We start from the raw sequence: 115343 nt of genomic DNA on the forward strand, positions 1-115343 counted from the left end.
TGGACAAACAGCATTCACCGTTATGCCATCTGAAGCACCTTCTAAAGCTGCAACTTTTGTTAGTCCAATTATTCCATGTTTGGAACTGTTATAAGCAGCTTTACCCGCAAATCCAATAACCCCATTAATCGAAGATATATTTATAATCCGTCCACTTCCTTGTTGCTTCATGATTGGGAAGACATGCTTCGTTGCAGCAAACGGTGCTACTAGCATTACCTTAGTCATAAACTCGAACTTCTCTGTCGGAAATTCCTCGATGGGAGATACATGCTGCAAACCAGCATTATTAATGAGAACATCAAGTCTTCCATAATGCTTAACAGTTTGATCTATTGCCTGTTTTAGTTGATTCTCATTTGTTACATCACATGTTAATCCGAGACAATCATAGCCTTGTTCCTTCAATTTATTTACTACTTCATTAACCTTTGTTTCATTTATATCTGTAAAAACAACGGAAGCATTACTTGTTAAAAACGCGACACCAATTTCATAACCAATTCCACTTGCTGCACCAGTAATAAATACTACTTGATTCTCTACCATTTTTAGTTCCTCCCATTTTTTAAAACGCTTCTTCAATTAGCTGTTTGCTTACATGGAGCTTAGCACCTGTTGATTCCTTTACTTCATCTATTGTCCATCCTTGCGCCGTTTCTTGTAAAACAAAGCCATCCTTGGTGACGTCAATAACCGCTCGATCTGTAATAATTCGATCCACTACATTTTTTCCGGTTAATGGCAACTGGCATTCTTTTAAGATTTTGGGTTCCCCATGCCTTGTCACATGATCCATAATAATAACTATTTTTTTTGCACCGTGAACAATATCCATAGCCCCTCCCATTCCTTTAATCATTTTTCCTGGGATCATCCAATTTGCTAAATCACCCGATTCAGAAACTTCCATACCACCTAAAATGGCAAGATCTAAATGTTCTCCACGAATCATTGCAAAAGACTCTGCACTGCTAAAATAAGCTGCCCCAGTAACAGCTGTCACCGTTTCCTTCCCCGCATTAATTAAGTCTGGATCAACTTCATGTTTATCCGGAAACCTTCCTATTCCAAGCAAACCATTTTCTGATTGAAGAATAACTTTTTTATCAGCTTGAATATAATTGGCTACCTTTGTTGGCATGCCAATTCCTAGATTAACATAGGAACCGCTTACAATTTCACGCTCAGCTCTTATTGCGATTTTTTCTCTTGTGGATACCTTATCAAATTGTTTTAACATCATGATTACCTCCCTATTACTAATCTTCTTGTTGTACCGTTAATCTTTCAATTCTTTTCTCCTGTTTCCCTTCAATTATGCCATCTACATATATTCCTGGTGTATGGATATATGCTGGATCTATTCTACCTGTTTCCACTACCTGCTCGACTTCAGCAATTGTTACCTTACCAGCTGCAGCCATCATTGGATTGAAATTTTGTGCTGTTTTTGCATACTGTAAATTCCCGTGTTTATCCCCTATCGCTGCTCTAATAAGACTAAAATCGGATTTGAGCGCAGTCTCAAGCAAATAGTCTTTTCCTTCAAAACTCCGAATTTCCTTTCCTTCAGCTAAAGGTGTGCCAACACCTGCAGGCGTATAAAATCCTGGAATCCCGGCTCCACCTGCTCTAATTCTTTCTGATAACGTTCCTTGAGGGACAAGTTCCACCTTTAATTCTCCCGATAATACTTGGCGTTCAAATGCTTTGTTTTCCCCTACATATGATCCAATCATTCGATCAATTTGATGATTTTTTAATAATAAACCTAACCCCCAGTCATCGACTCCACAATTATTCGAAACAACCGTTAAATGCTTTACATTGGATTCAACTAAAGCCAAGATAAGATTTTCCGGAATTCCTACCAAGCCAAAGCCTCCTACCATAATTGTTGCTCCATCTTCCATTTTTTCTATAGCTTCTGTAAAGGTTTGATATATTTCCTTCATCCCTTAACACCCCTCTCCCTCATATATAGCAAAAATTATGCCAAATAATTTTTATTGCTTAACCACTGTCTTCCATTTGAAATGGATCTGCATAACAAAGGATAATTCCTTTTTTACAATTTGATTAATAAAAAAACCAATCTTCCACAAGAATGGAAAATTGGTTCATATCAGTTATATAAATAATGTAAGCACTTACTGTTTTCAGTATCCTACCAATGATTCCGAAAAGGTGGAATCTTTTCCGGAAAATCGGAACTAGGATATACCATACTTTTTTAGTTTTTCATATAGACTGGATTTCTTTATTCCTAAGGTTTTCATCGCGGCTTCTTTATTTCCTTTTGCTTTTTCAATTGCATATTGAATTGCTGCTTTTTCTGCGTTCTCCAATATTTCTTTTAAGTTACCAGTTTGTTTCACTGTGTTGATTTGTGAACGCAATCGATCTGGTAGATCATCTACACTAATTCTCTCCTGATTGGTTAAATGTATGGCTGATTCAATTACATTTTCCAATTCACGAATATTTCCTGGCCAGCTGTAATGAGTAAGTTGACTCATAGCTGCTGAATCAATATCCATTATACGCTTGCCTGTACGTTTTCTCACTTTGTGGAGAATAAACTTTGAAATCAAACGAATGTCATCCGGTCTTTCACGTAATGGTGGAATAAATAGTTGAACGACATTGATTCGATAGAACAAGTCCTCTCTAAATCGTTGGGTCTCCATTAACTCCTCTAATGGCTGATTGGTTGCAGCGATAATCCTCACATCTATCTTCTGAGGCGTTTCTGAACCAATTGATTCTATCTCTCCTTCTTGCAGGACTCGTAAGATTTTCACTTGTGCACTCAATGGCATATCACCAATTTCATCTAAAAACAATGTTCCTCCATCCGCTAATTGGAACTTACCTAGTTTTCCGCCTCTTTTTGCTCCAGTAAACGCTCCTTCTTTATAACCAAATAGTTCCGATTCAATTAGGTGTTCAGGAATTGCTGCACAATTCACTTTTACAAATGGCTTTGTATTTCGTTCACTTAAATGATGGATACTATGAGCAAACAATTCCTTTCCCGTACCGCTTTCTCCTCTGAGAAGTATCGAGACATCTCCAGGGGAAACTTTCTTTATTTTTTCTTTTAAATCACTCATTTGCTTAGAGCTTCCAGCTATATCATGAAGCGAATACGTAATACCATGTTGTTCCTTTAATTGATTGCGATAATGTTCTATTTCCAGCAACAAATCTTTAATATGACTATTCATAAGCATCCATTCTTTTGTATCTCGATACAGAACCGTCCCTACTGCACCTACTACATTTCCATTGGAACGAACTGGAATTCGATTGGCAATCATATGGTTACCGCGAATGTACTGAAGATCTGCTATTTCTTCCTTACCTGTTTGGACTACGATATGCATCCGCGTATTTTCGATCACGTTTGTGACATGCTTACCAATAACTTCCTGCTTATCCATCTCAAGAAAACGGCAATAGCTTTTATTCATGTAAGTTACTATACCATCCTCATCAACAACCACAAAGCAATGGTAAGCATTCTCGAAAACGGTTTCAAAAATCTCATCTTTATAATGGGATGTTAAGGTTGTCATGACACACTCCTCATTTCCATGTTATTAGTTATATTATAATTGGAATGTCAACGAAATTCATTTCTAAATAACAGCTATTTTCTGTAAAATCCTCTTGGCGAATATGTTGCTAGTAAAAAAGCAAGATCCACCTATAGGAGCTTGCTTTCATTTCAATTCTTTGAATGATAGTGAAGTCTGCCGAGTAAATATTTTAATTCTTCAGCTTCAATCTGACCTGGAGCAGAAGCTTGTTTACCTGAACCAAATGTTGCTGCTGATCCTACCATTTCTCCAGCAATTCTGCTTAGTAACCCCATTTGACCCATTGCTATTGTAATAAATGGCTGCTTCGCATAAGTCGTCTTCATCGTTTCTGCAACGGCTAATAGCCGCAAAACATCCATTATACACGTTGGCATTACCGCAATCTTTAGGATATCTGCACCAGCTTCTTGCATGGTAACTAATCGATTTATCATTTCCTCATTCGCAGGTGTTGCTTGAAAATCATGATTAGACATAATGACCATTATTTGCTGCTCTTTTGCCTTTTTCACCAGTCTCTTAACGATAGAAGATCCAATAAATAATTCAATATCAACCAAATCAGGATATTTAGATTCAATTACCGCTGTCAGCAAGTTCATATAATAGGAAGAACTGGTTTCCTTCTGCCCTCCTTCTTTGTACGAGCGAAAGGTAAACAGCAACGGAATTTCACCCAACGCTTCTTTTATTTCTGAGAGCACATGGATTACCGTTTCTAGCTTATCCCCTTCTATTAAAGCATCTGCTCGCCATTCAACCATATCCGGATTTTCTTTTTTCACTTCTTGGATTTCTATCTTTAATTCATGTGCTGTAGCCGCCATCAAAGGTATAATGACTTTCGGGATACCTGTACCAATTTGTACATTTTTTACAGATACAATATTCAACTTTTTCTCCCCCATTAACGTATTAACTATTTATTATAATCGTTACATGATATGTTGCCAACAAATACAGAACATCCTTTTTTGCCTCGTGCATAGATATTCAATTTGGTCTATAATTGGAAAAAATGATTGGAAAGAAAGAGGTAACGTATGAACGGACAAGATATACCATTACGACAAAAAAGTATTGTTTTGATTGGATTTATGGGAGTTGGAAAAACAACTATTGGCAAAGAAATAGCCAAAAAGCTGTTTCGAGATTTTATTGATGCAGATCAAGAGATTGAGGCAACATTTGGTTTACCTGCTTCTGAGATTTTTCAAACCTATGGCGAGCATGTATTTAGACAGAAAGAAAAAGAAATTATCCAAGGACTTTGTAATCAAAAGCTAAAAATTATTTCTCTAGGTGGCGGAGCATTTCTTCAAGAGGATATAAGGAAAATGTGTCTAGACAAGTGCATTGTCTTTTACTTAGATTTATCTTGGGAATCTTGGCAAGATCGAATTAGTTTACTTATTGACAGCCGGCCTGTCCTACAAGGGAAAAGTCTTGACGAAATAAAAGCATTATTCGAAGAAAGGAAATCCATTTATCAAGACCATCATTCAACCGTTCCCACTGACCAATTAATGATTGATGAAGCAGCCTCTTATATTGTGGATTCTTTAAAAACAGCTTGGGACATATATGAACCACAAAAATAATAACTTGGAGTTTTCTTTTTCTTTTTAGTGGGGTATAATATAATTAGTTAATCATAAGATAAGAATGGTCTTACTTTTGAAGAATGTAAAGACCGATGGTGCTGGTACACCATCGGCCATGTACAATAGCCCTTCAAGGGGGCGGCTCACACAGTTTATAGAAAATAACTACCCACTATGCTTGCCAGGCTTATGGGTGGTTATTTTTTTTGTGACAGCAATGCAACAACTAATGAACCAAACGAGATCATCAGCACAAGCGCTTCAAACACTGTCATAGGCATCGCCCCCTCTCCTGCAATTCAGTCAGGGAGTGAAACCGCCACCCACGAAAGCCATATTGTACAGCTATATTGTAACAAAAATTATGCTTAATTCCTATTTTTGGATGTAATGCCCATCTACATCATTATTTAATCAACCCAGATATCTAGAATATTTATCCGTTCAATCGCCGTCTCATTGTCTAAGGTTAATCTATTTTTATTAATATTTTTTAATTTTCCTCTATGGGTTAAATAATCTCGACCATTATAATGCTTAATTTCAATTGTCAAATCATTACATATAGCTAATTGCAGTTGAGCATCCATTTCCACAAGCCGCTGTTCATCCAGGACAGGTTTTTCCTTATATTCCTGTTCCGCCCACATTCTATTCAATAATTCCACATGTTCAGGTAACATCATTGATGTCCATTTAATGGATCCACGATCATTCATACTCATTAAGCACTTTCCTTTCTTTTAACTGGTCCACATGAAAGAATGTTTTTAAAGGTAAACCTTCGCAGTTGTTGACGATAAAAACAATATGCCAATATGGAATTTCGGTTTATTTCTACCACCCTTATTAATCGTTGTGTTATCTGATTGTCGTGATCAATATAAACTAAAACGAGTTTTTGCTTTTTTTCTTTTGAACGTTGAAGTAATCCTATCACAATATGACACCTCTTCAAGAACGTTTGTTCTTATTGTATCACAAAAACAGAACATATATGCGTGTTTTTAACTAGTAATTTTTTCATATCTGTTTATTTATTTTTTTCTGTATCATCAGCTGTTGTTTCTTCTATCTTCATATTTTCTAAATCAAGCAAGGAAAGCATTTCACGAACCACTATGTTAATTTTTTTGTCGATCACTGCCTCCCCATATTTTTGCTTAGCAAGTTCGATGTTTTTTATTACATCCTCTCCAAATTGAATAATTGGAACATCCGTTTCTAAATTATTAAAAAGATCGATAAATTCATCCAAAGCCTTATCAAACCGTTTGCTTTCCATATCATTAGCCTTCATATTTATCACCCAGTATTAGGATAACCAAATATCATTATAGAAATCACCTCAACATATGAAAGAACGCTGCTTTTTAATACAAGCTTATTCACATGGCAACCGCATGGAATGGAGATGTTAGAAGTAAGGGTTCGAACCCACGTAAGACCAGGCCTTTGAGAAATGTACTGTACCATTCTCTGTATAAAAAAAATCCATCGAGCATCCCCTCGATGGACAAAACGATTCGTAACATCTTAGTCTTTCACTATTTAATTAAATGATTTGCTTGCAGTACTTCTTTTTGTTGTCTTCCCCGTTCAGTAATGTAATTATTTTTAAACCAAGCCCAAATACTAGCAAAAGCTGTAAATAACAAGGAAAGAATTTCACCCCAAAGTTCTTGGGAGCCAGGAATCGGATTTTTTCCTGCTGCAATAAGAAATTGATTAATTAATGCTAATACCAAAACAATCGTACGAATAAGCGTGCCTCGGTCCATGTTGTTCACCTCCATCTTGTAAAAATAAAGGTAAGCGAATTGCTTGTACTTATATATATGCCAAGAAGGTGTGACTTTATGGTAAAAACATTCGTAACATTTTTGCACCATTACCAATAGAGTTCTACGTTTATCAATAAATACGACAAATATCGCTTTCATTCCTGCTTACTTCTATCAAAATTAACGAAAAATTAATGCTCAATATAAAAGCACGTATAAACAAAACCTTTGTTTATACGTGCTTTTAAAGGATTAACTAACGCGCCCGGAGGGATTCGAACCCCCGACTCACGGTACCGGAAACCGTTGCTCTATCCCCTGAGCTACGGGCGCATGTACTATTATATAAATGAGACACATAGAATATTATAACGTCAACTCAGCTGTTACACAAGTATTTTTTCTCTAAGATAGGTTTATTTTTTATTCAGATGGGAATGAATGTATGTGTATTTTCCTTTGCTATCATTGAAAGTTTTCGTTTGACCTTTTTTGACCTATTAGTTATGATAAGTATATCCGATCATATGGATACTTGAATAGATAAGGAGGATTTTTCATGAATTTAATTCCTACAGTTATTGAACAAACAAACCGCGGAGAGCGCGCCTATGACATTTATTCACGGTTATTAAAAGATCGTATCATTATGCTTGGTAGTGCAATTGATGACAATGTTGCTAACTCAATTGTAGCACAACTACTATTCTTAGAAGCAGAAGATCCAGAAAAAGATATTTCCCTATACATCAATTCACCAGGTGGATCGATTACAGCTGGAATGGCAATTTATGATACGATGCAATTTATTAAATCGGACGTATCTACAATTTGTACCGGAATGGCTGCATCTATGGGAGCATTCTTACTGACAGCTGGTGAAAAAGGTAAACGTTTCGCTTTACCTAATAGTGAAGTAATGATTCATCAGCCTTTAGGTGGTACTCAAGGTCAAGCAACAGATATTGAAATCCATGCTCGCCGAATCATTCAGATGCGGGAAAAAATCAATCAAATTCTTTCTGAACGCTCGGGACAGCCAATTGAAGTAATTGAACGTGATACAGATCGCGATAACTTTATGACAGCTGAGAAATCCGTAGAATACGGCTTGATTGATAAAGTTTTAGAACGTAAGCCAGAATAGTAAAAAATCCCTTTCAGTCTTTGGACTGAAGGGGATTTTTTTACTTCTTCGAAACAAAAGAAACCAATTCGGTCATCGCTGTTTCTTCATCCATCCCATCAGCAATAAGCGTTATTTCTTCACCAGCAGTAACCGCTAAACTCATTAAACCCATAATACTTTTCGCGTTCACCTTTTTTCCATTCTTCTCTAAAAAAATATGAGCCGTATATCGGTTTGCCTCCTGAACAAATTCAGCTGCCGGTCTCGCCTGTAATCCTGATGGTAATTCCACTTTAATTATCTTCTCAACCAAAACCTCACTCTCCCCTTTTTGTAAGCGCTAACAAATTATAATGTATCTTCGATCTATATTATTCTCGTGAATCAGTAAGTATTCCCTACTAATCCACGATTTTATATAAATCGAGATCGTGTGTTTGGAAAATTCTTGCATTCAATGATTACACGTATTATAGCATGAATAGGAAGTAAAGAAAATAAATTTACTGTATACCTTCTCCACTTTTTATTTTTTCAGCAAATGCATCGATTTTCTTCAGTCGATGGTTAACACCAGATTTTGAAATTTTACCGCTAGAGACTAATTCTCCTAATTCCTTTAATGAAACGTCCTGATGTTTCACTCGGAGTATCGCTATCTCTCTTAATTTTTCTGGCAATTGGTCAAGACCGACTGTCCGTTCAATTAATTGAATATTTTCAATCTGTCTGAATGCAGCACCAATGGTTTTGTTTAAATTTGCTGTTTCACAGTTTACTATGCGGTTAACAGAATTACGCATATCTCGCACAATACGTACATCTTCAAATTTAAATAACGCATTATGCGCGCCAATAAGTCCAAGAAATTCAGTTATTTTCTCTGCTTCTTTTATATAAACAATGTATCCATTCTTCCGCTCATGCTTACGTGCATGAAGCTCAAAATCATTTAGAAGATGGCATAAAGAATCATTATGCTCTTGGTAGAAATTAAAGATTTCGAGATGGTACGAAGACGTTTCTGGATTATTAATTGAACCACCTGCAAGAAATGCTCCGCGCATATATGCTTTCTTACAACAGGATTTATCCATAAACTTCTCAGAAATCGTTCGCTTAAAAGCATAAGCTTCTTGTAATATATTTAAGTCAACTAATAACGAACGTACTTGCTCTTTCAAACGAACAATATATACATTATTTTTCTTAAGCTTCATCTTTTTTCGAACAAGCAATTCCACAGGCATATCATAAACAGCTTTGATTAGTGTGTAAATACGTCTCGCAATTGCTGCATTCTCTGTTTGAACATCTAATGTATAATTTTGTTTCGATAATGAGATCGCTCCATTCATTCGAATCAATGCAGCTAACTCAGCATATTTACAACAATCCTCTACTTCCATAGCGGTTAGTTCTTTTTTTATCTCCGACGCGAAGGACATCGAATCCCTCCCTTTATTGACTCTACTTAAAAATCAGTTGTTGTTTTTAATAAGGAATATAACAAAGATGAAACTTTCGTATTATCATGTCGTAATGTTGATCTGGTTGGATCAATGATATCCCCTTCAATAATTTGTAATCCCATATCTAATAACCGGTCCGTATCATAGATTACCGGAGCTGCATTTTCTTCAGCGTAAATAGCACGAACCGCTTGTTCAATTGGTTCATTGTGAACAACAATCGCATCCACACTTGAATCCCCAATATGGTCGCGAATAGCTTGAACATGATCAGCTGCTGTATATCCAGTAGTTTCACCTGCTTGCGTCATTACATTACAGACATAAACAACCTTTCCTGACGTCTCACGAATTGCTTCATCAATTTGCGGCATAATAATTGTTGGCATAATGCTAGTATAAAGACTGCCAGGTGCAATAACAATAAGGTCGGCTTTTTTTAAAGCTCGAACAGCATTAGGTAAGGGTTGTACGGGCTGCGGACTAAGAAAAACACGTTCAATTTTTTTATTCGATAAAGGGATATTTGATTCTCCGGAGACTACGGTACCATCTGTCATTCTGGCATGTAGCGACATATTATCATTAGATATCGGATATATCTTCCCTTTTACATTTAATACACGTGATATTTCCCGAATTCCCATATTAAAATTTCCAGTGATAGATGTCATCGCTGCTAATAGTAAATTACCCATCGAATGCCCTGATAATCCATTTCCAACATCAAACCGATGCTGAAATAATTCAATTAACATCGGTTCTGCGTCGGAAAGTGCAGCAATAACATTACGAATGTCCCCAGGTGCAGGGATAGCCATTTCATTACGCAATCTTCCTGTACTTCCACCATCATCAGCTACTGTCACTAATGCAGTCAGTTGGATTGGAAGATCCTTTAATCCTCGAAGCAATACAGGCATACCTGTACCACCCCCTACAACGACGACATGTGGGAGGTTTTCTTTAGTCATATTTAACGTCCCTTTCTTTTGTCAATATCACGATGACTAACATGAGTAATGTAATTCGGAGCTAACTCTTTAGAGAAGTGTTCTGCAAGAGCAACAGACCGATGTTGTCCTCCAGTACAGCCGATTGCCACAACCAGTTGTGACTTGCCTTCTTTTTTATATTGTGGAAGCATAAATTGAAGAAGGTCGAGGACCTTTGCAATAAATTTCTGTGTATCTGTCCATTTAAATACATAAGAAGATACATCACTGTTAAGCCCCGTTAACGGTTGTAAATTTCCAACATAGTGGGGATTTGGCAGAAAACGCACATCAAATACAAGATCAGCATCAATCGGCAATCCATACTTGAATCCGAAAGAGACCATGTGTACAGAAAATACTTCTTGTTCTTCCTCTGCATATTTTTGAACAATTTTTTCACGAAGTTCTTTTGGCTTCAGATTTGTCGTATCAATAATACGTTGAGCTCTTCCTCTAAGTTCATCTAGTATCTCTCTTTCTTGACGTATTCCTTTTAGCGGGAGGCCACCAACTGCTAATGGATGTGAGCGCCTTGTTTCCTTATATCTACTAACAAGCTTTTCGTCTTTTGCATCCAAAAAAAGAATATGTTCATCGAGCCAATCTTCTGTGGCCAGTACATCTAATGCATCGGATAATGTATCAAAAAATTCCCTAGCGCGTAAATCCATTACAAGTGCAACTTGTTGAATATTATTTGTAGAGTCTTTCATTAGTTCAATGAATTTAGGCAATAATGTAGGAGGAAGGTTATCCACACAATAATACCCCAGGTCTTCAAAACTTTGTACAGCTACCGTTTTCCCTGCGCCGGACATTCCCGTAATGATTACCAGTTTTGTTTCAAGTTTTCCGCTTCTCATTCTGTGACTCCCCTTTACCTCGTCCTATAATGGATCTATCCGATAATTAATTAGTTCATCTTCCTCTGTATAAGAAAAAGCTCCAGTTACTACCGTTTCATGTTGCAGTACATGTTCATATATCATTCGGTCACCTTCAGCCATAGGTAGAGATTTTATTCGGTCTATTTCAACCCACTCAAGTTCTCCTTCTCTACAAAAGTCCGTTAGCTGCCCCTCATAATGCTCACACACGAATGTATACATCATCCATTCACGTGTAGAAGTTGTGTCTTCCAAAATACTGAAAGTAAAGACTCCAGCTAATCTTGGATGGTGGAGAGACAGCTCTGTTTCTTCCTGATATTCTCGAATTACCGATTCCCGGATTGTTTCTCCCTGCTCCATTTTACCCCCAGGAATAGCATACCAGCCATGTTTTGGTTTTTTTATTACTAATATATGGTTATTATCTATTACTATGCAATTGGTCACACGTTGCATTCCAATTCACCTCAATACAAAAACGGAATTTCGTTCATTCCAAATTTAATTATACTAGTTCCGACAAAAAACTTCCATAAGCCTGTCCTGTAGTTATTTACCAACAACTTATTTCAAGCAAAAAAAAAGAGCACAGGTTACAACACCTGTGCCAAAAAACTAATCTATCTATTAAAAGGGGGTCAATTAGTTACTTCTTATTATACCCCATAATTATTGCGAATATATTACAACGCCATTAAAAACCAATTACTATTGGTAAATTTTTCTTAAAAACGGTATTTTGTTATTAAGAGTTCGCTGTTTTTAATTCTTCGTTAAGGTCTTCTACATATTTTATGGCAGCTTCTGCTGCAATACTTCCATCTCCGGTTGCAGTCACAATTTGACGTAAGGTTTTATCACGAATATCGCCAGCAGCAAAAATTCCAGAAATATTGGTTTCCATATGCTCATTTGTAGGAATGTAGCCTTCATCATTTGTTATTCCGAGAGACTTAAATGGTTCACTTAATGGCACCATGCCAATATAAACAAATACTCCATCGATTGCATGATCGTATTTTTCCCCAGTTTTATTGTTCTTTAAAGTTACGCTTCCGACTTTTCCGCCAGATTCGTTAATTTCTTCAACTACTGTATCCCAAATAAAATCAATTTTATCATTATCAAATGCTCGATCCTGAAGGATTCGTTGTGCACGTAAAGCATCACGACGATGCACGACAGTTACTTTATCTGCAAAGCGCGTTAAATAAATCCCTTCTTCTACAGCTGAGTCTCCTCCGCCGATTACAATAAGATTTTTCTCTTTAAAGAAGGCACCATCACAAACAGCGCAATATGAAACGCCACGCCCACCTAATTCTTCTTCTCCAGGGATGCCGAGTTTTTTATATTGTGCACCAGTTGTTATAATTAGTGCTCTGGTGTTATATTCTTTTTTACCAGCAACAACTGTTTTGTACTCACCGTGATCAATTACTTCTTTAATATCACCATAAGCATATTCTGCACCAAACTTTTTTGCATGTTCGAACATTTTATTTGATAAATCAGGTCCTAAAATATGGTCGTAACCTGGATAATTTTCCACATCTTCGGTATTTGCCATTTGACCTCCGGGAATGCCTCGCTCAATCATTAGCGTGTTTAGGTTTGCACGAGAAGCATACACAGCGGCAGTCATACCAGCAGGGCCAGCCCCTGCAATAATAACATCATACATTTGGTTTTCGGACATCACTATCGCCCCTTTTTCTATTATAATTCAGCCATACTTAGCTTATTAAAATCAACTGGATTCGTCTATTATTATGCTCAAGTATCCATTTCCCAAGGAGCTAACTCATTGGTTAAATTAGAATGTTTCTTTGTTCCTTCTTGCCAGATCAGTTCAGCCTTGGCTGTTTCACCGATATAATAAGCTGATAAAGCATACCATCTAAAGTAGGATGGATGACCAGCTACTTTTGGTTTTGCAAGTAACACAAACCGACGATAAGCTTCGACATGTTGTCTTGTTCTTGACAGCGTAACAGCAATCCGTAATTTTTGCTGTTCATGAATAGGATATACATTTAGTAATGTCTGAATATGAAAATCATATTCTTTATGATTATCCATTGTATAATAAAACAAAGCTAAATTTGTATGACTGTATAAAGAAGTAGGGTCTTCTTTAAGCTCATTTATTTCTAATTCAATTGCTTTAGCTTGATAACCGGAAAAGAATAGAGCTTGTGTATAATCATGCTTGGTGATTTTATGTTCAGGAAATAAATACATCATTTCTTCTAACAAAGGGATCGCTTTATCCCATTCTAAATTCTCCATATGATAAAAGACGGTTTCTTGATAAATGAGCAATTCATCTTCATCTTCCATTTCCCAATCGTCTTCATCATCTTCAATATCAATTAAATCTAATAAACGAAGCGTATCATCTTTAAAGTCACCTTCAGGCTGTTTTTCCAAATAAAGATCGGCATATTTTTTAGCATCATTTAATAAACCAAGATGCGCATAGTTGTTAGCCATTAAATAATAGCAATCTACATACTCAGATGATTGTAATACCTTCGTTAATAATTGATTGGCAGCATGATAAGCACCAATTTCTGTATATATAATCGATAGTTGGCATTTATATAATGGATCCGCTGGCTTTTGTTCGATCGCTTTTTTCATCCATTTAATTGCTATGTCGAATTTTCTTTTTTGAAAAGCTTCTACACCTTTTGTGAAATAAAAATCACCTTCAGGAATGAAAGGGAGAACATTGTTTTGTTTTCCACTTGATTTACTTGTAACCTGTTGCATGTGTATCCCCCTAGTTTGTAAACATACGAACAAAGTATATCATAAATAGGCGGGGAATTATATAGTAGTAAAATCGAACCATTTTCAAAAGCAAAAAGGAACACCTACGCGAATTCCTCAAGTTGTCTGGAAAGTCTTCGTAGGTATTCCTTTAAAGGCATATTAGTTAGCAACCGGATGTGTGGCATCATACATTAAGTCGTCCAACTGTTTTGTAAATACTTCTTTTTGGTCATCCGTCCAGTTCAGTGTTTGAGCCATATAGTCAATGACATTATCTTTATGTGATCTTACCCATTCAATGTCGAAGAATAATGCTCCTGTACGTCGAATAAAGAAGTCTACTGGTTTATAAGCCGCTTCGTGTTTAATAGCATATAGAAGTTGTGCAAAGACTACTGGATCGATATCTGCTTGTTTGGCTTCTCCTTGTTTTGTACGATAAAGCTCAAGAACAGTCTCAAAGTTAGCGCCATATTTTTGAATTAAATTACGCGCTGTTGATTCATCTATACCTTCTGCCACTGCTTCAGCAGACTTTCTTTCCATGAATTTTTTAAACCCTTGCGATCCACCAACTTCTCCACCAGATATAGGTAGATGTATCGTATCCGATTTAGAATACATAATACCTTCTTCTTCTTGAAGCTGTTTTGTTACCGTATTTACTGCTTGTTCAGCCATCTTACGATACCCCGTTAACTTACCACCAGCCATTGAAATTAAGCCAGAATCAGATACGAAAATTTCATCTTTTCTAGAGATCTCACTAGGATTGTCTGTTCCTTCTTCAGCAATTAACGGACGTAAGCCAGCCCAGCTTGATTCTACATGGTCAGCAGTAATATTTAATGAAGGGAACATATAATGGATTGCATTAATTAAATAATCACGATCTTCAACTGTCATTTTTGGATTGGCAATGTCTCCCTTATAGCTTGTATCCGTAGTACCTACATAGGTAATATTTTCTCTAGGAATAGCAAAGATCATCCGACCATCCGGCGTATCAAAGTAAACGGCTTGTTGCAGCGGGAAGATTTCTTTCGGAAATACCAAATGGATTCCTTTGGTTAGATGAAGTGCCTTTCCTTTTTTAGATCCATCTTTTTCTCTTAACTCATCAACCCAAGGACCACCAGCATTGATAATTTTTTTAGCAAAAATACGATATTCTTCACCATTGATTTGATCCTCAACGACAACTCCTTCAACCTTGTTGTTATCATTATAGATAAAATCAGTGACTTTCATATAATTAGCAGCTTGTACTCCCTTTTGTACAGCTTTCTTTAATACTTCAATTGTCAGACGAGCATCATCTGTTTTATATTCAACATAATAGCCTGCGCCTTTTAAATTATCTCTTTTGACCAGTGGTTCGCGATTTAAAGCTTCTTCAGGATTAAACATTTTACGCCGTTCATTTTTTTTAACCCCTGCAAGAAAATCATAAACACGAAGACCAATATTTGTTGTAAACGGCCCAAATGTTCCACCTTTGTGGAATGGAAGCATCATCCACTCTGGAGTGGTTACATGGGGACCATTTTCATAAACAATCGCTCTTTCCTTTCCGACTTCAGCTACCATTTTCACTTCAAATTGCTTTAAGTAACGAAGGCCTCCATGTACTAACTTGGTTGATCTACTAGATGTTCCAGCAGCAAAATCCTGCATTTCTAAAAGACCTGTTTTTAATCCTCTTACTGTGGCATCTAGTGCGATTCCTGAACCAGTTATTCCTCCACCAATGACAAGTAAGTCCAGTTTTGTATTTTCCATTTCCTTTAATCGTTCTGTTCGTTTATAACTAGAAAAGTTATTCACATGATCACTCCCCAATTTCCACTAATGTCTATACATATAAATACCCAAATTTATGGATAGTCATGTATGGGCAGACGGAAAATATTCAATTAATCAAAAAAGAAGCCGCAAAACAAACAAATATACAAGGTATATTTGTTGATTGCGGCTTCTCCTTTTCTCCGTCCACATATTAACTTAATTAGAAGTATAACATATAAATTATGAAAGGTAAAGTGGTAAGTATTTTGGTCTGTACAGGCTTATTTAAATGATTGCGCTGCTTTCACCGCTTGCTTCCATCCATTGTACAACTCTTCTCGTTCTCCTTTTGAAATGGTAGAAGTAAAGGTTCGATCAATCTTCCATTGATTCGCGATTTCCTCTTTGCTTTCCCAGAAGCCGACCGCAAGTCCAGCAAGATAAGCTGCACCTAAAGCCGTCGTCTCATTAATAACAGGACGTTCAACATCAACATTCAACATATCACTTTGAAACTGCATAAGGAAATTATTTTGGACTACTCCACCATCCACTCTAAATTTCTTCACCTGCATTCCTGCTTCTTGTACCATTACATCAACAACGTCTTTAGTTTGGTAAGCTAATGCCTCTAACGTAGCCCGAACAAAATGTTCTTTAGATGTACCTCTCGTTAATCCGAATAGTGAACCTTTTACATCACTATCCCAATAGGGTGTGCCTAGACCGACGAAAGCAGGCACAAGATAAACTCCTTCTGTTGAAGAGACAGCATTCGCTAAGCTTTCAGTTTCCGAAAATGTATGAATAAGTTCTAAGCCATCACGCAGCCATTGGATTGCTGAACCTGCAACAAATATACTTCCTTCTAATGCATATTCTACTTTCCCATCTACACCCCATGCTATGGTAGTCAATAATCCGTTTTCAGACTTCATACCTTTTTCTCCAGTGTTCATAAGCATGAAACAACCAGTACCATAAGTGTTTTTGGCCATTCCTTTATCAAAACAAGCTTGGCCGAATAAGGCTGCTTGTTGATCACCTGCCATACCAGCAATTGGAACCTCATAACCGAAGAAATGATAATCCACTGTATTGCCATATACCTCTGATGATTGTTTTACTTCTGGTAGCATAGATGTAGGAATGCCAAGAATTTCTAATAATCCTTCATCCCATTTTAGATCATAAATATTATACATTAATGTTCTTGAAGCATTGGAATAATCCGTAATATGTTGCTTTCCTCCTGATAGTTTATAGACAAGCCAGGTATCAATCGTACCAAACAAAAGATCACCGTTTTCTGCTTTCTCTCTTGCACCTTCCACATGATCAAGTATCCATTTTACCTTTGTACCCGCAAAATATGGGTCTATAAGTAATCCTGTTTTATCACGAAATGTATCGCTATAGCCATCATGAATCAATTGTTCGCAGATATCTTTTGTTTGTCTTGATTGCCAAACAATCGCCTGATAAATTGGCTTACCAGTATGTCTATCCCACACAACGGTTGTTTCTCGTTGGTTAGTGATACCAATCGCCGCAAGATCCGAAGGCTCTATATCTGCTTTACGTAACGCATCAGAAATACATGCCAACATGGATGTCCAAATCTCATTGGCATCATGTTCTACCCATCCTGGTTTCGGGAAATACTGTTGGAATTCCTTTTGAGCCGATTCTACTACTTCTCCTTCATGATTAAAAATGATCGCTCGAGAACTTGTTGTTCCTTGATCTAAAGATAGTATATAATTTTTCAATTCTATTCCTCCCCAACAATCAACTACTAATTTACCACCACTATGACGCTTTCTTCAACTCTTGTACTAATGCAGTAACAAATAATAATAAAATTCCTATGCTAAAGACCCAAAATATTATTGTACCATTTGTTTTAAAAATTGCCTCATAAAAAAGCCCGCCATAGATTCCACCAAGGGCCGGCCCAATTACTGGTATCCACGCATAACTCCAATTGGAATGTCCCTTTCCAGGAATTGGTAAAAACCAATGTGCAATTCGTGGTCCTAAATCACGAGCCGGATTAATAGCATAACCAGTTGTGCCCCCAAGTGACATACCAATAACCACAATTAATAAGCCGACAATTAATGGATTCAGTCCTTCGGTAAAAGTATTCGCCCCAATAAACAGCAGTCCCATGACTAATACGAATGTCCCGATCATTTCGCTAATTAAATTTGCCATCGTACTAGGAATCGCAGGTCCCGTAGAAAAGACACCAAGTTTGACATCAGGATCGTTCGTTTCTTTCCAATGCGGCAAATAATGAAAAAACACAATGACTGCACCTATCATTCCACCTAACATTTGTGCACAAATATAGATAGGCACTTTCGCCCAAGGGAATTCACCAATCGAAGCAAAACCTAATGTAACAGCGGGATTCAAATGGGCACCGGTAATACTACCTACTGCATAGACCCCCATGGCAACTCCTAATCCCCAAGCAAAAGAGATAAGTACCCATCCTGAGCCTTCCGATAATGTTTTCTTCAAATTTACCCCTGCAACTACACCGCCCCCGAAAATAATTAAAATCATGGTACCAATTAATTCACCTATGAATTCAGACATATCCACACCTCATTTATCTAAGATAGCCGCTCTTTTGTTATTCCACAAATTGAGCAAACTTATAACAGGTATGTGCTTAACCAATTTGGTTGCCTAGATTCCCACAAAAAAAAGCCATTTTTTGTAAATGGCTTTTGACCCGATCACTTCACATTCCAAAGCGCGGTATTTGAAGTTGAAACACCAATAGCTCCAGCAGTTAATGCTGCCTTTACTTCCTCTTCCTTTGTTATTAAACCTCCTGCTATCACCGGTAATTCTGTTTGTTCATGTATGTATTGAATCATCGTTGGTATTAAACCAGGTAATACTTCAATACAATCTGGACGAACTCGATTAATTAATTTTATATTTTGTTCCAATGCCAAACTATCCAATAGAAATACACGCTGGATGGCTAGTAATTGGTGCTTCTTTGCCATACTAATAACATTAGCTCGTGTTGACAGAATTCCATCGGGTTTGATTTCACGAATTAAAAATTCCATCCCATAATCATCAGATTTCAGCCCCTGAATTAGATCAAAATGAATTAAAATTTGCTTGTTTGCACGCTTCGAATAGTTTACCAAGCTTTTAATCTGAGATAACCGTGTTTCTAAAATAACAATAGAATCATGAGGAGTTTCTAATGCTTTATCAAAATCTTTCATCTTTCGGATCGCCGGTAATATACCAGTTGGCACTTCCACTCCAATCACCTACTCTAATTTCTTTTTTCTTCTCGCTGTTCCATTTCTTCTTTTGTGTAAATCACTTTCATTGGGTTGCCGCCAACAAATGCACCTGCAGGTACATCTTTATGCACAAGGGTACCTGCTGAGACGATTGCATGATCGCCAATAGTCACTCCTGGTAAGATCGTAGAATTTGCTCCAATCATGACTTCGTCACCAATCATAACTTCTCCAATCCGGTACTCTTTTATCAAATACTCATGGGCTAAGATTGTTGTATTATAACCAATCACACTATTTCTACCCACTTTAATCTTTTCTGGAAACATAATATCTGGCATCACCATTAAAGCAAAAGCAGTATACTCTCCTACTTCCATGAATAACCATTTACGATAGAACCAATTTTTTATTTCGATGATTGGGGTATACCTTGCTAATTGGATGACGATAAAATTTTTCATTACTTTCCAAAAAGGTACCGTATTATAGATTTGCCATAAAGCATTTGTATCTTTTACAGGAAATCGTTTCGTTTTACGCATTTAACTACACTCCAGTTAATACTAAAAGATCACGAATATCTTCTAACATATAAGTTGGTTCATATTCCATTAATCGTTGTTTCCCTTTGAACGACCAAGCTACACCAGCGGTTTGTACACCTGCGTTTTTTCCAGATTCTATATCATGCGAATTATCTCCAACCATAAGGGTTGTTTCAGGATTTGCCTGTAACGTTCTCATTGCTTTTAGAACAGGTTCGGCATCTGGTTTAGGGTGATTAACATCATCGATCGTAATTACGGTACTGAAAAATGAATCTAGTCCAGTGAGCACCAGCCCTTTATTTACACTTTTTCTCATTTTTGTTGTCACAATCGCAAGTTGAATACCTTTATCCTTCAGCTGCGATACTGTTTCAACTACATTAGGAAAAGCTTTTACATAATTATCATGTTCCTGTAAATTATGTTCACGGTACGTTTGAACCATGGCATCAGCTTGTATTGGATTGATTTTCTTAAAAGTATCGACAAGTGGAGGGCCATTAAATTCAATAATTTCTTCCCTTGAGAAGTCTAAGTTATAGAAATGAAACGTATGAATAAATGAAGCAATTATCAATTCATTTGTATCAATTAATGTTCCGTCTAAATCAAAGAGTATTGTACGTATGCTCATTCGTTGTTTCCCTTCTATGTTTCTTTTTATCCATATTTTTCCATACAAAAGCGATAGTCATTGTTAATACAATAGCAGTAATTAATCGAATTAGTAATAGTGGCCAAACAGGAATCCCCAATGGAATAAATACTAACGTATCTTCTACAACAGCATGACAGGATACGAGGAAGATAAGCGCAAGTATCATATCCTTTTTTTCTACACCATCTTCTTTTACAGCTTGAATCATTACTCCAGCTCCATATGCTAAACCAATTGTAAGTCCAGCAACCATAGTCATTGATGTGTTTTCTTTCATTCCAAGTACTTTTGTAAACGGAGCGAACTTGTTTGACAATATTGTTAGCCATCCTTTTTCACGTAAGAATTGCATGACCACCATCAACGGAATGACGATTAACGCTAATTGACCAACTGCAATAATTGCAGTTTGAATTCCTTGTAATACGATTTCTCCCCAACCATCTAAAGCGGGATCCCCATTAGAAATAAATCCATAAGCCGCTTGTTCTGAACCGCCATTCCAAACAAGATTGATAATAACTGCGGATACAATCGCTAAAGCTATTCGTATTCCTGCAATTAGCCACCAACTAACCCCGACTTTTGATGCTACCGCAGATTCAATAAACAAGTTATGGGAAAAGGATAGCATTACTGCCATGATAAATACTTCTTTAACTGTAAAATCAAAGGATACAATGGCTGCTATACCTGCATATAAATTTAAACTATTTCCTAAAACTAATGGTACTGCCGCCTCTCCAGATAGACCAATCAGCCCCATTAGAGGGGTTAACTGTTCAATAACCCATGGTAATACTGGTGTAAATTGTAGAATAGTCACAATTAACGTAATGGGAAAAATAACCTTGCCCAATGTCCACGTAGTATGTAACCCTTGCTGTAGTCCTCGATGTAAGATCCCATACATTCCATATTCCCTCTTTCATATGAAACTTTCGTTTATTTGAGTTACCAGACCTTATTTTTTCTTCTTCTTTTGCTTCGTTGTTTTCTTTCCTTTGCTGCCATTAGCTTTCATACTATTGTCTTTGTATCTTGCTTGAACTGTTTTGCGGCGATAAATAATTAAGATAATCGCTACAACAATGATGACAATAGAAATCAATTGTGCTTGTCGAAGTGAGCCTATTAAATAAAGACTGTCCGTTCTCATTCCTTCAATAAAGAATCTTCCAACGGAATAAGCAATTGCATAACCAAGGAATAATTCACCACGAATTGGATTAAATCTCCGAATCATTAACAGAAGGACAAACACCAAAATATTCCAAACGGATTCATATAAAAAGGTTGGATGATACATAACACCGTCAATACACATTTGATTCATAATAAAATCAGGTAGATATTGATGAAAATTGGTATATGTAGATTCCGCAATGGGGCCCCCATGTGCTTCTTGATTCATAAAATTTCCCCATCTACCAATTGCTTGACCGAGTATGATACTAGGTGCTGCAATATCAGCCAATTGCCAAAACGATACATCTTTTACTTTTGCATAAATAATCGCAGTAATGACTGAGCCAATTAATGCTCCATGTATTGCTATGCCGCCTTCCCATATTGCAAATATGTCTGTCCATGGTCCACCTACATAACGATCCCATTCAAAAATAACGTAATAAATCCGAGCAGATATTATGGCAATAGGTATAGCAAAAACAACTAAGTCAACCATAATATCTTTCTGCATGCCTAGTTTATTCGCTTCCCTATTTGCTAAAAATAAACCTAAAAAAGCCCCGGCAGCAATGATGACTCCATACCAATAAATTGGCAAACCGCCAATTTGTAAGAACACGCGATCCAGAGCAGGTGCTGAACAACTCATTCGATGTACCTCCTATACTTTATCTTCATTTTCCTGATCAATCATATTCGTTAAACGCTCGGAGAATTCTTCTGCTGCATTAACTCCCATTCGTTTTAAACGAAAATTCATCGCAGCTACTTCAATAATGACTGCTAAGTTGCGTCCAGGTCGCACTGGAATTGTAGCTTTTGGTAATTCTACATCCATAATCTTCATTTTATCTTCATCAAGGCCCAACCGATCATATTGTTTCTTTTGATCCCAGATCTCTAAGTTAATAATTAAGGAGATTTTTTTATTACTACGTACGGAACCCGCTCCAAAAAGTGTCATCACATTAATAATTCCAAGACCTCTTATTTCTAATAAATGTTCAATTAATGGAGGAGGATTACCAATTAGGCTGTCGTAGTCCTCCTGTCTGATTTCGACACTATCATCTGCTACTAGACGATGACCTCTTTTCACTAATTCAAGCGCAGTTTCACTCTTACCAACACCACTTTGTCCCATTATGAGTACACCGACCCCGTAAATATCCACAAGTACACCATGAATCGCAGTAAAAGGAGCAAATTTTGCTTCTAGATAGTTCGTCAAACGACTAATCACTCGTGTTGTTTTTCTTGGTGAATGAAGAATCGGCACACCAGATTCATTTGCTGCATCTATCATTACTTGGGGAATTTCCATATTTCGTGTAACGACAATACCTGGCGTAATATCCGTACATAAGTGATCGACTCGGTCCAGCATTTCTCTCTCGGTCAAATCTAAGAAATAAGCCATTTCCGTTCGACCAATGAGTTGCAGACGTTCTTTCGGATAATACTTAAAATACCCTGTCATTTCAATACCAGGTCTTGATATATCACTTGTCGTAATCTCTCTATGTAATCCATCTTCACCAGCTACAAGTGTTAGATTAAAATTATCTAATAAATCCTTGGTGCGTACGGTTGACATTTGTTTATCCTCCTTGTAGTAAGCATAACCATACTACCTTTTATAAAAACCAGCCTTATTAAGGTGAATTTTCTGATTGTGACATCGATATGTCATTGAAATGCTACCTGCTTTGTACATACGGTTATGAACTTGTCCTAAAAGGGGACAAGTTTTCTTCATTGTAGCATATCCCAATAAAAAATCGTAGGCAAATTGCCCACGATCTTACCTCACGGAATCTCTCACCAAACGATTTAAAAGTAAGTTTATCACCGAAATAATAATAGCAGCGATAATGGCCGTCCCAAATCCATCTATTACGAATGAATGATCCATTAGCGCTTGTGTGATCATTAATGTAACCGCGTTTATAATAAAAAGAAATAAACCTAGTGATATAACAGTAATTGGTAGGGTTAATATAACCAAAATTGGCTTAACAATAATATTTAAAATAGCTAAAATGAAACTCGCTAACAATGCAGTCACAAATCCATCCATGTGGAAGGATTCGAATAATTGCGCAACCGCAATAAGCGCAACTGCATTTAAAAGAATGGAGACTAGCCATTGTAACATCGTTAGTGAATCTCTCTTTCATTTGGAATAATAAAAATAGCCACTAAGTAAACCAAAGCAAAGGTAAATGCACTCATAAATAATAGAACAACGAATACAAGCCTTAATATGGTCGCATCGATATTAAAATACTCAGCTAATCCCCCAAGTACCCCAGCTATCATCCGCTGCGTGTTGGAACGATATAATTTTTTCATACAATATCCTCCTTTAATCATTATGAATAGTAACCTTTTCTTGTTATCTTTAAACATTATACGAATTAAAGGGGCAAAAGGTTTTCGTTTTCTTCTTCACTTTTATTCATACGGTTAGTTATCAAAGTTCCACGTATAAAACGTTTCTGTTCCAAATTGTTCTTTCGCTTGTTGTAGAACGTCATTACCAAGTTTTTTATAGTCTTTTAATTGACCAATAATCCCACCAGCTTGGGAATCATGACATAATATGGCTTCCATTTTCTTCTCAAATAGATCAAGCACATCATTTACGACATCCGGCTCACCAAGATCATCTTTAAATCCACGTGCAAATGCTTGCGTCCAGACAACCGGACGTTTTTCTACTTCCATTAATTCAACTGCTTTGATAGCTGCTGCACCTAATGCATTGTGATCTGGATGTACAGCATATCCCGGATAATGTGTAATTACCAGACTCGGTTCAATCTCATCTAATATTCCTTTTAAATGTTTAGCAATCTCCATGCGATCTTCAAATTCAATGGTTTTATCACGGTATCCAAGCATTTGTAACTTCATATCAAGCACCTGGCAAGCATTTTGTAATTCTTGTTTTCGAATTAACGGTAATGTTTCACGATTTGCAAATGGGGGCGTTCCCATATTTCGTCCCATTTCTCCCAATGTTCCACATAAGTATGTTACCGGTATGCCTTGACTACGAAAGTTTGCGATTGAACCCGCTGATCCAAAAGACTCGTCATCTGGATGCGGTAAAATAACAACAACATGTTTCTCCACGCTCATCACCTATCTCTCCTTCTCATTTTCTTAATAATCAAATGGGGTTTCACTAATTTGTAGTGCAACCATTAACTTACCATCACGATCATGGCCAGCAAGCAATAATTTTGACTCCTCATGAATCACCCAATCCGTTAGTCCCTCGGCATAAATCCAGCCATTATCTGTTTTTAAGCCAACACGATGTGCGTTACCATCACCGACAATTTTCGCTTGTTGAAAGGTAATTTGTACATTTCTAACGTAGGCCCCAACATTATAGGCTTTGTCATCAAAATGACTTGCGTAAGCTCCGTTCGTCGTTTCAACATGTATATAGACTTGCTTATTTGTAAACGCATCTAACCAGTTTTGTACGTTTTCCATTTCGATTGGTTTCATTTCATGTCCTCCCAATTTACACTCTTCTTTTAGCTTATCGAAAGAACTGAAAACCGTCAAAAGATTGAACCATGATGACATTAACATGGGTTTGAACCTTCAACGTGTTTCACACTATAAAAAATAAGTGTAGAAAAACAAATAAGTTTTTCTACACGCTGTTTCTTTTATTTAGAGGCTACTTTTTCTTTGGACTCCATCGTTTCTTTCATCCGCTGTTGGTCACGCTCTAATACCGGCTTTAAATAGTTACCGGTATAGGATGCTTCTTCTTTTGCAATTTGTTCAGGAGTGCCAGAGGCAATGATTTGTCCACCGCGGGCCCCTCCCTCAGGTCCTAGATCAATTAAATGATCGGCTGTTTTTATAACATCTAAATTATGCTCAATGATTAATACACTATCTCCATTGTCAACCAGTCGATGTAATACCCTGAGTAATCGATCAATATCATCTGCATGTAAACCAGTCGTTGGCTCGTCTAAAATATAAAATGACTTCCCGTTCGACCTGCGATGCAGCTCGCTAGCTAATTTCACTCGTTGCGCTTCCCCACCTGATAACGTAGTGGCAGGTTGACCAAGTTTAACATAACCTAATCCTACATCGTAGATTGTCTGCAGTTTACGTTTAATTTTAGGGATATTTGCAAAGAATTCTAGCGCTTCTTCCACTGTTAACTCTAATACTTCTGAAATGTTTTTTCCCTTATATTTTACTTCCAATGTTTCTCGATTATAACGACTGCCATGGCATACCTCACAAGGTACATATACATCAGGAAGGAAATGCATCCCAATCTTTATAATGCCATCTCCACGACAAGCTTCACAACGGCCGCCTTTCACATTAAAACTGAAACGTCCTTTTTTGTAACCACGAACCTTTGCTTCATTTGTTTGAGCAAATACATCTCGAATATCATCAAATACGCCTGTATATGTTGCTGGATTAGATCTTGGAGTTCTTCCAATTGGCGATTGATCAATATCAATGACTTTATCAATATTCTCTATCCCTTTGATTTTCTTATGTTTTCCAGGCTTAACCTTCGCACGATGCAATTCTTTGGCTAATGACTTGTATAATACTTCATTGACGAGTGTACTTTTTCCAGACCCAGATACGCCTGTTACAACAGTCATTAAGCCGATCGGAAATTTCGCTGTAACTTTCTGCAAATTATTTTCCTCTGCTCCGACTACTTCAATCGCACGCTTATCTTTTTTTCGGCGCTTGGTAGGTAAAGGAATAAATTTCTCACCAGCTAAATACTGACCAGTTAAGGATTGCTTCTGTTTCATTACGTTTTCTGGTGTGCCGCTAGCAACAATCTCTCCACCATGCTCACCAGCACCTGGCCCAATATCTATTAGCCAATCGGCTGCTAGCATCGTATCCTCGTCATGTTCTACCACGATCAACGTATTATCTAAATCACGCATTCGCTTCAATGATGCAATTAATCGATCATTATCACGCTGATGTAAACCAATCGAGGGTTCATCTAACACATACAAGACTCCTGTTAATGCAGAACCTATTTGAGTCGCTAACCGTATACGCTGTGCTTCACCACCCGATAAAGTTCCTGATGCACGTGACAATGTTAAATAATCCAATCCTACATTATTCAAGAAATCCAAGCGATTATCGATTTCCTTTAAAATCATTTTAGCTATTTTAGCTTCCTTCTCAGAAAAGTCTACCGTATTAAAAAACTGTTTTGCTTCTACAATCGAATTATCTGTTACTTGACTAATATGCTTTCCATTGATAAGTACAGCTAGTGCACCTTCTTTTAAACGGTGTCCTTTACATGTCGGACAATTTTTTTGTGACATATATTTTTCTAGTGTTTCACGAATGAAATCAGAAGAGGTCTCTCGGTATCTCCGTTCGACATTATTGATAACTCCTTCAAATACAACATGACTATCACGAACACTACCAAAATCATTCACATAATGAAAATGTATTTTTTCCTTTCCACTTCCATATAAGATTTTTTCCATTTTCTCTTTCGGTATATCCTTCACAGCCTTATTCATATCAATATCATAATGTTCACAAACACTCTTCAAAAGCTGTGGATAATATTGGGAGCTAATTGGCTCCCATGGAGCAATAGCATGTTCTGTTAATGATTTCGTCCAATCGGGAATAATTAAATCTAAATCTACTTCTAAATTGGTACCTAATCCATCACAAGTCGGACATGCACCGAATGGGCTGTTAAACGAAAACAACCGCGGCTCCAATTCTCCAATTGAAAAACCACAAATAGGACATGCATGGTTCTCACTAAAGGTTATTTCTTCATCTCCTATGATATCAACAATGATATTCCCTTCTCCTAAAGACAAGGCTGTTTCAATGGAGTCACTGAGGCGGCCTGCTATCCCCTCTTTTACAACAATTCGATCGATGACTACTTCAATGGAATGTTTTTTATTCTTTTCTAATCTTATATCTTCCGTAACTTCACGCATTTCCTTATCAACACGAATCCGAACATACCCTTCTTGCTTCAATCTTTCGAATACCTTTACATGTTCTCCCTTTCTCCCTGAAACAACTGGAGCAAGGATTTGCATTTTTGTCCGTTCCGGGTATTCCATAATTCGATCAACCATTTGCTGAACCGTCTGTGAAGATATTTCAATGCCATGTTTAGGACAAGTCGGATGCCCGACCCTTGCGTAAAGCAAGCGCAAATAATCATATATTTCCGTAACGGTCCCTACAGTTGATCTAGGGTTTTTACTAGTTGTTTTTTGGTCAATTGAAATTGCAGGTGACAACCCGTCAATGGCATCAACATCTGGCTTATCCATTTGGCCAAGGAATTGTCTTGCATACGCAGAAAGAGATTCTACATATCTCCGTTGTCCCTCTGCATAGATCGTATCAAATGCTAACGAAGATTTCCCTGAACCGGAAAGACCTGTGAGTACAACTAATTTATTTTTAGGAATTGTAACATCGACATTCTTTAAATTATGAGCCCTGGCACCTTGAATATTAATTGATTTACTAGGCATTTCATCACCTTCCTGCTTTTAGTTCAAGTAGAATATCACGAAGCTCTGCAGCCTTTTCGAAATCTAGAGCTTTTGCAGCGTCTTTCATTTCTTTTTCCATTTGTTCGATTACCTTATCTTTATCTTCAGATGCTAACTTACTAATACTTTTGGTTTTTCCATCATCATAGTCTGCCTGCTCTTCTGCAGCAACGGTTGCTTTTATAACATCACGAACATCTTTTTTAATCGTCATTGGTGTAATATCATGCGCTTCATTATAGGCCATTTGTTTCTGACGACGGCGGTTGGTTTCTTCTATTGCTATTTGCATCGAGTTCGTTATTTTATCAGCATACATAATAACCATCCCATTTTCATTACGAGCTGCGCGTCCCATCGTTTGAATAAGAGAGCGCTCAGAACGTAAAAATCCTTCCTTGTCTGCATCTAAGATAGTTACAAGTGATACTTCCGGAATATCCAGGCCTTCCCTAAGTAAATTAATCCCAACAAGAACATCGTATTTACCAACCCTTAGATCTCGAATTACTTCTATTCGCTCTAATGTTTTTATTTCAGAATGTAGATAAGCAACTTTAATGCCGATCTCTTTCAAATAATCCGTAAGGTCCTCTGACATTTTTTTCGTTAACGTCGTCACAAGAACACGTTCATTTCGTTTGGTACGGTTATTAATTTCTCCGATTAAATCATCAATTTGTCCTTCTATTGGACGCACATCTACAACTGGATCTAATAATCCAGTTGGTCTGATAATTTGTTCTGTCATCTCTGGTGAATGCTCTTCTTCATATGGACCAGGCGTAGCAGATACATAGACAAGCTGATTGGTAGCTTTCTCAAATTCTTCAAATTTCAATGGCCGATTGTCCAATGCAGAAGGGAGTCTAAATCCGTGATCTACTAAAACTTGTTTTCTTGCTTGGTCACCATTATACATTCCACGAATTTGCGGTAAGGTAACATGTGATTCATCAACAACCACTAAATAATCTTCAGGGAAGAAATCAAGTAAGGTATAAGGTGTTGCTCCGCTTTCACGAAGCGTCAAATGGCGTGAATAATTCTCAATCCCTGAACAAAAACCCATTTCATTCATCATTTCCAGATCATAATGTGTACGTTGTTCCAACCGCTGCGCTTCCAATAATTTATCTTGTTCTCGTAATTCCTTTAACCGTTCCTCTAATTCCTGCTCGATATTTTTAATGGCTACTTTCATCTTTTCTTCTCTTGTAACGAAGTGAGAAGCAGGGAAGATTGCAATATGTTCCCGATCGCCAATAATTTCCCCAGTCAAGGCATCGACTTCACGAATTCTGTCAATTTCATCTCCAAAGAATTCGATACGAATACAATGCTCTTCCTTTGAGGCAGGGATTACTTCAACAGAATCGCCACGTACCCGAAACGTACCACGTTGGAAGTTAATGTCATTTCGCGCATATTGAATATCAACAAGTTCACGCAAAAGTTGATCTCTATCTTTTTCCATGCCTGTACGTATGGATAGAACCTGACTCTTATATTCTTCTGGAGAACCTAACCCGTATATACAAGATACACTCGCAACAATTAATACATCATTCCGTTCAAAAAGCGCTGAGGTTGCGGAGTGTCGTAATTTATCTATCTCATCATTAATACTTGCGTCTTTTTCTATAAATGTGTCTGTAGAAGGGACATAAGCCTCTGGCTGATAATAATCATAATAGCTGACAAAGTATTCGACAGCATTATTAGGAAAGAATTCTTTAAATTCACTATATAGTTGCCCAGCTAATGTTTTATTGTGGGCAATCACTAAAGTTGGTCGATTTATTTCTTTAACAACATTAGACATTGTAAATGTTTTTCCAGTGCCTGTTGCTCCCAATAATGTTTGATGACGCTGACCAGCCTTTACTTTCTCGACTATCTCTTTAATTGCATTTGGCTGATCGCCACGTGGTTCATAACTTGCCACCAGTTCAAACTTATTTTCCACTAGAAACTCCTCCGATCCTAATAACTACAACTATAATATCACACTTTCCATACATTTTAACACAAAAACGAACAGATATTCGATTATTTTGCTTTTCCTTCTTCTTCTAGCATTCCCTTAACACGAAATCAGGAACCATTCTATTCTAATAAAAAATCATTAGCATAGGATTGCCAATGATTTTAACTGTTCATGATTCGTTGTATTAGTTCTCCAATTGTTTGGTTTATTCGTTCTTCATCGTACCTTTTTAATTGATTCATAAAATAGCTATCATTACCTTCCATAAAATAACGATTTATTTGTGTTTCAAGTGCTTCTTCACCTAATTGATGTATTAAACCTAATTGAGATAATTCCTGCACATTTATTTTTTCTTGGCCAGGTAATGCATTGTAAATAAAGATCGGCTTCTTTTTTATTAAACATTCGCTAATTGTTACCCCGCCGGGTTTCGTGATGACAGCGTCTACCTTTTGATAAAGCTCATTCATTTCTTGCTTTGATTCGATATATGGAATAGGAGTGATCATCGGTAGTTGCTTTTGTAATAAATGTTGATATAATTGGCGATTCTGCCCACACAAAATATATAGATGCCATTGTGTAGGCAAATTACCAGAAGATAATAACTCATTCATTCTCCCCGTTCCAAGGCTGCCTCCTGTAACAAGGAGGGATTGACGAAATGCTGTCTGTACTCTGCTTTGACGGAAGACGGGATGAACTGGTATACCAGTTACAAAAATAGCATCTTCTCTAACTCCTAAACGAATCAAGAAATCCCTTACGGATACGGAGGGAACAAAATGAAAATCAATTCCATTAATCCCCCATAATCGATTAATAAAAAAATCAGTGTACACATTCACCGTAATGGCTGACAACTTTTTCTTTTGTTTTAATACACTAGCCATATTAGAGGGTAAAGCATGGGTAAAAAATAAAATTTCAGGATTTGTATCCTTTATTAGTTTATCTAAGAATGGTCGAAATAAGAGTTCGTAATGAAAATGACGGGTACGCTTTGTTGCCTTTTTAAATGCTAGTTGTTGATATAATCGATCATAAGAATCAGGAAAGTACTTTATCCAATTTGTATAAATGGAGGAAACAACTGCCTCTAGATTTCCATAGCTATAGGCTAATAAATCCAATTTAATCGATCTTTTTTGAGGATAAACCTGGTTATATTCTGTCATGAGCGTATCAGCTACATGATGATGTCCACTTGGAATTTGCAAAAAGGGAAGAAATAACGCTTCTGTATCTGATAATCGATTCATAATAAACTCCACCCAATAGACAAATTACTTCGTATTTGTCCCGTATTTGTTCAATAATTTATTTTTTGACATAAATAGATAAACAGGTTCTATACCTTTGTTGGAAGCTAATAGGTTTATTGGTAATAAGGTTGCTTTTTTATACATCCGATAATAACGATTGCATAGAGCTGATTTTTCAAATCCAAGTCTTTCTGCTCCCCGACATAAACTTGTTATCCCAATGATTCCTTTTATTTGTCTGCTGCTTGGATGGCTTTGTAAAAACATGGCTAAATTTGGCATCGCTTGTTTTATGCTATGATAAATGAAAACAGCTCGTTTCATTTCGTTTGGAATGGTGCTCAATTCCTTAATCAATTTTACATTATGAAGATGGATTTTTACTAACACATCATTTTTTTCGATGATGGTACCATCTGATAGTACAATTCTCGCTCCTTTATACTTTGTAAGGCGTACACGTAGAAGGGTTTTTTGCTGATTCGTATCCGCAACATACCTTAAACGTGTACATGCAAAATAAATTGGATCAACACTTCCCCAGAACCCTAATAAATACTCTCTCATTGGCATTTTACTCCACTCCAAAATATCACTTTTTATTATTTTGGATGAATTTATTAATAATATAAAAGGAAGTTTTTGGCTTCCTAATGGTCCACACCTACTTTCCTTTTCCCTTATACTGTTCAACCAATGCAATAATAAAAGATTTCATATCAACAATTCGAGAGAAACGTGGCTTCATCTTTGTACCGGCAATGATGAGTGGTACAAGCGATTCTTGTTTATGCAATGATCCATGTGCAGCTCCACTTAGGTGAAATGGTGTAGATTGCGCTTTAAATTCACAACCAGGTTTCGCATTTACGACAATACAATTTGCTTGTTGCGAAAACAAAGCTCCATATAAACGAGCAAGCGCATCAGGAAAATCCCCATATTGCAGCTTATTCCCTTGCCATGATATATCTAACAGGTCAAGCCTCCCTTCTAAACTCCAAAATTGACCATAAACATCTTGATCTTCTCCATTTGGATGAAAGGTTAATCTTCCTTTATTCATGCCTGATTCTACATAGACAGACCCTTTTTCCTTCCATGCGATAACATCAATTCGATGATCATGTTTTAATTGTTTAATAATCGCATGTGTCTGCACCTTATCATCTAATTTATAAATATAAGCCATGCGTTGATTAACACAAAAAGCCAGTTGGTCTTTCTTTTGTATGGAACGCTGAATTTTAGCGATGCGGTACTTGGTCAAAACCTTTCGTAAATCAATTACCACATCTTTATATTTAATCCCTGTTGCAGAATGGCCATTATCGCCAATAACAATCCAAATAGATTGTTTAATTGCCTCATTCCAATCCGAGTACATGTTTAAGATTTTTTGGATTTGACGATCCACCTTAACTATGCCTTTGATATCCATCGGTCCTTTAAAATGTAATCGTGCATCCATATCTTGAAAGATACAAAAAGTAAACGCTGGTAATTTATTTTTTCGTATTAAGTAACGAAGTTCTCTAGCGGTATATTTAAGATTACCAGCAGCGATCTGTGGGGTAAAACCCGTAGGTCGGATCTTGGAAAATGTCCCTAAAGAAAAAAGCGAGGTAGCTTGGGTGGACCATTCTCCGTTTTTAAAATATGTAAAGGCGCTTAGAAATCGAGGTGTTTTTAATCGATGTGGGACATTCCCCCTGTAGACAAACGAATTAATGGAACCAGAGGATATCCCCTCTTTAGCTAACTCTTCATAAATCGTACTTACATGATGACTTAAATGTTCATTATTCAAAGCATATAACATTTGATGTATCGACCTTCGCATGCCTAAGCGAAATGTCTCACGAAACCCTGTCCCATAATTAACAAACTGGTTTTTCTCCATATCGAACCAACTTAACCCAGGTATATGATGCTGATCAGCATACGTTCCGGTTAATAAACTACTATCAATCGTTACAGACATCGTAGGAAATGAACTAACCATTGCCGGATCATACAAGCCATTTTCCATTAAAAATTGAAGTGCTGGAGCACGACCAGTTTGAACGGCAAGTTCCAGGGGATGAGCCATTAATGAATCAATATTTAATAAAATAATAGGTTTTTTCTCCATGTTCTTCCACCCTTACACAGTTAATAACGCGCTTGTCCTTTGTTAATATGAACAACGCAGACGTTAATATACATGGACAATTTCACTCTATACAAAATGAAAAAAACCCCATTAAATAATAGGGTTTATCCTGTCAATCAAACATTATACTGCACCACATATCGATGGATTTCTGTTTGATAATAAGCTGTTGAATATTCGACTAACGTTTCATCTATATTATAGGAATACCTCATTCTTTTTAGTAATGGTTTTTGATCGACCATTAATTTAGATGCTACTTTATCAGAAGGAATTTCTACATCGAATTCATCGTTAAAACGATTCATAACTAACCCCTTCTCATAAAGTAATTCATAGAGTGAACCTTGAAATACTTCTAAATCTAAGGCTAAATGAGCAGTTATCGGAAAATAGTGAGTTAAATAAATATACGGCTGGTCATTTAACAAATATAGACGTTCTAAACAATAACATGCTTCTCCCATATGCTGTTGAAGAAATGGATTATCCTTCGTACGTACAGTAGAAATATTTATAGCTTCTTTTTTTAAATCAAATCCTTCCTTTATTAACAACTCTGAAAAATTCTGCCCTCTTGAAAGTTTCGGGGCAACTTTATTATCAATAACCTTGGTACCTATACCACTTCTTTTCTCTACATATCCTTCATTGGCTAACTGTTCAACAGCTTTGCGAATGGTTATTTTGCTTACAGAAAATTCTTGCTCAAGTACAGGCTCAGAAGGAATTAATTCATTTTTCGGATAATAGCCGCTAATAATTCTCTCCTTTAAAATATCTTTCACCTGAAAATATAAAGGTCCTTTTTTAGATGTTAGCTTCATAAAATCATCCCTTATCAGACTTCTTATCGCTTCTACCACAGATCTATTTTACTATAAATAATCGTTTTAACAAGAAAGATAAGCCTGATTCTTCGTATGTATGCGTGACAAGGCATCACTACGAGCTTGTGAGCCTTGCCATATTGGAATACCACTTAAATGAATATATCAATAATTAAAACCAATCCAAAAGCAATAAACGATAATAACGTTTCCAGGACTGTCCAGGTTTTAAAAGTCTCTTTTACTGTTAATCCAAGGTACTCTTTTACTAACCAAAAGCCGGCATCATTTACATGAGACAGCATAAGTGAGCCTGCTCCGGTTGCTATAACTAGTAATTCTAAATTAACACCTGACATATTTGCAATAACAGGCGATACAATTCCTGCAGCAGTAGTAAGTGCTACGGTTGCTGAACCGGTAGCTACTCGAATTAATCCTGCAACTACAAAAGCTAATACAATTGGAGATAGAGAAAAGTGCTGTGCCATTTGAGCAATCGTCTCCCCAACGCCACTTTCAATCAGAATTTCTTTAAATCCACCACCTGCGCCAATAATTAATATAATGGAACCAATAGGCAGTATGCATTCATCTGTTAATTTCTTGATTAACTGCTTATCCATCCCTTGTCGAAAACCAAGCAAATAATATGCTGCAAAGCAGGCAAGTAACAGTGCTATTACAGGACTTCCAATAAACACTAGAAATTCTGTAAATACGTCAGGTAATTCCAAGTAAGGTGCAAAAACAGATAGCAAGATTAATAGAATCGGCATTAAAATAATGAAAAATGAAACTCCAATACTAGGTAATTGTTGGGACGGTGATTCTGGACGAACAACGCTTGGCTCCCCTTTTGGAGCAACACGCTTATGTATCCACTTTGCAAAGAGTGGTCCTGCTATAATTGCTGGAGGAAGTGCAATGATGAGTGAATATAAAAGTACACTTCCTAAATTCGCACCATAAATGCTTATTGCGGTCATCGCTCCTGGATGAGGAGGTACGATACCATGTACAATGGATAAACCAGCAATTACTGGCAATCCAATCAACAATATATTTTGATTTGTCTTCTTTCGAATCGCAATGACCAGTGGCAATAATATAACAATTCCTACCTCAAAAAATACAGGTATCCCGATAATAAAACCTGAAAACAGCATCGCCCAGGGCAGTTTTTTCTCCCCAAAGAGTCGCACAAAGTAATTAGCTATTTGTACGCCCGCACCAGAATCCGACATCATCTTTCCTAAAATAGTACCGAAAGCTAGGATTCCGACTAAATGTCCTAATACGCTTCCAACACCCGATTCATAAGCTGTAACAATTGAATCCATGGATAAACCAGACATAATTGCCAAGAACATACTTGCAACGGTTAAACTAATAAATGCATGCCAGTTCCACCATGATACACCCAAAATAACAATGACAATCGAAAGCAATGTAATAATTAACAAATATATATCCATCGAGTTTACCCCTTTGCTGTTAGTCATAAAGTTGTTTCATGTAACATCATAAAGCAATTGAACAAGGCGTCCTAAATGAAGAGGGATGCCTATCTTTTTAAATCCAAAGAAGCGTGATTCATCGCTTGGAAAATGTCATTTTCACTTGCTGTAGGTGTATCTCCCACAACCGTATGAGCGAGCATAGCCGCAACGGTTGCAAACGCAACGGTTTTCTCAGGTGAAAATCCGTTGATTTCTCCATGTAAAATCCCACTTGTGTATGCATCTCCTGCTCCAATTCGATCAAGTACTTGAAAAGATACAGGCTCAGCAAAAGTAAGTGAATTATCCTTATACATAAAACCCTGCAAGGAATGGAAATTTGCACTGTCGATGACGCGATGCGTCCCAGCGATAACTGGAATTTGATACGTTTGTGCAACGATAGGGAGGAGATCGATCAATTGCTCCTTCCGTTCTAGCTTATTTGTCTTTAATTCAAGAATATATTTTGCATCTTGTTCATTCATCATTACCAAGTCAGACAAATGGAGCATTTCCTCATAATGTGATTTCGCTTTTTTATACCCACCTTCTCCCCATAAAGATGGTCGATAATTACAGTCAAATACCACTTTTCCTCCATTTGCTTTCACTGCTTTAGCAAGCGATTTCATTTGACTTCGTACTTGATCATTCATTGCTAAGGTTATCCCGCAAAAATGAATGACATCGATCTCTTCAGCAATCTTCTGAAAATGATAGTTATCCGTTGTCGCTGTATTAAAGCTACTTTCTTGCCGATTACAGTAGGTAACTTGACTAGGACGTACTCCAAATCCATTTTCTAAAAAATACATTCCGAGATTTTCACCATTACGCGATATATACGAAGGTACAATACCTAGTTTTTGAATAAATGACATTGCAGCATCACCTATCGGATTTTTCGGCAATGTAGATATCATGTAACCTGTATGACCAAGGCGTGCTACTGCTGAAGTAACATTGACTCCAGTCCCGGAGAAGGAATAATTCAATGTCCTTCCTTGTGCTAAAGACTCATACCCCGGAACCTGAAGTCGCATCATGACTTCCCCAAATGCTGCAATGTGTTTACTCATCGCTATCAACTAATTTCTTTGTCATTTGGATTAACTCTGCTACATCATCCACCTTTGTCTTCCCTGTAGCCTTGTCAATAATCGATGAATAAACATGAGGGATAATCTTAGGTACGTTTGCTTCTAGAGCGATTTGTAAAAGGCTTTCATAATTTTCTTTATCGATACCACCTGTTGGCTCTAGTCCAAATCCTTCTTCTCCACATGCGTTTGCAACGGCCCGGTACTCTTCTTCATAACGTAAGCCTTTCATCGGGAAATATTTTAATGCATCCCCTCCCATATCACGTACTAGTCCAATTGCTGTCTTAATCGGAACGATTGCTTGTTCATGTTGGGAGGCGCTAATTGGGCCTGTAGAAATATTCACATAACCAACTTTTCCAGTCGGGGAAACCAATGCATTAATCCAACTATCCTCTCCTCCTAGCTTAGCTCGCGTTGCACCAACTGCCGGAAAAACTTGGTTAATATGACTCCCTGGATATTGGCTGGCTATTTCAGCAACAACAGCAGCTTGACGATTATCACCTGCCCCAAGACCAATGGATACCGCCTCATCAATTGCTTTCCCATACTCCTTCATAGCCGCCACGGCTTGTTCAACTGTTTCATAATTTTTTGAAAGCACGCCAATTAATACGTAGCCATACGCAGCTTCAAAAACCTCTTTGGCATTCTCTATATCATCTGCCAAAACATTTAGAGCAACTCTGTCTTTATAGAATCGTTTTTTTATTGTAGACATCTTTATTCTCCTCCAATGATTTCTTTTAATCTTGCAGCTATAATCTGAATATCATCAGCTTGTAGTGGTCGTGGATCAATATCAAAGAAACCTTGTCTTATCCCATAATCACGGGTATAAATTGCAATTTCCCCATTGCGTAATTGATCTACTACATTACTTGCATCTATCTTTGCTAATTCAGGGTTCACTAGTATTCGCGCCCGATAGATATTCCTTCCTGCTTCATCTTGAACAATAGTTACATCTACTCCAGTTAATTCACCTAAAGGAGTTAAAGCTTGCAACATTTCTTTTTCTTGTTCTGAATTATCTTCTTTATTGCCATACTCTTTTAATGCTTGAAGTAAACCAAAAGTTGTTTCCTTACCTACCTTCATGCTTCGCCCGATGCCATGCATTTGAACCTTTAACCAATCAATGTACTTACGCTTCCCTCCGACAATTCCAGAAGTTGGTCCTTCAATTGCTTTTGAACCACTATAGATGGCTAAATCCGAATAGCAAACATATTTTTGTAAATCTCCTTCAGCAGCTGCATCTACAATAAGTGGCACCCGTTTATCCTTTGCTATCTTCCACGTTTCCTCTACAGAGATCATATTTTTTTGTACAGCATGGTGCGATTTCACATAAAGAATAGCTGCCGTACGTTCCGAAACTGCTTCCTCTATATGTACAGCTTTCCCTTCATTTGCGTAGCCTGCCTCTACAAGCTTCCCGCCGCCAAGATAAACCATTGTTTCGATTGGAGCACCATACTGAACGTTATGACCTTTTAAGATAATTACTTCATTTTTACTTAGTTCATCTTGATGCAGTCGTTCACTTTTGCGCTGATTACCTTCTGTAACAAGTGCAGCTACAGAAAGTGCTATCCCACTGGATGCGGAATTCACAACGATCGCAGCTTCCGAACCAAGTATACTAGCTGCATAATCTCCCGCCTTATCTACTAAATCTGCTATTTCTACATAGTTTTGTCCGCCATATTTCATTGCTTCCATAACCGTATCACTTGGAGACGAAACACCAAGTATACTCATACGTCCACTTGCATTAATGACACGTTTCATTCCATACTTAGCATTCAATGATTTCCCCATTAATGATCACTCCTTTAGGTTGAATTTGTTTAGAATAGCTTCGTTGTTCCCCTTCAGAATCAGTTAGTGCTGTCTGTTTATCTTTAATTGTAAATAGCGTTAAATTTGTTCGGTCTCCTACTTTAATTCGACCAAGCTCCGGCTTATCAAGCCAGTTAGCTGCATGAATCGTTACAGCATCAATTACATCTTCTAGTGAATATCCTAAATATAAGAACTTTGTCAGCACATGGGCCATACTGTATACTGGACCATTTACTCGATTACCACGATAAATATCGGTACTTATCGTATTGAATTTTATACCGTGCTGCTTCGCTGCTTCTGCATACTTAAATGAAAAACTAGATGTCCCATGGCCAACGTCTAAATGAACCCCTCGATTCACGGCATCTGTCAAGACCTTTAACGGTTCTCCATTTGCTTGAAATAAATTATTGGATTTACCGTTTAAGAAATGGGTGATAACATCACCTGCTTTTAAACAAGGAATAATATCTTCAACCTTTGGTGGTGCTGAACCAATATGTACCATTAAAGGTAATGCTGTCTTATTCGAAAGTTCTCTTGCGATTTTAAGAGGTTTCATCCCACTTTCTCCTACTACGCTTTTGCTCATTCTAGCCTTCAACCCGATGACAATATCATGATGGGTTTGTGCAGCATGAATGGCCTTTGCTTGATCAATCCAATTCAAATTGGATAGTTCATCTACTCTCGCTAATCCAATACGAGAAACATTTAAAAAAGCAAATAAGTTGGTTTTTGCTTGTCTTTTACTAGCCGCTAAATCTGCTATTCTATCAGCACCACAGCTACCAGCATCAACAATAGTTGTTACTCCTTGTTTAACTCCAATTTGATCAACCTCATCTCCATAAGGATCAAATTCTGGAAAAGCATGAACATGCAGATCAATCCACCCACTAGATATATAGTATCCGGAATAGTCGTATACATTTTCTCCTTGACCATATCCAGCTTTTGCTATATCTATGATTCTTCCTTTTTCTACTACAATGTCGATTATCGTTTCATCAGTACGTTTTACATTACGTACTACAAATCGATCCTTCATCTCCATTCACCTTTTCTAATATTTATCGATTTAAGAAAAGCATATCATGAAATTCTCCATAAGTAAATATAACGTTATAATGTTTGATGAAATTAGATGATTTACATTCTGAACATTGTTCCTACAGTACGACCACAACTAAGTTGGCAAGTCGCTTACCAAAGGAACCCCCACATTTTCACTTAACTGCTATTATACTAGCCAAAACTACGAATCAGCTTATTCTAATACAGATTGTAATCAAATAAATAAAAACCGAACGAAACCGAATAGAAAGGAACAAATTCGAATTTCGTTCGGTTTTCTCTTAACTGGCATTTTTTTGTCCGACTTCCCGTTATTTCAAAAAATACAATCTGTTTTGCGATCAAACTGTACGATTAAATAGATTGAAAGACTCACTCCAAAAAAGAAAGTCACACCGGGTAATACATATAGTGATAGGATAAGACCTAAGAAAACGATCATATAAATAGCGTTATTTTTGGGATATAATAAAACAAGCATAAACGATTTCTTTATTTGTCCGATTATTTGTCCATTCAAATCAACTTGTCTGAAGAAATGAATCACACTTAACAATAGGAAACCTAACATCCCCAAAACCATCCATTTAAACAGTACATAATCGGGATGAATAATGACTAGATTTGTACTAATTAATAGGACCATTGCTTGCCAAAGCATACCTGCTTTATTCAATGAGAAAAACGATGTCATGTACACATGATGAAATTGCTGAAACAATGCTTTTGTCGTCGAAGTATCCGACTGAAAATCTTTCCAAATATGAAATAAGGCATAGGTGGCTGGGAAAATACCAAAGATGATACACCCGCAAACACTGAAAATTACCCAAAGTAGTTGTAAATATGCAAACCAATATAATTGTTGCAGTATATTCGTATATTTTTCTAAAATGACCCGCATTCATGACACCGCCCTTTATTGAATTAGCCTTTTACGGAACCTGCTACCATTCCTTTCATTATTTGCTCTTGGAAAAGAAGATACATAATAATGGTAGGTATAACTGCAATGGTCATTGCGGCCATTGTCAGCGCATAATCGGTACTGAAGCCGTCTGAGAAAATGGAAAGACTTAATGGAAGTGTTTTTAACGAATTGTCATTAATAAATACAAGCGCAAATACAAACTCATTCCAATACCTTAAAAAAGACAGTATTGCTACTGTAGACAATGCAGGTACACTTAAAGGAAGCATGATTCGAAAGAAAATTCCCCAATACCCTGTTCCATCGATGACAGCTGCTTCTTCTAAATCTTTTGGTATCGAACTCATATAAGCCACCGTCAAAAAGATCGCGATTGGAAGTTCGAAAGCAGTATACGGTAAAATCAACGCCCAATAAGTGTCCAGTAATCCAACTTGATTCATCATGGTAAACAGAGGCACTAATGTACTATGAATGGGAATTAGCATTCCTAACAAAAAGAACACCATTAAAAACGCCTTTAAACGAAAGGTAAACCGAGACAACACATATGCGGTTAACGCTCCAAGAAAAACAGTTAACGCAGTGGCTGATACGGTTACAATAACGGAATTAATCATGGCAGTTCCTAAGTCAGCCACTTCCCATGCTCTTGTGAAATTCCCCCAGGAAATACTTGTCGGAAAAGCATATGGTTCTGCAAAGAATTCCTCATTCGACTTAAATGAACTTGTAATTAACCAATATAGGGGATAGATCATCATTAGCGAAAATATGCTTAGAAATGTAACTTTTATTAAATGAAACCATCGTTTTTTCAATATCTATTCCCCCTCCTATCCATTTTTTCTTCGCATCAATAGTTGACTAATCCCTATTAGAATCAAGCTTAAAATAATAATCATTGTAGAAACGGCTGACCCATAGCCATAACGATAAACAAGAAAAGTATTATTATACATATAGGTAGCTAATATTTCTGTAGATTCGGCTGGTCCCCCGCCAGTCATTACAAATACTTGGTCAAACGCCTTTAAACTTCCAGAGATACACAACACGACTGCAACTTTAATTGTGGTACACATATTTGGTAAGATAATATAAATTAACTTTTTCCACCCGGAAGCACCGTCAATCATTGCTGCTTCTTCCATTTCGGAAGGGATATTTTGAATAGCTGCAATAAAAATAATTAAGTATGGTCCTATATAATTCCAAATAATTGGAACGGCTACCGCATACATATTCACAGAAGGGTCGGAAAGCCAAGATTTCGTCCATGATTCTAACCCAACTGCTCGTAATACAGCATTGATAACTCCTAATTCAGGATCATAAATATACCCCCAAATTAATCCGACAACCACTGTGGAAATAACCATTGGTAAGAAAACCGCTGATCTTACCACTTTCTGAAACCAATTGCGCTTTCGTAACATTAATGCTAAAGCCAACGCAATTGGAACCTGTCCAAACACAGATGCAGCAACGATAATCATATTATTTTTAAATGATCTCCAAAAAACAGAACTTTGTATAACTTCCATGTAATTTTCAAATCCAATATATGTTGCCTCTCCTAACCCAGACCACTCAAAAAATCCATAGTAGGAAGACCAAAATATTGGAATAATGACAAAAAAAGAATAAAGCAAAAGGGCTGGGAGCAACGTAATGACCAACAACCCTTTTAGCTTTAAGTTAGCTTGCATATCATTTCCTCCCCATTTGCTGTGCCATATTATTCATTGGAAGCTTGAGCCTTTTGAATCGTTTCTGCTACCTTTTCAGGATCTCCACCTAACATAATTTCCTGAAGCCCATTGTTAACAGCTTCACCTGCTTCTGAAGTTAAGTACAAATCATAGACAGGAGCAAATTCTACCTCGCGGATTAAATTAAAGGCCTCATAGAATAGGGGGTTTACATTCTTTTTGTCAATTTCAACATCATACATTACCATGGAATTACTTTCTGCAATTTGTTTCTGTGCTTCGGCATTACTCAGCTTATAAATAAGATCGAGTGCTGCATCTTTTGCTTTTCCTTCTGTCTTACTACTAAGTAAGAATCCGCCACCAGGGCCTCCAGTAATGGTATTCCCAGATCCTTTTCCATCTTCAATTGTTGGAACGACAGCTACACCAATATTATTTAATACTTCTTCTGATTGGGAAGCACCTAAGCTACTCAATGACCAAGCGCCATTTATCATCATTGCTGCTTTTCCTTGAGCAAAATACTGCTCTGCCTGTGTATTGTCCATACTATTAGCTCCATCAGCATACGCACCTTTATCAACTAATTGTTTAAAACGATTTAATGCATCAAGAAAAATTGGATCGGTAAAGGAAGCCTCATCTTGTTCAACCGCATTTAGAAACCATTCTGTACCTGTAACCCGATCAGCGATTGCACCGAATGTCGTTGATTGCGCTACCCAAGGAGCTTTATTTCCGAGTGCTATTGGTGTAATACCTTGCTGATTAAAAGCCTCGATAACCTCCATCCATTCATTCCATGTCTTTGGAACAGATAAATGATGTTCCTCAAACATATCTTTGTTGTAATACAAGAATGACGTAGCTGACATCGCAACAGGTGCCGAGTACAATTCACCATCATAGTTATACGGCTCTAATGCACCGTCAAGAAATGCATTCTTCCAATCTGAATGCTCATTAAACAACGGAGTAATTGGTTGAATTAAATCACCATGATAGAATTCATCGGTAAAACTTCCTGCGTAGGTAAGGAAAACATCTGGAAGTTCATCAGCAGCAGCAACAGTACTTATTCGTTGCCGATAACCATCTACTGGGATCGCTTGTTCATCTACTTCTATGTTAGGATTCTTTTCCTCAAAGGATGCAATCATATCTCTAACTTTTCTTGCTCGTAAATCGTCACCAGCAAAGTTATGCCAAATAGATATCGTTGTTTTTCCACTCGTCTCTTCATTTGTTGTCTCACTATCCGCATTTGGAATACAGCCTGTCAGCATTAATACTATGACAAGTCCTAGCAGTGCTTTCTTCATAAAATCCCCCCTTATTAGTACTTAGCTTTAGTTTAAGAAAACCTTCCCCCCTCGTTAAGGGGGAAGAATATCATATCAGGGGTTAAATTTCTAAGTATTTTAAATAATCTTATATCATGTTTATCGTTAATTTCGACGGCGATATTGTGTTGGAGTGACACCATAATGTTTTTTAAAAATTTTTGTAAAATACTTTCGATCATTATATCCAATATTTTTTGCAATCTCTTTAACTGTTAAAGAAGTATACAGAAGAAAGTCAACTGCTTTCTGCACACGAAGTATGGTTACTAGTTCAACATAGGATTTTCCTGTTTTCTTTCTAATTAGTTCACTTAAATAATTAGGGTGGATTGAAATATATCCGGCCACTTCTTGTAAAGATAGTGATTGTCCAAGATGCTCCTCTATATAGTAAATGCTTTGTTCCACATAATTTGAATTCTTTTGTGCTTGCTTTTGGAAATCCTGCTGTAATTGGGAAAATCGTGCTTGCAATATTTCCGTAGGTCGTTGAAACCAACTACTTGCTGAAGGAATTGATTCGTAACGCCGTTCATGATCTTGAATTCGATTCATATATCTTATGGTTTCCATGTACAAATTTTGCACATAAAACTGGATAGAATCCGGAGTAGCTTGAGAATGCGAAAATAACCAAGTATGAAATGCATGCACCCAAGTAATTAAGTTGTCATATTCTCCATTATGAAGAAACGTTATAAGTTGCTGAAGAAACTCTTCTTTTCTCTCGTGATAGGCAATTCCGGTTCTTTCTTTAACCATTTGTTCACTGATGGTAACAGCATCTGTGAATATATATTTATATAAGTGAAGCTGCGATAGCTGTTCATATTTATACGGCAATTCATTTAAGGTTGATATAACGTTACTCATGAATATTGGCTGTTGGACCATCTGACGTATTTTTTTGATTGCCATTTGTAATAAATAACCGTCCTCTAAATAGGTATTTCGTTTTGTAAGTATCAACGTAAACCGGTCATCATGTAACCACGTTCCATATAAATACCCATTCCATATTTTTTCATAAGAATGTAATGTCTGCGTATCAAGGGTTGTCCCAATCAGAATAAGTTGATAAGGGGGAGTAGCTAATTCGGGAAGAGCTTCCGCCAATTTTGCTTGATCTTTCGAATCTCGTTGATGAAATAGAGTTTGTACTATTGTATTTTTCTCTTCTGAATATGCCGCGTTTGACCAACGATGATATTTTTTATCTTTTTCTAATCGTTTTTTTGCCCGGTTAACTGCAGTGATTATTTCATCTGGACTGCTAGTTTTTAATAAATAATCACATACATCCTGCCTGAGTGCCTCTTGAATATAGGCAAAGTCATCATACCCTGTTAGCAAAATACTTTCGATACAATAATTTTTCTTTCCAATATATGAAACAAGTTCAAGTCCGTTCATCTCTTTCATTTGAATGTCAGTGATTAAAATATCTGGTTTCTCCGTTTCTATTCGTTCTATCACTTCTTCCGCTGAAGCCGCAGGATCAAGTAATAGGAAACCATTTTCCTCCCAAGGAATCACATTTGCTATCCCTTCTCGAATAATAATCTCATCATCCGCAATTAGTACTTTCATCGGTCATCTTCCTTTTCTTGGAATAGAGAATTGGATTGTCGTACCGGCTAATTTTTCACTAAAAATTCGTAACCCACTAGCTTGTCCAAAATGTAAACACAAACGTAAATTGACATTACGAAGGCCATAATTTGTACCAATAACACCACTAGACAATGGATCTTCCAAAAATTGAGATTGTAATTCTTTCCTTTTCGCTTCCGACATCCCAGCACCATTATCCATCACTGCAAAATGAATTCGGTTATCCTTTTTTTCTGCGGTTATCTTAATCCTTCCATAATGTTGTTGGAGGGAAAAGAAGCCATGTTTAATACTATTCTCAACTAACGGCTGTAAAATAAGCTTTAGTATACAATCCTGCTTGATCTCTTCTGGAATATCGAGTTGTAAAGAAAATGTGTCTGGAAAACGTATTTCTTTAATGTCAACATAATGGCGAACATGGCCAACTTCTTGTTCAATCGTACAATATTCATTACCTTTATTCAGACTAAACTGTAAAAATGTACTTAAAGAAGATACGACTCTAGAAATATCATACGCTTGCGATTGTAATGCAATCCAATGAACGGATGCTAATGTGTTATATAAAAAATGTGGATTTATTTGGGATTGAAGCGCTTGCAAATCTGCTTGCCTTTTGATAGCTTCGTTCTTTTGAACTTGGCGCATTAACACCGAAATACGTTCATTCAACTGATTATAACTACTTATCAAATCGCCAATTTCATTATAGGAAAAACTATCAACTGCGCTTAACTTATCCCCTGGATTTGCTGTTCGAATCGTGTCCGTTAATTTAATTAGTGGGCGCAATACTTTAGAAATAAAGAAAATAACCAGTGCAGTTATTAATACCCCAGCGAGAATAACAGAATAAACGGTAAGCCATAAGATATATTTATTCTGCGAGCTATATTCTTGAAAAGGTATGACACTTACTAAATCCCAACCCACTGTTTCGATTTCTTTAGTAAAGATCGTGAATTTTTCTGCTCCTAATTCATAGGTGAAACGGTCCTGCTTTGTTTGATCAATAATTTGTTGTAATTCGCTGCTATCGACTTGTTGACTGACTGTTTGATTACCTGATAGTAATTTTCCATTATTGAGGATGAATACAGAACCATCCCACTCTAATTCCCCTGCATTTAAATACGCTTCAATCACTTTTACATTTAAGTTAATTGTTAAATAACCGATTTGCTCAAAGTCACTTGTACTACGAATGGGTCTGGTTAAACTAATTCTCTCCTGTCGTCCATCCACTGTCTCATTTTCTTTTCGATAAGACCACCATTTGTTGGAAGGAATTCGGTCAAAAATTCCCATTTCTTCTGTATCCATAACTAAATTCGTGGAAATTGGCGAATTCCCGTTTGATGGGTAAATAATAATATCATCAATATATTGTTTGGAAAAAGCTAGATTTGATAAAAACCCATATATCTCACGTTGAGGATAAATGGGATCTCCCTCCACCTGTAAATATTCTTGAACTGCCTGATTACCTATTAAGAACACGGACATATTTTCCACATCATTGATAATAAATGATATGGAATCTTGTATTTGTTCTAGAAAACTTTCACCAGAAATTTCCGCACGATCCTTAGATAGTTGAACCGTAGAATAATACGAAATCAGCCCTAAAATGATGATAGGAATAAGAACCACGATTAGAATAAAGGCAATGAGTTGATTTTTTAGTGAACGATGAAACCATTTTTTCATTTCGCATTGCATCCTTTATCAAAGAATACCAAATTCTATATTTAAATTTTCTGAATTAACCGTATTTTTACTATATCACCTTCATTTCCTTTCTACAAATGGGATCTCACTAGGAGCAAAAAAAATCTGCATAGAATGATTCATTCATGCAGACGCTGGTGCTTTCTTATACAATTTCTTTTTCTTTCTTGCGATGTGGGTTCGATGTAAAAATAATACCTAGCTCATGATGATCCCCTTCATACAACGCTCCTTGTAAAAAACGGTTTTCACCAGCTTTATCAAGAAGCTCTAATTTAAAATAAGCGCCGCTCTCTTGTAACGCTTCATAGAAAGCAGTTAAACTATATATTTTATTTCCATTTACTTTGGTTATGGTCTCCCCCGCCACAATTTCAAGCCGATCGGCAGGTGAACCAGGAAGAACAGCTAGAACTTTCAAACCTTTATCAGACGTTTGGAAGAATCCAGTTTTTTGCTGATCCATGGATCGATGTCGATAATTTATAAATTCTCTACCAACAATTGCAGAAATAATCCCAACGGCAGAAAACCAAGGATAATAAATACTAATAAACGCACAAATCCATATAACTATGCTTAAAGCTAAGGTAGTATTTGCTAATTTACCAGCTGCACGTACCGGGTCACTTCCTCTTACAAGGTGATTAAATCCAACAATAAAAGGGACAAGCAATAAACTATAGGATTCTCCCCCTACAGTAAAGTACGGCCAATAAGCAGCGAATGGAGCTATCGAACCCGATGGAATAAGAATAAAGAAAGGGATAATCGACATCTTTCTAATATGATGCTGACCCACCCAGCCACCTCTATTTCCTGAGGTAAGTTCCGGATATGTAGGACCTTTTCTAGCTTGCAGCAGTAACATACTTTCAGCAAATAGCAACATTGCTAATAATACGGTAAATCCAGAATAATCCACAGAGGAAAACAAGTCATTCGGGATAAAATCTTGTTTCTCTAATAAAAATGGTAGAAAAAGTAACAATACATAAGTAATTCCAAAGGTATAACTGGCCGATAAAAAGGAAAATTTACCTGTTATACTAACAAGAATTGTTACCAGGCAAAGCAATAATACGGTTGAATAAGAAAAAACAATACCCAACCCAATGGTAAGCGCAGATATAATAACACCTAAAATAATCGAGGTAGCCCATGTATATTTCCATTCGGAAAAGACATCGAATAGTTTAATACCGAAGTCTTTCCTTTCTCGTTTAATTCTTTGCATACCTGCTAAAACGATTAAGAAAATTGCCCAGTATAAGAGTGGATTTAAAAATAATTTCCCTATACCTTTCACCATTTCGGTGAACCATGCCTCTAACATATATCGATCACCTTCTTTGTGCAGTGATGTTTTGCTAAATTCGTATGCCATCATTTAATTCGACACGAAATGAAAAACTTCCTGCTATATAGTGTAAAAAGAGCTGTCTCAAAAGTCAGCTCACTATCAACATAATAAGAATATACACGATATGGAAATTGCCCAGATAAGCGCTACTTCTGGCAATAAGAGGAAGTACCACGTATATTCTATAACTAGTTGATAAAATTAAACGTCCTCATGAGACAGCACTTGCAAATTATTTATATATTTCATTTAATGCTTTTTCCATCTGTTGATCATCTTTGTCATTACGGATTTGATCTACTATTTGTGTTTCGATTAAAGCAGATGTTTGTTCATTGACTTCTCCTGTTGCTTTTAAATCATTATCAGATTGGAATTGTGTTATTGCTTTTTCTGTTTGTTCATTAAAATAACCATCGGTTCTACTTGGGTCATATCCCAATCCTTTTAACATAATTTGCACGTTTTTAACTTGATCTCCAGTCTGATCCTTCGTTAAAGGTTCTTCAATCTGAACTGGATTCGTATAGTAATAATCAGGTTGTTTCACATCAATAGTAGGTTTTACACCTTTTTCATGAATCCAATTTCCCTCTGGAGATAGCCATTTATAGAATGTTAATTTTATTGTACTTTCATCTCCTAATGGAACCGCCTGTTGAACAGTACCTTTTCCGAAACTTGTTTGTCCGACTACATCATATCCCATCTCTTTCATAGCAACTGCTAAAATTTCTGAAGCTGAAGCACTTCCCTCATCAATAACGACACTTATTGGATACTCTTTCTTTTCCGTTAACTCAGAGTAATAAGGTGTTTTCTTTCCGTTTTGATCTTCTACTTGTAAGTACGGCATATCTTCAGGGACAAATTCTTTTAGAACATCCTCTACAACATTTAATAAACCACCTGGATTTCCACGAACATCAATTACTAACCCTTCTATTCCATTATCTTCCAATTCTTGAAGTTGGTTTTTAAATTCATCTGCTGTTCGTTCAGAGAAATTGGTTATTTCCAAGACACCCGTCTTTTTCCCATCCACTTCTTCGGTTTTACTATAAACTGTTTCAACAGGTATGGTATCTCTTTCTATGGTAACATTAAAAGGATCTGAAACTCCTGCTCGCTGTATTTTCAATTCCACTTCCGATCCTTTTTCACCACGAATCTTAGCTACAGCCTCATTCAGGTTTAAACCTTCTAAACTCTCACCGTCTACTTGCAGCACTTGATCATTTGGTCGTAATCCAGCTTGCTCTGCAGGTGAATCCTTAATAGGAGCAACAATGGTAACTGTATCATTTACCATACTAACTTCTGCACCAATTCCTTCAAAAGATGATTCGATTTGTTCATTAAATTGCTCCATCGTCTCTACATCCATGTAAGAACTGTAGGGATCATCTAATGAAGATAGCATACCCTCTATTGCACCTTCTACTAACTGCTTATCATCAATTTCCTCTAAATAATTTTCTTTTATTAATTTAAATGCTTGATCTACCTTTTCCATGTTTTGTGGGGTACCTGAACCTGACGAATTCGTATCTTGATCCCCTTGATTTACTCCTGCATTATCCATTGCTGTAGGATCATCAGACTTTGCTAGTTCTACACCAGCATAACCGCCAGCAAGTCCAATTACTAATGCAGCAACTAAAAGCAATACAATATGTAACTTTCTTAATTTCATAATTTCACCCCAACACTTTTTATCATCATTGAACCTAGTAAACAAAGCATATCACTAACTTCTTCTTATTACTATGGTTTTAACTCCCTATTTATGTAATTATACACGTAATAGCAGAAAAAGACATCAAACCAATAAGGTCGATGTCTTTGTTTATAGTTTTTCTTTATTCTAATACATCCATTGGATCTATTGAATTACTCTTAGCAGCATTCCAACCGCCACGATGAACCTCGAAGTGTAAATGTGGTCCTGTGGAATGACCAGAGTTTCCAGAATTTCCGATAACTTGTCCAGAACTAATCGTTTGCCCAGATGAAACCGAAATGCTACTCAGATGTGCATAAAGCGTTGTATAGGATACACCACCAACGTTATGAGCAACTAAAACGACATTACCATAACCACTCATGCCGCCATCTGCTTCTGTGTTTGTTTGTACAACAACCCCAGGTGCAGCTGTTTTTACTGCTGTTCCTACAGGAGTTCCAAAGTCAATTCCAGCATGCAATTTGCCCCATCGATGTCCATAACCAGAAGTAACTCCGTAAGAAACTGGATAACTTAAAATACCACTTCCACTAGATTGGGAGCCCCCTTGAGAGCTTGGACTTGCAGTCGAGTTTGAAGATGAATTCGAACTCTGTTTTTCTTTTTGCTGTTCTTTCTGTTTCGCTAATTGTTCTAACTCGCTTTTTTCAGATTGTGCAAGTTTCTTAGCCTTCTCAGCTGCGGCAGCTTGATTAGCTAGAATTTCCTGTTCTTTTTCAATACTTACTTTATGTTCTTCTAATTCATGCTGTTCTTCTTCTAAAGAAGCCATGAGTGTTTCTTTTTCTGCCATTTGATCATCAAGTTGTCCTTTAAGTGCAACTAGATCATCCTTTTGATCCTGTAATGCTAGTTTTCTATCTTCTACTTCGCTTTTCTTGCTTTCTACGTCTGCCTTATTTTTTTCTAATGCAATCTTGTCAGCAGTATGTTGTTCCATTATCGATTTATCTTGATCCATAATGGTATTTACAGCTGTAGATCGGCTGATAAAATCTCCGAAGCTTTGTGATCCGAAAATCACTTCTATGTATTTCATTTCTCCACCATTTAGTTGAAGATTACGTAAACGATCTTTTAATAACTCTTCACGCTTTTTAATACGCTCTTGAAGCATGACTATTTCGTTCTTTAGTTCTTCGATTTGCGTTTCTAAATCGTTAATTTTAGTATTTGTTTCCGTAATTTCATTTTCCTTGGTTTTAATTTGTTCCATGGTCCCTTGCAGGTCTTCGTTTAATGAAGTAATTTCACTTTCCACGGAATCTTGTTGATCAAGATTTTCATTCATTTTCTTATCTGTTTCAGCAGAATCTTCACCTAAACTATCCTGTTGCTGTTCAAGTTCTTTTTGTTCCTGTTCCAAATCATTAATCTTTTTTTCCAGTTCATCTGTTGATTGAGCTGACACCGGCCCAGCATAAAAAGTGGCCGATGTCGATACTAACAAAACGGTTAATAAAGATGGAATTACCTTTTTCATTGCTCCTTTTTCCCCTTCCCTCGTAAAAAATCAAACTTATTTAAGCCAGTTACACTTTTAAGAATTTACGTACACTCATCACACTGCCCCATACGCCAATTAGAGCACCTATAGCAACGATAATTAGTGCAAGCTGAAATGCAAATGGGTTGAACGGTAAGATTTCAATAAAACTGTAATTGATATGCTGGCTAATGTTATTTACCAAGTAATAGTAGCCTGTAAGAATAATTGCTACTGGTATAATAGAACCTAATACACCTAACAACAATCCTTCTATAAAGAATGGCCAACGAATAAATCCATTAGTGGCACCAACTAGTTTCATAATGCCAATTTCCTTACTTCTGGCCATTATTGTAATTTTAATAGTGTTGGATATGAGGAAGATCGCTGTAAATACCAATCCTAGAATGAGTACCAACCCGATAGTCCTTGCATAACTATTAAATTCGAATAGCTTTTCGACCACGCCTTGACCGTAGTTTACAGATTGTATTCCTTGTAACTCATTGATTTGTTTAGCAACTGGAGCGGTATCCTGTGGATCTGCAGTTTTGACAACAAACACATGATTCAATGGGTTGTCCTGCTCAAACATTTGCCAGGCTTGTCCGTTTTCTCCCATGCTATCAATTAAACTATTTAATTGGTCATCTTTCGAAGAAAAAACAGCCGATTGTACGCCATTTATTTTTTCGATTTCATTTCCTAGATTTTGTATCTGTTCTTCATCAGCAGTCTGTTCAATCATGGCATCAATTTGTACATCGTCTTCAATATTATCCGCCATTTCATTCAGATTGAGCATTAACGCTAGAAAAGCTCCTACTAAGATTAATGTAGTCGTAACGGCACCAACTGAAGCAATCGTCATCCAACCATTACGCCCAATGTTCTTAAATCCTTCGCGTATATGACGCATTAATGTCCTAACTTTCATAGCCGTAATCACCTCGGTGTTCATCTCTAACAATTAATCCGTCTTCAATAGCAATTACACGTTTTCGAAATGTATTAACAATCTCTTTACTGTGTGTTGCCATTAGAATCGTTGTGCCTCGATCATTAATCTCTTCAAATATTTTCATTATTTCTCGTGAAGTTTCTGGATCAAGGTTACCAGTCGGTTCATCGGCAATTACAATCTTAGGATGATTAACAATTGCTCGTGCGATAGAAACACGCTGCTGTTCACCACCAGATAATTCATCCGGTAAAAATCGTGCTTTGTTTTTCAAACCGACAAGGTCTAATACTTCCATCACTCGTTTACGAATGACAGCAGGTGACTCTTCAATTACTTCCAATGCAAAAGCTACATTTTCATAGACTGATAGTTTGGGAAGCAGTTTAAAATCTTGATAAACAACACCTATATTCCGCCTTAAATATGGTACTTTTCTTTCCTTTAAATCATTGACATTTATATCATTTATGCGAATGGTACCATTTGATGGTTTTACTTCTCTAAACATTAATCGAATAAATGTCGATTTCCCTGCACCACTTGGTCCAACTATGTATACAAATTCACCTTGTTTTATATCGACATTTATACCGCTTAATGCAACGACACCATTGGCATATGTTTTATGAACATCCTTCATCAATATCATATAAAACTCACCTTTATCTTTTAGTTGTTTATCTTGATGTATGCTCTATTTATCTTTTCATCTACATAATTTAAATAGGATATGTACATGATACTTCATCATTATAACATCTTTCGCCACGATTTTTAGACATAAAATTATTACATTTGTATTTCAAAAGTCGGTGTTTCATGAAATATTTTGTCATATATTATAGAAAGAAAGGGAATTATGCTTAGAGAGGGATTTTAAACTAGGTATATTTACTCGTATAAGAACAAGCAATGTCTTCTGTAGTTCCGCTACAAAAGAGTCTGATTTCTTACCCATTTAAAAAGCTTGTCCAATTGTTTACAATTAGACAAGCTTCTAGGTTATTATTTCTTTTGAGCTAACCAATCTGCAAGAATTTGTACGTCCTCACCAGTAGCCATACCTCCTGGCATACTACCTTTACCATTTTTAATGATGTCTGCAATTTCATCTGATGAAAGTCGAGAACCAACTTGAGTTAAATCAGGTCCTTGACCACCAGAGAGATCAGCACCATGACAGGATGCACAATTACTTTCAAATACTTCTTCAGCTGCTGCAGTATCTACAGAACCACCTTCTCCGGAAGGTTCTTCCGTTCCTGTATCTCCGTTATCTGCTGGTTCTTCTGATGCACCGTCGTCCCCGCCGCCACATGCACCTAGCACTAAGGCAGAACCGAAAAGCATTGTTAACAACCATTTTTTCATAGCTTCAATCCCCCTAACAGAAATAGTGTAATGGTTTATCAATTTTATTATAACCATATCTGTTTATTTTAAAACACTTTCCATTTCCATTTTTTTCATTAAACTTAGCAGGAAAGCTGCAAGCCCAAGCCATTTACTATTTGTGTCTATTTTATGAAAAAAAGCGCTGTCTGTTATAGAGACTAAAGCTTTTACTTCATTTGATGACGTAAATAAGCATCAATAAACGGATCAAGATCTCCATCCATTACTCCCTGCGTATTACCAACCTCTACATTGGTGCGATGATCTTTTACCATGGAATATGGATGGAATACATAGGATCGAATCTGACTACCCCAGCCAATTTCCATCTGTTCGCCGCGAATTTCAGCCAACTCCTGCTGTTGTTTCTCTATTTCTAATTGGTATAATTTTGATTTCAACATCTTCATAGCAGCTTCCCTATTTTTAATCTGCGACCGTTCATTCTGGCAGGTTACAATTACATTAGTAGGTAAGTGCGTAATACGCACAGCCGAATCGGTTGTGTTTACATGCTGACCACCTGCACCACTAGCTCGGTAAGTATCTACTTTAATATCTTCTGTTTTCACTTCAATATCGACATCATCCGTCATTTCAGGAGTTACATCACAGGAAACAAACGATGTATGACGACGGCCGGAAGAATCAAAAGGTGATATACGCACTAATCGATGTACCCCTTTTTCAGCTTTTAAGTAACCATATGCATTATGCCCTTTAATTAATAGGGTTACACTTTTTAAGCCAGCTTCTTCACCGGCTAAATAATCCAACGTTTCCACTTTAAAGTCCTTCGTCTCTGCCCAACGCTGATACATTCGTAATAGCATACTTCCCCAGTCTTGTGACTCTGTACCGCCAGCACCTGGGTGAAGTTCAAGTATGGCATTATTCGTATCATAAGGTTCGTTTAACAGGATTTGCAACTCAAAATCATTGAGTTTTTTTCTTAGTGCTTTCATTTCGGATGTTAATTCCTCAAATAATTCGCGGTCATTTTCTTCTCTTACAAGTTCATAAGATACTTCTAAATTATCATGCAGATCTTCTACCTCTTTAAAATTGTTCACATATTCTTTTAGATTATTCACTTCAGCGATCACTGCTTGAGCGGTATCTTGATCATCCCAAAATTCTGGAGCCGCCATTTGTAGCTCTAATTCTTTAATCCGACTACTCTTTGTATCTAAGTCAAAGAGACCCCCTAAAATCATTAATACGACGCTTCATCTGATCCAGTTCATTTTTGATATCAACTAATTCCATTATTGATCACCTCAAGTATTATTCATTCATGAAAACACTCCACTACGATGCAGCGGAGTGTTCAATGATAGCTTTTATTTTCCGTGGCAATTTTTATATTTTTTTCCGCTACCACAAGGACATGGATCATTTCGTCCAATATCTTGCTGTTTCACAAACGGTTTTTTTGTTTTCTTTTTCTCCTCTTGATTACCAGAGACAGCTTGTGTATTCTTCACAACTTCCTGACGTTGTAGGTTGTCACGAATTTCAGCTTTCATAATATATTTGGCGACTTCTTCATCAATACTTTCAATCATTTCTTCAAACATGGCGAATCCTTCTAACTGATATTCACGAAGCGGATCATTTTGTCCATATGCTCGTAAATGTATCCCTTGACGTAGTTGATCCATTTGGTCAATATGGTCCATCCATTTTGTATCAACTGTTCGAAGCAAGATAACTTTCTCAAACTCACGCATTTGCTCTTCGGTTAGTTCATTTTCTTTTTCATCATAACGAGCTCTTACTTTCTCCATGATCAACTCATTAATTTCTTCTTGATCTTTTCCTTTCAAATCATCTTCCGAAATCTGCTCTGGATCTAATAAGTTACCTTGCACATACTCAGCAATCGCTTTGTAATCCCAATTGTCCTCATCATCATCCTGCGTATGTGTCGCCACTACTCGTTCTAATGTAGAAATAATCATGTTTTCAATAATCTCACGTAGATTATCTTCGGATTCAATCACATCGAAACGCTGCTTGTAAATGATTTCCCTTTGTTCGCGTAAGACATCATCATAGGATAACACCGTTTTACGAGCATCAAAGTTATTCCCTTCCACTCGTTTCTGTGCAGATTCAACAGCGCGAGAAACCATTTTACTTTCAATTGGTTGATCATCTTCCATGCCTAAACGTTCCATCATCGATCTTAGATTATCGGATCCAAATCGACGCATGAGTTCATCCTCCATGGAGAGGTAAAATTGAGACAAACCAGGGTCTCCTTGACGCCCAGAACGACCACGTAATTGGTTATCAATCCGTCGTGACTCATGACGTTCTGTACCAATAACTGCAAGTCCACCTAGGTCTACTACCCCATCACCAAGTTTAATATCCGTCCCACGACCAGCCATATTGGTAGCAATCGTTACTGCACCACGCTGTCCAGCGTTCTCAATAATCTCAGCCTCACGGAAATGGTTTTTTGCATTTAAGACATCATGCTTAACTCCAGCTTTCTTCAATAATTTTGAAATCAATTCCGAAGTTTCTACGGCAACTGTCCCTACAAGAACTGGTTGTCCAGCTTCGTGTCGTTCTTTAATTTCATCGACAACAGCGCGGAACTTCCCTTCCATCGACTTATAGATTAAATCTGCACGGTCATCACGAATAATTGGTTTATTCGTTGGAATAGCAATAACGTCCATATTATATATATTTCTAAACTCTTCTTCTTCTGTTTTGGCTGTACCAGTCATACCTGCCAGTTTATTATACATCCGGAAGAAATTCTGAAAAGTAATGGATGCCAATGTCATACTTTCGTTTTGAATCTGTAATCCCTCTTTAGCTTCAATTGCTTGATGCAATCCATCACTATAACGTCGACCTTTCATTAAACGTCCAGTGAACTGGTCAACAATAACAACTTCTCCTTCTTCGACAACATAATCATCATCACGATGCATGGAAACATGAGCTTTTAATGCCTGATTAATATGATGTGTTAGTGACACATTATTTAAGTCAAATAAATTCTCGATAGAGAAAAAACGTTCAGCTTTATTAATCCCTTCTTCAGTAAGTTGCACACCTTTTGTTTTTTCATCATAGGTATAATCACTTTCTTTTGAAAGTGTACTAACAAAACTATTCGCTCTTTGATACAGAGAAGCCGATTTTTTTGCAGAACCAGAAATAATTAATGGTGTCCTGGCTTCGTCGATTAAGATTGAGTCTACCTCATCGATGATTGCAAAGTTCAATGGCCGTTGAACCATCTGCTCTTTATAGAGGACCATATTATCTCGTAAATAGTCAAAGCCATATTCATTATTCGTACCGTACGTAATGTCCTGATGATAGGCCTCCCGCTTTTGTTCTTTAGATAAGCCATTTCCATTTAAGCCAACCGTTAACCCCAAAAATTGATAAAGTTCTCCCATTTCTTGAGCATCACGACTTGCCAAATAATCATTGACAGTAATAATATGCACACCTTTTCCAGATAGGGCATTTAAATATGCTGGCATCGTCGATGCAAGTGTTTTACCTTCACCTGTCTTCATTTCAGCGATATTCCCCTCATGTAATGCGATTGCACCCATTAGCTGAGTTTGAAAAGGCCGCATACCTAGCACACGTTTCGATCCTTCACGGACAACTGCGTATGCCTCAACAAGCAGATCATCTAAAGTCTCGCCATTTTGATAACGCGTTTTAAACTGTTCTGTCTTATTTTGAATTTCTTCATTGGAAAGCTTTTCTATCTCAGGTTCTAAAGCTTCAATTTCATCTACTGTTTTTTGTAATCGTTTCAGTTGCCTTTGTGTTCCATCACCAAATATTTTCTGCAGTATTCCTGCCATTGTTCATGCACCTCAATATTTATTATAAAAATGTTTACTATTCATTATTTCGTTCCGTTTACTGTTTAATAATAGAGTCCATGATCAATCATAACACTTTCTAGAGAAAGATGACAACTAAGGACATCACCAACAAATAGAACATAAAAAGAGTAGTTCGGGGATGAACCACTCTTTTGGGTGAGGATAGGAGAGGATACATTGGAAAGGAATGTTGCTTTTTAAAGCGGAGAATTTACATGTCCATTTACTTTTCTTTTACACTTGTTTCCAAAAACCTACGATTTAATGTAGATATCATTTCCACAAGCTTTACAAGTGTTATTTCATGCTGCTCTACTTTTTTACTCAAGTGACTTAGTTTTTCTTCACCGGTCAATGTTTCACCTCCTGTAGTACTAGCTAAGTTATAACATGAATATGAAAATGGGGCTAATGTCTATTTTTAAATTTTAGGTGTGTATTCGACAAAATTCTCGAGAAATTAGAACGTATTTATATTTGATAATGAAGCATTATATCAAAAAACATAGATTCGTCATTCCTGTTTTTGAAATTTAGTGTTTTAATCAACAAATTTCGACAACTCCTTCATTTTATACCTACTATTCTCAACTAAAAGAGGCAGCCCAATTGGACTGCCTCTCACTTCAATGATTATGCATTTGGTTCAATCAAACCATATTTTCCATCATTACGACGATACACAACATTTGTATCTCCGTTTGCTGCATTTTCAAATACATAAAATGCATGACCTAACATGTCCATTTGCAACACAGCTTCTTCAGAATCCATTGGCTTTAAATCAAACCTTTTTGTTCGAACAATTTCAATATCATCTGTTTCTTCTTCTAGAGCTACATTAGCTGCTTCCTTTTCTAATTCAGCAAATACATGCTTAGCAGCACCATTTTGTTTGAATTTACGGTTCACTTTCGTTTTATGTTTTCTAATCTGTCTTTCCAATTTGTCTACGACTAGATCAATCGCTGCGTATAGATCTACGTGTTGTACTTCACCACGTAGTAACAAATTGGTCATTGGAATGGTTACTTCGATTCTCTGTTCATCATTATAGACACTTAAATTAACATGTACTTCGGATGCAGGTGGTGTATCAAAGTATCTTTCTAGTTTACTTATCTTCTTTTCTACATAATCCCGAATAGATCCTGTGACCTCAAGGTTTTCACCACGAATGTTAAATTTCATGAAAGTGTCCTCCTTTTAAGCTTATAAGCTTCTATATATATTATACAACGTTTCCCAATGAAATTCCTTTCTAAACACATGAAATTGTAAATATAATTGATTGAAAAACCGTCAATTCCTTGCCTCCTATAGGGTTAGACGGTTTACAATTTCTTAATCAAATTTACAATCCCATAGTTACTTCTATCCTGTATAGAAATGATTTAAACATTGATAAAGCAGATGCAATATATTTACACGTATTGAAGAGCTATTCCCACTCGTTTCTTAGAAGAGAGAAACGAGGGCTTTTTTGAAGAACTATCCAAGCCACTCGTTTAACATGATAAGTTAACGTATATTTATTTTTTTCGATCCAAGAACATTCCATCAATGGATTGCATTTGTGCATAAGGGTTTTTATATTGTCGGTTCGATTTTTTCTGTTTTTTTACTTGACGCATTTCTGACTTCAACTCGTTAAATAGTTGATGCATTAATGTTTCAATTGGCTGATGTAATGCTACTATTGCTTTTCCCATCCGGTTTTCTTCATCAGAAAAAGGGGGGACTATCTGTTCCATTTCTTTGCCACGCTGCTCAATTAATGTATTGACCCTCGAAATAAGGGACTCTCTTTGTTTGTACTCTGAACTGTTATCTAAGACTTCTTTTAATTCTAATGTGATTTGATATAAAGTAGTTAACCGATTCATCAGACATGAGCACCCTGTGCATATTGTTTCTTTCTAATTTCCAAAATGACTTGCTTCCAAGTATCTCTAAAATCAGTAATCAATTCTAATACTTCTTGTAGGTATTCCACATTATTATTAATATTTGCTTCCTTTAATCGGAACAACATATAATCATAAAGCGGTAAGAATTGATTAGATATTTCGATCTTTGGATCTAAGGTTATAATTAATTCCTGTATGATGTTCTGTGCCTTTTGAATATTTGTATTTTTTTCTTCAAAATGATTTGCTTCCACATCTTTTATTGCTTGTTTAACAAACTTCATGCAACCGTTATAAAGCATTAAAGTAAGTTCTGCACCTGAGGCGGTATTAACTGCATTTTCTTGATACGCCTGATGTTGCTTATTTGGTGACATTCCATTCCCTCCCTCATCGTCAAATTACATCCCACTGCCAAACTGAGACATCAATTGCGCAGATTGTTGGTTCATTCTCGAAATGGCTTTTTCCATAGCAGTAAACTGGTTCCAATAACGCGACTCGACTTGTACTAATCGGTTTTCAAAATCAGAAATACGTGTATTTAAATCTTTCATTCTTTTTCCTAATGAATAATTCTCTAATGTTTGTCCTGTACTTCCTGCTTTTTCACCAATTCGGCCAATAGTGGTTGATAATGCATCATCGAGACGGTGGATAATTCCACGTGAAGCTCCCTCTTCATTATTTGAGAATAGCTTTTGAACATCTGCTGGATTTTCCCTTAATGCTTTTTTTAGTTCTTGTTCATCTACAATTAATTTGCCGCCATCTAAGTAATTACTAGATGTCTTCATTCCTACTTGCGTGATCGAATTATACTCTCCTCCAGTATCTACATTGGAATACCAGCTCTGCCTTAGATCAAATAATCCACTTGAAATAGTCGATTCTCCACGTAATAATCCACTTTTTGCCTTTTCTTCCCAGAGTTCAATTTCTTTATCTGACATCTCTTTCTTTTGTTCTTCTGTTAACGGTGGATAATCACGATACTTTTCTTCTTTTTGGGAAGAATTTAACGCCTCAACCACTTCATTATATTTATCAACGAACTTCATAATTGACTGGAATGAGCCTTCTACATCGTTGATAACCGTTAATGTTGCATTGGAATCATTTGTTGTATTTTTAAATTCAAAATTAATTCCATTTAATGAATATGCATTTGTTTTAGATTCCATCTCCAAACCACTGTTATTGTATTCAAACTTTGCATTTGTGCCGCCTTTTTCATTATCCATATTCATCTTAAGAACTGAGCTGAAAAACGAATTAGCTGTGAATTGAATTTCAGCTCCACGCTCATTGTAATTTCCAGTTCTTGACGTTTCCATTATCACTTTATTTGTCTGTTCATCATAAAACATCCGGACATTATTATCATCAGCAGATACGCGTTTTAGTACTTCCGTCAGTGTTTCTCCTTCTTCTACGGTGTACGTATATTCATTTGCTTCACCGTTTTCGTCAACGGTAGAGAACGTGATTTCCTGTCCAGCTGATATAGCAGAGGCATCAATTTCTTCCGCACTTACATTAATCGCATTCGTTGCTAATTCTTTAACATTGATTTGATACGTACCGTTAGCAGTACTTGTTGAAGCAGTAGCTGTTACTGCATCCTCATGAGAAGAACTAACTGTTTTCGCATTATATGTAGGGCTCAATTTCATATCAAACATGAGTGCTTCTAACTCAGATAATTTTGTGTTGACCTCACGAAAAGCATCACGTTTCCATTCCAGCGTTGTTCGTTCTTGCTCCATTTTATCTAATGGTATACGTTCCGCACTCATTAGTTTATTTACTAAGTTATCAATATCCATCCCTGTTGCTAAACCACCAATACGCATAGTGATTCACCCCTTCGTTTTTAAGTTTTATTATCAATTAGTAACCCCATAAATTCTGCCATTCCGGCATATACATCAAGCATTTTCCTAGGTGGAATTTCCTTGAGTATTTCTTCTGTTAATGGGTTAATAACAGTAACATAGTATTCATTCAGTTTTTCATGATATTCAAACCGTAAATCAGTACGAAGTGGTTCAATGAAGTTATTTAGTTCATCTACGGCTGTTTTTATTTCTTCTTCATTTACAGATAAATCATTTTGAGGTTGTTCCGTCCCCCCTACAGGTTTGTCCTTTCCGCCTCCCAGTTGTATATGTGTACCCACATGAAGTCCATTTAACTGTATCCCCATATCCCTTCACAACCCTCTGTTTTCTCTTTATATCGGCCTGTCGCACTGGAATATGAAGCTCTTTCATTACTCTTCTTTTAACAGATCTACTAAATCGCTAGAGATATTCACAGCTTGATTGTTTGCGTCTTTAATATCTAAATAAATTTCTTTTCGATAGATATCAATTGATTTAGGTGCATGAATTCCAATTTTTATTTGGTCTCCTTCTATGGCTAACACTTTCACTTCAATTTTATCTCCGATTTGAATAGCCTCATTTTCCTTTCTTGATAGTACTAACATGATGATTCCCCTTTCACTTTGGAAGGATCATTCGTTGTAATCGGAGCTCTGCTCGGATATTCTACTGCATTTATAATATACTGCTTGCCGAGATTCCTCTTTGAATTAATAATAATTGGTGCTTTTAAGTTGACAGTACTTGTAGCAAAAGGACGCTTTAGTGTAACAATGGAGAGTACGACAATATCCTCTTCATTGGATAGTTGCAATGTCTCAATACTACTATCGTCTAACCTAAATTCGTAATGATGAAAAAGACTATACGGATTTATCACAAAAAACGCAGTATCCCTTGTATCAATTGATTGTAGAATTTGAAATAATGAATGGTCAGGAAAATCTAGTAAAATAAATTGGTTATCTTGATTAAATCCAGGTATGCCATTCTGAAATACGATTACATGTGCCGGGTCGATTTCTGTCTGACCGAAATATTTTGTGTCGACTAACATGGTGTCTTCCTCCTTTTATGATTCTAGTTGAATAACCTCAATGGTTAAATCCTGGTATTGCTTCATTTCAATCGCGACATTACCTCTTTCATATCGGTGTTCAACTTTATTAGGTGTTGCATTTATAATTGGTTGTTTTGTTTCTACTTCTATATTTACTTCTGCTGGCTGCGAATTCAGTTTCACTGAAAAGAGAGAAGGGATAAAGGTAATACCTAGTGTTTTCATTTTTGGGTGAGCATTTTGAACAGCTTGGTTCACTATCGGTGACCCTTCATTTTCTAATTTCATAAGCTCATTACCTTGCCTTACACGCCTGCTTATCCCTTCCAGCACACTGGTTTGTCCTTCTTGAGCAAATGCTTTATTGCGCTGGAATATATGCATTAAATTCATATCAGCAAACGCTTTGGACTGATCAATGCTTAATTTTGCAGGGGTAGTGGTAATAGAAACCTCCGGTTTGGGTTGTTGAATCGTAACATCTGCTTTGGGTTGGCGAATAGTTTGTTCCCCAGATTCTTGGCTTATTTGTATTTGAGCCATTTGTGAATGCATCCGTAATTGAGGTATATTCATAACCAATACCACCTTTTCCGAGTTAAAACCCCCACCCCTTATTAGGGGCAGGGGTCTCCAATTTGATTTATTGTAAGAAATCAACAAGAGAAGGTTGAATAATTCTTGAACCTGCTGATAAAGCTGCCCGATGTAGGCTCTCTTGTGTAATTAAATTTGTAATGGCTTCCTCATAATCAACATTTTCATTTTCTGCCATTGTGCTAGTAGCTATTATTTTTTGCTCACTGAGCCGATTTTCAACTAATTCTAACCTATTCATTCTCGCTCCTAAATCTGCTCGAGCATTAATAATTTGATTAATTCCGCCATCAAGTGTCTCAATACTGCTCTCGATTCCGGCTTGATCCCCTTCGCCTAACTGATTAATAAATGTATCAATATTTGCAAAAAGGTCATTACCGAATACATCTTCCCCATTAACATTTGCCTGCAGTTTTGTACCTGCTGCCACTTCAATAGATACTTTATCTAAATTCGCAGTAAAATTCCCATCTGCGTATGGAGGCTCTGTTGTATTAGTACCATTAAAGATATATTTCCCATTTACTTGTGTATTGGCTATATCGATTAAATGTTCCTTTAGTTGCTCTGCTTCTTTTTTTATATTTTCTCTTTCTTCCTCATCATATGTCCCATTACTTGCCTGTACCGCTAGTTCACGTAGTTTTTGCATTGTCTGAGTAGCTTTGTCCAATGCTGCATCAGAATTATCCATCCAATTGTGTACTTCATTCGTATTACGCAAATATTGATCTACTTCACTTACTTGGCTCCGATAATTTATCCCCTTCATTGCTATAACAGGATCATCGGAAGGACGGTTAATTTTCTTACCTGTACTAACCTGATTCATATATGTATCTAACTTCGCATAGCTATTTGACAAATTACGTAACATGTTATTTGATAGCATACTCTGGGTTATCCGCATCCATTCTCCCTACCTTCCTACAAGCCCCATACTATTAATGATTTTATCCAGCATTTCATCCATTGCTGTCATACTTCTGGCAGCAGCATTGTAAGCATGTTGAAACTTAATCATATTCGACATTTCCTCATCTAATGAAACACTACTAACAGCCATTCGTTGTTCTTGTACCTGTGAAGTTAAAGTGGCTGTATTTTTAGTCATACGATTAGCCTCTTGCGCCTCTACCCCCATCTCACCAATGAGAGACTGATAAAAACTATTAATCGACGTATTCTCTCCCAAAGGAGAGCCCGTTAACTGCTTATCATCAAATACATCCGCTAAATGAAGTGCATTATCGCCTTGACCATCTGTATCATTCGTACTTGCTGCTATTAAATCAGGGTGATCTAGTATGTCTTGGTTCACCACAATTCCTGCTGCTCCAGCTTTTCCTTCCTTATATTCAAAAAATGAAATACCTGTTGTACCGTCTAATCCTTGTCCACTTTGATGTACTTGGTTAAACGCTTCAATAAAAGCATTTGCCATTGTATCAAGATCTTCTAACATTTCTGTATACGTTCCTTCGATCTCTCCAGTTGCTTTGAAATCATGACCATAGGAATCAATTAATCCCTTTAGTGAACCATTAGAATGAAGTATATTAATAGGCTGCCCATTCACACTGACACCTTCAACAGCTGAATTCGGCTCTTCACCGTAACTTACAGATAATTCATTTACTTTGCCTTCACCATTATTTCCATCAAGTAATGTAACAGGTGGAGTAAATGAATTTCCTTTATCATCAATAACTTCTATCGTCGCCAAACCAGTTGCAATTTCGGGTGAACTTTCCCCGCTTTTCGAGTAACTCACCTTAATGTTCATCATGCCGGAAAGTTGATCGATTAAACGATCTCTTTCATCATATAAATCATTCGGCAAATAGCCGTGAGGCTCTAATTCCTTAATCTGATTATTGATATTATTAATTTGGCGCAATACAGAATTCGCGTCTTTAACACTTACATCAATCTGTTCCTTTAAATCTGAACGAATCGACGATAAGGAATCGGATAGGTAATTAAACGTTTCAGCAACCATCTGACCACGATTAGCAACCACTGTCCTTGCACCAGCATCATCCGGGTTAACTGCTAAATCTTGCAATGAATTCCAGAATTGGTCCATTGTATAAGAAAGCCCACTCTCCGACGGTTCATTCATGATACTCTCCATTCGGCTTAATGCATTCGATTTTGTTGACCAATAACCCGCTTTACTATTTTCCGCTCGATATTGATAATCTAAAAATTGATCTCGTATTCGTTGTACCGACCCAGCTTCTACTCCTGTACCCATCTGACCAGGAATTTGTGGACGATTTCTTGAAGCAGAAGGGTATGGATTCATTGTTTCAAAATTAACCCGTTGCCTTGTATATCCCTCCGTATTCGCATTGGAAATATTATGACCAGTTGTATAAAGTGCTGACTGTTGTGCAAATAATGCTTGTTTTGCCATTTCTAATCCGTGAAAGGTACTCATGTCTTACCTCCTGATTTACCTAGAATATTTACGCTTTTGAATCAAAGACGGATCTTTTAATGGAACCCGTAGACTCTGTTGCTGATCCCCCATAATTCATTTGACTTAAAGATGGGTTTAGAAGATCCATAGAAAGCTGAATAAATTGCATCGACTGATTAATTAGTGCCATATTTAACTGTTCTTGTTGTTTTAATGTTGTAATAGCTTCTGTCAATTGGTTCGTCGCTGCTGTTAACTCTTTTCTCGTTTCATCACAATTAATCGCTTCAACTAATCTTGTGATGGTTGGCTCTATATTAAGACGTTGGGATTCGAACCAGTCTGCTACAACAAGCTGACGGCCCTCTTCTGCTTTTTCTATTTTTCGTATTTGTTTTCGCTCATTAACTAAAACTTGCTGTAACTTTTCTAAATTCCCTGATTTAACTGCCTCTGTCTTTTGATTAGAAATAGCAATTAGTTCTTGATGTAGAGTGACTAATGTAAGCAATAACGCTTTAATCTTTTCTATAGACAAGTAAATCCCCCCTTACTGACTTACTATTACGATTCTTTTCCAGACCAATAATCCATCATTTTTTCAGCCGTTTTCTCGTAATTGATCCTATACTCTCCACTTTCCACTGCTTCTTTTATTTTCGCGACATGAGCTTCTCTTATAGGATTGGATTTCTCTTCTTCCTGTAGCTGCTTCGCTTGCTTAGAAATTTCCAGCTGATCTTGTCGCATTGCTTGCTTGGATTCTATTTGTTTTTGTAAATGCTGTTTATACGGATTAAAATTTGTTTGATTTGGTCCATTAATTTTCATTCGCATTCACCTCGTTAATAGCTCGTTTATATTCCCGTGCTTTTGATTCTATATTTATATCGACCAATCTTAAGAAATTGTTAAACGATTTATGAATCAAACATATAATATGTCTTTCTCTTTTCCATGCTTTGATTTGTTCGTTTTTCCTGTTCCTCAAATGATTCCAAGTCCCTCCTTAACGCTTCCGAACATTGCTTGCATACATTCCCAGAAGAAATTGGTTTCTTACAATGCGTACAAGGATATGTTAAATTGGGAAACGATGCTGGATGAAGTCGTCCTTCTTTTATGAATTTAATGATCAGTTGTTCTTCTACACCAGTTTCATCAACGATTTCTTCTAAGGTTGCTTGCCTGTTCTGTTGTTTACGTAAAAACGAAGAAACAGTTTGAAAACTAGCTTCTTCTTCCTTATAACAGTTGAAGCAAACGTTTCGAATTCCCTTGACAAATAAGCGGTCACATCTTGTGCAATTTGCTAATTCAGACATGAATTTCCCTCATTTCTTTAAAGTTTAACACACTATTTTATCCTCGGATAAGTGTAAATGCATAAACTTCCGGACAACCATATTCTGTTAATTTGTTTGATGCATGCCTTAACGTACTCCCCGTTGTATATATATCATCGACAAGAATAACGGGTTTGTTAATAGCTATTTTCAAGGAAAACGGATTGGTTGTATTTATTCGTTGCTTTCGTGTTTTCTTTGATTGTTTTTCACTATCTTTTCTCTCTAAAGCTGGCATGATCTTCATTGGCAGAAAACCAGCAAGCATTTCTGCTTGGTTGAATCCTCGTTCGCTTAACCTATCCCTACTAATAGGAATAGGAACGATCACTGCATGTTTTTTTATAAAGTTGAATCGCTTTTTGAAAGAATACACCATATCTCCTCTAAACGCATTCCCTAAATAAGCATCCCCACGATACTTCCATCGACTAACCATCTTCTGCATCATCTCATTATACGTAAATATAGAATAATTAAATTGCAGTGTATTTTGATGAGCTTTCCAATTGGAACAGTCTGTACAAAGCGCTGCTTTACAATTTTTACTACATTTTAAACAGCGCTTATCTTCCAATTGGATTAAACGCAGATTACATTCTTCACACAGTGATTTACGTTTGGGAAGAATCAGACTACCCCATGACAGTTCTTGTATAATAAATTGTCCACACCAAAGGCACTGCATTTAAAAGCCCCCTCGTTTGTTCATTGTTTTTATTAATTGAATCGCTGCATTCATTGCCTTGGTCTTTCCATCGTGAAAAAAAACTACTTCTCCTGTTGGATCAGATGCACTTCTACCTGCTCTTCCAGCAATTTGTACAAGTGCTGCCTTATCAAAAACATGATGTCCTGCATCGATGACTACTACATCTACAGAAGGAAATGTTACACCTCGCTCTAGTATTGTCGTTGTCAGTAGAACCTTGACTTTTCCATTCCGAAAGTGATTAACCTTGCTCGCGCGATCTTGATCCGATGCATGAACTGCGGCGATTTGTTCATGACTAGAAATCATACGATAACACTTACACAAACCGGTTATCTTAGGTACTAATCTCTCTGTTAACTCAATCGTAGGAAGGAAGATAAGCAGTTGTCGTCCTTTTCTTTCTCTTTTCTGTAACCATTGTGAAAAAGCTCGGGGTAAATTGTTTTTACTAAGATCTTTTCGTAAGGGAAAACACATTTTTAATGAAGGAACTGGTAGTGGGTATCCGTGGAATCGTTTGGCTACGAAAATATGAGGTAAGCGCTTTGCCGTTAGTTCAAATTGTTGTTTACGTCGAGGGGTTGCAGTTAAATAAATAGTTGTACTTTTCAGCTTGGTAGCACGTTTGGCAACATAAGGAAGAGACGGATCGGCATGGAATGGGAACGCATCCAATTCGTCAATAATCATGACATCAAAAGCTTGGTCAAAACGTATTAATTGATGCGTAGTTGAAATAATAATTTGACTAGTTCCAGTTTTATCTTTACTCTCGCCATAGAGTCCTTGTATATCAATAGAAGAAAAGGCTGTTTGCATACGGGGAACTAATTCACGAACAACATCTGCTCTAGGAGTAGCTATACATATTCTTTTCCCTAGACGGAGTGCCTCTTCGATTCCATGAAAAAGCATCTCTGTCTTTCCTGCTCCACAAACTGCCCAGATGAGAAGTTGTTTTTGGTTTTGAACAGCTTGGACTACTTCGTTTGCTGCCACAGTTTGAGCAGAGGTAAGCTTTCCTTCCCATGTACATGCTGCTTTATGTTTTTTCCAAATTGGTTGTTTTCCATTCCAGCGATAGAGAGGTTTACTTTCAGTAACTTTTCCCATTTCAATACATTTACGACAATAATAATCGACCGTATAGTTGTCGTAATAGACTGTTTTAGCAAAAAGCGACTTTCGCTGATTTCCACATCGCTGACATATTCGAATAAACATGTTTTTTATAACAATAGATGGAACAGGAAGAATGAGATTTTGAGAAAGGTATGTTTGAAATTGAGATTCTTGAAGAGGGATTTCATTTCGTAATAATAGTTTTCCAGAACAATACAACTTTACATGTTCCATAGAAGAAATACAATCTTTTTCCAGGTGGCATCAACTCCTTTTAATATGTACTGCCGGATTTCCCAGCAGTACGTTGCTTTCATTATTTTCTATACCATGCAATTCCTAGGGCTCCTTCACCTAAATGCGTACCTATAACCGGACCAAAATAACTGATAGAAGTATCCATTTCCGAATATTTCTCTAGGAAGGAAGATTGTAATTCAATAGCTGCATCTTTTCTATTTGCATGAATAAAAACTACCTTTAAATTATTTCCTTTCGCAGCGTCCTCTTCAAGTAAGCCAAGAATGCGATTAATAGCTTTTTTCTTTGTACGAATCTTTTCATAGGGGACAATTACCTTATTAACAAAATGTAATATAGGTTTTACCTGTAATAGACTTCCAACAATAGCTTGGGCACCATTTAGCCGTCCACCTCGTTGTAAGTTACTTAAATCATCTACCATGAAATAAGCACACAACGATTCTTTCATTTGATCGAGCCGTTGAAAAATTTCTTCAGGTTCTTTCCCCATTTGAATCATTTCAACCGCTTCTAGCACATAAAACCCTTGTGCCATACAGCTTATTTCTGAATCATACGTATAAACATCAATTCCATCTACCATCGTACCAGCACTAGCAACAGCCTGATAGGTACCACTAATGCCACTCGATAGATGAATCGAGATGACAGCATCATAATCCTTAGCTAATGCTTCTAATTTTTTTGTAATATATCCAATGGAAGGTTGAGATGTTTTCGGCAGGTCTTTTGATTCTTTTAATTTTCGGTAAAATTCGGTTGTTGTTATATCGATTTCCTCTTGATATGATTCCTCTTCAAATTGGACACTCAGTGGTACCATATGAATTTCGTATTGATCACGAATTTCTTTGGTTATATATGCTGTGCTGTCAGTCATTACAGCAACTTTCATGTAAACCTTCTCCTCTTTCTTAAGCATTAAAGATAAAGCTTTCACTTTTATAAGTACATAGACATGTTTATTTTACATGAACACGAAAAAAAATGCATTAATAAGATGATGCATATCATAAAAAATACTCTAAGATATGAAATCTTAGAGTATAGTATCTATCATATTTATAAGGAACAAGAACGAGAACCATAACAATCAAAAGAAATAGTTGTTAGACTACTTCCACCCATCCTTTACGTATAGCTGAAACAACAGCCTGTGTACGATCATTAACATTCATTTTTTGTAAGATGTTGCTAACATGGTTTTTCACCGTTTTTTCACTAATATAAAGTGTTTCTGCTACAGCACGGTTACTCTTTCCATCTGCTAATAATTGCAACACTTGACATTCTCTTTTTGTTAATAGATGTAATGGTTTACGGTATTCAATCCCATTCTCTGAAATATTCGATGAATTCTCTTTAGCTAATCGACGATATTCCATTACTAAATTATGTGTTACTTTAGGATGTAGGTAAGAACCTCCATCACTCACTACCTTAATTGCATCAATTAATGCATCTGAATCCATCTCTTTTAATAGATATCCTTGTGCACCTGTTTTTAAAGCGTGGGTTACATAGCTTTCATCATCATGGATGGAGAGAATGATTACATTTGTATTAGGAAAGTAACGAACAAGATCAGATGTAGCTTGAACGCCGTTCATATTTGGCATGTTTATATCCATTAAAACAACGTCTGGGTTATTTTCTTTAACTAACTTAGCAGCTACTGTTCCATCGTCCCCCTCAGCTACAACTTCAAAGCTAGGTTCGAAGTCTAATATTCTTTTAACACCTTCACGAAAAAGCTTATGGTCGTCAATTAAAACAATACTTATTTTTCTTTCTGTATTCATTCTACATGTTCCTCCTACATCATATATTCTATTTATTTACCCTAGTAGTTTACTATGATAGAACAGTTCTTTATCTATATTTTATAAAATCTTATAAGGTAGTTAGTACTTTTATTTTACCTATTATACCTTTAAGAAGGCACATAGGGAACCTTAATTAATATAGTTGTACCTTTTCCAATACTAGAATTAATCTCCATTGTCCCTTCTAGCATCTCTACACGTTCACGCATACCAATTAAACCAAAAGATTTATCACGTTTCATCCCAGGATCGAATCCTTTGCCATTGTCCTTAATCACCATGGTTAAATTATTCTTACCTATTTCAAGTTTAACTTGAATTAATGAAGCTTCTGCATGTTTTACAGCATTTTGTAAAGCTTCTTGAACTAGCCGAAAAAATGCGATTTCATATTTTTGGTTTAAACGCATTTCTTCACCCATTGAGTTAAATTCAATCTTGAGATCATGATAATCAGAAATGGTCGCGACATATTTTTTTATCGTTGGGATTAATCCTAGATCGTCTAAGGCCATTGGTCTGAGATCATAAATAATCCTCCGAACTTCATACAATGAAGAGCGAATCATTTTTCGTACACTCTTTATTTCACTTAATGCTTGATCCACTTCTCGTTTCCGGAAAGTACGTTCTACTATTTCAGACCGTAATAATATATTAGCAAGCATCTGTGCTGGTCCATCGTGAATTTCCCTAGATATTTTTCTACGCTCTTCTTCTTGGGCTTCGATAATTTTCAAACCAAATTCTTGCTTTTCTTTTGCTTCTTCAATCATTTCATTCACTTGGCGGAAATCATCATGTAAATAATTTAGTACAACGGAAATTTTTCCAGCTAATCCTTCTGCTCTCTCAATCGTTTGACTTAAAGAAATTAATCGTCGCTCTAAATCATCTCGTTTTTCACGCAGTACACTTTCTTCTTGACGCAGAACCGCTAATTTTGTTTGCATGGCATGAGTCATCTCATAAACTTCTCGGATCTCATTTTCAGAATAGCGATCAAAATATTTACTAACTTCGGCTAATCGTTGCCTGGAAAATCTGACTTTTTGCTCTAGCTGGTCTCCATCATCAATATGTTGCGCTACTTTGACCTTTGTCTCTTTTAATTCTTTGATGAGGTGCTCGTGCTCTTGTCTAGCTTCTTCACTTATATTAAAAATCTCGTCTTTACTGTTTTCTACTACTTCTATCATTTCGTTAATGATAAAATCTAATGCTCTATCACTAATTCTCTGCGCCATTTCTTCCACCAACCTATGTTATAATTATACGCAACTATTCATATTTTTTATAGGGTCTTTTAGCATACTTACGGATTAATTATAATGAACCTTTTTACTCAATTATATTAACTTTTTAGTTCTAATTCTATCATGCTTGATAAAAGGGAGAGAATGCAAGTTGTTAGATAACTACTTCACTGTAAAAAAACAAGGGAATGATGAAATCATTATCCAGAAATCGCGATTTATAGGCTATGTTAAACGAGTAGAAACAGAACAAGAAGCTCAAGCATTTATTCAGGGGATTAAAAAAAAGCATCACGATGCAACTCATAACTGTTCTGCCTATTTAATCGGTGAGCATGACCAAATTCAAAAAGCGAACGACGATGGCGAGCCAAGTGGTACTGCAGGTGTTCCTATTTTAGAGGTGCTGAAGAAACAGCAATTAAAAGATACTGTCGTAGTCGTAACACGTTACTTTGGCGGGATTAAACTTGGTGCAGGTGGATTAATTCGGGCTTATGGAAATACCACTACACAAGCAATCAAAACAACAGGTGTTATCCAACGACAACGCATGCAGGGTTTTTCAATAACTGTTGATTATACTTTATCTGGAAAACTAGAACATGCTTTACGTCAGTCCGAGCATATCGTTGAAACAATCAATTATAGTGATAAAGTTGAATTTATTGTCTATGTAACTATTGGGGAAGAACATACGTTTAAAGAAATGATCATTGAACTTACAAGTGATCAAGCAACTATTCAAAACACAGATACAACGTATATTGAAATAGACAGAGCGACGTAAAAGATGTTGAGATATAACCTAAACGAATAGCTCTAAATCTGAAATAGACCGTGCTTTTCCCGAGCACGGTCTCAACTGACTCGGTATCGGGTAAGTATAACCACTCATCCGTGTGGATGATCACAACCAAAGGGTTCCCACTGGAGCCAAGCCTTTTTCACTTGCTATAATTTACGACAACGCTATTCGTTAGGAATTAAAAAACGAACAATCCGAACTACCTGCCAAATATACTCGTATATGCAGATAAATCGTTCGGATTATTCTTTATCTAAACTACCTTTGACTTGCTTTTCGGTTGTAAAAAATTATAAAGATGAACACGCAGCTACATCCGCTATTATTCGTACATTTGGATGCCTATTAAGGATAGAGGCAGGGAAATCTTCCGATACTTCACCGTCCATCAACCTTGCAAGTGCTGCTGCTTTACTTTCTCCGGAGACTAATAAAATAATTTCGTTGCTTTCCATGATTGTTTCAATCCCCATCGTGATTGCCTGCTCAGGAACTTCATTAATGGATGAGAAGAAGCGTGCATTGGCTTCACGAGTAGAATCATCTAAATCAACAACATGGGTTCTACTTGAAAATGGAGTTCCTGGTTCATTGAATCCAATATGACCGTTTAAACCAAGTCCAAGAATTTGTATATCTACATTTCCCGTTTGTTGGATAAGCGACTCGTAATCTGAAGCTTCTTGCTTGAGATCAGGAGCATTCCCGTTTGGCAGGTGTGTTTGTTCACGCGGAATACCTATGTGTTTAAATAATTTTTCATTCATATAGTAATCATAGCTATTTTTATCAGCTTTGGGCAGTCCAACATATTCATCTAGGTTAAATGTATGTACATGGTTAAATGAAGCTTCATCATTTTGATAAGATCTTATTAAATGTTGGTATAAACCTTCCGGCGTTGATCCAGTGGCTAATCCTAACACCGGTAATGATGTATGATTTATTTTTTCAATGATAAATGAACATGCCCGTTCACTCATTTCATCATAATTGCTAACTTTTAATAATTCCATCCTTTGTATCCTCCTTATAAGCGACTACTCCTCGGCAAATGGTATACTTTATTGATAAGTTATCATCAACTAATAAAATATCTGCATCCTTTCCGATTGCTATACTACCTTTTGATTCGTACATATGAATTTGCTTAGCTGGGTTCTTCGCCGTCATTTCAATAATATTGTCAATAGTAACATCACTAAAATGAAGCATTTGTTGGGCACCTTCATACATCTTCAGGATACTTCCAGCTAAAGTTCCGTTTGCTAATAATGCTCGATCAGAAGTAACATTAACAGGTTGTCCACCTAATTCATATCCACCTGGAGGCAAGCACTTTGCCCGCATCGCATCTGTGATTAAAATAAGTCTTTCACTGCCCATATTTTGATAAATCATTTGCAGCATTTCATCCGTAACATGAATTCCATCTGCTATAAATTCTGCACGTAAGTCTTCGAGTTTAAACGCAGCACCTACTGCCCCAATATCCCGATGATGTATTCCATTCATTGCATTACACAAATGAGTAAGTTGACTGACGCCATACTCAACGGCCTTTTTTATTGTGTCAAAACCTGCATTTGTATGTCCCGCTGAAACATTTATCCCAGCATCTGCTAGTCTTTTTATAAATACTCCTTCCGGATCCAGCTCTGGTGCCATTGTAATTGTTTTAATGCAGTTTCCAGATATAGCTTGCCATCTTTCAAAGACATCTTCATTCGGTTCAACAATATATTCCATTGGCTGTGCCCCAGCCTTTTTCTTTTCTATAAATGGTCCTTCTAAGTGCACACCAATTATTTCTGCCTGACCAGCTTTACTCGAATATTGGGCAACATTTCGTAACGCTTGATCTATATTTTCCGGTGACTGCGTAATCGTTGTTGCTAAAAAGCTCGTCGTACCTTCTTTAGGCAGTACAGAAGCCATTGTATCTAACGCTTCCTCTGTAGCATCCATTACGTCTGCACCATTCGCACCATGAATATGACCATCAATGAATCCTGGAATCGCATTTAATTTGTTCCCATCTATAATCTGCACATGATCTGGTAAACTTTTTGGCTGATTATCTGAATAATAAATAGCCTCTATTTTTCCATCCATTAGTAAAATGGAACCTGATTTCACCATTTCATTTTCCGCATAAATCGATATGTTTTTAATAAAAATAGGGATAGTCTGCACCATTTATAACAACCAACCTTTCCTTCACTTTCATTAAAGTAGCACAACCAACAGGGAATGTCTAATAAACGTGAAATACACTGACTTTATTTTCTCCATCATTCACTTCCATAACAATGCTTTTACGTAAAGCTTTTTTTAACAAGGTCTATTTTACCATAATTTATGGATATAAAAAGCAGTGTTTTCTATGTAGAAAGAAAACACTGCTTTTATTAATCCGCGAATGACTGCTGTTGCGGAAGCTTCGTTAATTGGTTATTGCCAAGTTCATGAACTAACGCTTTCACCATTTCTTCGGAAGTTTGTATTTTATGATTTTCTGTTTCTTGAATTACTTTTCTTAGCAAGTTCTTATACTTCTCTTGCTCGCCCATTATATTCCCGCCCTTTACCTTTTCATTAAATTATAGATAAATAGCACTATAACATAAAACAAGACAATGATCTGTCGAACGATGTCGTATTTTTGAAAATTTAACGATATTTTAATAAAACATACGTAAATGATGCCTTTTTTCTGACCCATATGTCGATTTTTAAATTTAAACAAAAACCACCGAAGTTCTTTCTCCCTCTCCTCTATCCTATGCAAGAACCGAAGAAAATGGTAACGGAGAGCGCCTAAAGTCTTTAATAGTTCTTTTTCAAATCATAAAAAAGCCACAAGCATTTAGCCGTGGCAATCAATTTTTATTTATTCTCCATTTGTTAAATTCCAGATATTCTTTGAACTGTTCCTTTGACACTCCAGACTCCATTGCCTCTTGAACAATTTCAAGCCACTCATCGTCCAATTCCTCATGATGCTTTTTAGAATTTTCTTTTATTAACTCATTTACGGAGACGCCTAGGACTTTGCTAATCTTTTCGATAAACTGGATCGATGGATTAATTTGTATACTGCGTTCAATTGAGCTTAAATAAGATTTAGCAACTCCAGCCTTTTCAGCTAATTCTGAAATAGACATATTCTGGTTTTTCCGTAATTTTTTTATTTTTTCACCGATCAAGTTCTCACCCTCTTTCAAGTCGGATTATACCATAAATCAGGTGAGATATACTATAACCATTTCTCGTTCAAGGTCAGGTATTCTTTCCTTTACGCGTATGACGTAAAAATAATTGGATATCTGTTATAGGTATCCCCATACTTTTGGCCTGTTTTATTAATTCTACCCACTCTGAATCTAACGATACTTGCTTCATCAACGTTATCATCCCCCAATTAATATCCAGGAAGTCCAGCCATCATAACATGTATGTTTTAGATCTGTGACTTTGCGCCCGTACCTTTCAGCACGTTTGCCTTTTTCTGTCCACCTTTCTTTATGACTATCATACTATATTAAGTGTATGTAATCTCTAGCTTGTTTTGTCATAATTCAACTAGTTTTGTAACGTTGAATTTAAAAATTGAGACTACTTGTCGAGTTTTTGTACAACTATAGCTTTGATGATACATTCATTCTTTTCATCATCCTTATTATAAGATATAAAAACCCGCCGATAGCAATGAATATAAAGCCAAGTGTTACATAAAGAAATATATTTGTCGCTGTATTTGGAAGCGTTCCTCCGTCATTATTCCCATTATTATCACTATTAACTTTGCCTACGATATGTTGTTCATCCGTGCTATTCCCTTCCCCTTCTGCTATAAATACAAGTGAAAATGTAGTATTCAATGCTTGATAGTTATTTCCAAGGTGTTCAGGAAAGCGTACCGTAAATGTTACCTCTTGTTGATCCGAAGGGGACAAATCTTGAAATGTTAATTGTTTAAATTCATGTAATTTCCCTTCATAAAATACTTTATTTCCACTATTCACATGAATGTCTAATTGATTAAAAAGTTTCTCAGAGCCTTTATTTTTAAGCACAACCGAATAATCAAATGAGTTAGCACCATTATTAGTCACTTCAACAGTACGAGGAGCCCAATCCCCTGGTTTCATATTTTCAATATCAAATAGTATCTTATTTGGGGTAATTTCCATCGATAACGAATCATCAGCATAAGCGATGAACTGTCGATGTATTCCAAACCATGTAAGAACAAAAGTGAGTATTAACAACAAAAGAACTTTATACCTCATCTTATCTACCTCGCCTATTCATGCCTACTGCTGCTTAACTTCGGCATTATCCGATTTTTTGGTATCTTCCAGTTGGGCCAATGCTCTCCAAATCGAAAATCCTGAATAAACTAACAACAACACTCCTGGAAGAATTAATAATAAAATACTCCCATTCGGCGATTGTGCAAAATCGATAAAATAACCAAGATAAGGAATTGTAAATCCATGGTAAATCCCTACGACATTCTCTGCCAAAACTGGACTTGTATCCACTGCGTTATTATTATCTCCTTTGGTTCTATAAACGACACCGTTTTTTGTTACCGTTACCTCTGTTATGCGGTGGGTCACTAATTTATTATCTTCCTCCATAAATGTAATAATATCTTTGTCTTGGAAATTAGAACCATCTTCTACCATTTTAATAGCAATAATAGAGCCTGTTTGGATCCCCGGCTCCATGGATCCAGATAGCACGGTTTTCAACTGATAGCCAAATAGTTCTGGTTCACCGCCTGTTATTTTAGTAACGGTTACGATACCTGCAACAGTTATCAACATGATAAATAATATGGCTGTTATGATATGATTAGACCATTTAAACCATGTTTTACTTCTCATTAATCTTCCTCCTTATTTGCCTCTTTTTCTTTTAAATCTGCTGCCTCACTGGGTTGTTTTCCTTGGTTTTGAATTTTCTTATCATTTGATGTTTCAGCTTGTTTCTCTGGAGAGGTTGGCTGTTGTTCAGTTGAAGGGTTTGATTTTGAGTCCTGTTCTTTTTCATTTCCTTTTTCTTCAATTGGGTTCTCCGTACTAGATTTATCTTTGTCGATTTCCTTTTTTCTTTCTTGTGACTCCCCGTGCTGATCGCTTTTTTCCTGGCACTGCACGATTATTTTCTCACTCCACGTTGTTTGACCATCCGCTTGTATAACTGAAAATTGGTAAATCCCTGGACGACTTACAGTTACAGTTAGCTCAGTTACCTCTGTACGCTTTAAGGCCGTAACACTGCCTTTGTCTTTCTCAAGATTCACTCTTTCACCATGTTTTCTGGGAGTCCCTTGTTCAGCATAAAATACGTTATACGTTGCCGATTTCAACATATCCCCCTGGCCATCATTCCTTATTTTTGTCTTTAACATGGTCGAGTCACATGATTTGTTTTTTTGCGTATGGGAATTGATAAATGTCAGCAAAACGTTATTTTGTGGTTCTGGTGTTTTTTCCCAATTGTCTAATTCTATAATTCCGCTCATTTTCTCCCTATCATTAAAATGGGCCGTTGTGCTTGAAGTCATGTAGCTTCCTAGAAAAATAATAAAATAACATAAGAGAACAATCTTAAGGATGAGATACCAGCCAAAAAATTTTTTCTTATATTTATTTAATCTACTTCTTCTCATGACGCCCTTCCCACCTTTTTTCTTTGCCATTTTTGTGTCATATATTTAAACGGATAACATAATTGTTTTACGTTTAAATATATGACACATCGGAGGGAACAGAACTTTCCCTCCGCTATTAATCTGGTTTTATTGGACATTTGACTTTCCCTCTCGCTGTTTTGCCTCGAATATCCATGTCAATTCTATAGAATCCCTTTGGAAATGATTCTGATTTCCTTCATTATCCACAAATGTACAACGAATCGAGAACTTCTCTTGATTCCCCCCGGTTGGAAATGCATCTAATATAGGAAAGGGCTTCTTCTTCAAATCAGATAATTTCTTTTGAAAAACAACCTTTTCTTTCCCTTTCACATGATGTAGTAGTTCGACATGTATATAATCAGCAAGATTATCCCCATTGTTATTCTCACTTTTATCAATAACTTTATAGTCGGTAAGAAATTGTATTTCTCTCATGTCAATCGTTCCATCATTGGTTAAGGTAAAGTCACTTTCCATCGTGTCACCGGGTACAATATCTTTCATTTGAATAATCGATTGCTTATTGATTCCTAATTCCAATAATCCTGTTGCGAACGTATTCATTGTCTCTTCCTGATCATTGAAATACGAATAAGTTCCTCCACTAATTAAACTCACTCCAAGTAATGCTGTTGCCATGCTCATTGCCATTTTTTGTTTTAATGACATGCCATTGCCTCACTTTCTAATTAATGCTGTTGTGTGGAAGAAGTATGTAGAGGAAGTATGAAGCATAGCTTCTCTTCCTCTACAACTACTTTAACGCCGTTCTCCATCCGTCTGTTCTGCTTCTAGATGAAATTGAACATCTAATCCCGCTCCTTGTAAGAAGTTCTGATCCTCTCCATTATCAACAAAGGTTATTTTAATACGAATGGTATCATCGGTTCCCGTTGGAATTCCTTCCCCTTCCCTTACAAATGGCCACCATATCCAAAAACCTGGTGTAATATCGAGTTGATCCATTGTTTCTAATTCAGCAATAGTTTTTCCACTTAAATCATTAATTGGTTTTCCATCACTTGTTAGAAAATCCACTCGTAAATGATCTTTAAATTCGTCTGTTCCAGATGCTGAGGTGTTCATTAGTACTTTCCCAATATTTAATGTCCCTTCATTTGCCATATGAAAAGAACGAGTCATATAGTCGCCTGGTTTTAAATTTTCAATATCAAATGCAATGGTCGGATCAACCCCTAAATCTAAGGTTCCTGCAGCAAATGTATTATCAACCACTTCTTGATCACTGAAATATGCAAACGTACCTCCGCCAATTAATCCAATTCCTAACACAGCAGTAGCAATACCCATTCCCAGTTTCTTTTTAAAATTCATTTTTTTCCTCCTCTATCATAAAATATAAAATAAAAGCAAATATCATATTTCTTCATAAAACTCCCCCGCTATCCTCCCTTTTCAATTTAATATGTTGTTCTCTTATACGGTCATATCGTTTTTTATAACGAACAACACTTGCAGTATAGGTCATTTTTCTTAGATTGAAAACATTGAAAAACAAGCTTTATTTCTATATAACGAACAAAATACTTTTAATAACTCCTATTTACTTAAATTTAATAAGTTTTTTATTTTTTTGTTCTTTACTAAGATCGGAATAGAAATCTACGGCGCTTTTTTTATTTCAACCATTTCAGCTTTTATTCCATGTATGTTTTTTATATACTTAAAGAAAATGTGTAAGGAGTATCTCTATGAAAAAATTTGCCTTGCTGCTTATTTCAATTGGTTTTGTTTTTTTATGTTTTGGCGGCTATCAATGGTATACGACAGAAAAACAGCAGGAGGCATCTTTAACAAAGGCTAAAGATTTAGTGAAACAACCTAATTCAAGTACAACAAGTTTAGAGAAAGACAATATTAAAAAGGCTTTTACACCTGCAAAAGGAGAAACAGCTGGAATCTTACATATACCAAAATTAGAAGCCGACTTACCTATTGTTGAAGGAACGGATGAAGACGAACTAGAAAAAGGTGTTGGCCATTATGAGGGGACTGCTTACCCTAAACAAAAAGACCAAATTGTATTATCTGGTCATCGGGATACCGTATTTCGAAGAATGGGTGAACTAACGGTTGGGGATCATTTAACAATACAAGTACCCTATGGTGATTTCACCTATAGAATTACAGATACCAAAGTAGTTGATGCAGATAATCGTTCTATTATCATGTCAACAGCTCCCAAGGAAGTACTAACCTTGACTACGTGTTATCCATTTTCTTACGTCGGAAATGCCCCTGATCGTTATATTATTACTGCAATACCAATAAACAATTAATAGTTGTGAAATAAGACATAGACGAATATCACTATTTTCGATATAATTTACCAATGAATTATTTTTATTTTCAAACATTGCTGTCACTAAGTTAATAAAGAGGTGAATCAATTGAAGTCACGAGTCGAAAAACATAAAAAAAAACGTAGGTGGCCAATTTGGCTTGGTGGTATTGTACTTGCATTCATTATAGTCATTGGTGGCTTCTTATTTTATGTTTGGGATCAAATTGGCGATACCGTTGAATCCATGCATAACCCACTTGAAAGAGATAAGGACCCAGAACAACAGCAAGAATTAGAAGCTGTCTTTAATAATACAGAATCAGTAAATATTCTACTGCTTGGTGTTGATGAAAGATCTGGTGATAAGGGAAGATCTGATACGATGATGCTTTTATCCCTTAATCCGAATACAAATGCGATTAAAATGCTAAGTATTCCTAGAGATACTTATGTAACGATTCCTGGACGAGGTAAAGATAAAATTAACCATGCATATGCATTTGGTGGTGTTGAACTTTCAGTAGAAACCGTAGAAGATAATCTAGATATTCCCATCCATTATTATGCACAGGTCAATATGGAAGGCTTTAAACAAGGTATCGATGCACTCGGAGGCGTTACAGTAACTAATGATACTGCATTTTCTCAAGGTGGATCTCAGTTTCCTGTGGGGGAAGTTCAGTTAAATGGGGAACAAGCTCTTGACTATATTCGCATGCGCAAAGATGATCCACGTGGGGATTTAGGCAGAAACGAACGGCAACGAAGTGTCATTACAGCAGCAATTAATAAAGGCGCTCGTTTTTCCAGCATTACAAAAGTAGGGGATATCCTTACTATTCTAGGTGATAATGTCCAAACAAACCTTGATATGGATGACATGCAAACACTATTTAGTAATTATCGTGGAACAAGAAAAAATATCACTTCTATGGAGATAGAAGGTAATGGGCAACGCTTTGGTCAGCCAGAACGGTGGTATTACGTCGTATCTGATTCAGAATTCAATCGTATTACAACAGAGATTAAAGAGCATATGAATGAAAAATAGCTTCATATAGATAAAAACGTGGTAAAACATGGATGAATCATTCATCCATGTTGCTTCACGTTCATATGATTGATAATTGATGTGATTATGTTATGAAATAGGGGGTCATTATGAGAAAATTATTCGCAAGTTTCTTCGTTCTTTTTGTTGGCTTGCTTGTTGGATGTTCAGAGGACGAGGCTACACCAAATGATCGTTTCGAAACGTATGTAAACCATTGGAACGAACAGGAGTTTGATTCCATGTATAAAATGCTTCACTCCGATGCAGCCGACACGTATTCAACTGAAGAATATGTGGACAGGTATAATAAAATATATGGAGATTTAAATGTCTCGAAGCTTAACGTAGAATTTGATAAATTAAGTGAAGAAGCCATCGATACAGCAATGGATGAAGGAAAAGTAACAATTCCCTTTCATGTGAGCATGGAAACCATTGCTGGGCCAATATCCTTTGACTATAAAGCGAATCTTATTCAACAGGGAGAAGATGAAAATAAAAATTGGTATATTGCATGGAACCCTGGCTTTATCTTTCCAGAAATGAAAAATGGTGGAGAAATTTCTATTCAGTCAACTGCCCCAGCTCGCGGAGAGATTCGTGATCGTAATAATATGCCTTTAGCAATGAACGACACCATTTATGAAATTGGAATTATACCGGAAAAGTTAGGTGAAAACTCTGAACAAAATAAGAAAAAGATAGCAGAACTACTCGGCACTTCAGTGGAGGCAATCGATGAAAAACTAAATGCAAGTTGGGTAGAGCCAAATTTATTTGTACCAATTGCAAAAATCCCCAAAACCGAAGAAGCACTTTGGAATAAGCTAGTAGAGATCAATGGGATTACTAGACAAGAATCTACTGGACGTATCTATCCAGGTGGGGAAGCTGTTGGATCTTTAGTAGGTTATATTGGACAAATTACAGCTGAAGAACTGAAAGAGCAAGAACCTGGAGAATATGCAGCATCCGATGTCATTGGCAAACGGGGATTAGAAGAATTATATGAAGATCGTTTACGAGGAAAAAAAGGAAATAAGATTGTTGTAAGCAAAGATGGAAAAGAAACAGTACTTGCAGAGACAGAAGTTAAAGATGGTGAGAATGTTAAGCTCACAATCGATATTAATGTTCAAGAGAAAATATATCAAACATTAGATGGGGATATGGCAAGTGCGACTGTCCTTGATCCTAAAACAGGTGAAACGCTTGGATTAGTAAGCAGTCCATCATTTGATCCTAACGAAATTCTCTACGGAACAACACCTAACCTGTGGCAAAAGTTAGAAGATGATGAACGTAATCCATTACTTAATCGTTTCTATTCTACGTATGCCCCTGGATCTGTTATGAAGCCAATCACAGCTGCAATTGGCCTTAAAAATGGCTCCATTGATCCAGAAGAAGGATTAAAAATTAATGGATTGACATGGAGTAATGGAGAAGGTTGGGGAGAGTATGAGGTTACTAGAGTATCCGAATCGAATGGTCCGGTCGACTTACATGACGCGCTTGTGCGATCAGATAATATTTACTTTGCCATGCAGGCAGTTCATATGGGATCTGAAGCTTATGTAACAGGTTTGAAAGACTTTGGTATTGGCGAAGATATTCCATACGAATATCCTATTACAGCTTCAACGATTTCATCCTCTGGAAATTTAGATGATGAAGTATTGCTTGCAAACACGAGTTATGGACAAGGCGAAATCGAAATGAGTTCCTTACATCTTGCTGCTGCTTATACCACCTTTATAAATAGTGGAGATATGATTAAACCAACATTTCTTGCTGATGAGGAAAAGTCACAAATATGGAAAGAAGATTTATTAACTTCGGAACAAGCGAAACGGATAAGTAGTGATTTACGAGATGTAGTAGAAAATGGAACAGCAGCATCTTATGCAGATGAAGCCAACTTTGATCTATCCGGAAAAACCGGTACTGCTGAGTTAAAACTAACTACAGAAGGGGAAGGGGAAGAAAATGGTTGGTTTGTTGGTTATCCAACAAAAGAACAAGATATTTTAATTTCGATGATGATTGAGGAAACAAAGGAACGCAGTGGAAGTGGTCATACTACTAAAAAAGCGATAGAAATTTTAAACAAATTGAAAGACTAGTTTAGCACAAAGCAAAAAGGAACTCTCTTACTTGAGAGTTCCTTTTTGCTTTGCTTCTTTAAAGTAATTTAAGTAACTCATTAAATGCATGTTCATCTTTATTATCTAGCGCTTTATCAATTAATCGCTTCACATTCCATTGTTCTAATTGGTCAATGATTAAATCGTTTGTATAATTAGAGGCGTAGGCAGCTGTTTTAATAGCGTAATCTCTATTTGCTAAAATGATATTCAGCTCTTTTACAAAGCTAGGCATGTGTAATAAATAGGATAAATTTAAATAGATGGTCTCTGTTCGATGTCCAAAGGCAAATAGAGTTCGAGCATTCTCAAGTGCTAACGTTTTTTGATTGATAATTATTTCCTTTCCTGCTGATGGAACATAGGTAAAAGTTTTACCATTATAATTAAAGGAAAAATCGATGTTTCTTATGTTAACATAAAGATAATCTTGATCGAATTTAATACTATTTGGCCTACTACTTTTAGCATATCGCATTTTACTGCCTCCTTATTAAAATCGATTTATTTTGTTCTTAGATAAGAACATCTAATGACAGTATAAACGATTATTCTGCAAATTCAAACAACCAAATACGGGTTTATTGACTTAATAAAGAACAATTAGTTAGAAATACTAGAATATTCTCAATTTAGCGCAAAATAACTACTTTTTTACTACAAGAGGATATATACCTAGATAAGCAACTTAAAATAATGTATAAGGCGATTTAGCAAACATAAAAGAGGTCCGCATGTATCGCGGAACCTCTCTCAATTTAATTCCATTTGTTCTGCTTCGCTAAATACGCGTGATCTTGTTAAAAACCGTTTTCCTTCTGGTCCTTCAAGTGAAAACATCCCGCCTCTACCATCAACTGCATCTATGATCAGCTGTGTGTGTTGCCAATACGCATATTGATCTTTAGAAATGTAAAAAGGGGTTTCCCCTATACTGCCTAATAATACATCAGATTCCCCTACTCTAAATTCATCTCGTGGGTAGCACATTGGTGAACTGCCATCACAGCAACCTCCAGATTGGTGGAACATTAAATCACCATGAACTGCTTTTAATTTTTCTATTAAATCAAGGGCTTCATCTGTTGCTGTTACTCGTTTAATCACATTATCACCCCTTCATTAAAGTTAAAATAATCCATCCGGCTGTTCACTATAACTTACTAATAAATTCTTCGTTTGTTGATAATGTCCAAGCATCATTAAATGATTCTCTCTTCCAATTCCTGATTTTTTATAGCCACCAAATGCAGCGTGCGCAGGATATTGGTGATAGCAATTTGTCCATACTCGCCCAGCTTCAATACCTCGTCCAAATCGATAAGCAGTATTCATGTCACGCGTCCATACACCGGCACCTAGGCCATACAAGGTATCATTAGCAATTGACATGGCTTCTTCTTTATCTTTAAAAGTTGCGACCGATAATACCGGGCCAAATATCTCTTCTTGGAAAACACGCATATTATTTTCACCTTTAAAGATAGTTGGTTCCACATAATAACCATTTTCTAGCTCTTCATCTTCTAGCTTATTCACATTCCCACCAATTAAAACATCAGCACCCTCTTGTTTACCAATATCAAGATAGGATTGGATTTTTTCCATTTGCTCTTGGGATGCCTGAGCTCCCATCATTGTGTTCGTATCAAGCGGATGACCAATCTTAATTTGTTTTACTCGCTCAATCGCACGTTCCATGAATTCGTCATAAATGGATTCATGGACGAGTGCACGTGATGGGCATGTACAGACTTCACCTTGGTTCAAGGCAAACATGACAAAACCTTCTATTGCTTTATCTAAGAAACCATCATCTTTGGCCATAACATCTTCAAAGAAGATATTTGGAGATTTACCCCCAAGTTCCAGAGTTACAGGTATGATGTTTTCCGAAGCATATTGCATAATTAGGCGCCCTGTTGTTGTTTCACCAGTAAAGGCAATTTTAGCAATTCTACTATTCGATGCTAGTGGTTTCCCTGCCTCTACTCCAAAGCCATTGATGACATTCACGACTCCATCAGGTATGAGATCCTTTATTAAATCCAGCCAAACATGAATCGATGCTGGAGTCTGTTCTGCGGGTTTCAATACCACACAATTTCCTGCTGCTAACGCTGGTGCAAGCTTCCATGTTGCCATAAGTAATGGAAAATTCCATGGAATAATTTGCCCAACTACCCCAAGTGGTTCATGGAAATGGTAGGCAACCGTATCATGATCGATTTGGCTGACTCCACCTTCTTGGGCACGAATTACACCAGCAAAATAACGGAAATGATCGATTGCAAGTGGAATATCTGCTGCTAAGGCTTCTCTTACTGCCTTTCCATTGTCCCATGATTCAGCTACTGCTAGCTTCTCTAAATTTTCTTCCATACGATCAGCAATTCTATTTAACATCAATGCCCGTTCTGTTACGGAGGTTTTTCCCCATGATTCTTTTGCTTCGTGTGCAGCATCCAAAGCTGCCTCTACATCTTCTTTTGTAGATCTTGCCATTTCGCAAAATACCTTTCCCGTAACCGGGCTCACATTCTCAAAGTATTTCCCATTTGCAGGTGGACGATATTCTCCACCAATAAAGTTATCATACTTTTCCTTGAAGTCTACCACAGCACCTGCTGTGTTCGGATTTGCATATTTCATATATGATTTCTCCTCCTTTTCCAAAGCTCACTTATGGTGAGATCTAGTATGAACCTCTATAAAAAATATAACAATATGTTCTAAATTATTCCAACATTTCGACCACAGAAAATTGAAATAAAAAACCCCTGATTTACTTATCAGGGGGTAGACCGAACAACCTTTTATTTAGAGATACTGTGGCATGCTATTTAACCTCAGGAAGTACTCTTACTTCCTGCTTCATGGAAGATTGGCATAATGGACACCTTGGTTCATCTTCAAAACTATACGATTCCCTCATCCAACCTTGACAATTGTCACTCGTGCATGACCAGACATTTGTTTCCACTTTTTGAACCGGCTCTTTTGGTCCACGTGAAAATGACATGAAAGCATCTCCTTTCCTGTAACACTTCTATTATACGCCTTTCCTCTTAATAAAGAAAGATCCTTGGATCCATTACAGGTATAAACTACATTGGCATCGTTTTGCTTATCTTATATAGGATAGACAAATTACATGAAGCTTATACTCTCATTTTTCCACTTACTAATAATTTATGAAAGTTTAATAATTAGTATGTTAATAAAATAAAAGCTGACAAAAAGTCAGCTTTTTCAATAGGACTGAAATATACACTTTTTTCTTTAGAAATATCGCAAATTCAACCAAATATCATCAGTCAATGTATATTTTTATAACACAAACCGTTCAATTACTTTTGCAACACCATCTTGATTGTTCGTATCCGTTACAAAATCAGCTGCTTGTTTAATTGCATCCTGAGCGTTCCCCATTGCTACACCAATTCCAGCTTCTTGAATCATCTTCATATCATTTAAGCTATCCCCAACAGCCATCATTTCTTCCATAGTAACACCTAATTTACTACATACGGTATGAAGTGCACGTGCTTTACTTACGCCTTTTGGATTTACTTCCATGTTTGTAGGCAGGGAGTTTGTTAATTCTAAGTCCTTCATATACGATAACTCTTTCATCATCTGATTTAATTTATCTTTATCATAGGATTCACAACCAAACTTCAACCATTTATGTTCATGAAAATCTTCCGGTTTTGTGTTACGATAAACACCGTCTGTAGATATCATCCAGCTGGATAAACCTAATTCTATCGCTAAATCATACATTTTTTCAATTTTATCTGTAGCTAATAAATGTTGTTCTACTAATTCTTTTTCTACTGTCCAAATTTCTCCGCCATTTGCTGTAACCATAAAAGAAGTTAATTGCAATGACTCTGCATATGGATAACAGGATTGTAAGCCTCTACCGGTACTCAATACAACATGGACTCCTTTGTCCATAGCTTCAGCAATTGCTTTACGTGTGGCTTTAGACACTTTATGTTCATTTGTTAGTAATGTGCCATCCATATCTAATGCGATTAGTCGAATTACTTTCTCTTGTTCGTCCATTATATATCCTCCAGCCTTTCGTTTCTTCTTCTGAATGCTCTCGTTTTTCAACCTATGTAGAATATTAAATATCTATTTATATCTACGTTATTGTAAACCATTTTTCTTACAGTAGCAATTATCCTCACTTACAAACAAGCAATAGATTCCCACACAGCTTTAGCTAAATCTTCATTTGACCAGCTGGGTACATTTCTTTCCAATCCCAATTCATGAGATGCTGGAATATGAATAAATCCTGACGGTCGATGAAGTTTTTGTTCTTTAAAATAATGCAGAGTGTGGTACATAACATTATTGCACAGATAAGTTCCAGCAGTATTAGATATTTCAGCTGGTAAATTCGCTTTTTTGATGTTCTGTACCATATGTTGGATTGGTAACGTTGAAAAATAACCATCTGGACCATTTTCAACTATCTTCTCCCCTGCCGGTTTGTATCCACGATTATCTATTGGTCCATCATTACAGTTGATCGCGATTCGCTCTGGAGTTACTAATCTCCTGCCTACTGCTACTCCTAAAGATACTACTGCATCTGGGTCATAGGTTTCAATTAATCTAACCATGTCAGATCCAGATTGTTGAAATTCAACTGGCAATACATGTCCAATAACCGCATAGTCACTGATAACTTGATTATGTAATTGTTCTACAATGTTTGTGGTTGGATTAACCGGGTTATCTAAAAAAGGCGCAAACCCTGTTAGTAACAATTTTTTCATGATCGTTACTCCCCCTATTATTTATAAATCTTTACGAAACATACTCCATTGATAGAATTGATTATTCAATTCTATTTGCCTTTTCTGTGCGTCTTCTAAAGATATTGGATAAAATGAGATTTTTCCTTTTGGTGCCAATTGGGCAACCTTAGGAAGATCTGCGCTACAGATAGTTCCTATCCGTGGATAGCCACCAGTTGTTTGACGGTCTGCCATTAGAATAATTGGTTGACCATTTGGTGGGATTTGTATTCCGCCAAATGGGACAGCATCAGACCACAGAACAGTATGACTTTTAGTTACAATTTTCTTGGATTGTAACCGGTATCCCATACGATTCGAATTTGTTTCTACCACATGCGTTTGTCTAAAAAATAAATTTCTAGCTTCCATAGAGAAATGGTCTGTATGGGGTCCCTCAATAACCCCTACCTTAATGGATTTCTGATACCTTGGCCGGACAGACTCTGATAAACCAATTTTTTTAGGAGCATGTCTTGGATAACCATAAATACATGGTACATTATCTAATGTGGTTCCAAATCCACTCTTTATATCTACTGATTGGCTACCAAAGAAAGAGGGACTATCAAGTTCACCGGCAATCGCTATATACGAGCGTACGCCATTCCGGTGGCCCTCAAATGTCAACACATCTCCTGCCTGAATTTGAATGGATGTATACATAGGTGCTTCTCTTCCATTTATTTTAGCTTCTAAATCTGCTCCAGTGATTGCTATTGTAATCGTGTCACAGGCTTCCAGTTTTGGGCCAACCAGTGTAACTTCCAAGCATGCAGTATTTCTTGAATTACCTACCACTATATTTGCGGCTTGTAATGCAAAATAATCCATCGCCCCCGATACAGGAACACCAAACTGCTGATATCCATAGCGACCAAGGTCCTGAAAGGTTGTATATATCCCAGGTTTATGTACTTTAAACAAAGCTATTCGTTCATACATGATACATTCCCCCTACTTCTCACCTAAACGCTTTATGGTAATTCCATTGTTAGATAAAGTAGTTTGCAATGCTTCAGCGAAAGCTACAGCATGTTTGCCATCCCCGTGTATACAAATCGTGTCTGCTTTTAAATCTATAATGGTACCGTCGATCGCTTTGACCTTCTGATCAACGACGATTCGTTTCATTTGTTCCGCTGCGTCTTTTACATCATAGATGAATGCTCCCTTTACATTCCTTGGTGTTAAAAACCCTTCAGCGGTAAACGTACGATCTGCAAAAACTTCTGAGGCTACGTTTATACCAGCTGCTATTCCAGCAGATAATAAAGCACTATTCGCTAATCCGATCAGTATCAGATTGGAATCCAAATCATATACTGCTCTTGCTATTGCGTCTGCAACCTTCTCGTCACGTGCTGCAAGATTATACAACGCTCCATGTGGCTTAACATGTTTTAATGTCACATCGTGTACCGAACAAAAGGCCTGTAATCCTCCGATTTGATAGATTATTAGCTGATAGATTTCTTCTTCTGTGAATTCCATCATACGTCTGCCAAATCCAGCGATATCAGGGAAACCTGGATGTGCCCCAATTCCAACCCTGTTCTTTTTTGCTAAACGTACGGTTCTCTCCATTACATGTGGATCTCCTGCATGCATCCCACAAGCTATATTCGCTGAACTAATATAGTTCATAATTGTTTCATCTTCACCTACCATGAATGCTCCGTAACTTTCCCCCATGTCACAATTAATGTCAATTGTTGTCATCAGAAGCTCCCTCCTTAATGGATACGTTAAAATCTCCTGCTTCAACCAAATTGAATATATAGCTATAATCATTTTCGCTTATGGCATAAAATTGAATACGATCTCCATTTTTAAATAAGAATGGCGCCTGTTTATCATACGGATTAAATAATTGCAGTGGACTTCTTCCAATTATATTCCAGCCTCCTGGTGATGAAACTGGATAAACCCCTGTTTGTTCCTGTGCAATGCCAACAGAACCCTTAACGATTGATGGGCGTGGTTCTTTTCGTCGAGGTGTGGCTATTTGTTTATCTAGACCGCCTAGATACGGGAAACCTGGTAGAAAGCCAATCATATAGATTAGATACGCAGGTTTTTGATGGATAGCTACCACATCATCGGGAGTTAATCGGTTATATGCAGCAACATATTCTAAATCAGGGCCATATTTCTCTCCATAACAAACAGGAACATGCACCGTTCGAACCGAAGACGTTGTACGGATCGATAGATTTGTCAACATTTCTTCCAGTTTTTTGGTTATTCTTTGAAAAGATATATCAATTGGTTGGTAATAGATCGTGACAGAATTATAAGCAGGAACCCATTCAATAACACCAGAAATAGATGCTTGTTCCAACTTATTACAAATACTTCGGATTTGGGCATTCATATATTCTGTTACTTCCCCAGCTGCCTGAATTTTAACAGCCGAATCACCAACCGCTTGTAAACGATATTCCATATTCATTCCCCCAACATCCTATTAGTAAAATGATATCATATTTTAGCTAAAAATGACTGAACCTTTGGTATTTTAGGGAATCACTTATTGAAAACGCAACCAAAAATTCTTGATCAACATTAAATCTACGAATATAATAAATACTATGAATATTAAAGGAGGTAGGAACATGATTTCGACAACATGGAAATGGATGTGGGAAAAACATGATGAAGTAAAAGATATGTTTTCCTTTTTTGTTAAGCCCAAATCCTCCAAAATTTCTACCGGGAGATCGATTGATCCCTCAGGTTCATCTAACGGAAATGGTGATCACAACGGGGGACATCGTAATTATAAACCTGCACAATTAATCGGATTAATTCTTGGTCCATTGCTGTTTATTTTAACTTTACTTGTTTTTTCTCCCGAAGGTCTCTCAAAAGAAGGATTAGCGGTGTTAGCAAGTACTATTTGGATCGCTGTATGGTGGATGACTGAAGCGATACCGATTCCTGCTACCTCAATACTTCCAATCATCCTATTCCCATTAACTGGTGGATTAGACATTGATACAACTACATCTTCTTATGGTAGCGACACGATCTTTTTATTTATGGGCGGGTTTATGATCGCACTTACAATGGAGAAATGGAATCTACATAAACGAATTGCGCTTAACATTATTTCTGTCATTGGAACTAATACGAATCGAATTATTCTTGGGTTTATGGTTGCTACCGGATTTCTATCGATGTGGATTTCTAATACAGCAACAGCTATGATGATGGTCCCGATTGGTTTAGCAATTATTTATCAAATCTCAGATGCATTAAAGGATGATCCTTCCATCGATACTTCCAAGGAAAATTTCGCATTTGGTAAGGCCCTGATGCTTAGCATAGCTTATTCAGCATCAATTGGGGGAATTGCAACGTTAATTGGAACGCCACCAAATGCGGCACTTGCTGGCGTTATAAACGAAATGTACGGTATTCAACTATCATTTGCAACCTGGATGTTATTTGGTGTGCCAATTGCATGGATATTTATCTTTATTGCATGGATCTACCTGGTTAAAATTGCTTACCCTCCGAAGCTAAAACAGCTGCCTGGAGGAAAGGCAGTTATAACGGATGAAAAACGGAAGCTGGGAAAACCATCTGTTGAAGAAAAAGCTGTATTTGCCGTATTCATCTTAACTGCACTAGCTTGGATTAGCCGTTCATTTATTTTAGTTGAATGGAATGAGAATATCAATGACGCAATCATTGCGATGACAGCAGCACTTATTTTATTTATCATTCCATCTAAGAGTAGACAAGGAGATTTTTTATTAGATTGGAAAACAGCTGTAAAATTACCATGGGGCATTTTATTGTTGTTTGGTGGTGGACTTGCAGTAGCAGCTGGATTTACTGAATCGGGTCTTTCCGAATGGATTGGAAATCAATTAACTGCATTACAAGGGATTCATATTTTCATTGTTTTACTTGTCGTAACAGCATTAGTTATTTTCCTAACTGAAATCACCTCCAACACTGCAACAGCTAATATGATGTATCCGATTATGGCTGCACTTGCAGTCGCGCTTGGGGTTCATCCATTTGTAGTGATGATAGCAGCAGGTGTTGCGTCTTCTTGCGCATTTATGCTCCCAGTTGCTACACCACCGAATGCTGTTGTGTTTGGATCGAATTATTTGCGAATCCCAGATATGGCAAAGGCAGGAATAGCCCTTAATTTATGCGGAATCATTCTTGTAACCATTGCTGTGTATTTCTTGCTTCCCGTTGTTTGGGGCATCGATATTAATCACCTCCCTGACTTTGTAAAATAACCCCCTTCTTATGAAAATGAGGGAGGATGAGTAAATTAAAACGATAATACAAAGATTCTTGATAGTGCGGCTACAGCTTTTTTGGCTAATATGCAGCATTTACTAGCCGAAAGAATCTTCAAACGCGTATAGTTTTGAATGGAGTCGCCAAAAAGATTAAAAAATCGAACGTTTATCCGAATTCATTTTAACTCGGATAAACGTTCGATTTTACTTATTTTATGATTGCTTTCGAAAGCTTTTAGGGAAATTAAAGAGAATAAGGACAATTCCGATACCTAAGCTAATATAAGGAAGCATTAGCTTCGAATCTTCATAGATGTAATAGGCTCCTATCGCCGTAAGTATCCATCCGAGCGCTTCAATAAGGAGATGTTTAACCAAATGTTTATGCCCCCTTTCTAGCTGACTTTTTTTGAATCATACGTTGTAATAATTGAACAACAAAAAGGTAGAAAATTGGTAAGACAGCTATAAATAAAATTAATCCTTGCCAGCCATAGTTCCCCCAGATTGGGGAAAGAGCAGAACTACCAAGTGAAACACCTATATAATAAGATACGAGATAAAGACTTGAAGCACTTCCTTTATGATGTGTCGCTTGTTCACTTACTGCGGTAGCTGTTAACGAGTGCGCAGTGAAAAATCCTAAGCAAGTGACACATAATCCAACGATAATCCAAAACAAGGAAGCACTTAACGTCATTGCTATCCCTATCGATAAAACAGTAATCCCGGATATACGAACTTTCTTCAATCCGAAAATACCAGCTAACCAACCTGCAAACGGAGAACCAATGACGCCTAACCCATATGCAAAGAATAAATATGAAATAGCTTGTAAAGAAAGGGAGAACGGTTCACCTTGCATATAAAATGGCAAGAACGTCCACACCCCTGTGAACGATAACTGCAAAATGATACCTAGCCCAAAAACAAGAAGTAAACTTGGATCTTTTAAATGAAATAGAAATCCTTCTAAATCTTTACGAAAACTCAAACTACTAGACTGAAAGAAACGTGAGCTTGGGAGCATGAAATGGACAAGCATAAGGATAAGCATTCCGAACACCGCTAATCCAATAAACGCAATTTCCCAGGAGAACGTATCTGCTACATAACCAGTTGCCACTCTCCCAACCATTCCACCTAAAGCATTGCTAGATATATAGAGAGCGGTGGCTACACCTGCACTCCTTCGATCAATTTCTTCACTGAGATAGGCTAAAGCAGCTGCCGGCAATCCAGCAAGTGCAAATCCTTGGATAAATCTAAGCATTACGAAGATAAAAAAAGAATCCGTTAATGGCATAAAAAAGAATGGAAGTATGGAACCAATCAACGATAGTTTAATAAATATGGTTCTCCCTATTCGATCCGATAAGAAACCTAAAATAACTAATCCAATAATTAAACCTACAATCGTCATCGACAATGTTAAACTGGAGGCGGAGACTCCTATATCAAATGCCGTAACAAATACAGGCAGTAGTGGCTGTACGGCATACATACTCGCAAATATAAAAAAAGAAGCTAAAGCCAAACTAAGGGTGATTTTCCAAAAATAGAAATCCTTCATGCTATAAGCTCTCTCCTGCATAGTGTCACATCCAATACTTAAAATTGTACGCTCTGATTTATTCATCAAACACAAATTTATCTCTGCCAGCCCCCATACCAAATAAGATAACAATAATGGCAATAGTAACTAAAGTTATCAATGGGATACCCCATGTATGTGTTTGATCATAGAGAAAGCCTATAGAAAATGGTCCGAACGCAGCTAAGATATAACCAAATGATTGCGCCATTCCTGATAATTGTGCTGCTTCTATACCATTACGGGCTCGTAAACTAAGAATCGTTAACGCTAATGGAAATGTCCCACCGAGAGCCACCCCAATTAATACAACACTGAGTATCAGCATAAATGATGATTCTCCAAATAACAATGCTGTATAACCAGTAACAGAAAACAGTCCCATTATTAATACAAGCCCTTGCTGTGACCTAAATTTACCAGCCAACATCGGGACGATAAAACTAGCTGGCACTCCTATAAATTGCATAATAGACAACATCCAGCCAGCAGTGTTCACAGTAAATCCAGACGCATGGAGAATTTCGGGCAACCACGAAATCGTAACATAAAATAGAAAAGATTGAAAACCCATAAATCCAGCTACTTGCCAAGCTAATGGCGATTTCCAGATTCGATTGGATACAGGCTGAACATAATGGTATAAGGATCGTTCATTTGCACGCTTTTTCACTAGATAACCCCAAACAATGATACCAATGAGTGCTGGTACTGCCCATACAAAGAGAGCAATTTGCCAGCCCAGGTTAAGTCCGCTTGCTATCGGTACACTTAAGCCAGAGGCTGTTGCTGCAAATCCCCCCATAATTGTAGAATAAACACTAGTCATAATTCCTACCTTCGCTGGGAATTTTTCCTTTATGACACTAGGAAGGAGTACATTACAAATAGCTATACCAAACCCTATTAATAAAGTCCCTGCAAACAGAAAAAATATAACCGATAAGCTACGTAAACTAACTCCAATAAATAAAACAATTAAGCCAATTAACATTACACGTTCATTCGTATATCGATTACTAATCTTTGGCACGAGTGGGGACATGATTGCAAAAGCAATTAGTGGCAAACTAGTTAGTAACCCCACACTCCCGTTCGATAAGTTTAACTGATCTCGGATCGTTCCAATGATAGGTCCTACAGAGGTAATGGAAGGTCTTAAATTAAAGGCGATGACGACGATTCCAGTTACCAAAAGAATTTGATAAAAAGCTGGTTTTTGCTGATTTAATTGCTGCGTCTCCAATTGCTGTATCTCCCTTCTCAACATAATCCTTTTCTTAATATAGCATATCTTTGCTTTTAACTTTAAGGAAGAGCACTTATCCTTTCCTTTAGTCATTACTAATAAACAGCAAGACCCTTGTTCCATACAACAAATATAAGCACCCGCAACATAAAAAAGGTGTCGATATGTTTAATCGACAGCCTTTAGAATTGTTTCTATGGTTATTATTCCATATTTTTAAGGTATGTATCCAGCCAATTCATTTGCGCGCCAATCCAGTATTCGCGACCTTTATAGAATGAATAACAATTGCACTGATACCTTTCGTGATATACAACGGATGCTAAATAACAAATTTGTTTTTGATGATAAGGAATCTGACAAGCACTTGTTTTGTGAGGATATACGTGTATACCGCGTTCTTTCTTATCTTCCGATTCTGCTTGCATTTTAGTACCTCCTTTATTTCTCCCTCCTTTTTGTATATACCAGTTGTCGATGAAGAGGCAGGTTTCATACTGATACAAATCCATTTTTTCTATAATTTGTAAAAATAATATGACTATATTCCTATTATCTCATATTCGTCAAGGTTTTGCTTTGTTAGCAATTTTGTCGATTTTGTATCGAATAACTATCGATATCCTGTTAAACATCGTCAAACTATGTCAATATATGTTTCATTATCTAGAATCAAAAATAAGATTTTAGCGAAATTTGTTATTTATTATCATATGTGACAAATTTGTGAACTTTTTATTTACATATGATGCCAAGAACAAATAAGTCGGCTTATTCTTTTTGTTTGTGGTATACTATGGGTAGAAGGATGCATATACTAAAAAAGGACCACAGCGGCAACTGTGGTCGATGATAAGCGGTTCCTAAGGGATCGGCTATCCTGAAATAGGCCTCTCCGTTCATGCGTTAGTGTCGTCGTAAGGGAGGTCTATTTTTTATTGATGATTCGAATGATTAGTGTCAAAAAAGCGACCAAAAAGGTGCCAAACGAAAACATCACCATAATCACTTCATAAATGTTCAATTGGCTCACCCCCTCCTTATCAATAGGGCTAGCCTTGTAATCCCAAAGAACATTATCTGTTAATAGTATACCATAGATGAATGATTAAATACGTAAAAACAGAACATTTGTTTGGTTTCCTGGTAATTTTCTCTTTTTACTATACAAACAGGCCTTACTTACTGCTTGTATACTGCATTGTATGTCATTTTTTATGTACGATGTAATGCATTTGATGTGTTTTCTATGCAATTTGGTTATTGTTATCAGTAAATTTTATTGAAAATTGATTCATCTTCTAATAAAAACCTAATCATTTTCTATTGCGTCTTACTAGCTATTAACTCATAACTTAGGAATTTAGACAATCTAAAAAGGGTGCAGCTCATGAGCTGCACCCTTTTCCTATTCTTCTTTTGTTTCTTGATCTTGATTTGGATTCTCTTCATCAGGACCACCATAGAAATAATTATCTGTATCTACTGGCTCCCACTCTTCATTTGGTGTATAGAAGCGTAACAAGTCACCATATAAGACTTCATCCGACAGTTCTAGTTCTTTGACAACTTGATCTTCCATTTTCTTCATTTCTTCCGTAGGTTCCTTGATCACTTCTTTTGTCTCGTTATCATAATACTTCCCATCAACATAACTATATTCATCGGTCATAAAGTTACCATTACGGAAAGGAACAAATTCTTTATGATCCTCTGAGAACATATCTGTACCGAATTGGATATAATCACTAGCGTCGATACCTAGAATATGAAGCAGTGTTGGCATAACATCGATTTGGCCGGTATATTCATGGTTAATTCCTTCACTTTCCACTCCAGGTACTTTAATCATGAATGGAACACGTTGCAATTCAGCGTTTTTCAATGGTGTAATTTCTTCGCCTGTTATTTCTTTCATCGCTCGATTATGGTTATCACTAATTCCATAGTGGTCACCGTAGATCATGATAATCGAGTCTTCATAGAGACCTTTTTCTTTTAGATCATTAAAGAATTGCTCTAACGATTCATCTAAATAGCGTGCCGTTTGGAAATAACGGTCAACAGAACCATCCCCAGTTTCTGCAGGTTCAATAGATGCATCTTCTTCATCAATTAGATATGGATGATGATGCGTCAATGTCATCATGTGTGCATAGAAAGGTTGTTCCATATCTTCTAAATATGGCATGGATTGTTCGAAGAATGGTTTATCCTTCAAGCCATAGTTAATGACATTTTCTTCACTCATATCATAATAGTCTTCATGATAAAACTCATTAATACCTAAGTGTTTATAAACCTCATCCCGGTTCCAAAATGACTTCCCATCTCCATGGAAGACAGAACTTGTATACCCTTGCTGCTGCTCAAGAATTGCTGGCAGTCCTTGGTACGTATTATTTCCTTTTGTTACAAACGCTGATCCTTGTGGTAAACCATATAGTGACGTATCGGTTATTAATTCAGCATCAGCTGTCTTTCCTTGCTCTGTTTGATGGAAGAAGTTATCAAAATACGTAAAGCCTTTTTCTTGATCATGTACTAGATCATTCAGAAATGGCGTTACTTCTTCGCCATTCAATTTATAGTCAATTAGGAATGACTGGAATGACTCTAAGTGAATCTTGATAATATTTTTCCCTTCTCCTTTACCAAAGTATTTCTCATTTGGTTCTGCATATTTTGCATCGGTATATTCTTCTACTTTGGTAATGTCATTGCTATCAGCTAATACACGTCTTGTTGACGTCTTAGCACTTTGAATAGCATCATAGATTGTAAAGTTAAACGCACCTAAATATTTTACTAGATAGTTTCTATCAAATGTACGTTCTAATAATTGTGGACGATCAGCTTCAGCTAATCCTAGATTAATAGTAAATACTAATACCCCTGTTGCTAATACCATAAAAGGCTTACGCAACTGCATACGGCTAACGGTCCAGCTTTTACGTACGAACGTAAACAATACAATAAGGAATAAAATGTCTACTGCGTAAAGCAAGTCATGCATTTGTGCTAGATCGGCTATACTTCCACCAATACTTCCAAAGTTATCCGTCTGCATCATGGTCGGAATTGTAATAAAGTCACTGTTGAAACGGTAGAAGACGACATTAGCATATAGTATAAAGGTTAAAATGGTATCAACAATGATGATCCAAATACCAGCTCTTCTACCTTTCGCAAATAATGCTAGTCCGAGAAAAATTAATCCAGAACTAAGAGGGTTTAAGAATAATAGAAATTCTTGCATCGCCCCACTTACACCCAGACTAAATTCCGTTTTATATATTGCATATGTTTTTATCCAGAAAAGCACTAGTGCAACCGCGAAGAAGCCCATTTTGGTTGATAAAAATTTCTTCACTTTTTTCACCTCGAATTTAAAACTCATTTAGTTAGTCATTATCTTTTTTATACCCTGTTCATTTACCTTTTAATCCATAAATTTTTCTAATAACGATTTTTAATTATAACTCAATCTAAAGATTTGGTCAAAGTTTTTTAAGGTTGTTTTCTTGACAAGTTTTGGTGTTTTTTGTCGATCATTACTCTCCCAAGGACTGCAATCAAAAAAATCATGGATTTTTACCATGATTTTCTTGTTCATTATATACCTAAGTTAGTCAAAAGATGTATTACAATATGTTTAATAGCCTGTTACAGGTTAAACCGTTTCATTAATTCATTTAGTTCATCTGCCAAACTAGCAAGCTGTTCTGCATTTGCAGTTACTTCCTGCATGGAACTACTTGTTTGTTGTGTAGAGGCAGACGTTTGTTCAACACCTGCAGCTGATTCTTCCGATATCGCTGCAATTTCTCCGATAGATCCATTCATATCCTTACTTTTAGTAGAAATACGGGCTAAATGATTTTTCACAGTAGAAATACTGGCTGTCATTGTTTTTACAGAGGAATGGATAGAATGGAAGGTTTCCCCGGTTGTTTCCATTTGTTTTGTTCCTTCTTGTACTTCACTATACCCTTCCCGTAGAGATGTAGCAACTTGATTCGTTTCTGACTGAATGTTACCAACCACATTGGTAATATCTTGCAAAGAGGAAGAAACCTGTTCAGCCAATTTCCTTACTTCGTCTGCTACAACGGAAAAACCTTTTCCATGCTCTCCTGCCCTTGCAGCTTCAATCGCTGCATTTAGAGCAAGTAAATTCGTTTGTTCAGCAATCTCGCTAATAACCGTTACTAAATGAGAGATTTGTTGCGATTGACTATCTAAACCTTGTACACGTCTAACAGCAGTCTGTACCAATTGATCAATTGTCTTCATTTGTTGTTTAGTTGTAGTCATCACCTTTTGACCACCTTCTGCCTGTTGAAGGATATCCATCGAAGCAGATTCAATTGATTCGCTTTTCGTATTGACCTCTTGAATACTTGTATTAAATTCGTTCATAACTCCCGCAAGATCTCCTGCATGGCTAGCTTGCGATTCCGAACCAGTTGCTAATTCCTGCATGGTCTCGGCGACTTGTTCTGTCCCTTGTTGTACTTCATTAGCAGCTTGTTTTAGAGCATCGCTCTGTTCATTTACTGTATCTGATACACGTTTAACACGATGTAACAAATCCTGAAGGTTTTCATTCATCGTATTCGTTGCAATCATCAATTGGCCAAGTTCGTCTTTTGATTTTGTTTCCAGCGGTTCATGATGAAGGTCTCCAGCAGCAATTAGATTCATTCGTTCCTTTAAATGCTGCAATGGTCGGGTAATGGTTCTTGAAGTTAAATACGCAATCACAATTCCTAATACTGCAACCGCAATGGAAACAATTCCTCCAATCATAACTGTCTGGTCACCTGATTGTATAATTGTTTCCCCCACCTCATTGATCTTTGTCTCTTTTGCTTTCGCTAAATCACTAAAACCTTGAATTAATTCATTAGCTATTGGCTGCACTTCATTTGTCATAATTAATCGTGCTTGATCTTCATTTCCATTATCGTATTGTTTAAATACTTCATCGGTGAGGTGCCCCCACTCAATCTTCTTATCTATTAGAGCTTTTGCTTGCTCTGAATCACTGTTTTCTAAGACAAAATTCTCTAATTCCATTGTTGCTTCTAACGTATCATTAAATTCCTGCTTATATTTTTCTTCTCCATATAATAAGTATCCACGAATAAGACTTGTACGTTCTGCCATATTAATCGCAAGCTGTTCATCAGCAACTAACACTGGCAATTCTTCTTTAATAATTTCATGAGTATCTTGGTTATTGTTATTGATTACAATATAATTGGTCACTCCCAATACGAAAACAAATAAAGTAATAACGGAAAATGCCACAAATAACTTCGTCTGTAAATGTTTAAATTGAAATAAGCTCTTCACTCTACTTCCCCCTTATGTCTATTACCTTGTTGATTCATTTTGACTTCCTGTATTAATTTCATAATTCGGTAAGATAAGAACCTCAACTCTACGATTTTTTGCCCGATTTTCGATCGTTGTATTTGGTACAGTAGGTTGGTGTTCTCCAAACCCTTTTGCACTGAATCGCGTTGGATCTAATTTTTCATTCGTTAATAATAAATGCATAAAATTAACCGCTCTTGTTACACTTAATTCCCAATTTGATGTGAATTCTGCATATTTGATTGGTTTATTATCCGTATGGCCACTTATGACAATTTGATGAGGTGGGTCCGTATAAAGAAATTCAGACAATTCCTTGGCAATTTCCTCCCCATTCGCTGTCACTTCTGCACTTCCAGAATCGAATGTGACATCATTTAAAATGGTAATCAGCAGGCCTTCATCTGTTAATTGGGTAGCTAACATGGCATCTAAATTTTTTTCTTCTATATACTGGTTCATCTGCTTTTGTAGTGTTTGTAATTCATGTAGCTCTTGTTCATTGGCACTCTGTTCCGTTTGTTTATCCTCTTCTTGTTCTTCATTCGGTAATTCTATTGCCTTATTACTCTCTTCAAGTATCGATTGGCCGCCAGAAAATTCATTTTGAAACACCCGAGATAATTCTCGGTATTTTTGCGAGTCGACTTCACTCATCGCAAATAACACAATAAATAATGCTAATAGTAACGTTAGTAAATCAGAATAAGGAAGTAACCATGACTCATCGATATGATGCGAATTTTTCTTTTTATTTCTACGCATCAGCCTCCTCCCCTTGTAAGGTAATAAACGCTTTCGTGGATAAATACGATCCTAGCTTGTCTCTTACTACTAATGCTGAATCACCTACAGTAATGGAAAGCATCCCTTCTAACATAATTTCTTTCACTTGAATTTCTTTCCTCGACTTTTCACGGAGCTTATTAGCGAAGGGATGCCACAAAACATATCCAGTGAAAATACCTAACAATGTTGCGATAAAAGCTGCCGAAATAGCATGACCTAGCACGTCCATATCCTGCATATCTCCAAGTGCAGCAATTAAACCAATAACAGCACCTAGTACTCCTAATGTTGGTGCATACGTTCCAGCCTGGGAAAACACGGCAATTCCTTCTTGATGTCTATTTTCAATCGCATTCATTTTTTCGATCATAACTTCACGAATAAACTCTGGAGATTGGCCATCTACCACAAACTGTAAACCGGATTTTAAAAACGGATCGTCTACTTCCTGCAGTTGTTTTTCTAGTGACAGGATCCCCTCTTTTCGTGTTTGATCAGCTAAATCAGTAAACATCAAGACAACGTCCTTGGGATCATCATGCTGATCATTAGAAAAAATGATCTTAAATAAAGATGGTACTTTTTTTATCGTACTCAACGGAAATGCAATACAGACTGATGCTGCCGTCCCGACAAGAATAATTAGAATGGCTGCGGGGTTCACAAGAGCTCCAATATGTACTCCTTTTAATACCATTCCTACTCCTACCGCAATAATTCCTAAGATAATACCTATAACTGATGTCTTATCCAATGTGCTACCTCCTCGTTTTCATAAATCAATGGCTGCTCCATAACGATAACTTCAGACAAAAAACGATCGTAGTGAACCGTTTCACTTTTCACGGATTGTTTAGCTAAATATTGTACCAGCCTTTAAATAAACCCCTTATGCTCTCAACTTTACACGCAACAAACGGATGAAAATTGTTGTTGGCACCATTGTAATCCTTTTGTTTAAAAGTTAACTTGTTACCTATCCTTGTTATCGGCTCTTATTACAAAAGGTAAAGAATAAATTGGTAATCGTTGTTATTTTTTATCGAGACTTTTATCCTATTTATGTATATTTTGTGTACAAAGTCCCGCTCCCTTTCAACAACCAGCCTTTCCATCCGATACAAATGGAGAAACAGTGTAACTGGAAGTTTAAAAATTGATAAGGAGTGAATAGATAAGTGGTAGTGTCAACAAATGAAGAATTAGATGTACATCCATTATTACAAGCATTTGTAACGGTGGGCCCGTTTCTTCAGGAATTAATTAATGATGATATAACGATTGGCATTTATGATACAGAGAAATTAGTAATTAATTTTCCAGCGAAGACATTTTCTCTAAAAGTAACACCTGGTGACCCATTAATGGACGGAGATATTGTTACAAACGCTATTCGCCAGAATCAAAATCAAGCAGCGATTGTTCCTGCTGAGTTATTTGGAGTGAATTTAATCGCTCGTGCTGTCCCGCTGCATGACCAATCAGGGAATGTTATTGGAGGAATTGGAGTTGGGTTGAGTGTACAAAAAGCGAATCAACTGTCCGAAGTAGCTTCCAACTTATCCATGGTATTTGATGAAGTGACCAATACGATTCAAGATATGGCGGAATCGATTACCGGCTTAGCTAGTAATATGTCGTTTGTTTCTGAAAAAGCGACCGAAGTGACAAATCGGGTAGAAAATATCGAAAAGGTGTCTAATGTCGTAAAGGGCATTGCAGACCAAAGTAATTTATTAGGTTTAAATGCAGCAATTGAATCAGCACGAGCTGGTGAACACGGAAGGGGATTTACCGTTGTTGCTGATGAAATACGAAAAATGGCAGCAAGCTCCAAGGAACAAGCCTCAGAAATTCATGCAATTACCGACGATATTAAAGGAGTAATCTCGAATTTGGATTCGTATATACAAGATGCGAACTTAGAATCAGATAGCCAGTCAGCGGCAATTGAAGAGCTTACTGCAACCATGCAGGAAATTAATAGTAATATTCATACATTAGCTCAACTTGCAAAAGAAAATCTCGAATTAAAAAACTAACTAGGAGAGATACCTATGAATTTCAATGAATTAAGTAGTCAATACATTAACGGAGAATGGCGCGAGGGTACTGCTTCAACAAAGATGGAAAATACGAACCCTTATAATGGCGAACCTATTGCAACTTATCAAGCTGCTAGTATCAATGATTTGGATCAAGCCTATCAAGCATCTGCCAAAGTCCAGAAAATCTGGGCCAAAGCAAATCCAGTAGTTCAACGTGAAGTATTTGAAAAAGCCGTCACGTATATCGAACAAAACCATGAAGCAATTGTTGCAATTATTATCGAAGAAATTGGTGGAACTAGATTAAAGGCTGAATTTGAAATCGGACTAGTAATAAATATTATTAAAGAAGCTTCCACCTTTCCATTCCGTATGGATGGAAAAATACTCCCATCACCTATTGATGATAAAGAAAATCGTGTATACCGAATTCCTGTAGGTGTTGTAGGAGTTATCAGTCCATTTAATTTTCCGTTCTTCTTGTCCATGAAATCAGTTGCTACTGCATTAGCTGCTGGGAATGGCGTTGTCCTAAAACCTCATGAACATACACCAATTACAGGTGGAACGATGATTGCAAAAATTTTTGAACAAGCTGGGCTGCCAAAAGGGCTATTAAATGTCATTACGACAGAAATTGTTGAAATTGGTGATCAATTTGTCGAGCATCCTATTCCACGTGCTATTTCCTTCACTGGTTCTACCAAAGTTGGAAAACATATTGGCGCAGTCGCTGGAAAACATTTGAAAGAAACCCATTTAGAATTAGGAGGAAACAGCGCCCTTGTCGTGCTTGATGATGCTGATGTTGATCTTGCAGTAAGTGCTGCCGTGTTCAGTCGCTTCACCCATCAGGGTCAAATTTGTATGTCTGCAAATCGTTTAATTGTCCACGAGAATGTTTATGATGAATTTGTAGAAAAATACGCAGCGAAAGTAAAAACGTTAACCTGTGGTAACCCGAATGATCCAACGACTATTATTGGGCCTCTGATTAATGAGCAACAAGTGAACGCAACGGTCGCTTTGGTTGAAAAAGGAATTAAAGAAGGTGCTACTCCTCTTGTTAAAGGAAACGTGGAAGGGAATATCGTTGAACCTGTTGTCTTTACCGATGTGACACCAGAAATGGCAATAGCGAATGAAGAACTATTCGCGCCCGTAGTATCCATTTTAAAAGTTTCGAGTGATAAAGAAGTAATTGCTTATGCGAATAATAGTGACTATGGCTTGAGTGGAGCAATTCATACGAGCAATGTGGAACGTGGTGCTGAACTTGCTAAGCAAATGGACACTGGTATGATCCATATTAATGACGGAACCATTAATGACGAACCAAATGTTGCATTTGGCGGGGTGAAAAATTCTGGACTTGGTCGTTTAAATGGTGACTGGAGTTTAGATGCTTTTACAACATATAAGTGGATTAGTATCCAACATAAAGCACGACAATATCCATATAGTTAATTTTAGATGAAACCACCACTTGAGAATGCCGGTTTTTGAATAAGAATATATTAGAATTACTATTCATCTAAAAATCTTTCTAAGCTTTTCGCTTAGAAAGATTTTTAGTTATCCAGCATTTATTTCGTCACAAAATCATTAACATAACGGATAATATGCTTAGATAGTTCGAATTTATCGTAAATATAATTGGGTCCAAGAGGATCTGTTTCTAATAAAAATAGATTCTTTGATTCATCCAATCCTAATTCTACAACTACCTCTGTAATTTTTTCCCCATATACCCTTTTTAAAGAACTAGCAGCTTTACTTGAAAGCAATCGTATATCCTTTTCGATATGGTTCATATCTTGGCTATCTTCTTTTGAATGAAGGTAATTCGTTAAACTCACCTTTTCATTACTACTTTTTGAACAGCTATGAAGTTTCACATAACTACTAACCATTTCCCATTCATGAAATGGATTCTCCATTAGATGTACGCTAATTGTATTCAAATTTTCTCTTGGATCCTCTTGGATAACCAAATTTGTTTCGCTGATTAATTTTTTGAATTTATTTAATAGAGGTAATTCATTATATACCTTACATGATTTATCATGCGATAATTGGTACTTCCCATTCTCCATTTTTTTAATATAATGAGCTTCCCCCAAAAACGAACCCGTTTCCGTTCGTAGCATAACTTTTTTATATTTATCTAGATATTGAAATATATCTCTGGTTCTAGTTACACTTTTAAAAGCTGGCATACAGTTAGCAAGGTTATCTTCCTCTAGAAGATTTTGATAGATATTTGATCGTAACTGATATTCAACAGGCCATTTATTAATAAACTGAATATCACTTAACTCTCCATATAAGAACGAAACGTTTGTATTTCCTCTTAAATTTGTTCTGTCGTAGATAACCTCTGGATATGTGACGATTTTTGCTACCCATTTCCCATTTTCAAAAAAATTACCTTTTATTAGCATCTCATTATAGTCAATATCATTTGGTGTAAATGTGAAAAAATTAACTTCCTCTTTTCTTGTAGTTTGCGCTAATTCAATTAGAAAATTTTCTTCTTCCTTATTAATATTAATATTTGGTTTTTCAAGGACAGCTAATCGTACATTCCCATTCGTTGGAGCAAAAGCTAAGTTAGATATATTGGCTTGGAAGTCACTATTAACAACCGTGTCTTTATGAACAATCTTATTTTTTGCTATATACCTCGCATAGGCGATTGTATTAATTGCACGCTTTTCTTCATGATAAGCCGTTTGTGGTCCATTATTCGCTTCATGCATCCAATATTTCCCATGTTCGTCAATCGCTAAGTCGATCCCAAGCTCATCCAATGCAAAATAATGAAGTTTATCAAGGTACTGTGCTAGTTCAAGGGAAAGACGTAAGATATCATGTTCATATGTTGCCCCATTTTTTCCAAACTCTTGTTCTAAAAAAGCATGAAAGTCTTCCACTCTACCATCTGTAGCAACATTACTTAAATTACTTTTTTTATTCCCTACACGAGGATAGATATGAGTTAATACCCAAAGACCTTCTCCATTCTTTTGAACATGCGCTCGAATATGATAAGGTTCACCATTCTTTGTACGCGTATGAATATAACGCTGTATAATGAAGCGATCTTTCTTTCCTAAAATAACGGTCCTCAGCCAATTAGTAAAAGCATCATAACTTAATACTTTTTCTTTTTTATGTTCGGATAAAATATATCTGGACCCCTTTTTTGTAACGAAAAAAATATTCTCTCCTCTATTACTTGAGAGTGCTTTGAATACGACTTTATTGTTTTTTTGAAGAAATTCAAAAATAATATTTTCATTTCTGCATAGCTGAAAAGGTACTAGTAATTCTGCATATTTTCTATGCTTTGCAATTAGTTTCGGCAGTTGGAACTTATTACCTACATGATAGCTTGTGAATGGAATAACCCTTCTTAACTTCCTTTCAGCTAATGACCGTTTTCCCGTTCCCACATTATTTATTACATCCGGAAAGGGAACACGAATGCGTTCCCAATTACTATTTACACATATGTCGGCATTAATTTCATTCTTAGTAAAGTCAATATCCGTTGACTCAAAAAATAACAATCGAGCATGTTGCCTCTCACTTTCTTGAATTAGCGCATTTAAACGAGGATTCGGAATAAAACGTCTAGGATTGCCATGCGAAGAAAAAACTCCAATTGTACAAACCTTATCTTCTTCTATTTCAACAAATTCTTTCGAAGTAATATCACATATCGATTTCAATAGTGGTAATAATGTAAATTGTAAAACTTCGCTTATCTTTGTAGTATTTCCCTTTTCCAACAATTGAGCAGTTTGAAGTAACTGTGCCTCCAATTTTTTTCGCTTTTTATCTAACTCATTGCTATGTGATGAAATCACATTACTGACTGAACTAAACCCCTCAACGATGGAACTAAGTGTATAAATACTTTGATTCATTTCTTTACGTTTTATAAGCTCGTGAAAGTGTTCAGTCGCTTCCAACAACGTCTGAACAATATTGTTTACCTGTGAAAGTTGTTGATCTGTCAGCTCATTCAAATCTATTCCTCCTAAGATTCACCTTAAAAATCACTCTAAATTTATTATCGGACGAAGAAGGGAATAGTTTGATTCAAATTGCGAATTAATTGTAAATAAAAAAGGAATCATTCGCTAATAGGAATGACCCCTTTTTTCTACTATTTGTTATTGTTTATCGAAGTAGTTGTAAAACGCCTTGCGGTTGTTGATTAGCTTGTGCCAACATACTTTGCGCAGCCTGTGTCAAAATGTTATTTTTCGTAAAGTTCATCATTTCTTTAGCCATATCAACATCACGTATACGTGATTCAGCAGCTGTTAAGTTTTCAGCAGATGCCCCAAGGTTGTTAATCGTATGCTCCAAACGGTTTTGAACTGCACCAAGGTTAGAACGTTGAGTGGAAACAGTGTTAATTGCTTCGTCAATGCTCTCTAATAAACCATCATAACCAGCAGTGTCTAATGCTTCACCACTCTCATCTACCACAGAAATTTCATTTACACCTAAGCCCTCTGCACTCATGTCAGCAATTTCAACAGTTAACTGCTGTCCTGCGTTGGCTCCAACTTGGAAAGTCACACCGTCAGTAGCTAGACTGCCATCAAGTAAGGTTTTTCCGTTAAATTCTGTACGGTCAGAAATACCTTTACTACCAGTTTCTCCACCTAATTCTTGAATAAGTGACCCGATTTCATCTTGAATTGCTTGTAGATCTTCTGATTCCTGTGTTCCTGTGTTAGAAGCTTGAACAGTAAGTTCACGCATACGTTGTAGAATAGCGTGTGATTCGTTTAGTGCACCTTCAGCAGTTTGAATCAATGAAATGCCATCTTGGGAGTTTTTAGAAGCCATTTCCAAACCGCGAATTTGACCTCGCATTTTTTCAGAGATTGCAAGACCTGCTGCATCATCACCAGCCTTGTTAATTTGTAGACCAGAAGAAAGTTTCTCCAAAGAATTTTGTACTGCACTGTTGTTACCAGATAGTTGGCGGTGCGTGTTAAGCGCCGCAATGTTGTGATTAATAATCATAATTTTCTTACCTCCATGTAAGTAGTGTTTTTGAGGTACGTCCTTGTGCCTCATCTATAACAGCTCTTGTATGAGAGCTATTATCCAATTTACGAATGTTTGGCCGAAACATTCATCATCAAGATGATTACATTCCTTATATCGGCATGTTGGAAGAAAGTTTAATCATTTTTGGATAAAATATTTTCTTTTTCATAGGAAAATAGAATATAATGTAGAATACTGATTTGTTATGATTTAAGAAAGCGCTTTTAGTAAAGAGAAAGAAGCGGCTGGTTAGTGCCGTAGGAATGGCACTAAGTACTCAGTTAATTCGGAATGCAGCTAGCTTGATCCAAATGAGGCTAGTAACATAAGTAAACAATTTACTCATTATCAAGCAATCTATGAAGAGAGGAGTAAATCGATGAAAGCAATTACGCGTTTTTGTGATCGAATGGTGCAGCGTTATTTACCAGATGCATTTCTATTTGCCATTCTATTGACGATTATTGTGTTTATTCTTGGTGTACTATTCACTGAGAGTTCGCCAGTAGAGATGGTGTCGTACTGGGGAGGTGGTTTTTGGGATTTATTAGCATTTGCTATGCAAATGTCGCTCATTGTTGTCACAGGTTATATTTTAGCCAATACCCCCATTGTGAAGCGTTTATTAAGTAAGCTTAGTACAATAGCCGATACGCCTTCGCAAGCTATTTTATTGGTAACCTTTGTTTCCTCTGCTGCATGCTTGATTAACTATGGGTTTGGTCTCGTTGTTGGTGCATTGTTTGCAATCCATGTAGCCAAACGAGTTCCAACGGTTGACTATCGTGTGCTAATGGCTAGTGCATACAGTGGATTCCTACTGTGGCACGGTGGATTATCTGCTTCCATTCCGCTTTTAATTGCCACACCAGGCCACTTTTTGGAAGATACGATTGGCACCATTCCTGTTTCTGATACCTTGTTCAGCAGTTTCAACTTATTTATAGTAGCAGTGTTATTATTTACATTGCCATTTTTGAACCGCTTCTTAATGAAGGCAAGAGATCCGCTACATAATACGAATGCGACCCTTTGGAGACCCGAAGAGATTAATCATTCCATCGACAATTCAGAAGAACCACTGGGAGAGCTAACGCCAGCGGAACGATTAGAAAATAGTAAAGTATTATCCCTGTTAATTGGCGTATTCGGTCTAGCATTTGTCGTTTTTTTCTTTATCGAAAATGGATTTGATTTAAATATTAATATTGTCAACTTTATCATGTTGTTTCTAGGGATCCTTTTTCATCGGACGCCTCGACGCTTTCTTAATAGTGTCACAAGTGCGGTTAAAAATGCGGGTGGTATTATTGTTCAATTCCCTTTCTATGCAGGGATTATGGGAATGATGGTAACATCTGGTCTTTCCGAACAAATGTCGATGGCGTTTGTGAATATATCAAATGAATTCACATTCCCGTTATTTGCATTTATCAGTGCTGGTATCGTCAATTTCTTTGTCCCTTCTGGCGGTGGCCAGTGGGCGGTTCAAGCTCCGATTATGATTCCCGCTTCCCTAGAATTAGGTGTGGACACAGCCAAGACAGCAATGGCAGTTGCCTGGGGAGACGCTTGGACAAATATGATTCAACCATTTTGGGCATTGCCATTGCTTGCAATTGCTGGATTAAAAGTACGTGATATCATGGGATTTTGTGTACTAATACTACTATATAGCTTCTTTCCAATTGCTATCGGCCTATTGTTCTTTTAATTTTAACTTGCTTTGCTGTCTGAAACGAGCTTTTAGACAGCAAAGTTGAAAAACTTGGTGGAGACTACTACGGGTGCACAACATCACATCAGCCTCCTTAAGAGCAAATACAGCTTTTAGGGAGGCTGATGTGTTACCCGATAAACGTATATTCCATTGTGTAACACTTTACCTCTATTAATAATACCTAGTTAAAAAAGTTTTTATATCTAAATTAATCGATGAGAGATACTCATCAGATGGAAAATGCCCCATATCATAGGAATGAAAGCTTATGAGGTTAGGAATGATACTTCGGGCTGTCTTGAATATCTTAACGCCGGGAAAGAAAACATCTGATTCCCCAGTAATAACCATGGTTGGTGCTTGATAGTTTACTAGTTCTTTTCGTTTCGTCAACTTCGGCATATTTCTTTCCAGTTTTACATATCTAAATATCTCGCCAATCAACTGTTGATCTTGTTGCCTCATCATACCAGCAGACATATGGTCTGTAATTTTTTGTAAATGTGTTTCTGAATTAGTTCGATGAAAACGTACCAAAGGAATAAGAATCTTTCTGACCATGTCTTTCTTGGGACCTAAATGAATTCCCGCAGGGTTTACGAGAATTGCGCAATCTATTTTTTCAGGAAAATTAGCTGCTAACCGAAGAATAATCCCCGCACCATATGACGGGCCAATAAACGCACTTCTTTCTACTTGAAAATACGACATAATATCTAGTATCCAATTTGCAAAGCTCTTGTCTTTAGCAGAAATGCGAACTTCATCACTATAACCTGGATGTCCGATAGTATCAGGGGCTATGATTCTATAATGCTTAAATAATTGCCGAAACCACTGTAACGTCATCGGATTAATTGCATTTCCTCCTTGTAAAATAATTATTGGTTTGGCATTCGCCGGACCTGTTGTCAGTACATGCGTCTTACCATATCGTGTGTTTACATATGTTCGCTTATATTCTATTGCCAACGTATCTAAATACGATTCATAGTACGATTGAATACGTTGCTTCCCATGCTTCCATCGATATATTGATTCAGATTTCACTTGTCATACTCCCCCTCTTCTATACAAATACCGTGGCAAATTAGGTTGCTTTAATTATCATATCTTAAATACAAATAGAACGATTAAACCGAGCATATTTTATTCTTAGAAAAAATAACACTTTCAAACGGAGGTACCATTTCTACTTACTCTTCTAAAGGTTTCCCACGCATAGGTTGATTAATTTGCGCAATAATGATGCCAATAATGATCATTACTGAACCCGCAAACACACCAAGTGTAATTTTTTCACCTAGTAAGAAGCTGGAGAAAATTAAACCAAACATCGGTACTAATAATGTCGAGATGGTCGCAGATACCATATCGATTAAACTAAGGATAAGAAACCATACCGTAAAACAGAGCGCCGAGGCAAAAATACCTGTAAATAATATGTAATAGATACTTTGAGCATTTAATAAAAGCCGCTCATTGGGTTCCATGATTAGCGTAACAACCATAATGGCAATCGTTCCAAAGAACATTTGGAATGCGGATACTTGTAACTGTGGGAGATCTTGTACTTTCTTTCGATAATAGATGTTTGCTATTGCCCAGGAAATAGCGGCTATAATAATTAATACTTCCCCGATAATAATCTCGATTGATTGCCCCATCCAAATATCCCATCCTAAGATAGTTAATAATCCAAGCATACCAATAATCAGTCCAGAAGATTTGGCTAGGGTTAATCTTTCATTTAAATACTTTGCTGCTAACAAACTACTCCACATTGGCATGGAATAAAGCAATACCGATGACTTACCAGCATCGACAAAACGTAAGCCATACATGACAAGCAGGAATACGATAGCCGTTTGTAATATACCAATGACAAATATATGTTTCCAGTAATGCTTCGGTGGCAGCCCCACTTTCATGATCCAGGCCACTACTAATAAGGTAATAGCTCCTACACCAAATCGAAACGAAGAGAAGGTGAATGGACCCATGTAGTCCAATGCTTGCTTCATAAGCACCCAAGCATATCCCCATAATAACGTTATGATTAATATTAAACTTCCAATGAGTGTACGATTCTTTTGTAATTTTTCTATGAATTGTTTGGAGCGTTTCCCCATTCTCTCCCTCCTTTTTTCATTCATCATAGCAAAAAAACCTTTCAAAGAACATGGAGTATCTCTCGCTTATGAAGTAATTCCTTTCTTTAAGGCGGCGATTTATAAAGGTCAAACCACCAATTTTTCTATTTTTCCTTACATAAAAAAATAAGCCTGCAGATGCACGCTTTTTAATAAACTACCTTTCGTGCTATTAACTTTTTTGTGCCTTGCTGTAAATTCCCTTCTGTTACAACTGCTATCTTTTCATTTATATGTTTTATGTTCTTTTCTAGTCCATGAATATGTAGCTCCATGTGGTTCATCTTCGTTTCTAGATTGCTGTATAGTTCGTCAATTTGCTGGCTATTTGTTTGTATATCCTCTAGTTCATCCATGACATCAGTGATAGCATGCAACAGATCGTCCACCATATCTTTGGTCAACCTGTCTCCTCCTTTACACATTCTGTAACTTTATCGTAACAATTTGTAATAAAAGCAACAAGTGTATTTAGAATGATTTTCCTCTCAGATGTTTACTTTTAACTAGCTGAAAATGACCAAGCAAGATGAACTACTCAAACAACTTAAAGGCTTAAGCATCAAAATTGTGACACTTAAGCCAATAAATAATTTCTACCTGTTTCATTTTTTCTGTTTATGGATGATATTTCCAGCTAAAGCATATAACACGGCATACGTTACAAAATGGGAAGAATTATCATTCGTATCCTGTTGAGGGTACACTTCTACATAATCCATTCCTTTTATCCCTTGTTTGGCAAATTCATGAATAAGTTCTAATAACTCGAAAGATGTCAACCCATTCCCATCAACAGGGCCACCAGGATTAAATGCAAAATCTAATACGTCACTACAAATACTTAAGTATACCGCTTCGGTCCCTTTACTAGCAATGGCGTAGGCTTCCTTAGCTAGCTGTGCTATATCGGTAGCCTTTCGAACATCCCGTACCGAAATGGTAGTTGCTCCTACCTCTTTTGCGTACTTTCCTGTTTCAGGAGCATTCCTCGGTCCATGAATTCCCATATGCACAATACTTTCATTGCGTACACTTTCACTTTCATAAATGCGATGGAATGGTGTACTTCTTGCATAAAGATCCCCATCATAATCCTTATAATTATCATAATGAGCATCTAAATGAATGATGCCAACTTGACCGTCGACTTGCTCACTTAATGCTTTCACGATTGGATAGGTGATGCCATGATCTCCACCAAATGCAACTGGGAAACGCTTCGAATCCCATACGCTGCTTGCAAACTGTTCAATACGTCTCATCGTCTCAATCGTATCTGCCGGCACCACATCGACATCGCCTAAATCAGCGAGTTGATAATGGGAGAGTACGTCAATATGATCAAGTTCTGGCAAGTACCCCGAATAGCGAGCTGAATTTAAGCGGATGGCTTTTGGTCCTAATTCACAGCCTGTGTAATCACCCCAAGTAACAGCACCTTCCCAAGGAACACCATAAATTAATACGTCATAATCTTGTATCTGT

Annotated in this window: 117 protein-coding genes, 1 tRNA gene and 1 riboswitch (2 of these 119 only partly in view); of the genes, 10 read left to right on the plus strand and 108 right to left on the minus strand. The window is 36.7% G+C overall.

Features of this window, described 5'->3' with window-relative positions; all coding sequences use genetic code 11:
• The 5 genes from M948_RS24745 to aroD form a co-directional block, all read right to left on the minus strand.
• Nucleotides 1-549, minus strand: the 5' portion of a protein-coding gene (locus tag M948_RS24745; RefSeq protein ID WP_021289043.1) for a 3-hydroxybutyrate dehydrogenase. It extends 228 nt beyond the left edge of the window; 549 of the gene's 777 nt are visible here — the first part of the coding sequence; the start codon lies at nucleotides 547-549; the stop codon falls past the left edge of the window.
• A 19-nt stretch (nucleotides 550-568) separates the two neighbouring features.
• Entirely contained in the window at nucleotides 569-1243 is a 675-nt protein-coding gene (locus M948_RS24750) for a 3-oxoacid CoA-transferase subunit B (RefSeq protein ID WP_021289044.1), read from the minus strand.
• Nucleotides 1244-1262: 19 nt separating this feature from the next.
• Nucleotides 1263-1958 (minus strand): CoA transferase subunit A, encoded by a 696-nt coding sequence (locus tag M948_RS24755; protein WP_021289045.1) that lies wholly within the window; start codon nucleotides 1956-1958, stop codon nucleotides 1263-1265.
• A gap of 258 nt (nucleotides 1959-2216) precedes the next feature.
• A complete protein-coding gene (locus tag M948_RS24760) occupies nucleotides 2217-3584 on the minus strand; it encodes a sigma-54 interaction domain-containing protein (RefSeq protein ID WP_021289046.1) in 1368 nt (455 codons plus the stop codon).
• Nucleotides 3585-3736: 152 nt separating this feature from the next.
• On the minus strand, nucleotides 3737-4504 hold the full coding sequence (gene aroD, locus M948_RS24765) for a type I 3-dehydroquinate dehydratase (protein ID WP_021289047.1): 768 nt from the start codon (nucleotides 4502-4504) through the stop codon (nucleotides 3737-3739).
• A 150-nt stretch (nucleotides 4505-4654) separates the two neighbouring features.
• Here aroD and M948_RS24770 point away from each other — a divergent pair, with 150 nt between their 5' ends.
• Nucleotides 4655-5212: a shikimate kinase gene (locus M948_RS24770; protein ID WP_021289048.1), complete on the plus strand. Its 558-nt coding sequence runs from the start codon at nucleotides 4655-4657 to the stop codon at nucleotides 5210-5212.
• Between the two features lie 200 nt (nucleotides 5213-5412).
• On the opposite strand, the gene M948_RS43950 is transcribed toward M948_RS24770, so the two are convergent.
• The 5 genes from M948_RS43950 to M948_RS24795 form a co-directional block, all read right to left on the minus strand.
• Nucleotides 5413-5496 carry a putative holin-like toxin gene (locus M948_RS43950; RefSeq protein ID WP_220096165.1) on the minus strand — a complete coding sequence of 28 codons (84 nt, stop codon included), beginning with the start codon at nucleotides 5494-5496 and terminating at the stop codon, nucleotides 5413-5415.
• A gap of 129 nt (nucleotides 5497-5625) precedes the next feature.
• Entirely contained in the window at nucleotides 5626-5940 is a 315-nt protein-coding gene (locus M948_RS24775; RefSeq protein WP_021289049.1) for a YolD-like family protein, read from the minus strand.
• Between the two features lie 308 nt (nucleotides 5941-6248).
• Complete coding sequence (locus M948_RS24785) at nucleotides 6249-6515, minus strand: hypothetical protein (RefSeq protein ID WP_021289051.1); 267 nt, start codon at nucleotides 6513-6515, stop codon at nucleotides 6249-6251.
• A gap of 247 nt (nucleotides 6516-6762) precedes the next feature.
• Nucleotides 6763-6996: a phage holin gene (locus M948_RS24790; protein ID WP_021289052.1), complete on the minus strand. Its 234-nt coding sequence runs from the start codon at nucleotides 6994-6996 to the stop codon at nucleotides 6763-6765.
• 263 nt (nucleotides 6997-7259) lie between these two features.
• A tRNA-Arg gene (locus tag M948_RS24795) sits at nucleotides 7260-7332 on the minus strand.
• 226 nt (nucleotides 7333-7558) lie between these two features.
• On the opposite strand from M948_RS24795, the gene clpP reads away from it, so the two are divergent.
• Entirely contained in the window at nucleotides 7559-8146 is a 588-nt protein-coding gene (gene clpP / locus M948_RS24800) for an ATP-dependent Clp endopeptidase proteolytic subunit ClpP (RefSeq protein WP_021289053.1), read from the plus strand.
• Between the two features lie 40 nt (nucleotides 8147-8186).
• Here clpP and M948_RS24805 read toward each other — a convergent pair whose 3' ends face one another.
• From M948_RS24805 to M948_RS25115, 64 genes are all read right to left on the minus strand, one after another.
• Entirely contained in the window at nucleotides 8187-8441 is a 255-nt protein-coding gene (locus M948_RS24805; protein WP_021289054.1) for an HPr family phosphocarrier protein, read from the minus strand.
• 190 nt (nucleotides 8442-8631) lie between these two features.
• Nucleotides 8632-9576: a DNA-binding protein WhiA gene (whiA, locus tag M948_RS24810; RefSeq protein WP_021289055.1), complete on the minus strand. Its 945-nt coding sequence runs from the start codon at nucleotides 9574-9576 to the stop codon at nucleotides 8632-8634.
• 26 nt (nucleotides 9577-9602) lie between these two features.
• Nucleotides 9603-10574, minus strand: a complete 972-nt coding sequence (gene yvcK / locus M948_RS24815; protein WP_021289056.1) for a gluconeogenesis factor YvcK family protein — start codon at nucleotides 10572-10574, stop codon at nucleotides 9603-9605.
• A gap of 2 nt (nucleotides 10575-10576) precedes the next feature.
• A complete protein-coding gene (gene rapZ, locus M948_RS24820) occupies nucleotides 10577-11461 on the minus strand; it encodes an RNase adapter RapZ (protein WP_021289057.1) in 885 nt (294 codons plus the stop codon).
• A 24-nt stretch (nucleotides 11462-11485) separates the two neighbouring features.
• Nucleotides 11486-11944, minus strand: coding sequence for an NUDIX domain-containing protein (locus M948_RS24825; RefSeq protein WP_021289058.1), 459 nt, complete (start codon nucleotides 11942-11944; stop codon nucleotides 11486-11488).
• Nucleotides 11945-12233: 289 nt separating this feature from the next.
• Complete coding sequence (trxB, locus tag M948_RS24830; protein WP_021289059.1) at nucleotides 12234-13187, minus strand: thioredoxin-disulfide reductase; 954 nt, start codon at nucleotides 13185-13187, stop codon at nucleotides 12234-12236.
• Between the two features lie 77 nt (nucleotides 13188-13264).
• Complete coding sequence (locus tag M948_RS24835; RefSeq protein ID WP_021289060.1) at nucleotides 13265-14266, minus strand: tetratricopeptide repeat protein; 1002 nt, start codon at nucleotides 14264-14266, stop codon at nucleotides 13265-13267.
• Nucleotides 14267-14428: 162 nt separating this feature from the next.
• Complete coding sequence (locus tag M948_RS24840; protein WP_021289061.1) at nucleotides 14429-16096, minus strand: glycerol-3-phosphate dehydrogenase/oxidase; 1668 nt, start codon at nucleotides 16094-16096, stop codon at nucleotides 14429-14431.
• 242 nt (nucleotides 16097-16338) lie between these two features.
• Nucleotides 16339-17829 carry a glycerol kinase GlpK gene (gene glpK / locus M948_RS24845; protein ID WP_021289062.1) on the minus strand — a complete coding sequence of 497 codons (1491 nt, stop codon included), beginning with the start codon at nucleotides 17827-17829 and terminating at the stop codon, nucleotides 16339-16341.
• Between the two features lie 40 nt (nucleotides 17830-17869).
• Nucleotides 17870-18667 (minus strand): MIP/aquaporin family protein, encoded by a 798-nt coding sequence (locus M948_RS24850; protein WP_021289063.1) that lies wholly within the window; start codon nucleotides 18665-18667, stop codon nucleotides 17870-17872.
• Between the two features lie 143 nt (nucleotides 18668-18810).
• Nucleotides 18811-19359, minus strand: coding sequence for a glycerol-3-phosphate responsive antiterminator (locus M948_RS24855; RefSeq protein ID WP_021289064.1), 549 nt, complete (start codon nucleotides 19357-19359; stop codon nucleotides 18811-18813).
• 14 nt (nucleotides 19360-19373) lie between these two features.
• The gene (locus tag M948_RS24860; protein WP_021289065.1) at nucleotides 19374-19889 is read right to left on the minus strand and encodes an acyltransferase; all 516 of its coding nucleotides are present in this window, start codon (nucleotides 19887-19889) and stop codon (nucleotides 19374-19376) included.
• A gap of 4 nt (nucleotides 19890-19893) precedes the next feature.
• Nucleotides 19894-20529, minus strand: a complete 636-nt coding sequence (gene ppaX / locus M948_RS24865) for a pyrophosphatase PpaX (protein WP_021289066.1) — start codon at nucleotides 20527-20529, stop codon at nucleotides 19894-19896.
• On the minus strand, nucleotides 20504-21466 hold the full coding sequence (locus M948_RS24870) for a nucleoside recognition domain-containing protein (protein ID WP_021289067.1): 963 nt from the start codon (nucleotides 21464-21466) through the stop codon (nucleotides 20504-20506). Before M948_RS24870 ends, ppaX begins: the two co-directional genes overlap by 26 nt.
• 51 nt (nucleotides 21467-21517) lie before the next feature.
• Entirely contained in the window at nucleotides 21518-22393 is an 876-nt protein-coding gene (gene lgt / locus M948_RS24875; RefSeq protein ID WP_021289068.1) for a prolipoprotein diacylglyceryl transferase, read from the minus strand.
• Between the two features lie 12 nt (nucleotides 22394-22405).
• A complete protein-coding gene (hprK, locus tag M948_RS24880) occupies nucleotides 22406-23341 on the minus strand; it encodes an HPr(Ser) kinase/phosphatase (protein WP_021289069.1) in 936 nt (311 codons plus the stop codon).
• Nucleotides 23342-23548: 207 nt separating this feature from the next.
• A complete protein-coding gene (locus tag M948_RS24885; protein ID WP_021289070.1) occupies nucleotides 23549-23902 on the minus strand; it encodes a phage holin family protein in 354 nt (117 codons plus the stop codon).
• 2 nt (nucleotides 23903-23904) lie between these two features.
• Nucleotides 23905-24099 (minus strand): PspC domain-containing protein, encoded by a 195-nt coding sequence (locus M948_RS24890; RefSeq protein ID WP_021289071.1) that lies wholly within the window; start codon nucleotides 24097-24099, stop codon nucleotides 23905-23907.
• 114 nt (nucleotides 24100-24213) lie between these two features.
• A complete protein-coding gene (gene bshB2 / locus M948_RS24895) occupies nucleotides 24214-24885 on the minus strand; it encodes a bacillithiol biosynthesis deacetylase BshB2 (RefSeq protein WP_031334975.1) in 672 nt (223 codons plus the stop codon).
• Nucleotides 24886-24915: 30 nt separating this feature from the next.
• Nucleotides 24916-25269: a YojF family protein gene (locus M948_RS24900; protein WP_021289073.1), complete on the minus strand. Its 354-nt coding sequence runs from the start codon at nucleotides 25267-25269 to the stop codon at nucleotides 24916-24918.
• 167 nt (nucleotides 25270-25436) lie between these two features.
• Nucleotides 25437-28313 carry an excinuclease ABC subunit UvrA gene (uvrA, locus tag M948_RS24905; RefSeq protein WP_021289074.1) on the minus strand — a complete coding sequence of 959 codons (2877 nt, stop codon included), beginning with the start codon at nucleotides 28311-28313 and terminating at the stop codon, nucleotides 25437-25439.
• A gap of 4 nt (nucleotides 28314-28317) precedes the next feature.
• Nucleotides 28318-30303 (minus strand): excinuclease ABC subunit UvrB, encoded by a 1986-nt coding sequence (uvrB, locus tag M948_RS24910; RefSeq protein ID WP_021289075.1) that lies wholly within the window; start codon nucleotides 30301-30303, stop codon nucleotides 28318-28320.
• 182 nt (nucleotides 30304-30485) lie between these two features.
• Nucleotides 30486-31589 carry an MGDG synthase family glycosyltransferase gene (locus tag M948_RS24915; protein ID WP_021289076.1) on the minus strand — a complete coding sequence of 368 codons (1104 nt, stop codon included), beginning with the start codon at nucleotides 31587-31589 and terminating at the stop codon, nucleotides 30486-30488.
• Nucleotides 31590-31613: 24 nt separating this feature from the next.
• Nucleotides 31614-32165: a YkoP family protein gene (locus tag M948_RS24920; protein ID WP_021289077.1), complete on the minus strand. Its 552-nt coding sequence runs from the start codon at nucleotides 32163-32165 to the stop codon at nucleotides 31614-31616.
• Between the two features lie 91 nt (nucleotides 32166-32256).
• Nucleotides 32257-33726, minus strand: coding sequence for an alkaline phosphatase family protein (locus M948_RS24925; RefSeq protein WP_021289078.1), 1470 nt, complete (start codon nucleotides 33724-33726; stop codon nucleotides 32257-32259).
• 137 nt (nucleotides 33727-33863) lie between these two features.
• Nucleotides 33864-34574, minus strand: a complete 711-nt coding sequence (locus tag M948_RS24930) for a GntR family transcriptional regulator (RefSeq protein WP_021289079.1) — start codon at nucleotides 34572-34574, stop codon at nucleotides 33864-33866.
• Between the two features lie 155 nt (nucleotides 34575-34729).
• Nucleotides 34730-36055, minus strand: coding sequence for a GntT/GntP/DsdX family permease (locus M948_RS24935; protein WP_021289080.1), 1326 nt, complete (start codon nucleotides 36053-36055; stop codon nucleotides 34730-34732).
• Nucleotides 36056-36144: 89 nt separating this feature from the next.
• Entirely contained in the window at nucleotides 36145-37161 is a 1017-nt protein-coding gene (locus M948_RS24940) for a sugar kinase (RefSeq protein WP_031334979.1), read from the minus strand.
• Entirely contained in the window at nucleotides 37154-37909 is a 756-nt protein-coding gene (locus M948_RS24945) for a 2-dehydro-3-deoxy-phosphogluconate aldolase (RefSeq protein ID WP_021289082.1), read from the minus strand. Before M948_RS24945 ends, M948_RS24940 begins: the two co-directional genes overlap by 8 nt.
• Before the next feature lie 2 nt (nucleotides 37910-37911).
• Entirely contained in the window at nucleotides 37912-39015 is a 1104-nt protein-coding gene (locus tag M948_RS24950) for a DgaE family pyridoxal phosphate-dependent ammonia lyase (RefSeq protein ID WP_021289083.1), read from the minus strand.
• Nucleotides 38993-40093, minus strand: a complete 1101-nt coding sequence (locus tag M948_RS24955) for an amidohydrolase/deacetylase family metallohydrolase (RefSeq protein WP_021289084.1) — start codon at nucleotides 40091-40093, stop codon at nucleotides 38993-38995. Before M948_RS24955 ends, M948_RS24950 begins: the two co-directional genes overlap by 23 nt.
• 342 nt (nucleotides 40094-40435) lie before the next feature.
• The gene (locus M948_RS24960) at nucleotides 40436-41023 is read right to left on the minus strand and encodes a DUF624 domain-containing protein (protein ID WP_021289085.1); all 588 of its coding nucleotides are present in this window, start codon (nucleotides 41021-41023) and stop codon (nucleotides 40436-40438) included.
• Between the two features lie 23 nt (nucleotides 41024-41046).
• Entirely contained in the window at nucleotides 41047-41814 is a 768-nt protein-coding gene (locus M948_RS24965) for a carbohydrate ABC transporter permease (protein ID WP_081674659.1), read from the minus strand.
• A gap of 72 nt (nucleotides 41815-41886) precedes the next feature.
• The gene (locus M948_RS24970) at nucleotides 41887-42762 is read right to left on the minus strand and encodes a carbohydrate ABC transporter permease (RefSeq protein WP_021289087.1); all 876 of its coding nucleotides are present in this window, start codon (nucleotides 42760-42762) and stop codon (nucleotides 41887-41889) included.
• A gap of 29 nt (nucleotides 42763-42791) precedes the next feature.
• Nucleotides 42792-44090 (minus strand): extracellular solute-binding protein, encoded by a 1299-nt coding sequence (locus M948_RS24975; RefSeq protein WP_021289088.1) that lies wholly within the window; start codon nucleotides 44088-44090, stop codon nucleotides 42792-42794.
• A gap of 126 nt (nucleotides 44091-44216) precedes the next feature.
• Entirely contained in the window at nucleotides 44217-45704 is a 1488-nt protein-coding gene (locus M948_RS24980; RefSeq protein WP_021289089.1) for a response regulator transcription factor, read from the minus strand.
• A 3-nt stretch (nucleotides 45705-45707) separates the two neighbouring features.
• A complete protein-coding gene (locus M948_RS24985) occupies nucleotides 45708-47441 on the minus strand; it encodes a cache domain-containing sensor histidine kinase (RefSeq protein WP_021289090.1) in 1734 nt (577 codons plus the stop codon).
• A gap of 166 nt (nucleotides 47442-47607) precedes the next feature.
• The gene (locus tag M948_RS24990) at nucleotides 47608-48798 is read right to left on the minus strand and encodes a PDZ domain-containing protein (protein WP_021289091.1); all 1191 of its coding nucleotides are present in this window, start codon (nucleotides 48796-48798) and stop codon (nucleotides 47608-47610) included.
• Between the two features lie 259 nt (nucleotides 48799-49057).
• Complete coding sequence (locus M948_RS24995) at nucleotides 49058-50521, minus strand: S41 family peptidase (RefSeq protein ID WP_021289092.1); 1464 nt, start codon at nucleotides 50519-50521, stop codon at nucleotides 49058-49060.
• 166 nt (nucleotides 50522-50687) lie between these two features.
• Nucleotides 50688-52055, minus strand: coding sequence for a murein hydrolase activator EnvC family protein (locus tag M948_RS25000; protein WP_021289093.1), 1368 nt, complete (start codon nucleotides 52053-52055; stop codon nucleotides 50688-50690).
• A gap of 49 nt (nucleotides 52056-52104) precedes the next feature.
• Nucleotides 52105-52998 carry a permease-like cell division protein FtsX gene (ftsX, locus tag M948_RS25005; RefSeq protein WP_021289094.1) on the minus strand — a complete coding sequence of 298 codons (894 nt, stop codon included), beginning with the start codon at nucleotides 52996-52998 and terminating at the stop codon, nucleotides 52105-52107.
• Nucleotides 52988-53674: a cell division ATP-binding protein FtsE gene (gene ftsE, locus M948_RS25010; protein WP_021289095.1), complete on the minus strand. Its 687-nt coding sequence runs from the start codon at nucleotides 53672-53674 to the stop codon at nucleotides 52988-52990. The genes ftsX and ftsE overlap by 11 nt, the downstream gene beginning before the upstream one ends.
• A 356-nt stretch (nucleotides 53675-54030) precedes the next feature.
• On the minus strand, nucleotides 54031-54396 hold the full coding sequence (gene cccB / locus M948_RS25015) for a cytochrome c551 (protein ID WP_021289096.1): 366 nt from the start codon (nucleotides 54394-54396) through the stop codon (nucleotides 54031-54033).
• Between the two features lie 191 nt (nucleotides 54397-54587).
• Nucleotides 54588-55689, minus strand: a protein-coding gene (gene prfB / locus M948_RS25020) for a peptide chain release factor 2 (RefSeq protein ID WP_101953529.1) whose coding sequence is annotated in 2 segments (ribosomal slippage) — nucleotides 54588-55616 and nucleotides 55618-55689 — 1101 coding nt in all. Because the reading frame shifts where the segments join, the coding sequence is not laid out codon by codon here.
• Between the two features lie 74 nt (nucleotides 55690-55763).
• Complete coding sequence (gene secA / locus M948_RS25025) at nucleotides 55764-58277, minus strand: preprotein translocase subunit SecA (protein WP_021289098.1); 2514 nt, start codon at nucleotides 58275-58277, stop codon at nucleotides 55764-55766.
• Between the two features lie 247 nt (nucleotides 58278-58524).
• Nucleotides 58525-58656, minus strand: coding sequence for a hypothetical protein (locus tag M948_RS43815; protein WP_021289099.1), 132 nt, complete (start codon nucleotides 58654-58656; stop codon nucleotides 58525-58527).
• A gap of 278 nt (nucleotides 58657-58934) precedes the next feature.
• On the minus strand, nucleotides 58935-59492 hold the full coding sequence (gene hpf / locus M948_RS25030) for a ribosome hibernation-promoting factor, HPF/YfiA family (RefSeq protein ID WP_021289100.1): 558 nt from the start codon (nucleotides 59490-59492) through the stop codon (nucleotides 58935-58937).
• Between the two features lie 341 nt (nucleotides 59493-59833).
• Nucleotides 59834-60187, minus strand: coding sequence for a flagellar protein FliT (locus M948_RS25035; RefSeq protein ID WP_021289101.1), 354 nt, complete (start codon nucleotides 60185-60187; stop codon nucleotides 59834-59836).
• Nucleotides 60187-60588, minus strand: a complete 402-nt coding sequence (gene fliS, locus M948_RS25040; protein WP_021289102.1) for a flagellar export chaperone FliS — start codon at nucleotides 60586-60588, stop codon at nucleotides 60187-60189. The genes M948_RS25035 and fliS overlap by 1 nt, the downstream gene beginning before the upstream one ends.
• Before the next feature lie 24 nt (nucleotides 60589-60612).
• Nucleotides 60613-62067, minus strand: coding sequence for a flagellar hook-associated protein 2 (locus tag M948_RS25045; RefSeq protein ID WP_021289103.1), 1455 nt, complete (start codon nucleotides 62065-62067; stop codon nucleotides 60613-60615).
• 20 nt (nucleotides 62068-62087) lie between these two features.
• Nucleotides 62088-62420 carry a flagellar protein FlaG gene (gene flaG / locus M948_RS25050; protein WP_021289104.1) on the minus strand — a complete coding sequence of 111 codons (333 nt, stop codon included), beginning with the start codon at nucleotides 62418-62420 and terminating at the stop codon, nucleotides 62088-62090.
• 66 nt (nucleotides 62421-62486) lie between these two features.
• The gene (gene csrA / locus M948_RS25055) at nucleotides 62487-62705 is read right to left on the minus strand and encodes a carbon storage regulator CsrA (RefSeq protein ID WP_021289105.1); all 219 of its coding nucleotides are present in this window, start codon (nucleotides 62703-62705) and stop codon (nucleotides 62487-62489) included.
• Nucleotides 62699-63157, minus strand: coding sequence for a flagellar assembly protein FliW (fliW, locus tag M948_RS25060; protein WP_021289106.1), 459 nt, complete (start codon nucleotides 63155-63157; stop codon nucleotides 62699-62701). The genes csrA and fliW overlap by 7 nt, the downstream gene beginning before the upstream one ends.
• Nucleotides 63158-63172: 15 nt before the next feature.
• Nucleotides 63173-63736 carry a DUF6470 family protein gene (locus tag M948_RS25065; protein WP_021289107.1) on the minus strand — a complete coding sequence of 188 codons (564 nt, stop codon included), beginning with the start codon at nucleotides 63734-63736 and terminating at the stop codon, nucleotides 63173-63175.
• A 67-nt stretch (nucleotides 63737-63803) separates the two neighbouring features.
• Nucleotides 63804-64670 carry a flagellar hook-associated protein FlgL gene (gene flgL / locus M948_RS25070; protein WP_021289108.1) on the minus strand — a complete coding sequence of 289 codons (867 nt, stop codon included), beginning with the start codon at nucleotides 64668-64670 and terminating at the stop codon, nucleotides 63804-63806.
• Nucleotides 64671-64679: 9 nt separating this feature from the next.
• Entirely contained in the window at nucleotides 64680-66206 is a 1527-nt protein-coding gene (gene flgK, locus M948_RS25075) for a flagellar hook-associated protein FlgK (protein WP_021289109.1), read from the minus strand.
• Nucleotides 66207-66234: 28 nt separating this feature from the next.
• Nucleotides 66235-66726 carry a flagellar protein FlgN gene (locus M948_RS25080; protein ID WP_021289110.1) on the minus strand — a complete coding sequence of 164 codons (492 nt, stop codon included), beginning with the start codon at nucleotides 66724-66726 and terminating at the stop codon, nucleotides 66235-66237.
• Between the two features lie 26 nt (nucleotides 66727-66752).
• The gene (gene flgM / locus M948_RS25085) at nucleotides 66753-67019 is read right to left on the minus strand and encodes a flagellar biosynthesis anti-sigma factor FlgM (protein WP_021289111.1); all 267 of its coding nucleotides are present in this window, start codon (nucleotides 67017-67019) and stop codon (nucleotides 66753-66755) included.
• 89 nt (nucleotides 67020-67108) lie between these two features.
• Entirely contained in the window at nucleotides 67109-67513 is a 405-nt protein-coding gene (locus M948_RS25090; protein WP_021289112.1) for a TIGR03826 family flagellar region protein, read from the minus strand.
• Nucleotides 67514-67550: 37 nt separating this feature from the next.
• Nucleotides 67551-68222: a ComF family protein gene (locus M948_RS25095; protein WP_021289113.1), complete on the minus strand. Its 672-nt coding sequence runs from the start codon at nucleotides 68220-68222 to the stop codon at nucleotides 67551-67553.
• Nucleotides 68223-69605 (minus strand): DEAD/DEAH box helicase, encoded by a 1383-nt coding sequence (locus M948_RS25100; protein ID WP_021289114.1) that lies wholly within the window; start codon nucleotides 69603-69605, stop codon nucleotides 68223-68225.
• Between the two features lie 82 nt (nucleotides 69606-69687).
• The gene (locus M948_RS25105) at nucleotides 69688-70530 is read right to left on the minus strand and encodes a DegV family protein (protein ID WP_021289115.1); all 843 of its coding nucleotides are present in this window, start codon (nucleotides 70528-70530) and stop codon (nucleotides 69688-69690) included.
• Between the two features lie 214 nt (nucleotides 70531-70744).
• The gene (locus tag M948_RS25110) at nucleotides 70745-71437 is read right to left on the minus strand and encodes a response regulator (RefSeq protein WP_021289116.1); all 693 of its coding nucleotides are present in this window, start codon (nucleotides 71435-71437) and stop codon (nucleotides 70745-70747) included.
• Nucleotides 71438-71568: 131 nt separating this feature from the next.
• A complete protein-coding gene (locus M948_RS25115; RefSeq protein ID WP_021289117.1) occupies nucleotides 71569-72708 on the minus strand; it encodes a sensor histidine kinase in 1140 nt (379 codons plus the stop codon).
• Nucleotides 72709-72868: 160 nt separating this feature from the next.
• Here M948_RS25115 and M948_RS25120 point away from each other — a divergent pair, with 160 nt between their 5' ends.
• Nucleotides 72869-73507, plus strand: a complete 639-nt coding sequence (locus M948_RS25120; RefSeq protein ID WP_021289118.1) for a YigZ family protein — start codon at nucleotides 72869-72871, stop codon at nucleotides 73505-73507.
• A gap of 308 nt (nucleotides 73508-73815) precedes the next feature.
• On the opposite strand, the gene nagB is transcribed toward M948_RS25120, so the two are convergent.
• From nagB to M948_RS25160, 10 genes are all read right to left on the minus strand, one after another.
• Nucleotides 73816-74541, minus strand: coding sequence for a glucosamine-6-phosphate deaminase (gene nagB / locus M948_RS25125; RefSeq protein WP_021289119.1), 726 nt, complete (start codon nucleotides 74539-74541; stop codon nucleotides 73816-73818).
• Nucleotides 74522-75724, minus strand: a complete 1203-nt coding sequence (nagA, locus tag M948_RS25130; protein WP_021289120.1) for an N-acetylglucosamine-6-phosphate deacetylase — start codon at nucleotides 75722-75724, stop codon at nucleotides 74522-74524. The genes nagB and nagA overlap by 20 nt, the downstream gene beginning before the upstream one ends.
• Before the next feature lie 212 nt (nucleotides 75725-75936).
• Nucleotides 75937-76098 (minus strand): hypothetical protein, encoded by a 162-nt coding sequence (locus M948_RS43425; protein ID WP_021289121.1) that lies wholly within the window; start codon nucleotides 76096-76098, stop codon nucleotides 75937-75939.
• 309 nt (nucleotides 76099-76407) lie between these two features.
• A complete protein-coding gene (locus tag M948_RS25135; RefSeq protein WP_021289122.1) occupies nucleotides 76408-76734 on the minus strand; it encodes a helix-turn-helix domain-containing protein in 327 nt (108 codons plus the stop codon).
• Between the two features lie 73 nt (nucleotides 76735-76807).
• Nucleotides 76808-76930, minus strand: coding sequence for an anti-repressor SinI family protein (locus M948_RS43115; protein ID WP_148530708.1), 123 nt, complete (start codon nucleotides 76928-76930; stop codon nucleotides 76808-76810).
• Nucleotides 76931-76956: 26 nt separating this feature from the next.
• Nucleotides 76957-77041: riboswitch (cyclic di-GMP riboswitch) on the minus strand.
• A 125-nt stretch (nucleotides 77042-77166) separates the two neighbouring features.
• A complete protein-coding gene (locus tag M948_RS25140) occupies nucleotides 77167-77820 on the minus strand; it encodes a hypothetical protein (RefSeq protein ID WP_041203035.1) in 654 nt (217 codons plus the stop codon).
• 24 nt (nucleotides 77821-77844) lie between these two features.
• A complete protein-coding gene (sipW, locus tag M948_RS25145) occupies nucleotides 77845-78423 on the minus strand; it encodes a signal peptidase I SipW (protein WP_021289125.1) in 579 nt (192 codons plus the stop codon).
• On the minus strand, nucleotides 78423-79211 hold the full coding sequence (tapA, locus tag M948_RS25150) for an amyloid fiber anchoring/assembly protein TapA (RefSeq protein WP_021289126.1): 789 nt from the start codon (nucleotides 79209-79211) through the stop codon (nucleotides 78423-78425). The genes sipW and tapA overlap by 1 nt, the downstream gene beginning before the upstream one ends.
• Before the next feature lie 129 nt (nucleotides 79212-79340).
• Nucleotides 79341-79907, minus strand: coding sequence for a TasA family protein (locus M948_RS25155; RefSeq protein ID WP_021289128.1), 567 nt, complete (start codon nucleotides 79905-79907; stop codon nucleotides 79341-79343).
• A gap of 90 nt (nucleotides 79908-79997) precedes the next feature.
• Entirely contained in the window at nucleotides 79998-80573 is a 576-nt protein-coding gene (locus tag M948_RS25160; RefSeq protein ID WP_021289129.1) for a TasA family protein, read from the minus strand.
• Nucleotides 80574-80950: 377 nt separating this feature from the next.
• Here M948_RS25160 and M948_RS25165 point away from each other — a divergent pair, with 377 nt between their 5' ends.
• The 3 genes from M948_RS25165 (at nucleotide 80951) to M948_RS25175 (ending at nucleotide 84723) form a co-directional block, all read left to right on the plus strand.
• Nucleotides 80951-81538 carry a class D sortase gene (locus M948_RS25165; protein ID WP_021289130.1) on the plus strand — a complete coding sequence of 196 codons (588 nt, stop codon included), beginning with the start codon at nucleotides 80951-80953 and terminating at the stop codon, nucleotides 81536-81538.
• Between the two features lie 111 nt (nucleotides 81539-81649).
• Nucleotides 81650-82594, plus strand: a complete 945-nt coding sequence (locus M948_RS25170; protein WP_021289131.1) for an LCP family glycopolymer transferase — start codon at nucleotides 81650-81652, stop codon at nucleotides 82592-82594.
• 110 nt (nucleotides 82595-82704) lie between these two features.
• A complete protein-coding gene (locus M948_RS25175) occupies nucleotides 82705-84723 on the plus strand; it encodes a penicillin-binding transpeptidase domain-containing protein (RefSeq protein ID WP_021289132.1) in 2019 nt (672 codons plus the stop codon).
• Between the two features lie 58 nt (nucleotides 84724-84781).
• On the opposite strand, the gene M948_RS25180 is transcribed toward M948_RS25175, so the two are convergent.
• The 9 genes from M948_RS25180 to pxpB all read right to left on the minus strand — a co-directional run bounded on the left by M948_RS25180 (nucleotide 84782) and on the right by pxpB (nucleotide 92013).
• Entirely contained in the window at nucleotides 84782-85222 is a 441-nt protein-coding gene (locus M948_RS25180; RefSeq protein ID WP_021289133.1) for an IDEAL domain-containing protein, read from the minus strand.
• 275 nt (nucleotides 85223-85497) lie between these two features.
• Nucleotides 85498-85851, minus strand: a complete 354-nt coding sequence (locus M948_RS25185) for a DUF779 domain-containing protein (RefSeq protein ID WP_021289134.1) — start codon at nucleotides 85849-85851, stop codon at nucleotides 85498-85500.
• Between the two features lie 21 nt (nucleotides 85852-85872).
• Entirely contained in the window at nucleotides 85873-87396 is a 1524-nt protein-coding gene (locus M948_RS25190) for an acetaldehyde dehydrogenase ExaC (protein WP_021289135.1), read from the minus strand.
• A 187-nt stretch (nucleotides 87397-87583) separates the two neighbouring features.
• Nucleotides 87584-87766 (minus strand): cold-shock protein, encoded by a 183-nt coding sequence (locus M948_RS25195; protein ID WP_021289136.1) that lies wholly within the window; start codon nucleotides 87764-87766, stop codon nucleotides 87584-87586.
• Between the two features lie 308 nt (nucleotides 87767-88074).
• Nucleotides 88075-88818 carry a Cof-type HAD-IIB family hydrolase gene (locus M948_RS25200; RefSeq protein ID WP_021289137.1) on the minus strand — a complete coding sequence of 248 codons (744 nt, stop codon included), beginning with the start codon at nucleotides 88816-88818 and terminating at the stop codon, nucleotides 88075-88077.
• Nucleotides 88819-88946: 128 nt separating this feature from the next.
• On the minus strand, nucleotides 88947-89543 hold the full coding sequence (locus M948_RS25205) for a pyroglutamyl-peptidase I (RefSeq protein WP_021289138.1): 597 nt from the start codon (nucleotides 89541-89543) through the stop codon (nucleotides 88947-88949).
• Nucleotides 89544-89564: 21 nt separating this feature from the next.
• Nucleotides 89565-90509 carry a 5-oxoprolinase subunit C family protein gene (locus tag M948_RS25210; protein ID WP_021289139.1) on the minus strand — a complete coding sequence of 315 codons (945 nt, stop codon included), beginning with the start codon at nucleotides 90507-90509 and terminating at the stop codon, nucleotides 89565-89567.
• A gap of 12 nt (nucleotides 90510-90521) precedes the next feature.
• Entirely contained in the window at nucleotides 90522-91286 is a 765-nt protein-coding gene (locus tag M948_RS25215; protein WP_021289140.1) for a LamB/YcsF family protein, read from the minus strand.
• Nucleotides 91273-92013 carry a 5-oxoprolinase subunit PxpB gene (pxpB, locus tag M948_RS25220; protein WP_021289141.1) on the minus strand — a complete coding sequence of 247 codons (741 nt, stop codon included), beginning with the start codon at nucleotides 92011-92013 and terminating at the stop codon, nucleotides 91273-91275. Before pxpB ends, M948_RS25215 begins: the two co-directional genes overlap by 14 nt.
• 169 nt (nucleotides 92014-92182) lie before the next feature.
• Between pxpB and M948_RS25225 the strand changes: the two genes are divergently transcribed.
• Nucleotides 92183-93832, plus strand: coding sequence for an SLC13 family permease (locus M948_RS25225; protein ID WP_021289142.1), 1650 nt, complete (start codon nucleotides 92183-92185; stop codon nucleotides 93830-93832).
• Nucleotides 93833-94051: 219 nt separating this feature from the next.
• Here M948_RS25225 and M948_RS43120 read toward each other — a convergent pair whose 3' ends face one another.
• The 9 genes from M948_RS43120 to motA form a co-directional block, all read right to left on the minus strand.
• The gene (locus tag M948_RS43120; RefSeq protein WP_021289143.1) at nucleotides 94052-94216 is read right to left on the minus strand and encodes a hypothetical protein; all 165 of its coding nucleotides are present in this window, start codon (nucleotides 94214-94216) and stop codon (nucleotides 94052-94054) included.
• Between the two features lie 4 nt (nucleotides 94217-94220).
• The gene (locus M948_RS25230) at nucleotides 94221-95432 is read right to left on the minus strand and encodes an MFS transporter (RefSeq protein WP_031334991.1); all 1212 of its coding nucleotides are present in this window, start codon (nucleotides 95430-95432) and stop codon (nucleotides 94221-94223) included.
• 37 nt (nucleotides 95433-95469) lie between these two features.
• Nucleotides 95470-96678 carry a CynX/NimT family MFS transporter gene (locus M948_RS25235; protein WP_021289145.1) on the minus strand — a complete coding sequence of 403 codons (1209 nt, stop codon included), beginning with the start codon at nucleotides 96676-96678 and terminating at the stop codon, nucleotides 95470-95472.
• Nucleotides 96679-96884: 206 nt separating this feature from the next.
• Nucleotides 96885-97109, minus strand: coding sequence for a hypothetical protein (locus tag M948_RS25240; RefSeq protein WP_021289146.1), 225 nt, complete (start codon nucleotides 97107-97109; stop codon nucleotides 96885-96887).
• 500 nt (nucleotides 97110-97609) lie between these two features.
• Nucleotides 97610-97705 (minus strand): putative holin-like toxin, encoded by a 96-nt coding sequence (locus M948_RS42715; RefSeq protein WP_081674573.1) that lies wholly within the window; start codon nucleotides 97703-97705, stop codon nucleotides 97610-97612.
• A gap of 384 nt (nucleotides 97706-98089) precedes the next feature.
• A complete protein-coding gene (locus M948_RS25245; RefSeq protein WP_021289147.1) occupies nucleotides 98090-100054 on the minus strand; it encodes an LTA synthase family protein in 1965 nt (654 codons plus the stop codon).
• 293 nt (nucleotides 100055-100347) lie between these two features.
• The gene (locus M948_RS25250) at nucleotides 100348-102042 is read right to left on the minus strand and encodes a methyl-accepting chemotaxis protein (RefSeq protein WP_021289148.1); all 1695 of its coding nucleotides are present in this window, start codon (nucleotides 102040-102042) and stop codon (nucleotides 100348-100350) included.
• Nucleotides 102043-102063: 21 nt separating this feature from the next.
• Nucleotides 102064-102831 carry a flagellar motor protein MotB gene (gene motB, locus M948_RS25255; protein ID WP_021289149.1) on the minus strand — a complete coding sequence of 256 codons (768 nt, stop codon included), beginning with the start codon at nucleotides 102829-102831 and terminating at the stop codon, nucleotides 102064-102066.
• Nucleotides 102824-103609, minus strand: coding sequence for a flagellar motor stator protein MotA (gene motA, locus M948_RS25260; RefSeq protein WP_021289150.1), 786 nt, complete (start codon nucleotides 103607-103609; stop codon nucleotides 102824-102826). The genes motB and motA overlap by 8 nt, the downstream gene beginning before the upstream one ends.
• Nucleotides 103610-104039: 430 nt before the next feature.
• Between motA and M948_RS25265 the strand changes: the two genes are divergently transcribed.
• Together M948_RS25265 and M948_RS25270 are read left to right on the plus strand one after the other, a co-directional pair.
• Nucleotides 104040-104897: a methyl-accepting chemotaxis protein gene (locus M948_RS25265; RefSeq protein ID WP_031334994.1), complete on the plus strand. Its 858-nt coding sequence runs from the start codon at nucleotides 104040-104042 to the stop codon at nucleotides 104895-104897.
• A 15-nt stretch (nucleotides 104898-104912) separates the two neighbouring features.
• Complete coding sequence (locus M948_RS25270; protein WP_021289152.1) at nucleotides 104913-106370, plus strand: aldehyde dehydrogenase family protein; 1458 nt, start codon at nucleotides 104913-104915, stop codon at nucleotides 106368-106370.
• A gap of 119 nt (nucleotides 106371-106489) precedes the next feature.
• On the opposite strand, the gene M948_RS25275 is transcribed toward M948_RS25270, so the two are convergent.
• The gene (locus tag M948_RS25275) at nucleotides 106490-108940 is read right to left on the minus strand and encodes a YheC/YheD family protein (protein ID WP_021289153.1); all 2451 of its coding nucleotides are present in this window, start codon (nucleotides 108938-108940) and stop codon (nucleotides 106490-106492) included.
• Between the two features lie 154 nt (nucleotides 108941-109094).
• Nucleotides 109095-109955: a flagellin Hag gene (hag, locus tag M948_RS25280; protein WP_021289154.1), complete on the minus strand. Its 861-nt coding sequence runs from the start codon at nucleotides 109953-109955 to the stop codon at nucleotides 109095-109097.
• 406 nt (nucleotides 109956-110361) lie between these two features.
• Here hag and M948_RS25285 point away from each other — a divergent pair, with 406 nt between their 5' ends.
• On the plus strand, nucleotides 110362-111696 hold the full coding sequence (locus M948_RS25285; protein ID WP_021289155.1) for a short-chain fatty acid transporter: 1335 nt from the start codon (nucleotides 110362-110364) through the stop codon (nucleotides 111694-111696).
• Nucleotides 111697-111873: 177 nt separating this feature from the next.
• Here M948_RS25285 and M948_RS25290 read toward each other — a convergent pair whose 3' ends face one another.
• The 4 genes from M948_RS25290 to M948_RS25305 form a co-directional block, all read right to left on the minus strand.
• Nucleotides 111874-112752 (minus strand): alpha/beta fold hydrolase, encoded by an 879-nt coding sequence (locus tag M948_RS25290; RefSeq protein WP_021289157.1) that lies wholly within the window; start codon nucleotides 112750-112752, stop codon nucleotides 111874-111876.
• Nucleotides 112753-112898: 146 nt separating this feature from the next.
• A complete protein-coding gene (locus M948_RS25295; protein WP_021289158.1) occupies nucleotides 112899-113834 on the minus strand; it encodes a DMT family transporter in 936 nt (311 codons plus the stop codon).
• 170 nt (nucleotides 113835-114004) lie between these two features.
• The gene (locus M948_RS25300; RefSeq protein WP_021289159.1) at nucleotides 114005-114259 is read right to left on the minus strand and encodes a hypothetical protein; all 255 of its coding nucleotides are present in this window, start codon (nucleotides 114257-114259) and stop codon (nucleotides 114005-114007) included.
• A gap of 201 nt (nucleotides 114260-114460) precedes the next feature.
• Nucleotides 114461-115343 carry the 3' portion of an agmatinase family protein gene (locus M948_RS25305; RefSeq protein ID WP_021289160.1) on the minus strand. Its footprint extends 71 nt past the window's final position, so only the last 883 of its 954 coding nucleotides appear in the window; its start codon lies off the right edge, out of view; its stop codon occupies nucleotides 114461-114463.

It is taken from the genome of Virgibacillus sp. CM-4 (genome assembly GCF_000445495.1).
Lineage (GTDB): Bacteria > Bacillota > Bacilli > Bacillales > Amphibacillaceae > Virgibacillus > Virgibacillus salexigens.

What these genes read in the sequence shown, in the direction of transcription:
- M948_RS24750 (WP_021289044.1), bottom strand. Translation starts at nt 1,243, where the DNA reads ATGTTAAAACAATTTGATAAGGTATCCACAAGAGAAAAAATCGCAATA.
- M948_RS24755 (WP_021289045.1), bottom strand. Translation starts at nt 1,958, where the DNA reads ATGAAGGAAATATATCAAACCTTTACAGAAGCTATAGAAAAAATGGAA.
- M948_RS24760 (WP_021289046.1), bottom strand. Translation starts at nt 3,584, where the DNA reads ATGACAACCTTAACATCCCATTATAAAGATGAGATTTTTGAAACCGTT.
- M948_RS24770 (WP_021289048.1), top strand. Translation starts at nt 4,655, where the DNA reads ATGAACGGACAAGATATACCATTACGACAAAAAAGTATTGTTTTGATT.
- M948_RS43950 (WP_220096165.1), bottom strand. Translation starts at nt 5,496, where the DNA reads ATGCCTATGACAGTGTTTGAAGCGCTTGTGCTGATGATCTCGTTTGGT.
- M948_RS24775 (WP_021289049.1), bottom strand. Translation starts at nt 5,940, where the DNA reads ATGAGTATGAATGATCGTGGATCCATTAAATGGACATCAATGATGTTA.
- M948_RS24785 (WP_021289051.1), bottom strand. Translation starts at nt 6,515, where the DNA reads ATGAAGGCTAATGATATGGAAAGCAAACGGTTTGATAAGGCTTTGGAT.
- M948_RS24790 (WP_021289052.1), bottom strand. Translation starts at nt 6,996, where the DNA reads ATGGACCGAGGCACGCTTATTCGTACGATTGTTTTGGTATTAGCATTA.
- clpP (WP_021289053.1), top strand. Translation starts at nt 7,559, where the DNA reads ATGAATTTAATTCCTACAGTTATTGAACAAACAAACCGCGGAGAGCGC.
- whiA (WP_021289055.1), bottom strand. Translation starts at nt 9,576, where the DNA reads ATGTCCTTCGCGTCGGAGATAAAAAAAGAACTAACCGCTATGGAAGTA.
- yvcK (WP_021289056.1), bottom strand. Translation starts at nt 10,574, where the DNA reads ATGACTAAAGAAAACCTCCCACATGTCGTCGTTGTAGGGGGTGGTACA.
- rapZ (WP_021289057.1), bottom strand. Translation starts at nt 11,461, where the DNA reads ATGAGAAGCGGAAAACTTGAAACAAAACTGGTAATCATTACGGGAATG.
- M948_RS24825 (WP_021289058.1), bottom strand. Translation starts at nt 11,944, where the DNA reads ATGCAACGTGTGACCAATTGCATAGTAATAGATAATAACCATATATTA.
- trxB (WP_021289059.1), bottom strand. Translation starts at nt 13,187, where the DNA reads ATGTCCGAAAACCAAATGTATGATGTTATTATTGCAGGGGCTGGCCCT.
- M948_RS24835 (WP_021289060.1), bottom strand. Translation starts at nt 14,266, where the DNA reads ATGCAACAGGTTACAAGTAAATCAAGTGGAAAACAAAACAATGTTCTC.
- M948_RS24850 (WP_021289063.1), bottom strand. Translation starts at nt 18,667, where the DNA reads ATGTCTGAATTCATAGGTGAATTAATTGGTACCATGATTTTAATTATT.
- M948_RS24860 (WP_021289065.1), bottom strand. Translation starts at nt 19,889, where the DNA reads ATGCGTAAAACGAAACGATTTCCTGTAAAAGATACAAATGCTTTATGG.
- ppaX (WP_021289066.1), bottom strand. Translation starts at nt 20,529, where the DNA reads ATGAGCATACGTACAATACTCTTTGATTTAGACGGAACATTAATTGAT.
- M948_RS24870 (WP_021289067.1), bottom strand. Translation starts at nt 21,466, where the DNA reads ATGTATGGGATCTTACATCGAGGACTACAGCAAGGGTTACATACTACG.
- lgt (WP_021289068.1), bottom strand. Translation starts at nt 22,393, where the DNA reads ATGAGTTGTTCAGCACCTGCTCTGGATCGCGTGTTCTTACAAATTGGC.
- hprK (WP_021289069.1), bottom strand. Translation starts at nt 23,341, where the DNA reads ATGTCAACCGTACGCACCAAGGATTTATTAGATAATTTTAATCTAACA.
- M948_RS24885 (WP_021289070.1), bottom strand. Translation starts at nt 23,902, where the DNA reads ATGTTACAATGGCTAGTCTCCATTCTTTTAAATGCAGTTGCGCTTATT.
- M948_RS24890 (WP_021289071.1), bottom strand. Translation starts at nt 24,099, where the DNA reads ATGAAAAAATTATATCGTTCCAACACGCAGCGGATGATAGCTGGGGTA.
- M948_RS24900 (WP_021289073.1), bottom strand. Translation starts at nt 25,269, where the DNA reads ATGAAACCAATCGAAATGGAAAACGTACAAAACTGGTTAGATGCGTTT.
- uvrA (WP_021289074.1), bottom strand. Translation starts at nt 28,313, where the DNA reads ATGCCTAGTAAATCAATTAATATTCAAGGTGCCAGGGCTCATAATTTA.
- M948_RS24915 (WP_021289076.1), bottom strand. Translation starts at nt 31,589, where the DNA reads ATGAATCGATTATCAGATACAGAAGCGTTATTTCTTCCCTTTTTGCAA.
- M948_RS24920 (WP_021289077.1), bottom strand. Translation starts at nt 32,165, where the DNA reads ATGCCAATGAGAGAGTATTTATTAGGGTTCTGGGGAAGTGTTGATCCA.
- M948_RS24925 (WP_021289078.1), bottom strand. Translation starts at nt 33,726, where the DNA reads ATGGAGAAAAAACCTATTATTTTATTAAATATTGATTCATTAATGGCT.
- M948_RS24930 (WP_021289079.1), bottom strand. Translation starts at nt 34,574, where the DNA reads ATGAAGCTAACATCTAAAAAAGGACCTTTATATTTTCAGGTGAAAGAT.
- M948_RS24935 (WP_021289080.1), bottom strand. Translation starts at nt 36,055, where the DNA reads ATGGATATATATTTGTTAATTATTACATTGCTTTCGATTGTCATTGTT.
- M948_RS24940 (WP_031334979.1), bottom strand. Translation starts at nt 37,161, where the DNA reads ATGAGTAAACACATTGCAGCATTTGGGGAAGTCATGATGCGACTTCAG.
- M948_RS24945 (WP_021289082.1), bottom strand. Translation starts at nt 37,909, where the DNA reads ATGTCTACAATAAAAAAACGATTCTATAAAGACAGAGTTGCTCTAAAT.
- M948_RS24950 (WP_021289083.1), bottom strand. Translation starts at nt 39,015, where the DNA reads ATGGGGAAATCATTGAATGCTAAGTATGGAATGAAACGTGTCATTAAT.
- M948_RS24955 (WP_021289084.1), bottom strand. Translation starts at nt 40,093, where the DNA reads ATGAAGGATCGATTTGTAGTACGTAATGTAAAACGTACTGATGAAACG.
- M948_RS24960 (WP_021289085.1), bottom strand. Translation starts at nt 41,023, where the DNA reads ATGCGGGTCATTTTAGAAAAATATACGAATATACTGCAACAATTATAT.
- M948_RS24965 (WP_081674659.1), bottom strand. Translation starts at nt 41,814, where the DNA reads ATGATGATCTATCCCCTATATTGGTTAATTACAAGTTCATTTAAGTCG.
- M948_RS24970 (WP_021289087.1), bottom strand. Translation starts at nt 42,762, where the DNA reads ATGCAAGCTAACTTAAAGCTAAAAGGGTTGTTGGTCATTACGTTGCTC.
- M948_RS24975 (WP_021289088.1), bottom strand. Translation starts at nt 44,090, where the DNA reads ATGAAGAAAGCACTGCTAGGACTTGTCATAGTATTAATGCTGACAGGC.
- M948_RS24980 (WP_021289089.1), bottom strand. Translation starts at nt 45,704, where the DNA reads ATGAAAGTACTAATTGCGGATGATGAGATTATTATTCGAGAAGGGATA.
- M948_RS24985 (WP_021289090.1), bottom strand. Translation starts at nt 47,441, where the DNA reads ATGAAAAAATGGTTTCATCGTTCACTAAAAAATCAACTCATTGCCTTT.
- M948_RS24990 (WP_021289091.1), bottom strand. Translation starts at nt 48,798, where the DNA reads ATGTTAGAGGCATGGTTCACCGAAATGGTGAAAGGTATAGGGAAATTA.
- M948_RS24995 (WP_021289092.1), bottom strand. Translation starts at nt 50,521, where the DNA reads ATGAAATTAAGAAAGTTACATATTGTATTGCTTTTAGTTGCTGCATTA.
- M948_RS25000 (WP_021289093.1), bottom strand. Translation starts at nt 52,055, where the DNA reads ATGAAAAAGGTAATTCCATCTTTATTAACCGTTTTGTTAGTATCGACA.
- ftsX (WP_021289094.1), bottom strand. Translation starts at nt 52,998, where the DNA reads ATGAAAGTTAGGACATTAATGCGTCATATACGCGAAGGATTTAAGAAC.
- ftsE (WP_021289095.1), bottom strand. Translation starts at nt 53,674, where the DNA reads ATGATATTGATGAAGGATGTTCATAAAACATATGCCAATGGTGTCGTT.
- cccB (WP_021289096.1), bottom strand. Translation starts at nt 54,396, where the DNA reads ATGAAAAAATGGTTGTTAACAATGCTTTTCGGTTCTGCCTTAGTGCTA.
- secA (WP_021289098.1), bottom strand. Translation starts at nt 58,277, where the DNA reads ATGGCAGGAATACTGCAGAAAATATTTGGTGATGGAACACAAAGGCAA.
- hpf (WP_021289100.1), bottom strand. Translation starts at nt 59,492, where the DNA reads ATGAAATTTAACATTCGTGGTGAAAACCTTGAGGTCACAGGATCTATT.
- M948_RS25035 (WP_021289101.1), bottom strand. Translation starts at nt 60,187, where the DNA reads ATGAATCGGTTAACTACTTTATATCAAATCACATTAGAATTAAAAGAA.
- fliS (WP_021289102.1), bottom strand. Translation starts at nt 60,588, where the DNA reads ATGTCACCAAATAAGCAACATCAGGCGTATCAAGAAAATGCAGTTAAT.
- M948_RS25045 (WP_021289103.1), bottom strand. Translation starts at nt 62,067, where the DNA reads ATGCGTATTGGTGGTTTAGCAACAGGGATGGATATTGATAACTTAGTA.
- flaG (WP_021289104.1), bottom strand. Translation starts at nt 62,420, where the DNA reads ATGGGGATACAGTTAAATGGACTTCATGTGGGTACACATATACAACTG.
- csrA (WP_021289105.1), bottom strand. Translation starts at nt 62,705, where the DNA reads ATGTTAGTACTATCAAGAAAGGAAAATGAGGCTATTCAAATCGGAGAT.
- fliW (WP_021289106.1), bottom strand. Translation starts at nt 63,157, where the DNA reads ATGTTAGTCGACACAAAATATTTCGGTCAGACAGAAATCGACCCGGCA.
- M948_RS25065 (WP_021289107.1), bottom strand. Translation starts at nt 63,736, where the DNA reads ATGAATATACCTCAATTACGGATGCATTCACAAATGGCTCAAATACAA.
- flgL (WP_021289108.1), bottom strand. Translation starts at nt 64,670, where the DNA reads ATGCGGATAACCCAGAGTATGCTATCAAATAACATGTTACGTAATTTG.
- flgK (WP_021289109.1), bottom strand. Translation starts at nt 66,206, where the DNA reads ATGAGTACCTTTCACGGATTAGAAATGGCAAAACAAGCATTATTTGCA.
- flgM (WP_021289111.1), bottom strand. Translation starts at nt 67,019, where the DNA reads ATGAAAATTAATGGACCAAATCAAACAAATTTTAATCCGTATAAACAG.
- M948_RS25090 (WP_021289112.1), bottom strand. Translation starts at nt 67,513, where the DNA reads ATGTCTGAATTAGCAAATTGCACAAGATGTGACCGCTTATTTGTCAAG.
- M948_RS25095 (WP_021289113.1), bottom strand. Translation starts at nt 68,222, where the DNA reads ATGCAGTGCCTTTGGTGTGGACAATTTATTATACAAGAACTGTCATGG.
- M948_RS25100 (WP_021289114.1), bottom strand. Translation starts at nt 69,605, where the DNA reads ATGGAACATGTAAAGTTGTATTGTTCTGGAAAACTATTATTACGAAAT.
- M948_RS25105 (WP_021289115.1), bottom strand. Translation starts at nt 70,530, where the DNA reads ATGAAAGTTGCTGTAATGACTGACAGCACAGCATATATAACCAAAGAA.
- M948_RS25110 (WP_021289116.1), bottom strand. Translation starts at nt 71,437, where the DNA reads ATGAATACAGAAAGAAAAATAAGTATTGTTTTAATTGACGACCATAAG.
- M948_RS25115 (WP_021289117.1), bottom strand. Translation starts at nt 72,708, where the DNA reads ATGGCGCAGAGAATTAGTGATAGAGCATTAGATTTTATCATTAACGAA.
- nagB (WP_021289119.1), bottom strand. Translation starts at nt 74,541, where the DNA reads ATGGAATTATTAAAAGTTAGCAATTATGATGAAATGAGTGAACGGGCA.
- nagA (WP_021289120.1), bottom strand. Translation starts at nt 75,724, where the DNA reads ATGGTGCAGACTATCCCTATTTTTATTAAAAACATATCGATTTATGCG.
- M948_RS43425 (WP_021289121.1), bottom strand. Translation starts at nt 76,098, where the DNA reads ATGGGCGAGCAAGAGAAGTATAAGAACTTGCTAAGAAAAGTAATTCAA.
- M948_RS43115 (WP_148530708.1), bottom strand. Translation starts at nt 76,930, where the DNA reads ATGAAGCAAGTATCGTTAGATTCAGAGTGGGTAGAATTAATAAAACAG.
- M948_RS25140 (WP_041203035.1), bottom strand. Translation starts at nt 77,820, where the DNA reads ATGAGGTATAAAGTTCTTTTGTTGTTAATACTCACTTTTGTTCTTACA.
- sipW (WP_021289125.1), bottom strand. Translation starts at nt 78,423, where the DNA reads ATGAGAAGTAAAACATGGTTTAAATGGTCTAATCATATCATAACAGCC.
- tapA (WP_021289126.1), bottom strand. Translation starts at nt 79,211, where the DNA reads ATGAGAAGAAGTAGATTAAATAAATATAAGAAAAAATTTTTTGGCTGG.
- M948_RS25155 (WP_021289128.1), bottom strand. Translation starts at nt 79,907, where the DNA reads ATGTCATTAAAACAAAAAATGGCAATGAGCATGGCAACAGCATTACTT.
- M948_RS25160 (WP_021289129.1), bottom strand. Translation starts at nt 80,573, where the DNA reads ATGAATTTTAAAAAGAAACTGGGAATGGGTATTGCTACTGCTGTGTTA.
- M948_RS25165 (WP_021289130.1), top strand. Translation starts at nt 80,951, where the DNA reads ATGAAAAAATTTGCCTTGCTGCTTATTTCAATTGGTTTTGTTTTTTTA.
- M948_RS25175 (WP_021289132.1), top strand. Translation starts at nt 82,705, where the DNA reads ATGAGAAAATTATTCGCAAGTTTCTTCGTTCTTTTTGTTGGCTTGCTT.
- M948_RS25180 (WP_021289133.1), bottom strand. Translation starts at nt 85,222, where the DNA reads ATGCGATATGCTAAAAGTAGTAGGCCAAATAGTATTAAATTCGATCAA.
- M948_RS25190 (WP_021289135.1), bottom strand. Translation starts at nt 87,396, where the DNA reads ATGAAATATGCAAATCCGAACACAGCAGGTGCTGTGGTAGACTTCAAG.
- M948_RS25195 (WP_021289136.1), bottom strand. Translation starts at nt 87,766, where the DNA reads ATGTCATTTTCACGTGGACCAAAAGAGCCGGTTCAAAAAGTGGAAACA.
- M948_RS25200 (WP_021289137.1), bottom strand. Translation starts at nt 88,818, where the DNA reads ATGGACGAACAAGAGAAAGTAATTCGACTAATCGCATTAGATATGGAT.
- M948_RS25205 (WP_021289138.1), bottom strand. Translation starts at nt 89,543, where the DNA reads ATGAAAAAATTGTTACTAACAGGGTTTGCGCCTTTTTTAGATAACCCG.
- M948_RS25210 (WP_021289139.1), bottom strand. Translation starts at nt 90,509, where the DNA reads ATGTATGAACGAATAGCTTTGTTTAAAGTACATAAACCTGGGATATAT.
- M948_RS25215 (WP_021289140.1), bottom strand. Translation starts at nt 91,286, where the DNA reads ATGACAACAATTGACATTAATTGTGACATGGGGGAAAGTTACGGAGCA.
- pxpB (WP_021289141.1), bottom strand. Translation starts at nt 92,013, where the DNA reads ATGGAATATCGTTTACAAGCGGTTGGTGATTCGGCTGTTAAAATTCAG.
- M948_RS25225 (WP_021289142.1), top strand. Translation starts at nt 92,183, where the DNA reads ATGATTTCGACAACATGGAAATGGATGTGGGAAAAACATGATGAAGTA.
- M948_RS25230 (WP_031334991.1), bottom strand. Translation starts at nt 95,432, where the DNA reads ATGCAGGAGAGAGCTTATAGCATGAAGGATTTCTATTTTTGGAAAATC.
- M948_RS25240 (WP_021289146.1), bottom strand. Translation starts at nt 97,109, where the DNA reads ATGCAAGCAGAATCGGAAGATAAGAAAGAACGCGGTATACACGTATAT.
- motB (WP_021289149.1), bottom strand. Translation starts at nt 102,831, where the DNA reads ATGCGTAGAAATAAAAAGAAAAATTCGCATCATATCGATGAGTCATGG.
- M948_RS25270 (WP_021289152.1), top strand. Translation starts at nt 104,913, where the DNA reads ATGAATTTCAATGAATTAAGTAGTCAATACATTAACGGAGAATGGCGC.
- hag (WP_021289154.1), bottom strand. Translation starts at nt 109,955, where the DNA reads ATGATTATTAATCACAACATTGCGGCGCTTAACACGCACCGCCAACTA.
- M948_RS25285 (WP_021289155.1), top strand. Translation starts at nt 110,362, where the DNA reads ATGAAAGCAATTACGCGTTTTTGTGATCGAATGGTGCAGCGTTATTTA.
- M948_RS25295 (WP_021289158.1), bottom strand. Translation starts at nt 113,834, where the DNA reads ATGGGGAAACGCTCCAAACAATTCATAGAAAAATTACAAAAGAATCGT.